Source organism: Stenotrophomonas bentonitica (assembly GCF_002887735.1).
Taxonomy (GTDB): domain Bacteria; phylum Pseudomonadota; class Gammaproteobacteria; order Xanthomonadales; family Xanthomonadaceae; genus Stenotrophomonas; species Stenotrophomonas bentonitica_A.
Genome location: NZ_PKQP01000004.1, coordinates 56,865 through 172,207 on the forward strand (window position 1 = coordinate 56,865; position 115,343 = coordinate 172,207).

At 65.5% G+C, this 115,343-nt stretch carries 97 protein-coding genes and 2 pseudogenes (1 of these 99 only partly in view); 59 read left to right on the forward strand and 40 right to left on the reverse strand.

Annotated features, from left to right (window positions below; genetic code table 11):
• Window positions 1-70 precede the first annotated feature (70 nt).
• The 13 genes and pseudogenes from recF to C0R07_RS09445 all read left to right on the forward strand — a co-directional run.
• Window positions 71-1,168, forward strand: a complete 1,098-nt coding sequence (gene recF, locus C0R07_RS09385) for a DNA replication/repair protein RecF (RefSeq protein WP_070474184.1) — start codon at window positions 71-73, stop codon at window positions 1,166-1,168.
• Between the two features lie 113 nt (window positions 1,169-1,281).
• Window positions 1,282-3,741, forward strand: coding sequence for a DNA topoisomerase (ATP-hydrolyzing) subunit B (gene gyrB / locus C0R07_RS09390; protein WP_070426277.1), 2,460 nt, complete (start codon window positions 1,282-1,284; stop codon window positions 3,739-3,741).
• 67 nt (window positions 3,742-3,808) lie between these two features.
• On the forward strand, window positions 3,809-4,660 hold the full coding sequence (locus C0R07_RS09395; RefSeq protein WP_102788766.1) for a CPBP family intramembrane glutamic endopeptidase: 852 nt from the start codon (window positions 3,809-3,811) through the stop codon (window positions 4,658-4,660).
• Between the two features lie 71 nt (window positions 4,661-4,731).
• Window positions 4,732-5,538: a M48 family metallopeptidase gene (locus C0R07_RS09400; RefSeq protein WP_102788767.1), complete on the forward strand. Its 807-nt coding sequence runs from the start codon at window positions 4,732-4,734 to the stop codon at window positions 5,536-5,538.
• 142 nt (window positions 5,539-5,680) lie between these two features.
• On the forward strand, window positions 5,681-6,877 hold the full coding sequence (locus tag C0R07_RS09405; protein WP_019184053.1) for a tetratricopeptide repeat protein: 1,197 nt from the start codon (window positions 5,681-5,683) through the stop codon (window positions 6,875-6,877).
• A 146-nt stretch (window positions 6,878-7,023) separates the two neighbouring features.
• Entirely contained in the window at window positions 7,024-7,692 is a 669-nt protein-coding gene (locus C0R07_RS09410) for an energy transducer TonB (protein ID WP_019184054.1), read from the forward strand.
• A gap of 86 nt (window positions 7,693-7,778) precedes the next feature.
• Window positions 7,779-8,537, forward strand: a complete 759-nt coding sequence (gene exbB / locus C0R07_RS09415; protein ID WP_019184055.1) for a TonB-system energizer ExbB — start codon at window positions 7,779-7,781, stop codon at window positions 8,535-8,537.
• 57 nt (window positions 8,538-8,594) lie between these two features.
• Window positions 8,595-9,020: an ExbD/TolR family protein gene (locus C0R07_RS09420; protein WP_019184056.1), complete on the forward strand. Its 426-nt coding sequence runs from the start codon at window positions 8,595-8,597 to the stop codon at window positions 9,018-9,020.
• A gap of 3 nt (window positions 9,021-9,023) precedes the next feature.
• A complete protein-coding gene (locus tag C0R07_RS09425) occupies window positions 9,024-9,437 on the forward strand; it encodes an ExbD/TolR family protein (protein WP_019184057.1) in 414 nt (137 codons plus the stop codon).
• Between the two features lie 115 nt (window positions 9,438-9,552).
• On the forward strand, window positions 9,553-11,013 hold the full coding sequence (gene cls / locus C0R07_RS09430; RefSeq protein ID WP_070474227.1) for a cardiolipin synthase: 1,461 nt from the start codon (window positions 9,553-9,555) through the stop codon (window positions 11,011-11,013).
• 68 nt (window positions 11,014-11,081) lie between these two features.
• Window positions 11,082-11,342, forward strand: coding sequence for a hypothetical protein (locus C0R07_RS09435; RefSeq protein ID WP_019184059.1), 261 nt, complete (start codon window positions 11,082-11,084; stop codon window positions 11,340-11,342).
• Between the two features lie 4 nt (window positions 11,343-11,346).
• The gene (locus C0R07_RS09440; protein WP_102788768.1) at window positions 11,347-12,090 is read left to right on the forward strand and encodes a pyridoxine 5'-phosphate synthase; all 744 of its coding nucleotides are present in this window, start codon (window positions 11,347-11,349) and stop codon (window positions 12,088-12,090) included.
• 286 nt (window positions 12,091-12,376) lie between these two features.
• A pseudogene (locus tag C0R07_RS09445) lies at window positions 12,377-12,607 on the forward strand (PA0069 family radical SAM protein); the annotation flags it as partial.
• A 165-nt stretch (window positions 12,608-12,772) separates the two neighbouring features.
• Here the strand turns inward: C0R07_RS09445 and C0R07_RS09450 are convergent.
• Window positions 12,773-12,997, reverse strand: a complete 225-nt coding sequence (locus tag C0R07_RS09450) for a helix-turn-helix domain-containing protein (RefSeq protein WP_012478633.1) — start codon at window positions 12,995-12,997, stop codon at window positions 12,773-12,775.
• An 80-nt stretch (window positions 12,998-13,077) separates the two neighbouring features.
• On the opposite strand from C0R07_RS09450, the gene C0R07_RS09455 reads away from it, so the two are divergent.
• The 7 genes from C0R07_RS09455 (at window position 13,078) to C0R07_RS09480 (ending at window position 22,299) form a co-directional block, all read left to right on the forward strand.
• Window positions 13,078-13,413 (forward strand): hypothetical protein, encoded by a 336-nt coding sequence (locus C0R07_RS09455; RefSeq protein ID WP_012478634.1) that lies wholly within the window; start codon window positions 13,078-13,080, stop codon window positions 13,411-13,413.
• Window positions 13,414-13,563: 150 nt separating this feature from the next.
• Entirely contained in the window at window positions 13,564-14,655 is a 1,092-nt protein-coding gene (locus C0R07_RS09460) for a PA0069 family radical SAM protein (RefSeq protein ID WP_021204599.1), read from the forward strand.
• A 413-nt stretch (window positions 14,656-15,068) separates the two neighbouring features.
• Window positions 15,069-15,743, forward strand: coding sequence for a hypothetical protein (locus C0R07_RS09465; RefSeq protein WP_229298499.1), 675 nt, complete (start codon window positions 15,069-15,071; stop codon window positions 15,741-15,743).
• Between the two features lie 118 nt (window positions 15,744-15,861).
• Window positions 15,862-16,335 (forward strand): NIF family HAD-type phosphatase, encoded by a 474-nt coding sequence (locus C0R07_RS09470; protein ID WP_021204601.1) that lies wholly within the window; start codon window positions 15,862-15,864, stop codon window positions 16,333-16,335.
• Between the two features lie 619 nt (window positions 16,336-16,954).
• On the forward strand, window positions 16,955-18,256 hold the full coding sequence (locus tag C0R07_RS09475; RefSeq protein ID WP_012478638.1) for a tyrosine-type recombinase/integrase: 1,302 nt from the start codon (window positions 16,955-16,957) through the stop codon (window positions 18,254-18,256).
• A 90-nt stretch (window positions 18,257-18,346) separates the two neighbouring features.
• Window positions 18,347-20,188: a hypothetical protein gene (locus tag C0R07_RS19700; protein WP_021204602.1), complete on the forward strand. Its 1,842-nt coding sequence runs from the start codon at window positions 18,347-18,349 to the stop codon at window positions 20,186-20,188.
• A 44-nt stretch (window positions 20,189-20,232) separates the two neighbouring features.
• The gene (locus C0R07_RS09480) at window positions 20,233-22,299 is read left to right on the forward strand and encodes an integrase (protein ID WP_229302253.1); all 2,067 of its coding nucleotides are present in this window, start codon (window positions 20,233-20,235) and stop codon (window positions 22,297-22,299) included.
• Here the strand turns inward: C0R07_RS09480 and C0R07_RS19705 are convergent.
• The 11 genes from C0R07_RS19705 to C0R07_RS09530 all read right to left on the reverse strand — a co-directional run bounded on the left by C0R07_RS19705 (window position 22,262) and on the right by C0R07_RS09530 (window position 36,034).
• Entirely contained in the window at window positions 22,262-22,687 is a 426-nt protein-coding gene (locus C0R07_RS19705; RefSeq protein ID WP_125892599.1) for a hypothetical protein, read from the reverse strand. The genes C0R07_RS09480 and C0R07_RS19705 overlap by 38 nt on opposite strands.
• A 244-nt stretch (window positions 22,688-22,931) precedes the next feature.
• Complete coding sequence (locus C0R07_RS09485; protein WP_012478642.1) at window positions 22,932-24,353, reverse strand: UvrD-helicase domain-containing protein; 1,422 nt, start codon at window positions 24,351-24,353, stop codon at window positions 22,932-22,934.
• Entirely contained in the window at window positions 24,343-26,070 is a 1,728-nt protein-coding gene (locus C0R07_RS09490) for an ATP-dependent nuclease (protein WP_005414983.1), read from the reverse strand. Before C0R07_RS09490 ends, C0R07_RS09485 begins: the two co-directional genes overlap by 11 nt.
• Window positions 26,071-26,756: 686 nt before the next feature.
• Window positions 26,757-28,091: an MFS transporter gene (locus C0R07_RS09495; protein WP_005414984.1), complete on the reverse strand. Its 1,335-nt coding sequence runs from the start codon at window positions 28,089-28,091 to the stop codon at window positions 26,757-26,759.
• A gap of 165 nt (window positions 28,092-28,256) precedes the next feature.
• On the reverse strand, window positions 28,257-28,496 hold the full coding sequence (locus tag C0R07_RS09500; RefSeq protein WP_005414985.1) for a hypothetical protein: 240 nt from the start codon (window positions 28,494-28,496) through the stop codon (window positions 28,257-28,259).
• A gap of 39 nt (window positions 28,497-28,535) precedes the next feature.
• Window positions 28,536-29,174, reverse strand: a complete 639-nt coding sequence (locus C0R07_RS09505; RefSeq protein WP_046272255.1) for a hypothetical protein — start codon at window positions 29,172-29,174, stop codon at window positions 28,536-28,538.
• A 19-nt stretch (window positions 29,175-29,193) separates the two neighbouring features.
• Complete coding sequence (locus C0R07_RS09510) at window positions 29,194-29,925, reverse strand: HupE/UreJ family protein (RefSeq protein ID WP_012478644.1); 732 nt, start codon at window positions 29,923-29,925, stop codon at window positions 29,194-29,196.
• Entirely contained in the window at window positions 29,922-33,059 is a 3,138-nt protein-coding gene (locus tag C0R07_RS09515) for an efflux RND transporter permease subunit (RefSeq protein ID WP_012478645.1), read from the reverse strand. Before C0R07_RS09515 ends, C0R07_RS09510 begins: the two co-directional genes overlap by 4 nt.
• Before the next feature lie 9 nt (window positions 33,060-33,068).
• Window positions 33,069-34,304, reverse strand: coding sequence for an efflux RND transporter periplasmic adaptor subunit (locus C0R07_RS09520; protein WP_005411786.1), 1,236 nt, complete (start codon window positions 34,302-34,304; stop codon window positions 33,069-33,071).
• On the reverse strand, window positions 34,301-35,551 hold the full coding sequence (locus C0R07_RS09525; protein ID WP_012478646.1) for a TolC family protein: 1,251 nt from the start codon (window positions 35,549-35,551) through the stop codon (window positions 34,301-34,303). Before C0R07_RS09525 ends, C0R07_RS09520 begins: the two co-directional genes overlap by 4 nt.
• Window positions 35,552-35,641: 90 nt before the next feature.
• Complete coding sequence (locus tag C0R07_RS09530) at window positions 35,642-36,034, reverse strand: hypothetical protein (protein WP_229298500.1); 393 nt, start codon at window positions 36,032-36,034, stop codon at window positions 35,642-35,644.
• Between the two features lie 397 nt (window positions 36,035-36,431).
• Here C0R07_RS09530 and C0R07_RS09535 point away from each other — a divergent pair, with 397 nt between their 5' ends.
• The 3 genes and pseudogenes from C0R07_RS09535 to C0R07_RS09545 all read left to right on the forward strand — a co-directional run bounded on the left by C0R07_RS09535 (window position 36,432) and on the right by C0R07_RS09545 (window position 38,463).
• A complete protein-coding gene (locus C0R07_RS09535) occupies window positions 36,432-37,019 on the forward strand; it encodes a cyclin-dependent kinase inhibitor 3 family protein (protein WP_012478648.1) in 588 nt (195 codons plus the stop codon).
• Window positions 37,020-37,139: 120 nt separating this feature from the next.
• A pseudogene (locus C0R07_RS09540) lies at window positions 37,140-37,994 on the forward strand (PA0069 family radical SAM protein); the annotation flags it as partial.
• 103 nt (window positions 37,995-38,097) lie between these two features.
• On the forward strand, window positions 38,098-38,463 hold the full coding sequence (locus C0R07_RS09545) for a hypothetical protein (RefSeq protein WP_070474195.1): 366 nt from the start codon (window positions 38,098-38,100) through the stop codon (window positions 38,461-38,463).
• Here C0R07_RS09545 and C0R07_RS09550 read toward each other — a convergent pair whose 3' ends face one another.
• The 3 genes from C0R07_RS09550 to C0R07_RS09560 all read right to left on the reverse strand — a co-directional run bounded on the left by C0R07_RS09550 (window position 38,464) and on the right by C0R07_RS09560 (window position 41,670).
• Window positions 38,464-39,174: a 2OG-Fe(II) oxygenase gene (locus C0R07_RS09550; RefSeq protein ID WP_102788770.1), complete on the reverse strand. Its 711-nt coding sequence runs from the start codon at window positions 39,172-39,174 to the stop codon at window positions 38,464-38,466. It abuts the gene before it with no gap.
• A 109-nt stretch (window positions 39,175-39,283) separates the two neighbouring features.
• Window positions 39,284-40,300, reverse strand: coding sequence for a class 1 fructose-bisphosphatase (locus C0R07_RS09555; RefSeq protein ID WP_102788771.1), 1,017 nt, complete (start codon window positions 40,298-40,300; stop codon window positions 39,284-39,286).
• Window positions 40,301-40,467: 167 nt separating this feature from the next.
• Entirely contained in the window at window positions 40,468-41,670 is a 1,203-nt protein-coding gene (locus tag C0R07_RS09560) for an aromatic amino acid transaminase (protein ID WP_102788772.1), read from the reverse strand.
• A gap of 176 nt (window positions 41,671-41,846) precedes the next feature.
• Between C0R07_RS09560 and C0R07_RS09565 the strand changes: the two genes are divergently transcribed.
• The gene (locus C0R07_RS09565) at window positions 41,847-43,973 is read left to right on the forward strand and encodes a TonB-dependent receptor family protein (protein WP_102788773.1); all 2,127 of its coding nucleotides are present in this window, start codon (window positions 41,847-41,849) and stop codon (window positions 43,971-43,973) included.
• Between the two features lie 10 nt (window positions 43,974-43,983).
• Here the strand turns inward: C0R07_RS09565 and C0R07_RS09570 are convergent, their stop codons facing one another.
• Window positions 43,984-44,325 (reverse strand): hypothetical protein, encoded by a 342-nt coding sequence (locus C0R07_RS09570; RefSeq protein WP_102788774.1) that lies wholly within the window; start codon window positions 44,323-44,325, stop codon window positions 43,984-43,986.
• A 144-nt stretch (window positions 44,326-44,469) separates the two neighbouring features.
• On the opposite strand from C0R07_RS09570, the gene C0R07_RS09575 reads away from it, so the two are divergent.
• The 3 genes from C0R07_RS09575 (at window position 44,470) to ligD (ending at window position 48,497) form a co-directional block, all read left to right on the forward strand.
• Window positions 44,470-44,865: a hypothetical protein gene (locus C0R07_RS09575; protein WP_019184068.1), complete on the forward strand. Its 396-nt coding sequence runs from the start codon at window positions 44,470-44,472 to the stop codon at window positions 44,863-44,865.
• A gap of 98 nt (window positions 44,866-44,963) precedes the next feature.
• Window positions 44,964-45,905 carry a Ku protein gene (locus tag C0R07_RS09580; RefSeq protein ID WP_102788775.1) on the forward strand — a complete coding sequence of 314 codons (942 nt, stop codon included), beginning with the start codon at window positions 44,964-44,966 and terminating at the stop codon, window positions 45,903-45,905.
• Between the two features lie 6 nt (window positions 45,906-45,911).
• A complete protein-coding gene (gene ligD / locus C0R07_RS09585) occupies window positions 45,912-48,497 on the forward strand; it encodes a DNA ligase D (protein WP_102788776.1) in 2,586 nt (861 codons plus the stop codon).
• Here the strand turns inward: ligD and C0R07_RS09590 are convergent, their stop codons facing one another.
• The 4 genes from C0R07_RS09590 to adh form a co-directional block, all read right to left on the reverse strand.
• Entirely contained in the window at window positions 48,498-48,893 is a 396-nt protein-coding gene (locus C0R07_RS09590; protein ID WP_102788777.1) for a hypothetical protein, read from the reverse strand.
• Window positions 48,894-48,949: 56 nt separating this feature from the next.
• On the reverse strand, window positions 48,950-49,327 hold the full coding sequence (locus tag C0R07_RS09595; RefSeq protein WP_102788778.1) for a DUF779 domain-containing protein: 378 nt from the start codon (window positions 49,325-49,327) through the stop codon (window positions 48,950-48,952).
• A gap of 88 nt (window positions 49,328-49,415) precedes the next feature.
• Window positions 49,416-50,444 carry an alcohol dehydrogenase AdhP gene (adhP, locus tag C0R07_RS09600; RefSeq protein ID WP_019184073.1) on the reverse strand — a complete coding sequence of 343 codons (1,029 nt, stop codon included), beginning with the start codon at window positions 50,442-50,444 and terminating at the stop codon, window positions 49,416-49,418.
• Between the two features lie 86 nt (window positions 50,445-50,530).
• On the reverse strand, window positions 50,531-52,060 hold the full coding sequence (gene adh / locus C0R07_RS09605; RefSeq protein WP_102788779.1) for an aldehyde dehydrogenase: 1,530 nt from the start codon (window positions 52,058-52,060) through the stop codon (window positions 50,531-50,533).
• 239 nt (window positions 52,061-52,299) lie between these two features.
• Between adh and C0R07_RS09610 the strand changes: the two genes are divergently transcribed.
• The gene (locus C0R07_RS09610; protein ID WP_102788780.1) at window positions 52,300-54,183 is read left to right on the forward strand and encodes a sigma-54-dependent Fis family transcriptional regulator; all 1,884 of its coding nucleotides are present in this window, start codon (window positions 52,300-52,302) and stop codon (window positions 54,181-54,183) included.
• A 19-nt stretch (window positions 54,184-54,202) separates the two neighbouring features.
• On the opposite strand, the gene eda is transcribed toward C0R07_RS09610, so the two are convergent.
• Both eda and C0R07_RS09620 read right to left on the reverse strand, forming a co-directional pair.
• Window positions 54,203-54,841, reverse strand: a complete 639-nt coding sequence (eda, locus tag C0R07_RS09615; protein WP_019184076.1) for a bifunctional 4-hydroxy-2-oxoglutarate aldolase/2-dehydro-3-deoxy-phosphogluconate aldolase — start codon at window positions 54,839-54,841, stop codon at window positions 54,203-54,205.
• Window positions 54,828-55,844: a sugar kinase gene (locus tag C0R07_RS09620; protein ID WP_083298789.1), complete on the reverse strand. Its 1,017-nt coding sequence runs from the start codon at window positions 55,842-55,844 to the stop codon at window positions 54,828-54,830. The genes eda and C0R07_RS09620 overlap by 14 nt, the downstream gene beginning before the upstream one ends.
• Before the next feature lie 271 nt (window positions 55,845-56,115).
• Between C0R07_RS09620 and C0R07_RS09625 the strand changes: the two genes are divergently transcribed.
• The 3 genes from C0R07_RS09625 to C0R07_RS09635 all read left to right on the forward strand — a co-directional run bounded on the left by C0R07_RS09625 (window position 56,116) and on the right by C0R07_RS09635 (window position 66,285).
• Window positions 56,116-58,872 (forward strand): TonB-dependent receptor, encoded by a 2,757-nt coding sequence (locus C0R07_RS09625; protein WP_070472762.1) that lies wholly within the window; start codon window positions 56,116-56,118, stop codon window positions 58,870-58,872.
• Between the two features lie 263 nt (window positions 58,873-59,135).
• Window positions 59,136-62,315 (forward strand): TonB-dependent receptor, encoded by a 3,180-nt coding sequence (locus C0R07_RS09630; RefSeq protein WP_102788781.1) that lies wholly within the window; start codon window positions 59,136-59,138, stop codon window positions 62,313-62,315.
• A gap of 151 nt (window positions 62,316-62,466) precedes the next feature.
• Window positions 62,467-66,285: a LamG-like jellyroll fold domain-containing protein gene (locus C0R07_RS09635; RefSeq protein ID WP_174704351.1), complete on the forward strand. Its 3,819-nt coding sequence runs from the start codon at window positions 62,467-62,469 to the stop codon at window positions 66,283-66,285.
• A 27-nt stretch (window positions 66,286-66,312) separates the two neighbouring features.
• Here the strand turns inward: C0R07_RS09635 and C0R07_RS09640 are convergent, their stop codons facing one another.
• The 5 genes from C0R07_RS09640 to C0R07_RS09660 all read right to left on the reverse strand — a co-directional run bounded on the left by C0R07_RS09640 (window position 66,313) and on the right by C0R07_RS09660 (window position 71,410).
• Window positions 66,313-67,152 (reverse strand): PhzF family phenazine biosynthesis protein, encoded by an 840-nt coding sequence (locus C0R07_RS09640; protein ID WP_070472755.1) that lies wholly within the window; start codon window positions 67,150-67,152, stop codon window positions 66,313-66,315.
• An 80-nt stretch (window positions 67,153-67,232) separates the two neighbouring features.
• Entirely contained in the window at window positions 67,233-67,823 is a 591-nt protein-coding gene (locus tag C0R07_RS09645; RefSeq protein WP_070472752.1) for a cysteine dioxygenase family protein, read from the reverse strand.
• 116 nt (window positions 67,824-67,939) lie between these two features.
• Complete coding sequence (locus C0R07_RS09650) at window positions 67,940-68,803, reverse strand: rhamnogalacturonan acetylesterase (RefSeq protein ID WP_070472751.1); 864 nt, start codon at window positions 68,801-68,803, stop codon at window positions 67,940-67,942.
• Window positions 68,803-70,425 (reverse strand): carboxylesterase/lipase family protein, encoded by a 1,623-nt coding sequence (locus C0R07_RS09655; RefSeq protein ID WP_102788782.1) that lies wholly within the window; start codon window positions 70,423-70,425, stop codon window positions 68,803-68,805. Before C0R07_RS09655 ends, C0R07_RS09650 begins: the two co-directional genes overlap by 1 nt.
• Complete coding sequence (locus C0R07_RS09660; protein WP_167390348.1) at window positions 70,418-71,410, reverse strand: alpha/beta hydrolase; 993 nt, start codon at window positions 71,408-71,410, stop codon at window positions 70,418-70,420. The genes C0R07_RS09655 and C0R07_RS09660 overlap by 8 nt, the downstream gene beginning before the upstream one ends.
• A gap of 151 nt (window positions 71,411-71,561) precedes the next feature.
• Here C0R07_RS09660 and C0R07_RS09665 point away from each other — a divergent pair, with 151 nt between their 5' ends.
• From C0R07_RS09665 to C0R07_RS09710, 10 genes are all read left to right on the forward strand, one after another.
• Complete coding sequence (locus tag C0R07_RS09665; RefSeq protein ID WP_083279831.1) at window positions 71,562-72,383, forward strand: 2-keto-4-pentenoate hydratase; 822 nt, start codon at window positions 71,562-71,564, stop codon at window positions 72,381-72,383.
• A 37-nt stretch (window positions 72,384-72,420) separates the two neighbouring features.
• Entirely contained in the window at window positions 72,421-73,425 is a 1,005-nt protein-coding gene (locus tag C0R07_RS09670; protein ID WP_026069922.1) for a TRAP transporter substrate-binding protein, read from the forward strand.
• Window positions 73,426-73,437: 12 nt separating this feature from the next.
• Window positions 73,438-73,968 (forward strand): TRAP transporter small permease, encoded by a 531-nt coding sequence (locus tag C0R07_RS09675; protein WP_019184090.1) that lies wholly within the window; start codon window positions 73,438-73,440, stop codon window positions 73,966-73,968.
• Window positions 73,969-73,971: 3 nt separating this feature from the next.
• Window positions 73,972-75,255: a TRAP transporter large permease gene (locus C0R07_RS09680; protein ID WP_070472742.1), complete on the forward strand. Its 1,284-nt coding sequence runs from the start codon at window positions 73,972-73,974 to the stop codon at window positions 75,253-75,255.
• Window positions 75,228-76,385 (forward strand): pectate lyase, encoded by a 1,158-nt coding sequence (gene pelA, locus C0R07_RS09685; RefSeq protein ID WP_102788784.1) that lies wholly within the window; start codon window positions 75,228-75,230, stop codon window positions 76,383-76,385. The genes C0R07_RS09680 and pelA overlap by 28 nt, the downstream gene beginning before the upstream one ends.
• 38 nt (window positions 76,386-76,423) lie before the next feature.
• Window positions 76,424-78,004, forward strand: coding sequence for a family 43 glycosylhydrolase (locus C0R07_RS09690; protein ID WP_102788785.1), 1,581 nt, complete (start codon window positions 76,424-76,426; stop codon window positions 78,002-78,004).
• A 43-nt stretch (window positions 78,005-78,047) separates the two neighbouring features.
• Entirely contained in the window at window positions 78,048-79,106 is a 1,059-nt protein-coding gene (locus C0R07_RS09695; protein ID WP_046274231.1) for a LacI family DNA-binding transcriptional regulator, read from the forward strand.
• 219 nt (window positions 79,107-79,325) lie between these two features.
• The gene (gene kduI, locus C0R07_RS09700) at window positions 79,326-80,174 is read left to right on the forward strand and encodes a 5-dehydro-4-deoxy-D-glucuronate isomerase (protein ID WP_070426314.1); all 849 of its coding nucleotides are present in this window, start codon (window positions 79,326-79,328) and stop codon (window positions 80,172-80,174) included.
• A 66-nt stretch (window positions 80,175-80,240) separates the two neighbouring features.
• Window positions 80,241-80,996 (forward strand): 2-dehydro-3-deoxy-D-gluconate 5-dehydrogenase KduD, encoded by a 756-nt coding sequence (gene kduD, locus C0R07_RS09705; protein WP_019184096.1) that lies wholly within the window; start codon window positions 80,241-80,243, stop codon window positions 80,994-80,996.
• A 178-nt stretch (window positions 80,997-81,174) separates the two neighbouring features.
• On the forward strand, window positions 81,175-82,278 hold the full coding sequence (locus tag C0R07_RS09710; protein WP_102788890.1) for a GDSL-type esterase/lipase family protein: 1,104 nt from the start codon (window positions 81,175-81,177) through the stop codon (window positions 82,276-82,278).
• Window positions 82,279-82,357: 79 nt separating this feature from the next.
• On the opposite strand, the gene C0R07_RS09715 is transcribed toward C0R07_RS09710, so the two are convergent.
• Both C0R07_RS09715 and phhA read right to left on the reverse strand, forming a co-directional pair.
• Entirely contained in the window at window positions 82,358-83,008 is a 651-nt protein-coding gene (locus tag C0R07_RS09715; protein ID WP_102788786.1) for a DMP19 family protein, read from the reverse strand.
• A gap of 31 nt (window positions 83,009-83,039) precedes the next feature.
• Window positions 83,040-83,936 carry a phenylalanine 4-monooxygenase gene (phhA, locus tag C0R07_RS09720; RefSeq protein WP_070472727.1) on the reverse strand — a complete coding sequence of 299 codons (897 nt, stop codon included), beginning with the start codon at window positions 83,934-83,936 and terminating at the stop codon, window positions 83,040-83,042.
• A 127-nt stretch (window positions 83,937-84,063) separates the two neighbouring features.
• On the opposite strand from phhA, the gene C0R07_RS09725 reads away from it, so the two are divergent.
• Window positions 84,064-84,546, forward strand: a complete 483-nt coding sequence (locus tag C0R07_RS09725) for an Lrp/AsnC family transcriptional regulator (RefSeq protein WP_019184100.1) — start codon at window positions 84,064-84,066, stop codon at window positions 84,544-84,546.
• 125 nt (window positions 84,547-84,671) lie between these two features.
• On the opposite strand, the gene C0R07_RS09730 is transcribed toward C0R07_RS09725, so the two are convergent.
• On the reverse strand, window positions 84,672-85,670 hold the full coding sequence (locus tag C0R07_RS09730) for a patatin-like phospholipase family protein (RefSeq protein ID WP_070472724.1): 999 nt from the start codon (window positions 85,668-85,670) through the stop codon (window positions 84,672-84,674).
• 240 nt (window positions 85,671-85,910) lie between these two features.
• Here C0R07_RS09730 and C0R07_RS09735 point away from each other — a divergent pair, with 240 nt between their 5' ends.
• The gene (locus tag C0R07_RS09735; protein ID WP_102788787.1) at window positions 85,911-88,178 is read left to right on the forward strand and encodes a TonB-dependent receptor; all 2,268 of its coding nucleotides are present in this window, start codon (window positions 85,911-85,913) and stop codon (window positions 88,176-88,178) included.
• 126 nt (window positions 88,179-88,304) lie between these two features.
• On the opposite strand, the gene C0R07_RS09740 is transcribed toward C0R07_RS09735, so the two are convergent.
• Window positions 88,305-89,153, reverse strand: a complete 849-nt coding sequence (locus C0R07_RS09740) for an acid phosphatase (protein ID WP_070472718.1) — start codon at window positions 89,151-89,153, stop codon at window positions 88,305-88,307.
• 128 nt (window positions 89,154-89,281) lie between these two features.
• A complete protein-coding gene (locus C0R07_RS09745) occupies window positions 89,282-90,067 on the reverse strand; it encodes an ABC transporter ATP-binding protein (RefSeq protein ID WP_070472775.1) in 786 nt (261 codons plus the stop codon).
• 195 nt (window positions 90,068-90,262) lie between these two features.
• Here C0R07_RS09745 and C0R07_RS09750 point away from each other — a divergent pair, with 195 nt between their 5' ends.
• The 6 genes from C0R07_RS09750 (at window position 90,263) to C0R07_RS09775 (ending at window position 97,917) form a co-directional block, all read left to right on the forward strand.
• On the forward strand, window positions 90,263-91,465 hold the full coding sequence (locus C0R07_RS09750) for a DesA family fatty acid desaturase (RefSeq protein WP_019184105.1): 1,203 nt from the start codon (window positions 90,263-90,265) through the stop codon (window positions 91,463-91,465).
• 3 nt (window positions 91,466-91,468) lie between these two features.
• The gene (locus C0R07_RS09755; RefSeq protein WP_070472711.1) at window positions 91,469-91,846 is read left to right on the forward strand and encodes an EF-hand domain-containing protein; all 378 of its coding nucleotides are present in this window, start codon (window positions 91,469-91,471) and stop codon (window positions 91,844-91,846) included.
• A gap of 73 nt (window positions 91,847-91,919) precedes the next feature.
• The gene (mutM, locus tag C0R07_RS09760) at window positions 91,920-92,732 is read left to right on the forward strand and encodes a bifunctional DNA-formamidopyrimidine glycosylase/DNA-(apurinic or apyrimidinic site) lyase (RefSeq protein WP_102788788.1); all 813 of its coding nucleotides are present in this window, start codon (window positions 91,920-91,922) and stop codon (window positions 92,730-92,732) included.
• A 65-nt stretch (window positions 92,733-92,797) separates the two neighbouring features.
• Window positions 92,798-93,361, forward strand: coding sequence for an ECF-type sigma factor (locus C0R07_RS09765; RefSeq protein ID WP_019184109.1), 564 nt, complete (start codon window positions 92,798-92,800; stop codon window positions 93,359-93,361).
• 30 nt (window positions 93,362-93,391) lie between these two features.
• Window positions 93,392-96,223 (forward strand): serine/threonine-protein kinase, encoded by a 2,832-nt coding sequence (locus C0R07_RS09770; protein ID WP_102788789.1) that lies wholly within the window; start codon window positions 93,392-93,394, stop codon window positions 96,221-96,223.
• Between the two features lie 92 nt (window positions 96,224-96,315).
• Window positions 96,316-97,917 carry a glucan biosynthesis protein gene (locus C0R07_RS09775; RefSeq protein WP_102788790.1) on the forward strand — a complete coding sequence of 534 codons (1,602 nt, stop codon included), beginning with the start codon at window positions 96,316-96,318 and terminating at the stop codon, window positions 97,915-97,917.
• A gap of 31 nt (window positions 97,918-97,948) precedes the next feature.
• Here the strand turns inward: C0R07_RS09775 and C0R07_RS09780 are convergent, their stop codons facing one another.
• On the reverse strand, window positions 97,949-98,560 hold the full coding sequence (locus C0R07_RS09780; protein ID WP_019184112.1) for a thymidine kinase: 612 nt from the start codon (window positions 98,558-98,560) through the stop codon (window positions 97,949-97,951).
• Window positions 98,561-98,607: 47 nt separating this feature from the next.
• Complete coding sequence (locus C0R07_RS09785; protein ID WP_070426328.1) at window positions 98,608-99,300, reverse strand: SEL1-like repeat protein; 693 nt, start codon at window positions 99,298-99,300, stop codon at window positions 98,608-98,610.
• A gap of 158 nt (window positions 99,301-99,458) precedes the next feature.
• Between C0R07_RS09785 and C0R07_RS09790 the strand changes: the two genes are divergently transcribed.
• Window positions 99,459-101,435, forward strand: a complete 1,977-nt coding sequence (locus tag C0R07_RS09790; protein WP_019184114.1) for a UvrD-helicase domain-containing protein — start codon at window positions 99,459-99,461, stop codon at window positions 101,433-101,435.
• A 153-nt stretch (window positions 101,436-101,588) separates the two neighbouring features.
• A complete protein-coding gene (locus C0R07_RS09795; protein WP_070472700.1) occupies window positions 101,589-102,119 on the forward strand; it encodes a GNAT family N-acetyltransferase in 531 nt (176 codons plus the stop codon).
• Window positions 102,120-102,292: 173 nt separating this feature from the next.
• On the opposite strand, the gene C0R07_RS09800 is transcribed toward C0R07_RS09795, so the two are convergent.
• Entirely contained in the window at window positions 102,293-102,961 is a 669-nt protein-coding gene (locus C0R07_RS09800; protein WP_102788791.1) for a YceH family protein, read from the reverse strand.
• A gap of 111 nt (window positions 102,962-103,072) precedes the next feature.
• Between C0R07_RS09800 and C0R07_RS09805 the strand changes: the two genes are divergently transcribed.
• The gene (locus C0R07_RS09805) at window positions 103,073-103,996 is read left to right on the forward strand and encodes a 5'-nucleotidase, lipoprotein e(P4) family (RefSeq protein ID WP_167390349.1); all 924 of its coding nucleotides are present in this window, start codon (window positions 103,073-103,075) and stop codon (window positions 103,994-103,996) included.
• Window positions 103,993-104,718 carry an orotidine-5'-phosphate decarboxylase gene (pyrF, locus tag C0R07_RS09810; RefSeq protein ID WP_070472694.1) on the forward strand — a complete coding sequence of 242 codons (726 nt, stop codon included), beginning with the start codon at window positions 103,993-103,995 and terminating at the stop codon, window positions 104,716-104,718. Before C0R07_RS09805 ends, pyrF begins: the two co-directional genes overlap by 4 nt.
• Before the next feature lie 26 nt (window positions 104,719-104,744).
• On the opposite strand, the gene C0R07_RS20220 is transcribed toward pyrF, so the two are convergent.
• Entirely contained in the window at window positions 104,745-104,870 is a 126-nt protein-coding gene (locus C0R07_RS20220) for a hypothetical protein (protein WP_261798221.1), read from the reverse strand.
• Here C0R07_RS20220 and C0R07_RS09815 point away from each other — a divergent pair.
• Complete coding sequence (locus C0R07_RS09815) at window positions 104,869-105,837, forward strand: hypothetical protein (protein WP_070427497.1); 969 nt, start codon at window positions 104,869-104,871, stop codon at window positions 105,835-105,837. The two genes, C0R07_RS20220 and C0R07_RS09815, sit on opposite strands and share 2 nt — an antisense overlap.
• Complete coding sequence (gene plsB / locus C0R07_RS09820) at window positions 105,837-108,551, forward strand: glycerol-3-phosphate 1-O-acyltransferase PlsB (RefSeq protein ID WP_019184120.1); 2,715 nt, start codon at window positions 105,837-105,839, stop codon at window positions 108,549-108,551. Before C0R07_RS09815 ends, plsB begins: the two co-directional genes overlap by 1 nt.
• A gap of 305 nt (window positions 108,552-108,856) precedes the next feature.
• On the opposite strand, the gene C0R07_RS09825 is transcribed toward plsB, so the two are convergent.
• Window positions 108,857-109,051, reverse strand: coding sequence for a DUF465 domain-containing protein (locus C0R07_RS09825; RefSeq protein ID WP_102788792.1), 195 nt, complete (start codon window positions 109,049-109,051; stop codon window positions 108,857-108,859).
• Window positions 109,052-109,156: 105 nt separating this feature from the next.
• On the opposite strand from C0R07_RS09825, the gene ttcA reads away from it, so the two are divergent.
• The 3 genes from ttcA to C0R07_RS09840 are packed head-to-tail and all read left to right on the forward strand — an operon-like array spanning window position 109,157 to window position 111,870.
• On the forward strand, window positions 109,157-110,068 hold the full coding sequence (gene ttcA / locus C0R07_RS09830) for a tRNA 2-thiocytidine(32) synthetase TtcA (protein ID WP_102788793.1): 912 nt from the start codon (window positions 109,157-109,159) through the stop codon (window positions 110,066-110,068).
• A 50-nt stretch (window positions 110,069-110,118) separates the two neighbouring features.
• Window positions 110,119-111,024 carry a recombination-associated protein RdgC gene (locus C0R07_RS09835; protein WP_070472680.1) on the forward strand — a complete coding sequence of 302 codons (906 nt, stop codon included), beginning with the start codon at window positions 110,119-110,121 and terminating at the stop codon, window positions 111,022-111,024.
• Window positions 111,025-111,081: 57 nt separating this feature from the next.
• On the forward strand, window positions 111,082-111,870 hold the full coding sequence (locus C0R07_RS09840) for a M48 family metallopeptidase (protein WP_070472676.1): 789 nt from the start codon (window positions 111,082-111,084) through the stop codon (window positions 111,868-111,870).
• 115 nt (window positions 111,871-111,985) lie between these two features.
• On the opposite strand, the gene C0R07_RS09845 is transcribed toward C0R07_RS09840, so the two are convergent.
• Entirely contained in the window at window positions 111,986-112,858 is an 873-nt protein-coding gene (locus tag C0R07_RS09845) for a methylglyoxal synthase (protein ID WP_070472673.1), read from the reverse strand.
• Between the two features lie 174 nt (window positions 112,859-113,032).
• On the opposite strand from C0R07_RS09845, the gene C0R07_RS09850 reads away from it, so the two are divergent.
• The gene (locus C0R07_RS09850) at window positions 113,033-113,329 is read left to right on the forward strand and encodes a hypothetical protein (protein ID WP_070472669.1); all 297 of its coding nucleotides are present in this window, start codon (window positions 113,033-113,035) and stop codon (window positions 113,327-113,329) included.
• 83 nt (window positions 113,330-113,412) lie between these two features.
• Here the strand turns inward: C0R07_RS09850 and C0R07_RS09855 are convergent, their stop codons facing one another.
• The gene (locus tag C0R07_RS09855; RefSeq protein ID WP_102788794.1) at window positions 113,413-114,858 is read right to left on the reverse strand and encodes an FAD-dependent oxidoreductase; all 1,446 of its coding nucleotides are present in this window, start codon (window positions 114,856-114,858) and stop codon (window positions 113,413-113,415) included.
• Between the two features lie 127 nt (window positions 114,859-114,985).
• Window positions 114,986-115,343, reverse strand: the 3' portion of a protein-coding gene (gene gltB / locus C0R07_RS09860; protein WP_102788795.1) for a glutamate synthase large subunit. Its footprint extends 4,097 nt past the window's final position; 358 of the gene's 4,455 nt are visible here — the last part of the coding sequence; its start codon lies off the right edge, out of view; it ends in the stop codon at window positions 114,986-114,988.

Genomic DNA, 115,343 nt, shown 5'->3' on the forward strand with positions numbered 1-115,343 from the left:
CAGGGCAATGCAGTAAGCTGATCGATTCCCCGCTACCCCTCTGCCGCCCGGCGCGGCGTCGATCTTCCGCATGCATATCCGCCGTCTCTCCCTGCATCAGGTTCGCCGCTTCGATACCGTCGAACTCGCGCCGAAACCGGGCATCAATCTGATCACCGGCGACAATGGCGCCGGAAAGACCAGTGTCCTGGAGGCGCTGCATGTCATGGCGTACGGGCGCAGTTTCCGTGGCCGGGTACGGGATGGGCTGGTGCGCCAGGGCCGGGAGGCGCTGGATGTCTTTGTCGAATGGGATGAGCAGCGCGAAGGCGCCGAAACCCCGACGCGGCGCAAGGCCGGGCTCCGCCACAGTGGGCAGGAATGGAAAGGCCGACTGGACGGCGAGGATGTCGCCCAGCTCGGCACCCTCTGCGCGGCGCTGGCGGTGGTGACCTTCGAGCCTGGTAGCCACGCGCTGGTCAGTGGCGGCGGAGAGCCTCGTCGGCGGTTCCTCGATTGGGGGTTGTTCCACGTGGAACCAGACTTCATGGGGCTGTGGCGGCGGTACTCGCGAGCCCTCAAGCAGCGCAACGCCCTGCTCAAGCAGGGCGGCCATGCGCACGCCCTGGATGCCTGGGATCGAGAGCTCGCCGAAGCCGGCGAACCGCTGACCACCCGTCGGCAGCACTACCTGGAGCGGTTGCAGGAACGCACCGTGGAACTGGCCGCCGTCCTGGCCCCCAATCTGGGCATCCAGTCGCTGAGCTTGAGCCCAGGGTGGCGCAAGCAGGAGGTTTCACTCTCCGATGCCCTGCTTCTGGCCCGGGAACGTGACCGGATGGCCGGCTATACCTCGGTCGGTCCACACCGGGCCGACTGGAGCGTCGGATTCGAGACCATTCCCGGCCGGGATGCACTCTCGCGGGGGCAGGCGAAACTGACGGCCCTCACCTGCCTGCTGGCACAGGCCGAAGACTACGCTGAGCAGCGCGGCGAATGGCCGGTCATCGCATTGGACGACCTGTCTTCGGAGTTGGATCGACACCACCAGGCACGGGTGCTGGAGCGCTTGAAGGCCGGCCCGGCGCAGATCTTCATCACCGCCACTGAAGTTCCGGCGGCACTGATCGACGCGACAGATATCACGCGGTTCCACGTGGAACATGGACAGGTCCAGCCTGTGCCATAGTGGTCCCCCAGGGGCCACGGTGCCCGGCTGGTATAATTGCTGTTGCAACCCCTTATTACTCGGCGCCCCGCCTCACCGCGGCGGACCGACCTGCGGAGCCTACGGCAAGCGCAATGACTGAAGAACAGAACATCCCCGCAAACAGCGGCAACTACGACGCCAACAGCATCACCGCCCTGGAAGGCCTCGAGGCTGTCCGCAAGCGTCCTGGTATGTACATCGGCGACGTCCATGACGGCACCGGTCTGCACCACATGGTGTTCGAGGTCGTCGACAACTCCATCGACGAAGCCTTGGCCGGCCACGCCGACCACGTGTCGGTGATGATCCACGCAGACGGTTCGGTCTCGGTGTCGGACAACGGGCGCGGCATCCCGACCGGCAAGCACGAGCAGATGAGCAAGAAGCTCGATCGCGAAGTCTCCGCCGCCGAAGTCGTGATGACGGTCCTGCACGCCGGTGGCAAGTTCGATGACAACAGCTACAAGGTGTCTGGCGGCCTCCACGGCGTGGGCGTCAGCGTGGTCAATGCGCTCTCGCAGAAGTTGCTGCTGGATATCTACCAGGGCGGCTTCCACTACCAGCAGGAATTCGCTGACGGTGCTGCGGTCAACTCGCTCAAGCAGGTTGAAGCCAGCACCAAGCGCGGTACCACCCTGCGCTTCTGGCCGTCGGTGAAGGCGTTCCACGACAACGTCGAGTTCCACTACGACATCCTGGCCCGCCGCCTGCGTGAGCTGTCTTTCCTTAATTCCGGCGTCAAGATCGTGCTGGTGGACGAGCGCGGCGACGGCCGGCGCGACGATTTCCATTACGAAGGCGGCATCCGCAGCTTCGTGGAGCATCTGGCGCAGTTGAAGACGCCGCTGCACCCGAACGTGATCTCCGTCACCGGTGAGTCCAACGGGATCGTCGTGGACGTGGCGCTGCAGTGGACCGATTCCTACCAGGAAACGATGTACTGCTTCACCAACAACATCCCGCAGAAGGATGGCGGTACCCACCTCGCCGGTTTCCGTGGTGCGCTGACCCGTGTGCTCAACAATTACATCGAGCAGAACGGCATCGCCAAGCAGGCCAAGATCAACCTGACCGGCGATGACATGCGCGAAGGCATGATCGCGGTGCTGTCGGTGAAGGTGCCCGACCCGAGCTTCTCCAGCCAGACCAAGGAAAAGCTGGTCAGCTCGGACGTGCGCCCGGCGGTGGAAAGTGCCTTCGGTGCGCGCCTGGAAGAATTCCTGCAGGAAAACCCCAACGAAGCCAAGGCGATCGCCGGCAAGATCGTGGACGCGGCGCGTGCACGTGAAGCGGCCCGCAAGGCGCGCGATCTGACCCGCCGCAAGGGCGCGCTGGATATCGCCGGCCTGCCGGGCAAGCTGGCCGACTGCCAGGAAAAAGATCCGGCGCTGTCCGAACTGTTCATCGTCGAGGGTGACTCGGCAGGTGGCTCGGCCAAGCAGGGCCGCAACCGCAAGAACCAGGCCGTCCTGCCGCTGCGCGGCAAGATCCTCAACGTGGAACGCGCCCGCTTCGACCGCATGCTCGCCTCGGACCAGGTCGGTACGCTGATCACCGCGCTGGGCACCGGCATCGGCCGGGACGAGTACAACCCGGACAAGCTGCGCTACCACCGCATCATCATCATGACCGACGCCGACGTCGACGGCGCGCACATCCGTACGCTGCTGTTGACCTTCTTCTACCGTCAGATGCCGGAGCTGATCGAGCGTGGCCACATCTACATCGGCCTGCCGCCGCTGTACAAGATCAAGCAGGGCAAGCAGGAGCTGTACCTGAAGGATGACCCGGCGCTGGATGCGTACCTGGCCAGCAGCGCGGTGGAAAATGCCTCGTTGATCCCGGCCGAGAGCGAACCCGGCATCGAAGGCGTGGCGCTGGAGAAGCTGCTGCTTTCCTACGCCTCGGCGCAGGAAACCATCGCGCGCAACAGCCATCGTTATGACCGCCAGGTGCTGGAAGCGCTGATCGATTTCACGCCGATGGATCTGGAACACCTGCGCAAGGCAGGCGCAGACGAGGGCCTGGCCGCGCTGGCCACCCGCCTCAACCAGGGCAGCCTCGGTTCGCCGCGCTATACGCTGGAACTGCAGGAACCCACCGACGAACGTCCGGCAGCCGTGCTGGTCACGCGTCGCCACATGGGCGAACAGCTGATCCAGGTGCTGCCGCTGGCCGCATTCGAGACCGGCGAACTGCGTGCCCTGCACCAGTCCTCCCTGCTCCTCCACGGCCTGGTCCGTGCCGGTGCGAAGATCAGCCGCGGTGCCAAATCGGCCGAGGTCGGCAGCTTCGCCGAGGCACGCAACTGGCTGCTGGATGAAGCCAAGAAGGGCCGCCAGATCCAGCGATTCAAGGGTCTGGGTGAAATGAATCCCGAGCAGCTCTGGGACACCACGGTCAATCCTGACACCCGCCGCCTGCTCCAGGTGCGGATCGAGGATGCCGTGGCTGCCGACCAGATCTTCAGCACGCTGATGGGCGACGTGGTCGAACCGCGCCGCGACTTCATCGAAGACAATGCGCTGAAGGTCGCCAACCTGGATATCTGACACAATCGGGGCAAGGCCGGCCGGGGGCGACCCTGGCCGGCCATCGCCCCCCGATGCCAGGAATCCGATGTCCGTTACCCCCCCGGCGTCCATGACGCCTCCGCTGCCTCCCGCTGTTCCACCATCACCGCGCAGGCCGGGTTCTCCGCTTGCAGGGTTCTTCATCGATCTGGGCATCGGCGTGGCGGTGCTGCTCTCGCTCAGTCTGATCAGCGGTTTGGCCTGGGGGCTCTACCGCGGTGCGATCGTCGGTTACCAGGCGGCGCGCGACGGTGCGGATGCGTCCGCCGTCGCAGGTCTTGCCCAGCAGCTCGGACAACCCGGTGCCCTCGCCCAGATCCTGATGGCGCTGGTCGCCACCGGTGGCGCGGCACTGGTGCTGTATTTCTTCCGTCGTCGGGCCACGCCCGCCGAACGGGCGCTGTCGTTCCAGGCCGCCCGTCGCCCTTCCATCTGGGGGTGGACACTGCTGGTCGCCACCGGGGTGATCGTCGGCAGCAATCTGATCGCGTGGCTGGCCAAACAGGGCGGTATCGAGCCGGTGCCGACCAACCTGGCGCTGATGGAACAGGCGATGACGCGCTTCCCCTGGTTCCTGGCGCTGTTTGCCGTGGTGCTTGCTCCGGCCTATGAGGAACTGCTGTTCCGCCGGGTGCTGTTCGGTCGCCTGTGGCAGGCCGGCCGGCCGCTGCTGGGCATGTTGCTGAGCAGCCTGGCCTTCGCCCTGGTGCATGAAATTCCCGGTACCAGCGCCAACGGCCCATGGGAAATCGCCCAGCTGTGGCTGGTCTATGGCGGCATGGGCGCCGCCTTCGCCTGGCTCTACCAGCGCACCGGCACCTTGTGGGCGCCGATCGCCGCGCATGCGTTGAACAACGGCATTGCCCTGGCCGCCCTGATGTTCCTGGGCATCCAATAACGACCATGCGGCTTGACGAAAATTTACGTCGCCACGTTCCACACTGCGCATATGAACACGGGGGATCGCACATGAAACCAGTGCTGTTGGGAATTGCCATCGCCATGCTGGTGAGCGCGTGCGCCACCACCACCTCACCCACCGGCCGCCGCCAGATGGTGGGCGGGGTATCGCAGGCCGAGCTGGACCAGCTGGGCGCGCAGGCGTTTACCGAGACCAAGTCCAAAGGTACGTTGAGCACCGACCCGAAGCAGAACGCCTACGTCCAGTGCGTGGTGAATGCGCTGGTCGCTGAGCTTCCCGCACAGTACCGTGGCGTACGGTGGGAGACGGCTCTGATGGTCGACAAGGAACCCAACGCGTTCGCTTTGCCCGGCGGCAAGGTCGGGGTCAATACCGGCATCTTCACCGTCGCCAAGAACCAGGATCAGCTGGCCGCCGTCATCGGCCACGAGATCGGGCACGTGATCTCCCGCCACCACGAAGAACGCATCACGCGCCAGATGGGTGCGCAGACCGGGCTGTCGGTCCTCGGCGCGCTGGCAGGCGCGGCCTACGGCGAGGGCGCGGCCAGTACCGTCAGCCAGCTCGGCGGCGCCGGTGCCCAGGCGGCCTTCCTCCTGCCAGGCTCGCGGACCCAGGAAAGCGAGGCCGATATCGTCGGCCAGCGCCTGATGGCCGAGGCCGGTTTCAACCCGGCCCAAGCGGTCGATCTGTGGCAGAACATGATGGCTGCCAGCGGCGGCCGGTCACCGCAGTGGCTGTCCACCCACCCCGATCCGGCCAACCGCATCCGGGAATTGCAGCGAGACGCGCCCTCCCTGAGTGGTGTATACCAACAAGCCCAGGCGGACGGGCGTCGTCCGAAGTGTGGCTGACGCGCCCGTATGCGACCAAAAGATGCTGTATTGCAGCATCGGAAACGATTTCTCACGCCATCAGTTTCTGATACGTTTGGCGGCTCAGATTTTTCTGACAGTCCGTTTTGATGCCGCTGCGGCGGTTCGATCGAGGTGAAAGATGATTTTCAGCAACCACAAGCAAGCCGTCCTTTCCGTCCTCATCGCGACCGCTGTAAGTGGCGCCATGATCACCGATGCCTTCGCCCAGGCCCGCTCGTCGGAGCGTGGCGCGCGTGGTGGGAAGAAGCAGGCCAAGGCCGAAGTGCTCTACCCGAACGCGACCCGCCAGGAGCCGGAGCAGAAGTCCTCGGCCAAGGTCGGCCCGAAGCTGCAGAAAATGATTGACAGCTACAACGACCAGAAGTTCCCGGAGACGCGCGCGCAGGCCGACGAAATCCTGGCCAATCCCGCCGCCAACACCTACGACAAGTCGCTCGCCGCGCAGCTCGCCTCGCAGGCGGCCTACCAGCTGGACGACGTCGCCTCGGCCAAGAAGTACCTCGAGCAGGTGCTGCAGCTCGGCGGCCTGGACAACAACGGCCATTACCAGTCGATGCTGATGCTGGGTCAGCTGCAGCTGCAGGACGACCAGATCAACGAAGGCCTGGCGACCTTGGACAAGTACTTCGCCGAGACCAAGTCGAACAAGCCCGAAGAGCTGATCGCCAAGGGCCAGGCGCTGTACCAGGCCGAGCGCTATGCCGAGGCCATCCCGGTGCTGCAGCAGGCCATCGCCGGCTCGCCCGAGCCGAAGGACAACTGGAACCAGTTGCTGATGGCCGCCATGGCCGAAGCCGGCCAGACCGGCGAAGCGGTCAAGCAGGCTGAAACGCTGGCTGCCAAGAACCCGAACGACAAGAAGGCCCAGCTGAACCTGGCCAGCATGTACATGCAGGCCGACCAGATGGACAAGGCCGGCGCGGTCATGGCCAAGCTGTACGCAGCCGGCCAGCTGACCGACGAGCGCGAGTACAAGCAGCTGTACTCGATCTACGCCAACAGCGAGAACAAAGAAAAGGACGTCATTGCCGTTATCAATGATGGCCTGCAGAAAAACATCCTGAAGCCGGATTATCAGGTATACCTGGCACTGGCCCAGGCGTACTACTACTCCGAGCCGCAGCAGGCGGACAAGGCGATCGAGGCGTGGCAGAAGGCTGCCCCGCTTTCCAAGGATGGCGAGACCTACCTGAATCTGGCACGCGTGCTGCATTCGGAAGGTCGCATTCCGGAGGCCAAGCAGGCCGCCCAGCAAGCGCTGGCGAAGGGTGTGAAGAACCAGGCGGATGCGAAGAAAATCATCAACCTGAAGTAAGTAGGAATAACGCCTGAATGCCTGCACAAGTGATGCGCAGGCGCTCAGGATTGGTATAAGCTTGGAGGTTCCTGCGGTGTCATGCACCGCTGATCATGGGCTACCTGTCCCCGGGTATCCCGGCCCCACTAATGAGCTCTTGGCGCATGACGGAACAACTAGTCGTTCACAGGTACGAACAACGCGATGACACCGGCCTCTCCTGGCCGCGTATCGTGGGTATCGCTTTTGTAATCGCACTGCATCTCGCCGCCTTCATGATGCTTCTGATCCCGGCTGTGGCTCCCAAGGCCGTCGCGGAGAAAGAACGCAACATCATGGTGACCCTGGTCGACGCTCCGCCGCCGCCCCCACCGCCGCCGCCGCCGCCGCCGCCGGATGACACTCCGCCGCCGCCGGTCAAGAACCTGTCGCCGCCGAAGCCGTCCCCGGTTCCGCCGCCGCCGCAGGCTCCTGTGGTCGATATCCCGGACCCGCGTCCGACCGACATCGTCACGCCGCCTTCGCCGCCGTCGCCGCCGCAGCCGCCGAGCACCATTGAGGCAAGCGTCGACATCTCGTCGAAGAACATGAACCCCCCGCGTTACCCGCCGGCCGCGTTCCGTGCTGGTATCCAGGGTGAAGTCATCCTGATCATTGACGTCGATGCCAATGGCAACGTCACCAATGTGTCGGTCGAGAAGTCCAGCCGTAACCGTGACCTTGACCGCGCCGCCATGGAAGCAGCTCGCAAGTGGAGCTTCCGTTCCGCGGAATCGGGCGGGAAGAAGGTCGCAGGTCGCGTTCGCGTCCCGGTCAACTTTGCGCTGAACTGATAGTGGCCGGTGGCCCGCCGGCCACCGCCTCTAGCGGTTATTTCTAGCAATACCCTTTATCACCACACACAACAAAGGTAAGCGTCATGCTGCAGGAACTTTTCATCGCCGCTGCTGCCGGGGGCAACTCCAACGCCCTGTCGCAGATGGGCTTCGAGCACCTGATCCACGAGATGACCACCCAGCCGGGTGACTTCGCCGTCTCCTGGGTCGTGCTGCTGACCCTGATCATCATGTCGGCCATGTCCTGGTACTGGACCGTCATCAACATCTTCCGCGCCACCCGTCTGAAGGCTGCTGCCGACAAGGTCGTGAGCCTGTTCTGGGATACCCCGAACGCCCAGGACGCCATCCGCGCGATGGAAGAACAGCCGGCTTCGGAGCCCTTCTCCAAGATCGCTCTGGACGCTGCACAGGCTGCTGCGCACCACCAGCGTTCGGAAGGCGGCACCTCCGGTGGCCTGGGTGAGAACCTGAGCCGTTCGGAGTTCGTCGATCGCGCCCTGCGTCAGGCCGTGACCCGCGAAAGCAACAACCTGCAGTCGGGCATGACCCTGCTGGCCACCGTCGGCGCAACCGCTCCGTTCGTGGGTCTGCTGGGTACCGTGTGGGGCATCTACGGCGCGCTGATCAAGATCGGTGCCACCGGTTCCGCCTCGATCGACGCCGTTGCCGGCCCGGTGGGTGAAGCACTGATCATGACCGCCATCGGTCTGTTCGTGGCTATCCCGGCCGTGTTCGCCTTCAACTTCTTCAGCAAGATCAACAGCGCCACGATCAGCAAGTTCGATACGTTCGCTCACGACCTGCACGACTTCTTCGCCACCGGTTCGCGCGTTCGCTAATAGCGACGCGCGTCACCCAGCGAGAACGTAGTCAACACGATCTAGACGGAGCCCGTTATGGCTTTCAGTAGTGGTAACAGCGGCGGCCCCATGGCCGACATCAACGTTACGCCCCTCGTGGACGTGATGCTGGTGCTGCTGATCATCTTCATCATCACGGCGCCCCTGATGTCCCACAAGGTCAAGGTGGATCTGCCTGAGGCCAACCTGGTGCAGAATCCGGAAGACGCTGAGAAGCGTTCGAGCCCGATCACCTTGGCAGTCAAGGAAGACGGCTCGATCTACTGGAACGACGAGGAAATCGACAAGCAGACGCTCGAGTCGCGCTTGGCGACCGCCGCCCAGCAGACCCCGCAGCCGCCCCTCAACCTGCGTGGTGATCGCACCACCAAGATGCGCGTCATCAACGAGATGACGAAGATCGCGCAGGAACAGGGCATGCTCGACGTTGGCTTCGTCGCCACCAAAGAGAAGGGGCAGTAAGCCATGGCGTTCAGTACTGGTGGTAACAAAGGCCCCATGGCCGACATCAACGTCACGCCCCTCGTGGACGTGATGCTGGTGCTGCTGATCATCTTCATCGTCACCGCGCCGATCATGACGTACCCGATCGCCGTTGACCTGCCGCAGCGCGTGCTCAACCCACCGCCGGTGACTGTCGAACCGCCGCCGCCGATCGAGCTGAAGGTGGACGCCAGCAACCAGGTGTCGTGGAACAACAGCCCCGTGGCTGTGAGCGAACTGCAGCAGCGTATGGAGCAGGAAGTGCAGCGTGATCCGACCAACCAGCCGGAACTGCGCATCGATGCCAGCCCGGACTCCGAGTACGACGTGATGGCCAAGGTGTTGGCTGCCGCGAAGAATGCTCAGATGAAGAAGATCGGCTTCGTACAGCAGTAATACGCAAGACGCAGTCATGACGCGACTGGAAAACGCCCCTGGAAACAGGGGCGTTTTTTTTGTGCCACCGCCCGTGGATACGCGCCAGCGCCACGCCGCCCGCTATCATCCGGCCATGCTCGCAACCTTCGATCTCTTCGGGGACTGGCTCGACGCCATCCCGCACCTGCGCCCGCTGATGGTGGCGGCCTACATTCTCTATCTGCTGTGGCTGACCGGTTGGATCATGCTGCAGAAGCGCGAGCCGGTCGCCACGCTGAGCTGGATCCTGTCGCTGGCCGCCCTGCCCTACCTTGGCCTGTTCATCTACTACCTGCTCGGCCCGCAGAAGGTGAAGCGGCAGCGCCTGCGCCGTGGTCGTTCGCGCTCGGGGATGGAGCATTACAGCAGCGTCTGCCCACCGGATGCGGACTGCACCGAGCTGGCCAAGATCGCCCAGGCCACCACCGGGCTCTCACCGAGCTCGGCCACCGAGGTGGAGTGGCTGGTCGATGGCGCGGCCACCTACAGCGCACTGCTTGCCGCGGTGGCCACGGCCAAGGACCACCTGCACCTGGAGTACTACATCTTCAATCCGGACCACGCCGGCACCGCGCTGCGCGATGCGCTGACCGAGCGTGCGGCGGCCGGCGTGCGCGTGCGCCTGTTGTTGGATGCGGTCGGCTCGTCGTCCATCCGCAAGCGCTTCCTGCAGCCGCTGCTGGATGCAGGCGCCGAAGTCGTCTGGTTCCATCCGCGGCAGCTGCTCAAGCCGTTCAAGCGGCCCTGGTTGAACCTGCGCACGCACCGCAAGCTCGTCATCATCGACGGCCTGCAGGCCTTTACCGGCGGCATCAACATCACCGATGAGGAAGACGAGAGCGTCCGCCCGGATGCGTATCGCGACCTGCACATGCGGCTGCGTGGCCACGTGGTGCGCAGCCTGCAGCTGGTCTTCATCGAGGATTGGATCTACGCCACCGGCCAGGAGCCGGCGCGCTTCAACATCGCCCAGCTGTGGCCGGAAACCATGCCCAGCCGCAGCGAGGGCAGCATCAATGCGCAGGTGCTGGTGTCCGGTCCGGATTCGTCGTGGGAGACCATCCACCGGCTGCACGTGGCGGCGATCCACGAAGCGAAGGAGCGCGTCTGGCTGGTGACGCCCTACTTCGTGCCCGGCGAAGCCGCACGCATGGCACTGACCTCGGCCGCACTCGGTGGCCTGGACGTGCGCCTGCTGGTGCCCAAGATGAGCGACTCCTGGTTCGTCACCCAGGCCGCGCGCTCCTACTTCGACGAGCTGCTGCAGGCCGGGGTCAAGATCTACGAGTACGGCCCGCGCATGCTGCACACCAAGGCCTTCATCGCCGATGACGACGTCTGCATCGTCGGCAGTGCCAACTTCGATCACCGCAGCTTCCGGCTCAACTTCGAGCTCTCGATGATGATCAGCGATACCGGCCGCGTTGCCGCGCTGGCCGAGATCCTGCTGGCCGAATACAGCAGCGCCGCGCCCGTCTACAACGACCGCCAGCGTTCGCTCTGGCGGCACCGTGTTCCGGAGGCGTTCGCCCGCCTGGCCTCGCCGCTGCTGTAGCCGCTGCTCCCCGTGGAACCGCACCCGGCGCCAGCGCTACACTGGCCCGGTCAATCGGGGAGAACGACATGTACTGGCTGTTTCTGCTGTTCGCGCTGGCCTGTTTCGGCATGGCGCTCAAGACCCCCCACATGGGGCTGATGGCGCTGTCGCTGCTGGGCACCCTGGTGTTCCTGCTGGCGTGGGTCCGCGGCCTCTACGTGGCCCGCTTCGGCGATGTACAGCCCACCCGCGCAGCCATCACCGATCCCAACGAACTCCGTCGGCTGCGGGAGCTCGCCCTCCAGGCGCGCACCCCGACCGCTCAGGGTGAATCCGACCCCTCGTAGTGCCATGACCCAACTCAGCGTCAACGTGAACAAGATCGCCGTCCTGCGCAACTCGCGGGGTGGCAGCGACCCGGACGTGCTGCAGGCCGCCCGTGCCTGCCTGGATGCCGGCGCCCACGGGATCACCGTGCACCCGCGCCCGGACCGCCGCCACATCCACGCCGAGGACGTGCTGGCCTTGTCCGCGCTGACGGCCGAGCGCGGCGTGGAGTTCAACATCGAGGGCAACCCGTTCGCGCCACCGCGCGAGGGCTACCCGGGGCTGCTGCCGCTGTGCGCGCAGACCCGCCCCGCCCAGGCCACCCTGGTGCCCGATGGCGACGGCCAGCTCACGTCCGACCACGGCGTCGACTTCGCCCGGGATGCGCAGCGCCTCCGCCCGCTGATCGCCGAATTGAAGACGTACGGCTGCCGGGTCAGCCTGTTCGTGGACGCGGGCAACCCCGACATCGCCCAAGCCGCGGCCATCGGTGCCGACCGCGTGGAGCTCTACACCGGCCCCTACGCCGAGGCGCATGCCGCCGGCGATGCCACCGCCATGCTGGCGGTGTTCGCCGATGCCGCCCGCCGCGCCCAGGCGGCCGGCCTGGGCGTCAACGCCGGCCACGACCTGTCGCAGGACAACCTGGCCGATTTCCTGCGGACCGTGCCGGACGTGCTGGAAGTCTCGATCGGCCATGCGCTGATCAGCGAGGCGCTGTATGACGGGCTGGATGCCACGGTGAAGGGCTATCTGCGGCTGCTGTGATGCGGCGCGTAGCCCTGCCGCGTAAGGGGCGCCCGGCATCAGGTAGCGCCGACCGTTGGTCGGCTCAGCGGCCCGTGACGTGGCACCGCAGGCACGCGCTCTGGCCCTGTGGATAATGTAGGGGATCAAATCGGTCTCCACCTCCGCCGACCCATACCCGGCGCGGGTTTCACTTCCCATTACGCCTGTGGTTAGTAATACTACTAACCATGGATATCCCCTATCCCCGCCGTTCCGACGCCACGACGTCTCATTCCCTGAGACATCCGGGCGATAGGCTTTGAAGATGGGTATTGCGATCAAAGGCCGGGGCTCCAGCACGCACCTGGCGGGCCGCTTCGAGGTCACCGTCAGCGAAGCGATGGACGACGGCTGGGCGCCGGACGAGAGTGAAGAGTTCGCTGCCCCGCGCCTGCGCACCGAAGTCCGTGCCGAGACCGCACGCAGCATCATCAGCCGCAACAAGTCGCCGGACGTCGGCTTCAGCCAGTCGGTCAATCCGTACCGCGGTTGCGAGTGTTGTATCAATACCCCCTGATTGTTCACTAGATAAATCCATATAGATCAACAGGTTAGAGAATAATCAGTAAACACATTGCTATCGGCACAATCCCCCGCGCAGTGCCGGCCAAACACGCCCATCCTGGAGAGGTTGGCCAACCTTCGTGGTCTGCAAAGAGTGTTAGAGCCCTGCGGCGCGCAGCAGGGCCGACATCGAGGTACCCATGCCTTTAGCAACTCGCTCCAAGGTAGCGAGAGTGAGGTTCTTTTCGCCACGCTCGATCTTGCTGTAGTAGGCGCGGTGCATCTGGATGTGGTCAGCAAAGGCTTCTTGGCTGACACCCAGATCAATGCGATGCGCGCGGATCACATCTGCAAGTTTCGCTTGGTTCGTATGCTCGACCATACGAAGCAGCTTGTGGTTCCAGTACTTTAAAGACTACGCCTCTAAAGGTAGTCTACTTATAAGTACTAATTGCATCTCCCATGAACTTTTACCTCGTATGTCCGGAACTGGAGTTCACTCTTGAGCTTCCCTTTTCTCCCATGGGCAGGGAGCAGGTCGCTATGCAGATGCGTCGAATGCAAGAAGAGGAAGGGCAAGCAAGAGGCTTTGAGTACCGCCTGGCAGAAGAGCTCTCAAAGCTCATCCCCCAGCTAACGGATTGGGACATCAAGCCGCCCACGGGTGCACAGATGGCATATGCGACTTCGCTCTGCGCACAGTTGGGCATTCCACTGCCTGCAGCAACACGTCGATCGCGGGCATTGATGCAGATCTTCTTGGCGGAAGCCAAAGCGCTCCATGGCCAACGCAGCTGATAAAGGCCTTGCCAGCCGAAGCTGTGGATAAGCCTGGGCAGAACCTACTCGCCAAACGACCGTATGGCCTACAGCTAGCTGAATTTCACGGTGTTGCGGCGCCTGTGGTTAGCAATAATACTAACGGCCCGACCTTCCCAAGTTGTCGCCATGGAACAGGATGCTCGAAAGGCCCAAGTTCCCCTCAAAGGCAGAGGGGCCGCATCGCGTGTCCCAAGCCGTTTCGATACCACTGCAACAGTGGGAGTCGACGACGGCTGGGAGTCGGTCTACCAGGAGATGGAAGACGCGCCACCGCTGAGAACTCAGGTGCAGGAAGAGCGAGCGCGCACAGTGATCAGCCACAACTCATCCCCTGACGTTGGCTTTAGCGCGTCGGTCAACCCGTACCGCGGCTGCGAGCATGGCTGTGTTTACTGTTTTGCTCGCCCTTCTCACTCCTACTTGAGCCTTTCACCAGGCTTAGACTTCGAGACGCGCCTGTTTGCAAAGACAAATGCCCCGGAGCGCCTCAGAGCAGAAATTAGCAAGTCGAACTACAAGTGCACCCCGATTGCGTTGGGGATAAACACAGACGGCTATCAGCCGATTGAAAGGAATTACCAAATTACACGCCAATGCCTTGAGGTGCTTGCTGATGCCAAGCATCCGGTGAGCTTCGTCACCAAGAGTGCCTTGATCACCAGGGACGTCGAACTGCTGGCGTCGATGGCCAAGGATCGGTTGGTTACGGTCTACTTCTCGGTCACCACGCTCGACAGGAAGCTATCTGCAAAACTGGAACCACGAGCTGCTGCTCCCCACGCAAGGCTGCGAGCAATGAATCAGCTGCACGAGGCAGGAGTACCGGTAGGGGTTTTGATCGCGCCGGTCATTCCCATGATCACCGACCATGACCTAGAAGCCATCCTTGAGGCTGCTCACGAACACGGCGCTCGGGCAGCAGGCTACGTGCTTCTCAGGCTACCCAACGAGATTAAGGACATTTGGAGAGAATGGCTCGAGCTGCACTATCCGGACCGCGCTGCGCACGTGCTTAGCTTGATGCGACAGATGCATGGTGGAAAGGAGTATGACGCCAGCTTTGGCACCAGGATGTCCGGAACTGGCCCTGTAGCGGACTTGATCCGGAAGCGCTTTGAAAAGAAGCATCGTGAACTCGGTTTCACTAGGCTGCCAGCGCTGGCCACTCATCTTTTTCAACCTCCCCAAGACAAGTCGCCACAGGGGCAACTTTTCTAGCCGAACGGAAAACGAGGCTAGCATCAGTACAAAGCTATGGATGCAGTCCGAGCGGCGCCTACAGGGACAGAGCGTCCTAGGTTTCTGAGTACTGATAGCATCTCCCCGAAAAGGAAATAGCATCTCCTCCGCAGCAAGCTTAGACGGCTTTCCAAACATATTTGGTTATCCCGCTTCCTCATGAAAAGGACCAGCGTATGCCCAAGCAAGTGAGAGGTTTATCAGTCTACCGAAGCACGATTGAGCGGCTGCCACAGTTTCGCATTCTTAGCGGCCCACTCACAGAACACCAAGCGGCGATGCTGGGATTCGACGACCTTCCGCTCGCAGGCGCTTCCATTGTGCCAAGCGCCGAAGGACCCGCGACGTTATTCAATGCCCGAGGCAAAGAGATCATCCGAAAGGACCTTCCGATGGTCACCAAGTCTCGATCAATCAATACCTCGTGGAAGGACTGGCACGGACACACTCACCACGGTACTCAGACAAGATCCTATGAGACCTATCCCAGGGAATACGTTGCACCACCTGGTGAATTCCTCACTGCTGTAGATACAGACAGTGGTATCGCAATGGCTACTAGGATCATTGACCGGACGGAGCCAGAAGAGAGCATTGCAAACCTCCTCAACATCTACCTGGAATGCTTCCAACACTTCGAAATCGTTGACCCGGACCTCGCGGTGCCGGTCAGGGTCGAGAAGATCAACTGGCGCATTCTCCCTCCGGGGAAGTTCCCGTTCGATAGAGCGATGCAGGTATTGGATAGTTATCTGAAGCAGTTGACCGACAGCGACCGCGCAGTCGCTAAGCAGCGCATCCGGACCATCACTCGTCACGAGCCCGACTTCATGGCAGTCGGATTAGGCGGTTTCAGTGAGTACATCGTTTTTGGGTTCACGGGAAGGAATCGATACGTGTTCGAGAGTCCCGAGTCAGGCAATGCCACTTACATCTTCAGGAACGAGTGGGAGGCGGTGTCTCAGCTCACCAAACGCCAGATCCTTCAAGAGCAGCTGCAGGAGACCAGGATCATCCACACCTCGCGTTGGGCCGTAGAGGTCTCAGAAGCAATCCAACGGAAGTGAAGTGGTTGGGCAAAGTTTCAGAGGGGCGTAGCCCGAACCGGTACCCTGTGACCCACGCCATGGATAGCTACCTACCGATGCGTTTACTCAGGCTTAGAAGCTTAGACAGGAACTCCCAATGAAGCCAACCATCCTGGCACTGGACCTCGAAGGCACGCTCATCTCCAACGCAGTCAGTCAGATTCCTCGCCCTGGGCTTCACCGGTTCCTAGAGGATGTCCGATCGCAGTTCGAGGAACTTGTACTGTTCACTACGGTTCCCGAGGCACTTGCAAGAAGAATTGCCGGACTCCTGGCTAGGGAAGGCAGTGTTCCGGCATGGTTTGTCGAGCTTCGATACATCCACTGGTCTGGAAGGACAAAGGATCTTTCCTATGTCTCCCCCCACGTGGGTGAAGCCCTTCTCTTGGATGACCATGGCCCCTATGTGCATGATGGGCAGGAGAGACTGTGGGTCGAGATCCCGCTGTTCGGCTCCCCGTACTCGTCAGACGATGACGGGTTGCAGATCGCAGCTGAACGCCTGACCGATCGCATCATTGAACTGCAGAGTGCATCCGACCTTGGCCACATGATCGCCGATCATGGCTGAGCAGCGCGTTGTCTCGATGGCTCGTTGAAAGAGCGCGTATGCAGCGGCCGTCCTCTCGCACATTCGGCACAGTTAGGGATCAGCACGCGGGCAGCACTCGAGAAACTCTTTGATAGCGTCGCTCCGGAGAACCCGGAGACGGCCAACCAAAGGTTGCCAGCAATCAAAAGTGGTGCAGTGGCGTTGCGGCAACCTTACCTTTGCCGGCAGCAATTGAATCGGTAGCTCCAGGCGTACCCACTGCCCAGCCAACACGCTTCCCTAAAGAACGCGCAGTAGCAACCGCGGCGTCTCCCGATTGATGATGTCAACTCACTGCCAGCCTTGGGTAGCCATTGACCGCGCGCTACCGATTGCCGCGCCAAGCGGACACCAACATTGGTACTGAAGGAGCAAATCTAGCCTGCGCGACGAACGAACCCACCTCTCTGTTGCGCACTTCCCCCGTACCAGCGAGCAGGTCTTCCTTCACACCGAGCGTACCAGTAGGGTCACGATCACGCGTAAATATATGAATCAATGGAAGTAAAAAGTAGGCATGATTCTCATTTCAGTTGTTAACGTACCGTAAGGCTCACAGCAAAAAAAACTTTCCGTATACCTGATAGCTTTCGGCGCCATGGTCTATGACGTCGAAATATGCACCGCACGTGCAATCGCTTCGGAAGCGACAGGAATCAAGTGTGCGCAAGGCGTACCCTTACCCGAAGGCTTCTGCTTTTTGGTCAGCAGGTCTGATGGAACGATCGTTCAGCCCGCTTTTGAATTCTTTGCAGATGCCCATCTAACGATCGGTCCAAAGCCAAAGCTTGCCTGCAGCAAGAACACAACCGCAGCTATCGCGGCTGACCTCACCGACTTCCATCACTTTCTTGACGCAAGAAAAAAGCTCGTTTCCGACGTAGATGAGGATCTCCTCAGATCCTATGCGGACACCTTGACTGACCTGGACTCTGCGGTGACCTTGGATAAGCTCGCCGCCGCGACTATTCATCGAAGATGGTCGACCGTGACCAAGCTAATCGCATTCTGCGTGAAACGGGGATACCTGAGGAAGGCACCAGCGCTGCTGAGCAAGCAGACGAAGCGAGGAACTGTTCAAGTTCTCGACGTTGGCGTCGACCTTCCCGGGCTGAACGACGCTGACGAACTCATCACTGCGCTCCATCCCGAGACCGTCGTCGGTATTCTTGACGAACTAGGTCCAAACCCTGTGCTCGAGCGAAACGGTCTGGTTGAACTGGCATACGCAACCACGGCGCAGCGATTGATGGCTGAGCTTTGCTATCAAGCAGGACTGAGGCGGGCGGAAGTGTGCGATCTCAAAGCGAAAACCATCCTTCAGGCCCGTACGGAAGGGCGCGATCCTCTCACTGCAGTCGCCATCCCCGTGCTCGGGAAAGGTAACAAGAAGCGCAATGTTCCCGTTCCAGTCTGGCTACTCAACGCGTTGAAGCGCTATGCCAAAGGTGTTCGGCAGCGCCTCGTTGACCTCCGACTGGGATACCACAAGCTCGAGGATCACGGCGTCCTATTCGTCCTCGACGCAAACAACCGCAAGCATGCGGGCAATCCGATAACCCCGCAGATCTTCGACCGGCATTTCGCCCAGGCCAAGGACAGGCTGCTCAAACGGCTCTCCAAAGAGCGTGACCTGGCTCGCTACGAATCCACGCAGCGCGAGCGAATAACCATTCACGCCCTTCGACACACCTTCGCCTTGTACACGTACATGGAGAAGCGCGCAAACGGTGACATGGATGCGATCAAGTATGTTCAGTCGGTACTGGGACACAGTCTCAGGGATACGACTGAGTCCATCTACCTGCGAAGCGCGAACGCATTCGAGAGCGAAACCAGGGAATCGATCAGACTGCACCTTGAAGGTCAACCCTTTATGCGAATCGGCGTCGAGGCCTGACGAGTTGGAGCTCACACGGCTCCACGGCCAGCATACGCACTACTCCTCGCATGTGACCGACTCACCTTATCAAATCAGATTGAACACGGATTGGAGCGTTACGTGGCAGGAAGAAGATCCGCCCAGCTGCGGCACGCCGTAGTAGTTGAGGAAAAGGTAGGCAACACAAAGAAATGGGATGTCCGCGAGAGCGCTGGTCGCCTAGAAGTCGCGTTCAGGCGCGCCGGAGACCTGCGCGACAACATCGTTAATCTCAGCCGGTGGAAGGGCATAGGTGCAGCGGCACCGCTCTTCGCCGAGGCGTTCTGCCGAGCTAACAAGAACAGCAGGGAGACGACTAGATCCTCTTCAGCTAACAACATCGTGAGTGGCCTGGTGCAGTACCTAACCGTAAAAGGGGTAAAGATAAGCGGCCCAGACGACACTCCAATGGATCTCGGCGAGTCCTTTCTAACGTATCTGAAAGGTAGGGATACCACGCACCCGACAGTTCTCTCGGTGGAGACCCAGCGCCACTATTACGGGACCTTCAAGAAGGTCGTTCTTGCGCTGCACGAGATGGATCCACGGTGGAAGGTGATCCGTATTCCGCCAAAGCCGTTCGCAGGACTGCCACGGAAGAGCAAGCCGAAAGAGCTGGACCGTGCGGCTTGGGCCAACGTCATGAAGGCGGCGGTCGAAGAATGCATATCGACAATGGACGAAGTGTGGCCGCTTCTAGATAGGGTTCACAGTGCCCTCGCTCAGAAGAAAAAGGGCGACGCTGTATCGCTAAGCGATCCGGCAGAGGCAATTGCTCAAATATTGGCAAACTTTGACGGTCATCTTCCTCGCCAAGGCGCGGTTCACAAGCTCCCAGGCGTAGGAAAGATCAGCGAAAGCGAGTACTTCCGTCTGAGGAGACTAGCGCACCCGATCGGCGGCGATCTGATCCCATTCTTTCTCGTACTAGCCATGCACTCGGGCTTCAACGAGCAGCCACTTAGAACACTCACCCTGAATGGCATATCGGAGCACTACCCGCTTGGACAAAAGCGAACGGTGATCAAGTCCTCCAAGCGCAGGGCTGGAAGTTCCGCTCAGGGCGCGACACAGCGAGCAGCCTTCCCCGCTAGCGATCACCCGCTAGCGCCTGAAAGATTGATCAGTTTCGTTATTGCTTGGACCAAACGAATCAGAGACTACGCTGCTGGTGAGCTTGCCAATGACTTCTTCCTCCACGCAGTTTCCGAAGGCGGGCGGCACAAGCGCCGAGGAATGCACATCGACTCCTACTCAGCCAGAACCGACGACGTGACCACGCGGGTGACCGGTTACATCACGTTGTTCTGCAAACGAAGGGGGCTTAAGTACTCTGGCTCTCAAGCAAACAGGCTTGCGTTCTCCGAAGCGGTTGATGGGCTGACCGACGGCGACGCCTTCGAGCTCCGAGCAATGCTAGGCCATCGGCTACTGTCAACTGGTCAAGACAGTTACCAGACAACCACGATGCAGCATCGGCAAAAGGAACAGCTGGCAGGAGCCATGACCGCACAGGAGCGCTGGGTGACTTCAAATGGAAAGATCGACACACGCTCCGCCCGAAGTGATCGTGAGCAAACGGCAGCCACGCAGGGCTTCTGCTGTGCAGATCCATTCCAAAGTCCTCAACCAGGGCAGCGCCATGGAAAGCTCTGCACCAGCTATGGTTCCTGTCCTGCATGCCCGCTCGCCGCAGCTGATCCAAACGAAGCCTACGCGCTCGCGCGCTTTCTTCAACTGCAGGAGCTATACGAAGAAGCCAGGGCAGAGCTCGGCAGCGAGATCTGGAGGCGAAAGTTCGAGAATGCCTATCTCGCTCTCCGCGATTCATGGATCCCAGCAGTGAGCACAACTGCGAATCGACAATCAGCGATGATGATCATGCTGACGCCCCTGCCTGGACTTGAATAGTCCGGCTGTACCGCCACTAGCGAATCAATTCTAGAGATATGGCTATGCCCGCAGCAAGAAAGGTCGAAACAGCGCAGGCAGCGACCCTGCATCCTTCCTTCCAAGTTGACTATGACAGTGATGTCTGGACCTTTGCCCAGACCACGGTCGGCCAACAGAAGGAGTTTGTCACAGTTGACTGGGCAATCCCTGTGGCACGCGGAGAGTTGCTCACGGACTACAAGCACAGAGGACTGCTCTCTGAGCTGAAGTGCTACCTCAAGACCGCCATCATTGAGGACACCGTACGTATGACGGTTGGGTCTATCCCTGGCACTTACATGGGCATGAGGGAGCTGGTGAAGTTCATGGGAGAGCGGGAGATCCACTCCCTCTTCGATATCACCACGGCGATGAGCTGGGACTACGTCGAAGGTCTCGAAGAGCAGTACATGACGGCCCGAAGTGATGCCGGTCGAGACAGGGCGTGGACGCATGCGACCGCCTACAAACTCATCCATCCACTTACACAGATCTACGAAATCGCGGACAGCTTGCGCGCCAGAGGCGGACAAGCACCGTGCGAAGCGCCGTTTGACGGAAGAAAGACCTACGACGTCGTGACAGAGCCGCTCGGGCTTGCTCGAACGGGTGGATTGATGCCTGTCCCGGACGAGATCTCGGTACCGATTCTTTCCTACGCATGTGAATGGATTGAGTACGGCTCGGAGGATGTGATCAGACTTCAGGCTGAGGTCATCCCGATGCTGATCGACGCAAGAAGTGCTACGGGACCGAGACGAATCGCCTGCTTTCGTCAGATCAAACGGCACATCGAGGAGTTCCAGATGAGCCCGATCCCAGGGACACTGACACCCTGGCATGAGCCATTGGCCACCATAGATCGGATTGATGACGCTGGTGACGAGCGCGAGATTAGCGGAACTCAGGGCCTGAGACGCCTAATACTAATGACTCAAAGCGCATGCAGTGTCTTGCTGCAGGGATGCACCGGGATTCGAGCTCATGAGCTGATTGGCCTCTCCCTGGACCACGATCCGACGCTACAGCACGGTGTGGTCAAGTCAGTGACGTCGCTAGACGGACTAATGGAGGTGTTCTCCATCTGTGGCATTTCCGCCAAAAGGGAAGCGACTCGCCATGAGTGGACTGCCGGACTGCGCCCGTTGGGCACGAATCACCTGCCGATCGTGCTGAAATCCGTCGAGGTGCTGGTGCGGCTAATGGAGCCTTGGCGAGCACTATCGGGCACTAAGTCACTGATGCTCAGCTTCTCCCACGCCAAGTCCCTTCCATCGGGTCCCGATGGAATCGGCCGAATGACAGCATCCAGAAATTCTCTGCTGCAACGTGAGTTTGCCGTCGAAGCCCTCACGAAGAAGCGTGGCATCGAAACGACGCAAGCTGTTTACGAGGTGAGGTACCTACGCCCGCAGCGATGGAGGATCACCTTTGCGCACTATGTGTTCCGATCCAAGCCGGAACTAATGCCAGCGCTACGGACGCACTTCCGTCACATGAGCGAGCAGATCACGGATCAAGGGTACATTGGAAACGATGCGGCTCTGCTCGAGAACTTGGAAGGAGAGAGAGTCATGGAGACCTCTCGGTTCCTAGTTCAAATCACCCTCGGCAGGCCGATCGGAGGTGGACCGGCGCAGCGTCTTCTCATGCAGCATGCCGAATCAATGACCGAGGCACTGTCCAAGATGGACGGAGAGACGCCGATCGATAAGGCCGTGGCATACGTGAAACTCACCGACCTGCGGATATGGACAGGGACCTACGCAAGTTGCCTGATTGATATGTTGCCTGACCGTTCCAGCTGCAACCCACAAGCAAGCCTCCTCACTGTCCGCGCCTCGCCGAACTTCGGCCTACGGTCGCCCGGCCTGTGCGCGGGGTGCAAGTGCTGCATCATCCTGCCAGAGCATAAGGACTTTTGGGAGGATCGCCTCCTGAAAAATCAGGCCATTGTCCAGATGGAGCGGACCAACTCTAGGGATCAGTATTCCAAGATTGCTATGAGCCGTGTTGTTCAGAGTCGAGCAGTGCTGAGGATGATATCCAACGCTACCGGGGACGCTTCCGATCGTTCCGGCGAAAGTTGACGACATTTGCTCCATCGTCTCTCTTGGTACTCTGCTTCTGAAGCCGGGACACTGCGAGTTGGAGAGATGCGTTGTGGATGTTGGTCTTGTAAAGCAGAGCCTTCAACCTTGCGTTCTCAGCCTTAACCCTGGCGAGCTCTTCAGCTACTGAGCCTCGCCTCTCCTCCTCAGCCAGCTCCTGAATTTTAAGCCAGACGTGCCCAAGTCGAGCGTGCCTTGATCCAAAGCTCCCTCTATTTACTCCTGCCTCTGCCGCGACCGCGGTAGGCGTGATGATCCGATGACCTGCGGCCATCTTTGCCTTCAGCAGTTCATTGGTCGGGCGTCGCTTCACCAGGCGGTCAAGAGCGGCCAATGCCTTATCCTCTACTGAGTTGGGTCTGCTCATTCTGCTGTCCGCTGACGCATCATTGGTAAGCAGATAGCCTACGCCACCTTCGCCGCCCAATCATCTAGGTGGGACAAGGAGAACCTTGAAATCAATCCTGATGCAGTCGCTGCCCGGCGAGACCCACGTTCTTCAGACCCAGATGTTCAGCAACGACTTTGGGACAAGGTCCATTGTGACCATTGCAATGATGAAGCGCCGCAAAGCTTCGTGCCTGATAGGGCGCAGAATGGTTAGGTTGAGGCTATGGGGTCGGGGTCAGCGTTGGGGTACTGGAGCAGATCACCAGCCCTTTCGCACCACGCGTGAGGGCTACATAGAGGTTCTGCACGCTCATGCTCTCCGGATAGAGGACCACGGCAATGTCTGCCTCGAGACCTTTCAGAAGGAGAGTGCTGCCGACTGCTCTGCGCGCAATGGGGCGGCTGAGGTGACGATTTCGCTCGCGGGCATGAAGTGCGGCTCCTAATAGATCTTGCTCTCCGTTGATAACGCTTCGCATGGCTGATCGACAGCAGTGCAGAATCTCGGGCCGATAGACCCGAGTGCCTGTCTGTTCGGCCAAAGCGTCCACCAGCCGCAAGGCGCGCGTCATGGTCCGCTCGGACTCAAAGGCGACTGCCTCAGCTTCTACAGGAGTTGGAGGTGTCCTGGCTCTCCCTCTACGAATGGTACCGACACGCGTCACTAGATTCGCCGTGCCGACGCCCGTCATCATGAGAGCGGAGAAGGTGGCCAAGTCTTGCAGCGCACTAGGAGCCTGAAGATTGAATTGCCTGGCGAAGTTGACGAGGTCTCGCATGTCCACGGCTTCTACCGCCATTGCCCCAGGCGTTTGGCTGGTGAGTTGGTGGCGGCCTTGAACATTCATGGACTCGCCAATTACCAGAACCGTTCCTTGGCTACCAGGCGCATTGGTCCGTGCCGCAGTCAATCTTTGCTGCACTTCACTACCGGCAACCAGCTGGATCCAACGAACGGATGACGGAGCCGTAGTTAGATCAATGGGTAAGCCGGCCGTAAGAGCATGCCTTTGGGATAGCAGCCACTGGCCCAGCTCTTCATTACCTGCAATTTGCCAGCGCCAAGGGGTTCGAAGGCTACCCGCTGCTGGGAAGGACGATTGAACGTCTTGTTCCCAGTGAACCAGCCGATTTCCGCCAAATCCGAAGATGGCCTGCAGAGGGTCACCGAGGACGCACGTGGGCAAAAGCGCAGCGAGGGTGGACACGATGGAGTGCTGAACGGTGCTGCAATCCTGATACTCGTCAACCAAAAGCCGGGCGTAAGTGGCTGCGATGGGTGCAGCGATATGCCCCGAGTCCAAGAGTTGCCGGAATGATTCACGGATCGCGGGGTAGTCGCTACCCGCGTTGTTGAGCTCCAAGAGTTGGGGATGATGGCCACTGCGCGCCGGGAACTTGGCGATGAGACGCATAGCGAATCCATCAATCGTCGACAGCCGATAGGCAGAGCTGGGCACCCCCGCGCGTTTCAAGCGTGTCCTCAACGCGGTGACGCCAGCATTTGTGTGAGTCAGAACAAGGATCGGTCTGTTCCCAGAGTGGGATGCCAGCGCCTCGGCAATCAGCTGGGTTTTGCCGCATCCTGCTGGGGCGGTGATCGATCCGCGTTGGATAGCTAGCAGATCGATTTCAGGCAGCACGGGTAAAGGCCCAGAGTTGGTCTACTACTGCCTTGAAGCTAGCGTCCGCGTTTGCGTAGCCCCGAGAGACGATATCCAGGACGATTGACTGGTAAGTCGTAAGCGACTTGAACCAGCTATTCTTTTTGATACGGGAGACTTCGCCAAGCAGTACGCGAATATCAGGCGGATAGGGTGAATTCGGCCTCAGCGCTTCGATGGACGCCAAAGTTGTTAGACCGTTCGATTTGGCAACCAGCTGTTGGTTCATAAGATCTTCGCCAACACGCTCTTTAGCCTTCAGGAGCAGGGCATCAATCGATGTGTCAGGAAGGCAGAGGAACAGCTCGTCCTCCAACGTCATTCCTGCCCGCCAAGTCACGAGGCTGCCGCCTGATTGAAGATATGCTTCTGCAACACCTGGAGCGGCAGGTTTGTCAGCGTCTATGAAGACGAGGACTCGGTAACCCAGATCCATAAGCGCAGTCGCTCGGGCAAAAGCGTTGTCCGGAGTGCCTCCGCCTGCATTGACGTATGCACCACCTAAAGCCAAGAAAGAGGATTCTTTGCTGGCTACCCCCCATAGATCGAGGCCACGCACAAACCCTACCTCGCTTGCTCCCTCGCACACAATCACAGACTTCGCCAGAAAGGCCTCCGGGTCAGTGCGCAGCGTGCTTTGAATCTCGTCGGTCGAGCCAGCGGAAATGACGACATGGCCAGCCGGTCGTGGCCGAACTACAAGCAGCTGCTCACCTGAAAGCTCACGAAGTGCCACAGGGGAGTGTGTTGTGAGAAACGCTTGGAGAGGCGGCGGCGTCTCCTTGGCTCCCAAGGAATCCAGCAGCCGCATGAGCCGATGGGGCTCTAACCCATATTCCACCTCATCCACCAAGGCAATCGGCGCTGACTCCGCCGCGGCCCGTTGAAGTCCCGTCACCAAGAGTCGAGAAGAACCCGTACCAAGGGACCGAAGGGGGATGCCTGCCTCGCTGTGAAGCGCGATGGCGCCTTCGCCGATGGAGACGGAGTGCGAGTCGAGTAAGGCCTGCGGCATCGATCCGACGTCAACTCCAAGGCTCTGGGCAGTTGTCCGGACGATTCCGAGTGTCTGACTCAGGTGGGGCGATGCTTGAGCGCCAAAGTTGGCGCGCGCCTGACGCGCTGCTAGAGCGAGCTGGGCTCCCAATTCTGCGCGCTCGTCTGTTAGCCGGTTGAGCACCGACCCGCGGCTCCAAGATAAGTTGGAGCTTGTAAAGCTGCCGATGCGTGCCGGAGCTAACACGATGCGTTCTTTCCAAGGCAGGCTTCGTTCCAAGCCTTGTTGAAGCGACCTATCGGAGATCAGCGTCCAGCTGGGCTCAAGGTCCGCCCCGACTTGAAGCAGCAGCGTAAGCACTGTCTCCAACCCCGCGGCGGGTTCGTCTTCTAGGGTGTCAAATACCGAATCGAATCCTCGCAAGAAGTCGCCATAGACATCAATGTCCATCAGCGATGCCGGCAGTTCCCCGAATGTCACGGCAATACGAATGGGCTCTGAGACATCGAGGTCAAAAAAGTCCATGTCGCCGAAGGAAATGCTTCGTCGAGCACCCAAGCACAGGTCGATGGCATCGAGGATGGTGGACTTGCCACTATCGCCAGGACCGATCAAACAGTTGATGCCCGGGGCGGGCGACCAGTCGAGCGCCTTGATGGATCGAAAGTTCCGAATGGCCAAATGGCGAATTCGAGGCATGGGGCGTCCTGTAAGAGGCTTGGTCAACGGTCCGTGTAGGACGCAGACTGACACCAACTCCTACTACGCCCCTGAGGCAATCCTAGCCCTAAAGCGTTCTGCCAGTCATTGGCTCATTGGTGGAACTTGGCGCCACGCCGAGCTGCTTCGCGAACTTCCCTAACCTGTAACGCGGCAACACTGAGAGAGCGGTTCCAGGTCGCTTCTTCCGTGGTCACCTGCCCGCTTGCAGGCGACGGAGGTCCGTTCATCGCCAACAGCGGACTTCCCTGAGCGAAGGAAATTGGTTCGCGAAGCTGAATAGGCTTAAGCTGGTGTCCGCCCGGCGCGCGGCGGTGCTAGGATTCGGCCATGGACATCGGTCGGACAACCTTAACCGTCGGCGTCGCCATAGTCGCGGTTTCTTGCGGCGGGTCCCAGGGGCGCTGGACTGCCTTTGTCTATCCGCCCGGCGCGTCCACTCAGGAAGTCCGTCACGCTGTTTATGGCGATTACGACACCTTCGAGCATTGCCAGGCGGCTGCAATAGCCGCCCTGAGAAATAGCCCTCCACTGCCAGGGGCGCAGGAAGTGGGATCTTACGAATGTGGGCGCGCGTGTCGATATGACGTCGACATGGACTTGTACGTCTGCGACCAAACTCGCAAGTAGGTAGCTCCGTGCTCGCCGCCCGCCTGGCGCCTTGGTCAGCCTGGCCAGCGTGTGTGAAGTTGATCGATGACAAACCGGTGACGGTGCGTGCCATCCACGTCTCGGTGTGCCAAGAGGTGCGGGTCGTCCTCAGCAAGATGTTCGTGCTTATGCGCTATCTCCTCTGGATCGTGCGCCGGCCATCTGCGCCACGCGGCGACCAAACCGAGTGTGGCCAGAATCCCCAAGGCGGCCAAGGCAACATGCAAGCCGTAGCGCGCACCAACCCACCCGGCGAGTGGATAGGCGATCAACCAGCAAACATGCGATAGGGAAAATTGGGCAGCGAAGAGGAATGGTAGATCGGCGGACTCAGCCGAACGCCGCAGCAGCCGCCCGCCGGGGGTAACCAAGCCGGCATACGCCATGCCCAGCAGCGTCCAGGCCGGAATGACCGCCGTCCACCCGGGATGTCCCTTCAGGGCAAACCAGACGCCAAGGAAGGTAACCAGGACAACTGACATGAACAGTCCTGCAGCCAACATTACTGTCCGGTCCGAAATGCGGTCGAGAACCTTCGGAAGAAGAAGTGCGACCAGCATGGACCCGCCTCCGAAGGCCGCCAGCGCCCATGCAACCTGCTCCTCCGCCCCGCCCAGAACGGTGCGGACCATAACCACCGTATTGACGAACACCATCGCGCCGCCGGCTGCGGCGCAGAGGTTCAACGCGAGCAGGCCCTGCAATCGCGGTGTGCGGAGGTAGATTCGCATTCCACGGATGGCTCGGGCATAGGGACCGTCCTTGGAAGAGACCGCAGCGAGGGCCGGGAAGGTGGTGGACGCGACGAGCAGCGCCGAGAGGATGAAACCTACCGAGGTACCAGCGAACAGCCCGTGGAAGCTAATGATCGTCAGCAGTGCGGCAGCAAGCGCCGGGCTCAGCAGGCTTTCAAGGTCATATGCCAATCGGGAAAGTGAGAGCGCACGGGTGTAATCACGCTCTTCTTGAAGAATTTCGGGGATGGTGGATTGAAACAGCGGCGTGAAACATGCCGATGCCGACTGCAGCACAGCGATGAGGACATACACCTGCCAGATCTCGGTGACGAAGGGCAGGCAGACCGCCACAACCGCACGAACCAGATCGAGTGCGATCAGCACCCGCTTGCGCAGCCGTGCAGGGACCAACGCTCCTGAAACGGGCGCCAAGGTCACGTACACGACCATCTTGATCGCCAGCGCGGTGCCCAACACCGCTCCGGCCTGGCTGCCAGCGAGGTCGTAGGCCAGGAGGGCAAGGGCGACAGTCGCCAAGCCGGTTCCGACCAGGGCGACTATCTGGGCACCAAACAGGCGCCGAAACGCCGGGTGACTCAGTACTTCGAGCATGGGATTGTCCTGGTAGCAACGTTCTGACGGCACCAACCCGTGTGCGCCCTTTTGCCCGGATTCAGGGCAGAGGCGGCAGACAGGCGGAGTGTACGCCCACCACTGTTCGGGTCGAGGTGACGACCCCGCCGGAATGGCAGGGTCGTTGGCTAAATCCGAGTGGATTTACTTCTTCTTCGGAGCTGCCTGTGCGTCGCAACGTTCCTTCAGCGCCTTGGTCTGGGCATCCTTGAGGTCCACCTTGTACTTCGAACGGTCGGCAAGCTGTTCGCAAGTCGTCGGCTTGGCCTTGGGAGCAGCCGGGGGAGCCGGATCGGCATGGAGGGCAGGATCATGAGCGGATGCCGTGGTGAAAAGGGACATGCTGAAAAGCAGGCCGGCAATTACTGCGCTATGAGTTTTCATGTTGTTTCTCCTCGGGTTGGGTCGGCGAAGTGCCGGGTGTTACGGCTGATAGATGTCGGCTTGGTAGCCCACAAGTTCGATGCTCACGGTCACCGGCGTGTCGCTTCGGTTCTGCCAGTACCACCCATGAGTTCCTTCAAATGGCGCGACGAAGGTGCCGTGCGCCTCCCGCTGCGCAGCTTCGACGGCGTAGCTGGTCCATGCACCCTTCACGTCGGGCCGCTCACCATGCATATCGACTGCTACATCACCGGTCGCCTTCCAGCTGAACAGCATTCCCGCGCCAGCAGCCATGTGGGATTTGACCTCTTTGCCTTTCCCCGGCTCCAGCGTGATCGTCATCGCGTCCTGGCGAAGCTCACCGTTGGTGAGCGATACCGCGGCTGGATCAAGCGATTGCCCCTTGTTCGCCCCGAACGCAGCCGCAGCCTTTTCCGCCAAGGTGGTCGCTGCGTCCGATGCTGTCGAGGACGTCGGCGTAGCCGGGTCTGCGGCGGTGCTTCCGCCGTCTGCCAGGGCAGTCAGGCCCAGCGCTCGGCCGATCCCGGTGGGATCAATGCCGTACTCCGCCGGCAGAACGGCCGTAACGAGAAGCGCGCCGGCAATGGCGGCAGCGACAAGGGTCGACTTCAGCAGGCGGCCAGTCGTGGGAAGTGGTTGATTGATAGTGATTGACATGATGGGTCTCGGTCAGAAATCAGGAAGCGAAGTAGCCGGTGAGCTGCATGCCGATGAGCACGAAGCCGGCCGTCATCAAGATGGTGTTCACGCCGTAGGCCTGGCGGTTGAAGGAAGGCAGCCGACGCCAGAAGCCCATCACGATCAAGATGCCGGCAAGCGCCAGAAGTTGGCCGAGCTCAACGCCCACGTTGAACGCAAGCATGTTGGGGACCAGCCCGTCCGGCGATAGCGAGAAGTCCTGAAGCTTCGTGGCCAGGCCGAAGCCGTGGAAGAAGCCGAAGACAAGGACTGCAATCTTGGTGTTGGGTTGCACGCCGAACCACCGCTTGAACGCGCCCATGTTGTCCAAGGCCTTGTAGACCACCGAGAGACCGATGATCGCGTCGACCAGATAGGCGTCGACATGAAAGCCGCCGAGCACGCCGAGCAGCAGCGTCGTGCTGTGGCCAATGGCGAACAAGGTGACGTAGATGCTCACGTCCCGCATGCGGTATAGGAAGAAGATCACCCCGAACAGAAATAGAAGGTGGTCGTATCCAGTCACCATGTGCTTGGCGCCAAGGTAGGTAAACGCGATCAGTTGCCTACCGGTGCTTTCTTCAAGGAAGGCCTGGTCTCCCTCGCTTACACCGTGCGCGAACGCCGCAAACGGCAGGAGGACTGCGGCAAGCATCGAAAGCCAAGCAAAGAGCTTGTTGGAAGAAGTCAAAGACAAGTTCCTTGTGCAGAAAGGGGACGGGTGGTTCATGAGGAGCGACTTTCCAGAACAGAATCTTCGCGGTGAACCAATCGATACAGCGCCGGCAGCACGAGAAGTGTCAGCAGCGTTGAAGAGATGATTCCGCCGATAACAACAGTGGCGAGCGGACGCTGAACTTCCGCGCCAGCACCGACGTTCAGGGCCATAGGAAGGAAGCCCAGACTCGCCACCAAGGCCGTCATCAGGACTGGCCGGAGGCGGGTAAGAGCACCTTCGGTGACAGCCTTGTGCAGGGGGACGCCTTCTTCCCGCAGGTTCTTGATGAAGCTGATCATTACCAGGCCATTGAGCACGGCAACGCCCGAAAGAGCGATGAAGCCCACACCTGCGGAGATGGACATGGGAATGTCGCGCAGCCACAGCGCCACCACGCCCCCGGTCAGTGCAAGCGGCACGCCACTGAATACGATCGCAGCGTCCTTCCCTGAGCCGAATGCCATGAACAACAATCCGAAGATCATCACCAGAACCACTGGCACGACGACGGACAGCCGCTTGCTTGCCGAGATCAACTGCTCAAACGTGCCGCCGTACTCGATCCAGTACCCTTCCGGCAGCTGGACCTCCTGTCCGACCTTGGTGCGCAACTCCTCGACAAAGGACCCTAAGTCGCGCCCGCGCACATTGCTTGTGATCACCACCCTGCGTTTACCATTCTCACGGCTGATCTGGTTCGGACCAGGCGCGATCTCGACCTTGGCCAACTGGCCCAGCGGCACGAAGCTGCGCTCTTGGCCTGTGCTCACCCCGGGCGCGACGGCCACAGGTAGTGACGCCAGTGTCCGGACGTCCTGGCGAAGGTTCTCCGACAGACGAACCACGATATCGAAGCGCCGATCGCCTTCGAACACCTGGCCGACCGATTCACCTCCCAGCGCCACCGAGATGGTCTTCTGCACGTCGTCAATGGCTACGCCGTATCGTGCAAGTGCATCCAGGTCCGGCGTGATCGTCATCAATGGCAGACCGGTGATCTGCTCAAGTTTCACGTCGGCCGCTCCCTGGATCTCACTGGCAACGTTCTCTACCTGGCTGCCGATGGTTGCCAGTTGCTCCAGGTCGTCGCCGTACAGCTTGACAGCAACCTCAGCCCGAACGCCCGCAATGAGCTCGTTCATCCGCATCTGCACCGGCTGGGTGAACTCATAGTTGTTGCCAGGAATGGCGCGAACCACTTTCTCGAGCTCGGCAACAAGCTGTGCCTTCGGCTTGCGCGGATCAGGCCATTGGTCCCGATCTTTGAGCATGATGAAGGTGTCGGCTACGGAGGGGGGCATGGGATCGGTGGCCACCTCGGCAGTGCCGATCTTTGCGACGACTTCATCTACCTCGGGGAACTGTTTGATCGCCGCTTCCAGCTGACGTTGCATGCCGATCGCCTGGGTCAAGCTGGTCCCTGGAATTCGAAGCGCATGCAAGGCGATATCGCCCTCATCCAGGTTCGGAATGAACTCGGTGCCGAGGCGACTTGCAAGCAGGCCCGCCAGGACGGTGAGCACCGCAGCAGAGGCCACCACTACCTTGCGTGCATTGACGGCACGCTCAAGCATCGGGCCATACACGTTGGTGACTCGGCGCATGGCTTTGGTTTCCTTCTCCGAAACCTTTCCCGTTACGAACTGAGCCACAGCGGCAGGCACGAATGTCAAGGACAGTGCCATGGCACCGGTAAGCGCGATGACCACGGTAAGCGCCATCGGGTGGAACATCTTCCCTTCCACGCCGGAGAGGGCAAAGATCGGGATGTAGACCGCCGCGATGATGAAAAGGCCGAACAGGCTTGGCTTGATCACCTCTGCACTGGCACTTGCCGCCAAGGAAAATCGTTCTTCCCGAGTCAACAAACGGCCCTGAAGGTGTTGCCGCTCGCCAAAGCGACGCAGGCAGTTCTCTACGATGATGACTGCCCCATCGACGATCAAGCCAAAATCCAGTGCGCCCAGGCTCATCAGATTCGCAGAGACGCGATTCTGGACCATGCCTGTGATCGTCAGCAGCATCGTCAATGGAATGACCGCCGCAGTGATCAGTGCCGCACGAAGATTGCCCAAAAGCAGGAAGAGCACCGCGATGACGAGCAAGGCGCCTTCGAGGAGGTTCTTCTTCACCGTCTCGATGGTCCGATCCACCAGTTCGGTTCTGTCATACACAGGATGCGCCCGAACGCCGTCAGGCAGCGTAGCGTCGATGTCCTTGAGCTTGGCCGCGGTTCGCTGAGCCACGTCCCGGCTGTTTTCGCCGATGAGCATGAACGCCGTACCAAGGACCACTTCGTTGCCATCCTTGGTTGCCGCGCCTGTACGAAGTTCGGTGCCTTCTACAACTTCTGCCAGATCGCCAACACGCAATGGCATGCCATCACGGTTAGCCACTACGATCTTGCGCAAACCCGCCATGTCGGCCACTTGGCCCGGCACGCGTACCAAGTACTGCTCACCGCTTTTCTCGATGTAGCCGGCACCCACGTTAGTGTTGCTGCGGGCCACGGCTTCGAGCACATCCTGCAGCGTCAGTCCGTATGCTTGGAGCTTCTTCGGGTCCGGCGTGATGTGAAACTGGCGAACATAGCCTCCGACGGTGTTGACCTCGGTTACGCCTTTCAAGTGGCGCATCTGCGGTCGGATCACCCAGTCCTGCAGCGTACGAAGCGCCATTGGTGTCCACGTCTCTTCAGCACCGGACTCCGCTTCCACGGTGTACATGAAGATCTCACCCAGGCCCGTCGCTACCGGTCCAAGGCTTGGCTTTAGTCCCACGGGCAATTGGGATCCCGCTTGCTGAAGTCTCTCTGCGACCTGCTGACGGGCGAAGTAGATATCTGTGCCATCTTCAAACACGACCGTGACCTGAGACAGGCCGTAGCGTGAGATGGAACGGGTGTATTCCAGCTTTGCCAACCCGGCCAACGCTGTTTCGACCGGGAAGGTGACCCGTTGCTCGGCCTCCAGCGGTGAGTAGCCCGGAGCTTCGGTGTTGATCTGCACCTGGACATTGGTAATGTCAGGAACGGCGTCGATGGGAAGCTTGCTGTAGTTCCAGATCCCAAGGCCTGAGAGGGCCAGGACCAGAAGGAGCACAAGCCATCTGTGCGCGATAGACGCGCGAATGATTCGCTCTAGCATGGTGCGTCCTTAGTGGTCGTGGCTTGCGCCGGACTTTTCGATGTCGGCACGAATCAGGTAGCTCTGCTCGGAAACGTACCGGGTTCCCGGCTTAAGCCCTTTCAGTACCTCCACGCGATCGCCATCGCGCCTACCCAGTTCAAGCATCCGCACCTCATAGCTGTTGCCCACTTGGGCGAATACCACGGTGAAGTCCCGAAAACGCTGCAGGCCCGATTCCTTTACTGTTAATGGAACCTCCGTTTCCGCGATGACGACTTCGGCGGATACGGCCATTCCTGGTCGCCACCTGCCCTCGCTGTTGGTAAGGGCCACACGTGCCACCACGGTCTGGCCAGCGCTGGCCAACGGAAGGATGCCCTGCAGCTTTCCCGTTGCTTCCAAACCGCCTGTTGCCGAGCGAATGGTCACCATCTGGCCTGGCGACAGTCGCTCGGCATCGCTTCCCAGCGCACGCAGGTCCACCCAGACCTCCGAAAGGTCGGCAATTTCAAACAGCGTGTTGTCGGCAGCGACATCGCCTACCGACGTGCTGCGCGCGAGTACGACTCCACTGAAAGGTGCCGTGACGGAGTAGGTCCGCATGCTGTCATTGCCCTCGACTGTGGCCAACGTCTGACCAGCCGAGACGCGTTGTCCCATCTCGACCGCCACACTGCGGACCACGCCAGGGAAGCGTGCCTTGACCGCAGCAAATCGGCCGGTGTCGACCGCGACGTTGCCCATGAGGGAAACGGTGTCCCGGATGGTCCCCGGTTCGGCGGACTCGACCACGACACCTGCGTCGGCAGCGGCTTTCGGATCTATCGTGGTGCGCCCTTCATAGGAGGCGTAAGACCAGGCGTAGTTCTTTCCACCCACCACCGCATCGGCTTTGACATCAAAGGAATGCGGCTCGACCACCTCCCCGCTGCCGACCAGGTAGTCCTTCTCTGGAATAAAGCTGAAGTTGTTGACTTCGCCGTCCAGACGCTTGAGTTGTATCGTCGCTTTGACTTCTCCAGGTGCCAGCGGTTTGTCGTTGCGATAGGCATACAGCCGGAAATGAGGCGGGGTATTGGTTTCGTAAACAGTTACTTCAAGGGCGAAGTCGCCGTCGCGAAGCATGCGACCGCGATGCGGCCCTCGCTCATAGTCGCCTGCGGTCGCAGCAGTGTCCTCTGGCTTTGCTCGTTGCGACGATTCGTTGCCACCGCACGCAGCCAGGGCAATTGGAAGCAGGATCAGGAATACGTATCGGTTCATGGGCGAATGTCCAAGGCAGAAGCGGTGAGGCGGTCGGCCTCGACCAGGAGACGGAGATAGCGCGCGGCGGCTTCGACTTCCCGTTCGCGAAGATCGAAGAGCCTTTGCTGAGCCTGGCTGAGTACCAGGAAGGAGAAGCGTCCTTCCTCAAAGCCCCTGCGGCTCTGATCAAAGGCCTGCTGGGCCTTTGGCAACTGACGCTGGCGCACTGACTCCACTTCCGATTGCGCTTGCTTGAGCTGTTGGTAGATGCCAAACAGCTCCTGACGCATTTCCAGCATCTGCGCCTGGCGCCGGTATTTGAGAGAGGTGAGTTCGTAGTCCGCTTCAGCCACGGAGAAGTCCGATCGCCGACGGCTCCCCAACGGGACGGAGACGGACATCACCAGGCCGCTGTCCTTGGTGGCTTCCAGTCGGCGGATGCCGAGGCCAACGCTGACATCCGGCTTGGCGCTAGCGCGGGCGATCTCCCTCCTTGCATCTATAACTCCGGCTTGAGCGTCCAAGGCGCGCTGTTGTGGTGTCGTGGCGAGGCGCCGGCTCAGATCATCAAAATCATCCAGAGGGGGAAGGACCGCGGTATCCCCTGCAACCGAGCCGAAATCCGGACTTGGCGCCCCCCACGTGGCAGCCAGCGACATTCGCGCGCTTTCCAGAGCCTGCAATGCCTGCTCCCGCTTCAGCTCGGCATCGAGCAGGGCGATCTCGGCGGATCTCAGGTCCGAGTCGGGATTGCGGGCGGCCGCGACCCAACGGGCCACTTCACGGCGCATGGCGCTGGCCATTTTGATGCGCTCTTCGGCGTGCTCGACATGCTCCTGGGCGGCCAGCACGTCGACGAAACGCCCTGCGGCCAAAGTTGCGATAGCGATACGGGTGACGTCCGCTTCGCTTCGGGCAGCGTCCACCTCGGCGCCGCCGAGCGCTTGGCGCGCAGCCCGCTTCCCACCCAGTTCTAGAACCTTGGAGATGCGGAAGGTGGATTCGGCGGCGTCTAGGCCGCTCAGGCCGCCTGAGCCAGCCACGTTTTCAAGCTCGCCGCCCAGCACGAGCGGCGTAGGCAATGCCTCCCGGCCCGCCCGGCTTCTGACAGCTTCCAGTCGAGCGGTGTCTGCCTGGACGCTGGGATGGGTGCCGAGGGCGCGGGCGACCACATCCTCCAAGCGCAGCACTTCAGCGGCATGGCCAGGCACGGCCACACCGTAGGCGCCGGCTATGGCGAGCGCCCACAAACTACGTAATTTCACGGAAAATCTCCGACGATGGTCATGACGACGCGCTGCCGGCCAACATTGGGTGGACAGCGCGCTCAGGCCGCTACAGCGCGGCAGGTGTCGTCAGACGATCGGAGGTCTGAATGGCGAGCCGCGATGACCAGAGGGCTCATCGACGGAGTGCAGGCCGGGCAGTAAAGATGCCGGCGGAACAGTTGCTAGGTTCAGATTCGAAGACACCAGCATGCCGGCAAAGCTCACATCGGCCTGGTGAAGGACGCTGTGCACGCCCGATGCATGCTTCGGATCTACGTTGTCGCCAGTTCCAGGACCGTGTGAGTGCCCGTGCTCTGCCGTTGCAGCGATGTCGTGCTCGGCAGTATGGAGCTCGCCCTGTTGGATCACGATCGGCCGAACAACGACGCTCAACAGCATCAGCACGAAAAGGCTGAACCGGATGAGTCGACGGTGGCGGGCCGAGAAGGCGGACATGAAAGGAAGAATAGAGGCAGTCAAGCTGAGTTGTCGAGAGCCCTGAGTTGGAGCCCCCCCTGATCCAGTTATGGCTTGGCGCTCGAGGGAGGGCGTCGCTTAAGCCCACTCCGATCAGATCGCATTGCCTCAGGTATCGCCGCGCCTGCTGCCGCTTCTGGCCGATAGCGGCCGCCCAGTAAGGATGGTGCCGGCCAGAGGCTGGAACTGGGCCTCACTGCTCTCTGGAACCGCGTCCTCCAGGCTCGTTCCAACGTCGAATGGGGCCTGGCCCCTCTCTCAGGCGTTGGGCGATTCTGCGCTGCTTATGGGATTCAGTAAGACCATATCCGTACCACTAGGCTCACCGTTGGACTTTCAGGTTAAAAGGGCGCAGCGTTCGCTTCTCGCCCAACAGGGCCATTGATTTCGGAGAGCGCAGGTGAGCAGAACAAGTAATTCTCATCCACTGCAGATTGCGACGCTGCCTATCGGCGTGAATGGCGGTGCGATCGGCGTTACCTTTGCACCGGGAAAATATCAGGACGTCGCAATGACGGGGTCTTGGGCCCGAGACTTGGATATCGATCTGGCGTCGATAGTCGCGTGGGGAGCACAGCATCTGATCACGTTGATTGAGCCGTGGGAGTTCGAAGAGCTACGAATTACCTCCTTGGCAGAGCGTGCCAAAGCGCATGGCTTGATGTGGCACGGCCTACCGATTAAGGATGGTGCGGCTCCTGATGCACGGCTGCTTCTGCCATGGCAATCCACAGGACCCCAGTTCGCAGCCGAGCTCTTGTCCGGAAGCAGGATCGTGGTGCACTGCAAAGGAGGCCTAGGGCGAGCGGGGACCGTGGCGTCGATGCTTCTCATTGACACGGGCTGCGCTCCAGACGGCATCGATGCGATCGCTAAGGTGCGCTCGGTGCGCCCTGGTGCAGTGGAGACTGCGGAGCAGGAAGAATTCATCCTGAATTGGCCTGCTCGCAGAGCCTCAAGTCTGGGGGTAGTCGCAATGCCCGGCTAACCTACCCTTTACCGCCTTGGGCTGGAATACAAGAGGACGGAACTCCGCAGGTAGTCTGTAGGGAAGCCGCCGTAGGGGACGCAGTGCTGAACACTTTTCCTCGAACACATATAGTGCTGCTGTTCGTACTGTTTTGCCCGGCCCTCGCACGCCTATCTCAATCTCTCGCCCGGGCTGGACTTCGAGACCAAGCTGTTCGCCAAGACCAATGCGCCGCAGCTGCTGCGCAAGGAGTTCTCGCGCCCCGGCTACGTGCCGCAGCCGATCGCGCTGGGCATCAACACCGACGCCTACCAGCCGATCGAGCGCAAGCTCAAACTCACCCGCCAGCTGATCGAGGTGATGCTGGAAACGCAGCACCCGTTCTCGCTGATCACCAAGAATGCGCTGGTCGAGCGCGACATCGACCTGCTCGCACCGCTGGCGGAAAAGCAGCTGGTCAGCGTGCACTTCTCGGTGACCTCGCTGGACCCGCACCTGTCGGCGAAGCTGGAGCCACGCGCCTCGGCCCCGCATGCACGGCTGCGCGCGATGCGTCGCCTGAGCGATGCCGGCATCCCGGTCGGGGTAATGGTCGCGCCGGTGATCCCGTGGATCAACGATGCCGAACTGGAAGCCGTGCTTGAGGCCGCCCACGATGCCGGTGCCTCCACCGCCGGCTACGTGCTGCTGCGCCTGCCGCTGGAAGTGGCGCCGCTGTTCCGCGATTGGCTCGACACCCACCACCCGGACCGCGCCACGCACGTGATGAGCACCATCAACCAGCTGCGCGGTGGCAAGGACTACAACAGCGGGTTCGGCACGCGCATGCGCGGCGAAGGGGTCTACGCGGACCTGCTGTCCAACCGTTTCAAGCTGGCCCGCAAGCGCCTGGGCTTCGATGCGCAGCACAGCCATTGGCCGAAGCTGGACTGCACCCGCTTCCTGCGGCCGTTGCCGCCGCGGGTGGACTCGCCCCAGGGCTCGCTGTTCTAACCAGCGCCCCCGATGGACTTTGGGCCGCGCCCGCCCAACAATCGGGCCAAGGCGCCGCGTCGCGGTGGTCTGACGTCCATATCGGATAGCCAGGGGGAACCCCATGTCATCGGCAGCCACCTCGGCCGCGTCGAACGCGGCCAACATCGCGATCAATGCCGCCATCACCGCAGCGGTGCAGCAGCAGCGCGACGCGTTGATCGCACACTTCACCGGCCATCAGGCGCTGTCGCCGCAAAGCGCGATCGCGGCGGACGGCATCGACCCGGCACTCCATGCGCCACTGAAGTACTACCGCGACAACGGCGTCATCCGCGACGCGGGCGGTGATCGTCTCTATCTCGATCTGGACGTGCTGGCCGGGTTGAAGGCCAAGGCGAAGCGCACCGGGCGCAATGTGCTGATCACGGTGATGGTGTTGGCCGTGGTTGTGGTTGCCGGTGCTGTGTTGCTGGTGTTGGCGCGCTGATCAATTCCCACCAAACAATTTCTGCGCACTCTGGAAAAGAACCCAGCTCGTCGCAATGAACTTGTCCCCACCCTGCGGCCGGTTGCCCCGGTGCGTGTGGGTAAACGCAGTCGGTGCGATCAACAGGCTGCCCGTGCGCGGCGCGACCTTGCGGCCCTGGAACAGGAACTCGGTTTCGCCGGCGCCGAAATCGTCATTGAGGTAGAGCGTCCACAGCAGATGGCGGTGCAGCGTTTCGCCGGCCGGATCGCGTGGATACAGCTCGCAGTGCCAGTACGGATAGCCGCCCTCGCCCGCTGCATACCATTGCAGATTGATGGCACCGGGCCGCAGGCAGGTGCGGGCCAGGTCGGACAGCGTGGCGTCGTCCATGTCGGGGAAGTCCTCCGCCGCCAACCGGCGCGGTTGGCCCTGGCTGTCCTGGATCTGCAACATCAATGGCGAGATCAGGGCCTGTGGATAACGGCGTAGATAAGTCAGCAAACCCTTGAAAACCGCCCGCTGCAGCACTGCTTCCGCCTGCCGCCACTCGGGGCGCCCGCTGATGCGAAGATCCTTGCTGTGCTTGAGTTCCGGGAACACACCGCTGCCCACTTCGCCCGGCTGCAACTGCGCACTGGATCGCATCTGGGCCTGCAGGGCCGCGCAGACCTCGTTGGGGACGGCGTTGTGGATTACTTCGATGAAATCGAGCGGTGCGTCGGCAGTCATGGGGTCATCCGTGGGCACGAATGGCCGATGGTGAACGCTGCCGTGGCCGATGTCACGCCGTTGCCACGTATCAACAGGGCTGACCGGATGGCCAGCCCTGTGTAGCAAATCAACCCGCCGCGCTGTCGTGTTCGCGGTGGTAACGGGTGGCTTCTTCCACTTCATTGCGCGACCCGAGGAACACCGGCACGCGCTGGTGCAGCTGATCGGGCTGGATGTCGAGAATGCGCTTGCGGCCGGTGGTGGCGGCGCCGCCGGCCTGCTCGACCAGCAGGCCCATCGGGTTGGCTTCGTACATCAGGCGCAGCTTGCCGGCCTTGGAGGGATCCTTCGTGTCCCACGGGTAGATGAAGATGCCGCCGCGGGTCAGGATGCGATGCACGTCCGCCACCATGCTGGCGATCCAGCGCATGTTGAAGTTCTTGCCGCGCGCGCCTTCCTTGCCGGCCAGCAGGTCCTGCACGTAGCCCTGCATCGGGGCTTCCCAATGCCGCTGGTTGGACATGTTGATCGCGAATTCCTGGGTGTCCGCCGGGATCTGCATGTCCGGCGTGGTCAGCACGAACTCGCCCTTCTCGCGGTCCAGGGTGAACGCGTGCGTGCCGTGGCCGACGGTGAGCACCATCTGCGTGCTCGGCCCGTAGATGCAGTAGCCGGCCGCGACCTGCGCGGTGCCCGGCTGCAGGAAGCTGGCATCGTTGGGCTGTTCGGTGCCCGGCGGGCAGCGCAGCACCGAGAAGATGGTGCCGACCGACACGTTGACGTCGATGTTGGAGCTGCCATCGAGGGGATCGAACAGCAGCAGGAAGTCACCGCGCGGGTAGGTGTCCGGCACCGGCTGGCAGTGATCCATTTCTTCCGAGGCGCAGGCGGCGAGATGGCCTCCCCAGGCGTTGGCTTCCAGCAGGATCTCGTTGCTGATCACGTCCAGCTTCTTCTGCGCTTCGCCCTGCACGTTGCCGGTACCGGCTTCGCCGAGCACACCGCCCAGCGCGCCCTTGCTGACCGCGATGGAGATGCTGGTGCAGGCGCGGGCGACAACAGCGATCAGCTGGCGCAGATCGGCGTTGATGCGGCCGGCATGTTGCTCTGCGATCAGATAGCGGGTCAGCGACGTCTGGGACATGGAATCAGGCGGCCTTCAGAGGAGAAGCGCCTATTGTCGCCCTTCGCCGGAGCCATTACGAGGCGCGGGCCGCCGTAACCGTTCCCACCGCGCGCAACGCGCTGCCGGCGCGGCAAAGAAAAACGGCCGCGCAGGGCGGCCGTTCTGCTTCACAGGAGCACTACTGCTCAGCCCTTGCTGACGGTCGCCACGGCCTTGGCCACGTATGCCAGGTTGCCCTGGTTGAGTGCGGCCACGCAGATGCGGCCGGTGCCGACGGCGTAGATCGCGAACTCGTCGCGCAGGCGGTCCACCTGGGCGCGGCTCAGGCCCGAGTACGAGAACATGCCGGCCTGGTCGTTGATGAAGGCGTACTCCGGTGCGCCGGCGGCGACCAGGTTCTCCACCAGACCGTGGCGCAGGGCGTGGATACGCTCACGCATCTCGGTCAGTTCCGCTTCCCACACCTGGCGCAGCTCAGCGCTGTTGAGCACGCCGGCCACCAGTGCCGCACCGTGGTTGGACGGGCTGGAGTAGATCGTGCGGATGATGCGCTTGACCTGCGACTGCACGGCCTTGGCCGCGTTCGCGTCCGGGGCGACCACCGACAGCGCGCCAATGCGCTCGCCATACAGCGAGAACGACTTGGAGTACGAGTTGGCGACCACGAAGCTGTCGATGCCGGCCTCGGCGATGATGCGCACGGCGGCGCCATCTTCGCTGATGCCCTTGTCGAAGCCCTGGTAAGCCATGTCGATGAACGGGAACAGCTGGCGGTCCTTCAGCAGCTCGGCCACCTGCTTCCACTGCGCGACGGTGAGGTCGGCACCGGTCGGGTTGTGGCAGCACGCGTGCAGCAGGACCACGGTGCCCGGCTGCAGCTTGCCGAGGTCGGCCAGCATGCCGTCGAAGTCCACGCCATGGGTGGCGGCATCGAAGTAGGTGTAATCGACCACGTCGAAACCGGCCGCGCCGAACACCGCGCGATGGTTTTCCCAGCTCGGGTTGCTGATGGCGATGGTGGCGTGCGGCAGCAGCTTGTGCAGCAGGTCCGCGCCGACGCGCAGCGCACCGCTGCCGCCGATGGTCTGCGAGGTGGCCACGCGGCCAGCGGCCAGCAGCGGCGAATCCTTGCCGAAGACCAGCTCGCGGGTGGCCTGGTTGTAGGCCGGCAGGCCGTCGATCGGCAGGTAGCCGCGCGGTTTGGCGTCATTGGCCAGCTGCTGTTCGATCCTGTTCACGGCGCGGAGCAGCGGGATGCGGCCGCTCTCGTCGTAATAGATGCCCACGCCCAGGTTGACCTTGGTCGGACGGCTGTCGGCGTTGTAAGCCTCGGTCAGGCCCAGGATCGGGTCGCCTGGGACCAGTTCCACATTTGCAAAGAAGGACACGGCGGTACTCATTCGGATGACGGAAGGGGGAGGGTGGCGCGACGCAGGATTGGCGGCAGAATCAGCCAAAACCGACCCATCGTAACAAAGCCCTGCCAAGGGCGCCGAGGCCGTCGTCACGTCATCTTCCGTACCATGGCGTGCGGCACGCCCATTTACCGAGGATCCCGCCCCGCATGCTCCGTCTTACCCCGCTGGCCCGCCATTGGGCGCTGGCCTCGGCCGTGTTGCTGCCGTCGCTGGCGCAGGCCCAGAACACCCCCGCTCCCACCGCCCCGATCGAGCGGCTGCCCACGGTCCAGGTCCAGGCTGCGCGCGTGGCGCAGGTGGCCGATATCGACCTGCCCGCCTCGCTGACCACGGTCTGGGTGGATGAAGACCGCACCGGCCCGCTGGCCCAGCTCTCCGAGGCGCTCAACGGCATCCCCGGGGTGGTCGCACGCGATCGTCAGAACTACGCGCAGGACACCCAGCTCTCGATCCGTGGCTTCGGCGCGCGTTCGACCTTCGGCGTGCGCGGCGTGCGCGTGCTGGTGGACGGTGTGCCGGCCACCATGCCCGACGGCCAGGGCCAGCTCTCCCACGCCAGCCTGCTCTCGGCGCAGCGCGTGGAGGTGCTGCGCGGGCCGTTCTCGGCGCTGTACGGCAACTCCTCCGGTGGCGTGGTCCAGGTGTGGAGCGCGGACGGTGCCGAAGGCGACCCGTGGCGCCTGCGGCTGGATACCGGCAGCGACAACACTGTCAGCGCCGGCGCCCAGCTGCGCGGCGTGCAGGGGCCGATCCGCTACAACGTGGCCGCCAACCACTTCCGCACCGACGGTTGGCGCGATCACAGCCAGGCCCGGCGCGAGTCGGTCAACGCCCGGCTGGGCACCGATGTCGGCGGCGGCCAGCTGGATCTGGTCCTGAACTACTTCGATGCGCCCGACGCACAGGATCCGCTCGGCCTCACCCGCGCCCAGGTGCGCGAGAACCCGCGTCAGGCGACCGCGGTGGCTACCCAGTACAACACCCGCAAATCCGTGCGCCAGGCCCAGGCCGGGCTGGTCTTCACCCGAACGGAGGGCGCGCAGACCTGGCGTGCGATGGGCTATGCCGGCCAGCGCAGCGTGGAGCAGTACCTGGCGATCCCACCGGGGCCGCAGGCCAACCCGCTGCACGCCGGCGGGGTGATCAATCTGGACGGGGCCTATGGCGGCCTGGACGCGCGCTGGGCGTGGCACGGTGACTGGGCCGGCCGCCCGTTGGATGTGGTGATCGGTGCCAATGCCGACCGTCAGCAGCAGCATCGCCGCGGTTACGAGAACTTCGTGGGTGATCAGGTCGGTATCAAGGGCCGCCTGCGCCGCGACCAGAGCGACCGGGTCGAGAACGTGGACCAGTTCGCGCAGGCGTGGTGGCAGTGGGCACCGCGCTGGTCGTTGCTGCTCGGTGTGCGCCACAGCACCGTCCGCTTCCGCTCCAACGACCACTACATCACCGCCGGCAATCCGGACGACAGCGGATCGCGTCGCTACGAAGCGACCACGCCGGTGGCCGGCGTGGTGTTCCGCGCCAGCGATGCCTGGCGGCTGTACGCGTCGGCCGGGCGTGGCTTCGAGACCCCGACCTTCAACGAGCTGGGCTACCGCGCCGATGGCCAGGCCGGGCTGGCGCTGGATCTCTCGGCCGCCCGCAGCCGCAACCTGGAAGTCGGCAGCAAGTGGCATGGGCGCAGTGGCGCCCAGATCGAGGCGGCGCTGTTCCGCGCCGATACCGATGACGAGCTGGCGGTGGCGAGCAACAGCGGCGGCCGCAGTACCTACCGCAACATCGGCCGGACCCGCCGCCAGGGCGCGGAGGCCAGCTATGTACAGCCGCTGGGTGCGCAGGCGGATCTCACGCTGGCCTACACCTGGATCGAGGCCACCGTGCGCGACCCGTATGCGCTGTGCGCGGCCGCTGGCTGCAACACGGTGGCGGCCGGCTCACGCCTGCCGGGCGTACCCAGGCAGCAGTGGAACGCGCGGGTGCAGTACCGCCCGGGCCCGTGGCAGTGGGCCGCCGAGGTGGTGGCCTCCAGCGACACCGTGGTCAACGATGTGGCCACCGACAGCGCGCCGGGCTATGCCCTGTTGAACCTGGAGGTGTCGCGGCGCTGGACCACCGCGCAGGGCACGCTGCGGGCCTTCGCGCGGATCGACAATGCGCTGGACCAGCGCTACATCGGCTCGGTGATCGTCAACGACGGCAACCAGCGCTTCTTCGAACCCGGCCCGGACCGCCGCTACAACGTGGGCCTGCAGTGGCAGTGGGCGCCCTGATCGGAGCGGCTTACCTGGGCGGCTTGGCCGGCACGAACGGTGAGGTCGGGTCGCTGGCCGGGAAGGTCTCTTCCAGCGCCTCGTCCTGGTTGTCGCTGGCGTGTTCCTTGCGCTGGCGGCGCTGGTATTCATCCTCGCGGCGATGATGACCGGCCGGGCCTTTCTCGCCGGCCGCCGAATCCTTGCGGTCGCGCGGGACCGGATCCGGCGTGACCGCCACCGGCAGGTGATCGGGTGCGTCATCGGGCACGGACATGCCGGCGCCGCGGTCTTCGGCGTCCTGGTTGTCATGTTTGGCGCGCTGCTCGCCGGGGACCGGGGCGGTGGCGTCGCGCAGGGGATCGCGGGGCATGGGAGTTCTCCAGTTGCTGTGCAGCCCACTACAGCGCGCGGCGGGTGAAGTCGCTGCGAATCCCGGTGCGTCAACGAATCTGTCACGGCTGGATAACGGCGGCGGGTCTATTCCTGCCTCCCCCACCGCTGTCGGAGTCGTGTCATGCCCCGCCTGGACCGCCGTGCCGCACCCGCGTTGTTCAACGCCTACCTGCAGCCGGAACGGAGCGGGCGCCGCGCGCGCCGCGACCGCGCCGAAGACGCGCAGGCGGTCGCCCAGGACTACCTGCAGTACATGCGCAGTGACTACGAGCAGCGCCGCAGCCAGGGGCGCCGCAGCTGGCGCGACCTGTACCCGGCCTATGCCTTCGCCCTGACCACGCATTACGCCGACTGGCCGCGCGGCGCCGATGACACCGACGGCGAGCTGGCCGAGCACTGGGAACAGATGCGCGGCCAGTCGCGGCTGGGCTGGCACCAGGCACGGGCGGTGGTCGAGGATGCCTGGCTGGCGCTGGACCACATGCCGGCGGCGGCGGTGCACGGCCTGCTGCAGTAACCGCGGGCGTGCAGCCACGGCCTGCACAGGCCGGACACAGGCGTTTCACGTGCTGCGCGGTACAGCTGCCCTCCCTGAAGTGTTGGAGTGGCGCCACCATGGCCCGACCGATCTGGACCGGCACGCTGTCATTCGGGCTGCTCAATGTCCCGGTGTCGCTGATGTCCGGCGAACGCAATGTGGATCTGCACTTCCGGATGCTGGATTCGCGCGACCGCAAACCGATCCGCTTCGAGCGCGTCAACGCGGATACCGGCGAAGAAGTGCCGTGGAAGGATATCGTCAAAGCCTACGAGTACGACAAGGGCAGCTACGTCGTATTGGAAGAAGACGACATCCGCTCGGCCGCGCCGGAAAGTCATGAAGCGGTGGAGGTGGAGACCTTCGTCGATGCCGGCACGATCGATCCGCGCTACTACGAGAAGCCCTACCTGCTGGTGCCCGCCAAGAAAGCCGAGAAAGGCTACGTGCTGCTGCGCGAAACGTTGCGCAGCACCGGCAAGGTCGGCATCGCGCGGGTCGTGGTGCGCACCCGCGAGTACCTGTGCGCGGTGATGCCGCACGGCGACGCGCTGGTGCTGATGATCCTGCGTTATCCACAGGAACTGGTCGACCCGGACGAGTACAAGCTGCCCAGCGGCAGCCTCGCCGAGTACCGCATCAACAGCAAAGAAACGGCGATGGCCGAGCAGTTGATCGCCTCCATGTCCGGCGAATGGAAGCCGGATGAGTACCACGATGAATTCCGCGAGCGCCTGCACACGCTGCTGAAAAAGCGGATCAAGGCCAAGGGTGGCACCACCAAGGTGGAGGAAGAGCCGGCCCCGCGCGAGGACGATGCGACCAATGTGGTCGACTTCATGTCGTTGCTGCAGAAGAGCCTGGATGCCAAGAAGCGCACGCCGGCCGCCAAAAAGTCAGCAGCGAAGAAGGCCACGGCGAAGGTCGCCAAACCCGCTGCGGCCAAAAAGGCGACCAAGACAGCAGGCAAGGCGACCAAGAAAACCACCAAGCGCGCGCCCGCGCGCAAAGCCGGGTAAGCCGACGTGTCCCTGCAGGAATACCGCCGCAAACGCCGCTTCGATGGCACCCCCGAGCCGGATGCCGAGCGCCGCGGCGCGCCGGCGCGGCGACCGATCTTCGTGGTGCAGCTGCACCACGCCAGCTCGCGCCATTACGACTTCCGGCTGGAAGCCGACGGCGTGCTCAAGAGCTGGGCGGTGCCGAAAGGCCCCTCGCTGCGCGTTGGTGAAAAACGGCTCGCGGTGGAGGTTGAAGATCACCCGCTGTCCTACGCGACGTTTGCCGGCGATATCCCCAGCGGCCATTACGGCGCCGGGCATGTGGACGTCTACGACCACGGCACCTGGGCCTGCGATGGCGATCCGCTGGAGGCGATCGCGGCCGGCAAGGTGGACTTCGTCCTGCACGGTGAACGGCTCAAGGGCGGGTGGAAACTGGTGCGCACCGCGATGAAGGGCAAGCAGCACCAGTGGTTGCTGATCAAACGCGATGACGAGGAGGCCAGGGATATGGAGGCTGATGATCTGTTGAAGGGGGCGCCGAAGGCAGCCAAGCGCACGAGCGCGAAGAAGGTTGCCGCTGCCAACGCCAGCAAAGCTGCCCCGGCAAGGAAGACCGCGCCGGCCAAGGCCGCGACAGGTGGCCCCGCACGCAAGGCCGAACGCAAGGCCGACGCGCGCTGGTCCAAGCGCGCGCTGGCCCTGCAGGGCGCTCGCACAACGCCCTACCCGCACGACTTCAAGCCCCAGCTGACCGATCACCGTGCCACCGCACCGGACGGCGAGCAGTGGCTGCACGAGATCAAATGGGACGGCTATCGCCTGCTGGTCGATGTGCGCGATGGCGTGGTGTCGCTGCGCTCGCGTGGCGGGCTGAACTGGACCGACGATTTTCCCGAGGTGGTGCAGGCGATCGAGCGGCTGCCGGTGCGCGATCTGCGCCTGGACGGTGAGCTGGTGGTGCTGGATGCGCAGGGCCGCAGTGACTTCACTGCATTGCAGAAGGTCATCGATGGCACCGCCAAACAGCCGCTGCGCTATGTGGTGTTCGACATGCCCGGCATCGCCGGGGTGGATGTCAGCCGGGTGCCACTGCTGGCGCGCAAGGCCCTGCTCAAGGACCTGCTGGGCGCCACGCCGGGCACCCTGGCCTACAGCGACCACGTGCGCGACCACGGCCCGGCGGTGTTTGCCGCCAGTGGCGAGGCCGGCTTCGAAGGCATCATCAGCAAGCGGATCGACGCGCCCTACGTCAACGCGCGCTCGCGCGACTGGATCAAGATCAAGCACGAGAACACCGATGAGTTCCTCATCGTCGGCTATACCGAACCGAAGGGATCGCGCAGTGGCTTCGGCTCGCTGCTGATGGCCACCCCGGACAAGCGCGGGCTGCGCTATGTCGGCCGCGTCGGCACGGGCTTCGACGATGCCGCGCTGCGCGCGCTGACCAGGCAGCTGACCCCGCTGACGGTGAAGGACGCAGTGGTCGAGCTGCCTGCGCATGTGCCGTTCACCGCACGCAGCGTGCACTGGGTGAAGCCGGTGCTGGTGGCGGAGGTCGCGTTCCGTGGATGGGCCAAGGAAGGGTTGCTGCGCCAGGCCAGCTTCAAGCGGCTGCGCGAGGACAAACACGCCAAGGATCTGGGCGCCACAGCTACTGCCGTCTCCCCTATCGTCTCCAGTACCGCGGCCTCCGCCACCCCGGCCGGAACGCGCGGGCGAAAGAAGGCAGCTACGGCCGCGCAGGACGAGAGCACCGTGACGATCAGCCATCCCGAGCGCGTGGTGTTCGCCAAGGCGAAGATCACCAAGGGCGAGGTGGCCGACTACTACCGCCGCATGGCGCGCTGGATCCTGCCCGAGGTGGCGCACCGCCCGCTGTCGGTGCTGCGCTGCCCGGACGGGGTGGACAAGCCCTGCTTCTTCCAGAAACACCATGGCACCGGCCTGAGTGGCGCGGTCAAGGCGATCCCGCTGGAGCAGAAGAGCGGGCGCGAAGACTACCTCTACATCGAGGACGTGGAGGGTCTGCTGCAGCTGGTGCAGATGAACACCCTGGAGCTGCATCCCTGGGGCGCCACCGTCGAGGATCCCGAACATCCGGACCGGCTGGTGTTCGATCTGGATCCCGGCGAAGGCGTGAACTGGACGCAGATAAAGGCCGCCGCACGCGACGTGCGCGCGCGCCTGCAGGAAGCCGGGCTGGAGAGCTTCGTCCGGCTCTCCGGCGGCAAGGGCGTGCACGTGGTGGTGCCGCTGCAGCCCAAGGCCGACTGGGCGCAGGCCAAGGACTTCTGCGAGGCGTTTGCGCAGGCCATGTCCACCCAGGCACCGGATCGCTATGTGGCGACGATGAGCAAGGCCAAGCGCGACGGGGTGATCTTCATCGACTGGCTGCGCAATGCGCGCGGCGCCACCAGCGTGAGCTCGTGGTCGCTGCGGGCGCGGCCCGGAGCCGGCGTGGCGGTGCCGCTGCGCTGGGAAGAGCTGGGCCGCATCGCGGCGCCGGACGCCTTCCCGATGGCGAAAGCACTGCAGCGCGCGGAGCGGCTGAAGCAGGACCCGTGGGAAGGCATGAAGCAGGTGAAGCAGGTGCTGCCCGGCAGCTGATCAGGCGCGCGCTGGCCGGAACCGCGTGCCTACCCACAGGCCCACGAATGCCTGCACCGGCAGCGAGACCAGCAGGATCACCACGAACCAGAACGGGAAATCGCTGCCGAAATCCCACGCGGTGTAGATCGATGCGGCCGCGATCACCGCCCACACCACGCCGCCGTGCACACGCGGCCAGGTGGGCGCATAACGGCTGGCAAAGGCGATTGCGGCGATGCCGCTGAGGATCGTCCAGGCCAGGTCCCAGGCCAGCTGCGGCTCGCCGCCCGGCGGAATGCGCAGCAACGGCACCAGCCACGAACCGAGGCTGTTGACCAGCACCATCACCGCGAACGCGAACACGACAGCCAGTACGGACAGCAGTGGATTCTTCAGGGCGGACCACACAGGCATGGCAGGGGCGTCACGGCGGGGGAGCCGCCATTATGGACGGGTTGCCGCGGCGTGTTTCAGACCCGGCCGGCTGCCTTGAGCTGGGCGAACTCGTCATCACTGAACAGCCGTGAGCGGACCAGGAAGCGCACGCCCTCGCCGTTCTCCAGCGAGAACATGCCGCCCCGGCCAGGCACCACGTCGATGATCAGCTGGGTGTGCTTCCAGTACGCGAACTGCGACGGGCTGATGTAGAACGGGGCGCCGCCGATCTCGCCGAGCTGCACGTCGCGGTCGCCCACGATGAAATCGCCCTGGGCAAAACACATCGGCGAGGAGCCGTCGCAGCAGCCACCGGACTGATGGAACAGCAGGTCGCCATGGCGGGCCTGCAATGTCTCGATCAGCTGCAGGGCCGGGAGCGTGGCCATTACCTGGAGCGGGAGGTCGGGCATGGTCGGGATTCTCCGGGAGCCGGCCAGCGAGGCCGGCACTACCGTGGAACAGGCGCTGCCGAGGTACATCGGCAGCGCGCCGTGCGTTCTACGCGTTCATGTCGAGCACCACGCGGCCTTCGATCTTGCCTGCGTGCATGCGCGCGAAGATGTCGTTGATGTTCTCCAGCGAATCGCTGGTGACCGTCGCGGCGACCTTGCCCTGCTCGGCGAATTCCAGCGATTCCTGCAGGTCCAGGCGGGTGCCGACGATCGACCCACGCACGGTGATGCCGTTGAGCACCATGCCGAAGATGTCCAGCGGGAAGTTGCCCGGCGGCAGGCCGTTCAACGAGACCGTACCGCCCCGGCGGACCATGCCCAGTGCCTGCTCGAAGGCCTTCGGCGAGACCGCGGTGACCAGTGCGCCGTGCGCGCCGCCGATCTCCTTCTTCAGGAACGCGGCCGGATCGGTATTGCGCGCGTTGACGGTGATCGTCGCGCCCAACCGCTCGGCCAGCGCCAGCTTGCCGTCATCGATATCCACCGCGGCCACGTTCAGGCCCATCGCCTTGGCGTACTGCACGGCCATGTGGCCGAGCCCGCCGATGCCGGAGATCACCACCCACTGGCCGGGCTTGGTATCGGTGACCTTCAGGCCTTTGTAGACGGTGACGCCGGCACACAGGATCGGCGCGACCTCGATGAAGCCCACGCCCTTCGGCAGCAGGCCGACATAGGCCGCATTGGCCAGCGCATATTCGGCGAAGCCACCGTTCACCGAGTAGCCGGTGTTCTGCTGCGCTTCGCACAGGGTTTCCCAGCCGCCCAGGCAGTGCTCGCAGTAGCCGCACGCCGAATACAGCCACGGGATGCCGACGCGGTCGCCCTCGCGGATGTGGCTGACACCCGCACCCACCGCAACCACGTGGCCGACCCCTTCATGGCCGGGAATGAAGGGCGGGTTGGGCTTGACCGGCCAGTCACCGTCCACCGCATGCAGGTCGGTGTGGCACACGCCACAGGCTTCGATCTTCACCAGGATGTCGCCGGGCCCCGGACGCGGCACCTCGACCTCCTCGATGCGCAACGGCTTTCCGAATTCGCGGACGACAGCGGCCTTCATGGTCTTGTTCATGCGTGGATCTCCGTGGATTGCCAATGACAGCACTGTGGCGCCGGCCGCATGCCGGCGCCTTGATCGGGATCAAGCCCGGCGCGGGCTCAGAAGAAGCCCAGCTTCTTGGGCGAATAGCTGACCAGCAGGTTCTTGGTCTGCTGGTAGTGGTCGAGCATCATCTTGTGGTTCTCGCGGCCGATGCCCGACTGCTTGTAGCCGCCGAACGCGGCATGTGCCGGATAGGCGTGGTAGCAGTTGGTCCACACGCGCCCGGCCTGGATGCCACGGCCCATGCGGTACAGGCGCGACGCATCGCGGCTCCACACGCCGGCGCCGAGGCCGTACAGGGTGTCGTTGGCGAGCTCCAGCGCTTCCTCCTCGGTCTTGAACGTGGTCACCGAGACCACCGGCCCGAAGATTTCTTCCTGGAACACGCGCATCTTGTTGTGGCCCTTGAACACGGTGGGCTTCACGTAGAAGCCGCCGGCCAGGTCGCCGTCCAGCTTGGCCTGCTCACCGCCGATCAACACTTCGGCACCCTCCTGCTTGCCGATGTCGAAGTAGGAGAGGATTTTCTCCAACTGCTCGGAGGAGGCCTGCGCACCGACCATGGTGTTGGGATCGAGCGGATTGCCCTGCTTGATCGCGGCCACGCGCTTGAGCGCGCGTTCCATGAATTTCTCGTAGATCGATTCCTGTATCAGCGCGCGCGACGGGCAGGTACACACCTCGCCCTGGTTGAAGGCGAACAGCACGAAGCCTTCGATGGCCTTGTCGAGGAAGTCGTCGTCCTCGGCCATGACATCGGCGAAGAAGATGTTCGGGGATTTGCCGCCCAGCTCCAGCGTCACCGGGATCAGGTTCTGGCTGGCGTACTGCATGATCAGCCGGCCGGTGGTGGTCTCGCCGGTGAAGGCGATCTTGGCGATGCGCGGGTTGGACGCCAGCGGCTTGCCCGCCTCCACACCGAAGCCATTGACCACGTTGAGCACGCCCTTGGGCAGCAGATCGCCGATCACCTCCATCAGCACCAGGATCGAAGCCGGGGTCTGCTCGGCCGGCTTGAGCACCACGCAGTTGCCGGCGGCCAGGGCCGGGGCCAGCTTCCAGGCGGCCATCAGCATCGGGAAGTTCCACGGGATGATCTGCCCGACCACGCCGAGCGGCTCGTGGAAGTGGTAGGCGATGGTGTCCTTGTCGATCTCCGACAGGCTGCCTTCCTGCGCGCGCACCGCCCCGGCGAAATAGCGGAAGTGGTCGGCCATCAGCGGCACGTCGGCGTTGAGCGTTTCGCGGATCGGCTTGCCGTTGTCCCAGGTCTCGGCATGCGCGAGCAGCTCGAGGTTTTCCTCGATGCGGTCGGCGATCCTGTTGAGGATATTTGCGCGTTCGGTGGTCGAGGTCTCGGCCCAGGCGGTCTTGGCCGCGTGGGCAGCGTCGAGCGCCGCTTCGATGTCCTCGGCGTTGGAACGGGCGACCACGGTGAACACCTTGCCGGTCACCGGCGTGGTGTTTTCAAAGTACTGGCCGCTGCGCGGCGCCACCCATTCCCCGCCGATGTAGTTGCCGTAGCGCGGCTTGAAGATGGACTGCGGATCGGTGGCGTGCGGCTTGGCGGACGTGACGGCATTCATGGGTGCATCTCCGGATGGCAGTGGACAGGCCCGGTAAGGGTCTGTTCCATGGCGCAAGGACGATGCCAGGTTCGGTGTGGTGCAGTGCGGCATGGCGCTACGCGGTGCACGGACTGGAGAGGGCCACTGAAACTGATGCAGTGCACCACGGCCGGTCATTGCGCGGTAACCCCGGGTGTGGTGTTTATCGGAACAGGCCCCGCTACAACTGTCGCAGATTGCGACACTGGAGAGTCCAGGTGTCCCAGCTTCCGCTCCAGCACCGTGTCGGCAATGCGCGCCGCTCGTTCTTCGAACGTGGCGCGGCACCGGTCGGTATCGTGCCCGACACCATCCTGCAGTCCTGGCAACGCTGCCAGCGCGGTGGGCTCTCGGTGGATGCGCAGCCGGAGGTCGAGCCACTGCCGGACGCGCGCCTGCGCGAACTGCGGCAACGCCAGGAAACGCTGTGGCGGTTGGCGCGGCCGGAGCTGGATGGCCTGGCCGCCGACATCGCCGCGACCGGCAGCATCGCGCTGCTCACCGACGAAGCCGGCTGGATCCTGGATGCGGAGGGCAACCCGGGTTTCCTCGACAAGGCCGGGCGGGTGGCGTTGATGCCAGGCGTGCGCTGGGATGAAACCACGGTGGGCACCAATGCGATCGGCACCGCCATCGTGGAAGGTCGCTCGGTGGAGGTGCGTGGCGGTGAGCACTACTTTGCCCCGCACGCGATCCTGACCTGTTCGGCGACGCCGATCTTCGATCCCTACGGGCAGCGCGTGGGGGTACTGGATATCTCCGGCGATGCGCGCCAGCAGCACCTGCATGCCCGCGTCCTGGCGCGGCAGGCGGTGGCGCACATCGAACACCGTTACTTCGAGGCAGGGCTGGGCGACTGCGAGGTGGTCCGCCTGCATCACGACGCCGGGCTGCTCGGCACCGCGCGCGAAGGCGTGCTGGGCTTCCGCAATGGCCGCCTGGTGGCCGCCAACCGTGCCGGGCTGGCCCTGTTCGGCCTGGACCACGGCGACATCGGCAGGGCGCCCTACGAGGCGTTGTTCGATGGCCCGCTGTCGCGGCTGCACGATGATGGCGCGCTGGTCGACCGCCAGGGACGCGCGCTGTATGGCCACGTGAGCCCGTCCGGTGGCGCCACGGTACGCTCGCCACTGCCCGCGCGGCCGACCCCCGCGGCACCCGCGCGCGCCGCCGCAGCTGCGGTGCGGGTGGACGCCACGCCGCTGTTCGATGCGGCCCAGCAGCAGGTGCTCGAGCGCGCCTGCCGCGTGCTGGATGCGCAGCTGCCGGTGCTGCTGCAGGGGGAGACCGGTACCGGCAAGGAAGTCTTCGCACGTGAGCTGCACCGGCGCAGTACGCGTGCCGACAAGCCGTTCGTGGCGGTCAACTGTGCGGCGCTGCCGGAAGGCCTGATCGAAGCCGAGCTGTTCGGCTACGAGGAAGGTGCCTTCACCGGCGCGCGCAAGAGCGGCAACACCGGCCTGCTGCGCCAGGCCCAGGGCGGGGTGCTGTTCCTCGATGAGATCGGCGACATGCCGCTGGCGCTGCAGCCGCGGCTGCTGCGCGTGCTGCAGGAGCGCACGCTGTCACCGCTGGGCGGCGGCAAGCCGGTGCAGCTGGATTTCGCCCTGATCTGCGCCACCCACCGCGATCTGGACCAGGCAATGGCCGCCGGTGATTTCCGCAGCGATCTCTACTACCGCATCGCCGATCACAGCGTGCGCCTGCCGGCGCTGCGCGAGCATGGCGACCGTACGGCGCTGGTGCAGGGCCTGTGGCAACGCCTTGGCCAGGGCCGGCAACTGGAGTCCGCCGCGCTGGAGGCGCTGGCCGGGTATGCCTGGCCAGGCAATGTGCGGCAGTTGTGCTCGTGCCTGCGCACGCTGGTGGCGCTGAGCGATCCGGGCGAGGTGATCCTGCATGGGATGCTGCCGGCCTATCTGCACAGGGTGCACGCAGCGGTGATGCCATCCACGGCAGAGGGGCTGGAGGCGATGACCGAAACCGCCATGCGCGATGCGCTGCGCGCCAGCCATGGCAATGTCGCCCAGGCCGCGCGCGCGCTGGGCATCAGTCGCAGCACCCTGTATCGCCGCGTCGGGGCGACGGCCCGCCGCCACTGAGGCGGCAGGCCGTGCGGGCTCAGCCGACCAGCGCGGCCGAATCGCGCGCGAGCTGCTCGATGCCGGCCCAGTCCCTGGCCTGCAGCAGCGCCCGCGTGGTGAGCCACGAACCGCCCACGCACAGCACGTTGGGCAGATGCAGGAAATCGCGCGCGGTCTGCGCGCTGATGCCGCCGGTCGGGCAGAACCGCACATCGCCGAACGGGCCGTTCCATGCCGACAGCATGGCCGCGCCGCCGGCCTGCACCGCCGGGAAGAACTTGAAGGTATCCAGGCCCTGCTCCAGGCCGAGCATCAGCTCCGACGAGGTCGCCACGCCCGGCAGGAACGGCAGATCGGTATCGCGCGCGGCGGCGTACAGGCGCGGGGTCGCGCCCGGCGATACCGCAAAGCGCCCGCCCACCTGCTTGACCTTCTCCATCTGCGCGGCGGTCAACACGGTACCGGCGCCGACCACGGCATCGGGCACGGCCTCGACCATCGCCTGGATCGCCTCCATCGCCATCGGCGTGCGCAGCGTCACTTCGATCACCGGCAGGCCGCCGTTGAACAGGGCACGCGCGACCTCGACCGCATCCTCGACATTTTCCGGGGTGAACACCGGAATCACCGGGGCCAGTTTCAGGACTGCGCGTACGCGCGGATCAGCGCCGGACATCGAATCGCTCCTCGCCCGTGAGGGCCATGACGTCAGCCTCGCTGACAGGGTTGAAATCGCCGGGGATGGAATGCTTCAGGCAGCCTGCGGCGAGGCCGAAACGCACGATCGCGTCCGGCGCGAAGCCGCGCATCATGCCATGCAGGATGCCGGCGGCGAAGGCATCACCGCCGCCGATGCGGTCCACGATGCCGATCATTTCGCGGGTTGGCGCCACCGCGCGGGTGCCATCACGGCCGATCAGCATCGCCCCGAGTGCATGGTTGTCCACGCTGTGCGGGGTGCGCTGGGTGCAGGCCATCCACTGCAACCGCGGGAACGCGGCGAAGGCCTGCGCCGCGGCCGCATCGACGCGCTCACGCACATCGGCCTGCTCGAACGCACCCCCGAGCACCACGCCGATATCGCGGTAGTCAGCGAAGACGAGATCGGCGCAGGCGAACAATTCGCGCAGGATGCCAGGCGCATCGCCCTGCCAGCGCGCCCACAGCGACGGGCGGAAGTTGCCGTCGAAGGACACCTTCACGCCGCGCGCGCACGCCGCACGGGCTGCGGCCAGCGTGGCCTGGGCCATCGCCGGGTTGAGCGCCGGGCTGACCCCGGACAGGTGCAGCCAGTCGGCGCCGGCCAGCAGCGTGTCCCAGTCGTAGTCGGCGGGACTGCTGTTGGCGAAGGCCGAATCGGCGCGGTCGTAGACCACTTCACTGGCACGCTGCACGGCGCCGGTGGTCAGGAAGTACAGGCCCATCCGGCCGTCGGTGCGCCGCACGGCGGTGGTGTCCACGCCGTGGCGGCGCAGCTCGCCCACGGCGTACTCGCCCAGCGGGTTGGCCGGCACCGTGCTGACCGCGGCCACTGCATGCCCCAGATGGGCCAGAGAGACACCGACATTGGCCTCCGCACCCCCGGCGTGCACGGCCAGCTGCGGGCTCTGCAGCAACAGCTCCCGGCCGGGGGCGCTCATGCGCAGCAACAACTCTCCGAAACAGACAACACGACTCATGGTCTTGGATCCTTGTGAGGGCCGCAGACGCCGCAAGGACGCCCAGCAGCAATGGCTAGCGGTGTCATTCTAGCGATGGACGCCGCCCCGTCCACCTGTCCCGAATGTCGGAACCATTGTCCTGCAAGCGTCTGCGGGACATTGAAAGTCTGCTGCGGTGCAAGATGCCGGATCAGTAACGGGCTGTTAACGTCCGCCCTGACCAGCGGTGTCATTGCACTGACATGTCGTTGGATAGCTGTTTCATGTAGCACCTTGGGAGAGGGAAAACATGCAAGTCCAGAACACGCAGAAAAAGACACCGGTTACCTTGCTCGCATTGTCGATCGGCCTGGCGCTGAGTGGTACCGCGCTGGCCCAGGATGCGGGGACCAACCCCACCGACCTGGATACCGTCACCGTCACCGGCTACCGCGCCAGTGTCGAGAAGGCGCTGGACATCAAGCGCGGCGAAGCCGGCGTGGTCGATGCCATCGTCGCCGAGGATATCGGCAAGTTCCCGGATCTGAACCTGGCCGAGTCGCTGCAGCGCATTCCCGGCGTGGTCATCACCCGTGAGGCCGGCGAAGGCCGCAACATCTCGGTGCGCGGCCTGGGCCCGGACTTCACCCGCGTGCGCATCAACGGCATGGAAGCGCTGACCACCGTCGGCGCCGGCGACCAGAGCGGCGGCACCAACCGTGGCCGTGGCTTCGATTTCAACGTGTTCGCCTCGGACCTGTTCTCGCAGTTGATGGTGCGCAAGACCGCCTCGGCGGACGTCGAGGAAGGCTCGCTGGGGGCCACGGTCGACCTGCGCACCGCGCGCCCGTTCGACTATGACGGCTTCACCTTCGCCGCCAGCGGCCAGGCCGGCTACAACGCGATGGCCGAAAAGGCCGACCCGCGCATGGCCGCGCTGATCTCCAACACCTTTGCCGACGGCACCTTCGGTGCCTTGTTGTCGGTGGCCTATTCCGAGCGCCAGGCGCTGGAAGAGGGCTCCAACACCGGCCGCTGGGCCAACGGCCCGAGCAACGGCAACTTCAACGCGGCCTCGCCGTTCGCCGCCGCCCGTTCGGCCGACGTCTACCACCCGCGCTTCCCGCGCTACGTGCAGATGGAGCATGAGCAGAAGCGCCTGGGCGTGACCGGCACCCTGCAGTGGAAGCCGAGCGACGCCACCGAGTTCTCGCTGGATGCGCTGTATTCCAAGATCGATGCGACCCGCGACGAACACTACATCGAGGCGATCTCCTTCAGCCGTGGCACCAGCACCACGCCGCGCCTGGTCGGCAAGCCGGCGATGATCGTCAAGAACGGCGCGATCGAAAACAACGCGCTGGTCTACGGCGAATTCGACAATGTCGACATCCGTACCGAAAACCGCCATGACGAGTGGAGCACCGAGTTCAAGCAGCTCAGCCTCAATGGCCAGCACCGCTTTGGCGATGACTTCACCTTGTCCGGCAAGGTCGGCATCTCGCGCTCCAAGCACGAGAACCCGGTCCAGACCACGATCATCATGGACAAGTACGACGTCGACAATTACAGCTACGACTACCGGGGCAACAGCCGCTTCCCGACGCTGAACTACGGCATCGACCCGACCAACCCGGCGGGCTGGGAACTGGCGGAAATCCGCCTGCGCCCGCAGTACGTGGACAATGACTTCGATACCGGCCAGCTCGACTTCAACTGGAACATCAGCCCGGGCTTCCGCCTGAAGGGCGGCGTGCTGGCCAAGGACTACACGTTCAAGACCACCGAACTGCGCCGTGCCAGCGAACTGGCCGTGCCCAACTTCGCCGATGGCACCAAGATCGTGCCGGTGGACATGACCGAGCAGGCCGGCCTGAAGGGCATCAACGGCAGCCCGTCCAACTGGGTGGTGCCGGACCTGAACGCGATTGCCGATCAGTTCGACATCTACAGCAACAGCGGCATCTTCGCCGTCGCCCCGCGCGCCAACAACGTGCGCAGCGTCGAAGAGAAGGACCGTGGTGCCTACCTGATGGGCGAGTTCTCCACCGAACTGGGCAGCCTGCCGCTGTCGGGCAACGTGGGTGTGCGCTACGTGCGCACCAAGCAGAGCTCCACCGGCCTGTCCACGCTGGCCACCGGTACGGTCTCCACCACCGAGAACCGCACCTACAACGACACCCTGCCCTCGTTCAACCTGGTGGCTGAAGTCACCCCGGACTTCCTGATCCGCCTCGGCGCGGCCAAGGTGATGAGCCGCCCGGGCCTGGGCAGCCTGACGCCGGGCGCAACGGTGGCCGTGGCCGGTGGTGCGCGCACCATCTCCAGCGGCAACCCGGACCTGGAGCCGATCCGCGCGACCAACGTCGACCTCGGCTTCGAGTGGTACTTCGCCGAAGGCGCGATGGCCGGCATCGGGCTGTTCTACAAGGACATCGAGAGCTTCGTGCAGACCACCCGCGAAGTGCGTCCGTACTCCGACAGCGGCCTGCCCGCCTCGCTGCTGATCGGCACCGGTGCCTCGCCCGCCGACGACTTCACCTACAGCCGCCCGGTCAACACCCCGGGCGGTGAACTGCACGGCGTGGAAGCCAACTACACCCAGCCGTTCACCTTCCTGCCGGGCAAGTGGTCCAACCTGGGCGTGCAGTTGAACTACACCTGGGTGGAATCGCAGATCCAGTACCTCAACGCGGCCGGCCAGCCGGTGATGAAGACCGACCTGACCGGCCTGTCCAAGTCGTCCTGGAACGCCACGCTGTTCTACGAAGGCAAGGTCTTCTCCGGCCGTGTCTCGGCGACCAACCGCGATGACTACCTGACCCAGGCACCGGGTACGGAAGCCGGCTTCAACCTCGACGGTTACCACGGCATGACCGGCACCACCGTCATCGATGCCTCGATCCGCTACACGATCAGCGACCAGCTCGAACTGAGCCTGGAAGGCATCAACCTGACCAACGAAGCTTCCGACGAGTGGGTCTACTCGCCGGCCACCGGTCGGCTGCCGCTGCAGTACACCGAAACCGGCCGCCAGTTCCTGCTCGGCGTGCGCTACAAGTTCTGATTCAACGGCAGTACCCGCCGGCGGCGTGAGTGATCACGCCGCCGGCTGCGCGCGCGCCGCCATCGTTGCCATCCCACGACTCTCACCAGCGAATGCACGCTGCTGCGGCGCAAGATGCCGCCGCGTGAATGGTTTGTTACGTTTCGGATGACCAGCGGTGTCACCGCGGCAATGCGCGCTGGACGCTCCGGGGGAGGCCGGACGTCATGACTCATCAACATCACGGTCGCATGGCGGCGAACCCTGGGAGGGGCTTACACACGATGGAACGACTCGACACCCGCAAAAAGACACCGGTTACCTTGCTCGCAGTATCGGTCGCCTTGGCGTTGCAGGGCGTGGCTGGCATCGCCGCGGCACAGCAGACGCCGGAACAGGCCGCGTCACTCAACGCGGTCGATCTGGACAAGGTGGAGGTCAAGGCGACCTACCGCGAAAGCCTGCAGCAGTCGCTGGATGAAAAGCGCTACAGCGTCGAGCAGGTCGATGCGATCTACGCTGAAGACATCGGCAAGTTCCCGGATCTGAACCTGGCCGAGTCGATGCAGCGCATCGCCGGCGTCTCGATCGACCGTGAAGGCGGCGAAGGCCAGCAGATTTCCGTGCGCGGCCTGGGCTCGGACTTCACCCGCGTGCGCATCAACGGCCTGGAAGCGCTGTCCACCGCAGGCAGCGGCACCACCGGCGTCAACCGCAGCCGCGGCTTCGACTTCAATACCTTCGCCTCGGAGCTGTTCAGCCGGGTCAAGATCAACAAGACCCAGTCGGCGCAGACCGATGAGGGCTCTCTCGGCGCCACTGTCGACCTGCGCGGCTCGCGCCCGTTCGATTTCGAGGGCTTCCAGGCCTCGCTCGGCGGCCAGTACGGCTTCAACGAACTCTCCAGGAACAAGGACCCGCGCATCTCCGGGCTGATCAGCAACACCTGGGCCGACGGCCGGGTCGGCGCGCTGATGTCGGTGGCCTACAGCAAGCGCACCATCTTCGAAGAAGGCTACAACCCGGTCCGCTGGGAGCACGGCAACTACCGCAACTCCAACCAGAGCACCGCGGCCAACAACGGCACCTATGGCTTCTGCAGCCCGGCCGGCTACGACCCGCAGACCCCGCGCAACCCGCTGGCCAATGAAACCGCCGCCGGTGTCGGCAGCGCCGCCAACCAGGCGCGCAGCAACGGCTGGGGCAGCTACGGCATCGATGCGACCCACTGCGGCCCCGGCCTGGATCGCCCGGCCGCGACCGCCGAGAACATCGCCGCCTACGAGACCGCGACCAACGCCTGGATCCCGCGTTACCCGCGTTATATCCGCACCGAACATGAGATCGAGCGCCTGGGTGTCACCGGCGCAGTGCAGTTCAAGGTCAGCGACGACACGCAGTTGAACCTGGACATGCTGTACTCCAAGCTCGACAAGAACGTGCGCGAAGACTCCATCGGCGCCAACCTGCATCGCACCGCGCAGTACGGCGGCAAGACCCAGATCGTGGTCCGCGAAGCGCATGCCGATGAGCAGAACCGCCTGACCTACGGCGTGTTCGACAACGTCGACTTCCGCACCGAATCCACCGCCATCGAAGAAAGCACCGAGTTCAAGCAGTTCAGCCTGAACCTGGAGCATCGCTTCAACGATGCGGTGCGCCTGGATGCCGTGGTCGGCCACTCCGAGTCGAACTATGAGCGGCCGGTCTTCTCGATGGTCAGCTTCGACAACAGCAACCTGGACGGCTTCGTGCTGGACATGCGCAACGGCAAGGTGCCGGCGATGTCCTTCCCGTTCGATCTCAACGCCGTGGACAACTGGAAGTGGCTCGGCTACGGCAGCACGCCGGTCAACGCCAACGGCACCGCGCGTGGCGGCAACATCAGCGAAGTGCGCTTGAATCCGCAGTACGTCGACAACGCCTTCGACACGGCCAAGGTCGATCTGACCTTCGATATCAGCCCCACCTTCACCCTGCGCGGCGGTCTGGCCTTCAAAGACTACGACATGAGCACGCAGGAGTTCCGCAACATCAGTTACGGGCGCCTGTCGCAGGCACTGCCGGCCGGCGTCACCGTGGGTGACCTGAGCGATACGCTGAGCGGCTTCGGCAAGGGCATGGACGGCAACCTGCCCAACAGCTGGCTGGTGCCGGACTTCAACCAGATCGCCAAGCTGCTGGACATCTACTGCAACTGCGACACCGGTACCCTCGGCGGCGACTACCGCCTGGCCAGCGTGGGCCACTTCGGCGCGTCCAACAACAACTTCGACGTCAACGAGAAGAGCTACGGCAGCTACCTGCAGCTCGACTTCAACACCGATCTGCTGGGTCGTGCGTTCCGTGGCAACCTCGGCGTGCGCTATGTGCAGACGCGGATCACCGCCGATGGCTATGCGCCGTGCACCGCGGCCAATGCGACCGATCTGTCTTCGGCCTGCGCGCCGTTCTTCGGCGTGGCCAGCGCCACCGCCGATCCCGGCGAGCGCCTGCAGGTCGCCACCCGGGTCGGCCACAAGTACGACGACTGGCTGCCCTCGCTGAACCTGGCCTGGGACCTGAGCGATACCTTCGTGCTGCGCTTCGGCGCGGCCAAGACCATGGCCCGCCCGACCCTGTCCAACCTGTCGCCCAGCGTCAGCGGGGGACCTACCGCGTACTTCGATGACGACCGCAGCTACTCGATCAACCTGGGCAACCCCAAGCTCGATCCGTTCCGCTCGACCAACTACGACCTGAGCGCGGAGTGGTACTTCGAGGAAGGGGCGCTGCTGTCGGCGGCACTGTTCTACAAGGACATCGACAGCTACGTGCAGCGCACGCGCCTGCTCACCACCTGGGCGGACATGGGCTACTCGCTGGACCTGCTGCCGACCGGCTTCAGCCCGGACACCGTGTTCAACGTGCAGAGCTACTTCAACACCCCGGGCGGCCCGCTCAAGGGCTATGAAGTGTCCTACCAGCAGCCTTTCAGCTTCCTGCCCGGCTTCTGGAAGAACTTCGGCGTGCAGCTGAACTACACGCACGTCGAGTCGAAGATCAAATACATGTTCAGCTCGGGCACCGGCAGCACGATCGTCACCACCTACACCGAGAACGACCTGCTGAACCTCTCGCCGAACTCGTACAACGCCACCCTGTACTACGACGACGGCCGCTTCAGCGCCCGCGTCTCCACCAGCTACCGCGACGCGTACATCAGCACGATCCTCTCGCAGGAGAACGTGTGGGACCTGGACGGCAACCAGTTCGCCACCGCCGACGTGCAGGGCAAGTACAGCGTGGAGAACGTGGACTTCAACATGTCCTACAAGGTCAACAAGAACCTCTCGCTGACCTTCGAGGCGATCAACCTGCTCGACACCGCCGACGAGCGCTACGTCGATTCAGCGCTGTCGCTGCCGGATCGCTACACCCATACGGGCCGCCAGTACTACCTCGGCCTGCGTTACAAGTTCTGACCGTGCTGCGTCTTCCGCCACAGGTATCGCGCCCGCTTGCATCCTTCTCTCCGGGATGGCGGGCGCGGTGCCGGGGCGGGAGGCCACCGTGAGCGGCTGACCCCCGCTGCTGGTTCCGCTGTACTGTTTCTGCTGTCGAAAGGAAGGTCTCATGCATCGCGTTGTCGCCGCCTCGATCCGCCCCTCCCGCCTGTCCGCCAGCCTGCTGGCGCTGCTGCTTGCGGGCAGTGGCACCGCCTGGGCGCAGACCGCGCCCCAGCTGCTGTTCCACGTGTCGGCCGACCAGGGCCTGCAGGCCGATACCGCCGCGGGCGACCCGGTCCCCAACTTCGTGGACAAGGTGAAGCGGGTTCCCGACGGGGCGCATGGCAGTGCGATCGAATGGGCCGATGACGGCGTGCTGTCGTGGAATGCCCCCGGCAACATCCAGGCCCAACGCGGTACGCTGGGCTTCTTCTGGCGTTCGCGCTACGCGGTGGGTGAAGCACCGTTCGTGATCTTCCGGGTTGGTTATGCCGACCACAGCAGCTGGGACATGGCCTGGCTGCGCATCGACTGGAACGGCCACGGCTTCGATGCCTTCGTCACCGATGCCAACCTGGCGCGCACCCGCGTGTCGTTCAAGCTCGACCAGAACCCCTCGCCGCAGCAGTGGCAGCACATCGCCTTCGGCTGGGACGAAAACCACGGCGTGCGCCTGTACGTGGACGGCAAAGAGGTTGCCCGCCAGGAGACCACCGCCGACTACGACGCCGCACTCGATCAGCTCGGCCTGGCCGGACGCGTGATGGCGCCCTACCAGGTGCAGAGCCGCTACAACTTCCTGCGTGGCAGCGATTTCGACGAGATCCGCGTCTACGACCGTCTGCTCGATCCGGCCGGCATGGCCGCACTGGCCCGGAATGCTGCCCCGACCACGGCCGTGGCCGCGCCTGACCCGATGCGCGCCTGGCGCCATCGCCATGGGTGGGAGGCCACGCCGCCGCCGGCATTGAGTGCCCCGACCACCACGATCCGCAAAATCGAATTCGCCGATACCAAGGACCACAAGCAGTGGATGTGGAAGGCGACCGACGGCATCGCCGAGACCACCTGGCCGGGCGTCTACAACCGCTCGCGGCTGGCCGGACGGGATGATTACTTCCAGCTGCCGGACTGGAATACCTATGTCGAGGGTGGCCAGCAGCTCGACCTGACCCTGCCGGCCGGTGAAACCGTCAACCGCATCGAAGTGCGCGGTGCAGCGTTTGGCGGGCTCAGCCACAGCGTGGACGGCCAGCCGGCACAGACCCTGTTCCAGCGCCCGCAGGGCGTGGTCCGCAGCGTCAACAGCATTCCAGCCCAGGACGGCGGCGTGCTGCACTTCCGCAATACCGCGCAGGAAACCCCGATCCAGGAAATCTGGGCCTACCAGGTCAGCGACGCCGCCGAGCCGGAGGGTACGGTCAAGCAGCGCTACCTGATCGACAGCCAGGCGCTGCCGGATTACACCAACATCGCCGCACTGCGCGAGTACATCGACGGCCGCTACCCGGCGGCCGAACGCAGCACGGTGATGGCGCTGCCCAAGGGCGCCGGCTCGCGCAAGCGCACGGCCGACACGCTGCCCGCGCAGCCGATGCCGATCGTGCACGTGCTGATTCCCTCCGGCGTGAGCGACGCGCCGGCCGCGCAGCCGCTGATCCGCAGCTGGGCACACAGCTGGGAGAACATGCATGACGGCCTGGATGGCATCGCCATCGATCTGCCCAAGCTGGATCTGCCGGCCACGCAGGACGGCCTGATCCCGCTCAACATCCGCATCAAGGACCCGATCTGGCCGGCGCGCGACATGATCGACGTGTCGGTCTCGGTCAAGCCGGGCCAGAAGCGCACCCTGTGGCTGGACCTGCGCGATCGCATCCTGACCGCCGACAGCCTGTGGATCTCCATCGCCTCTGCGGCGCCCGGCTTCAATGCGACCTCGCTGGATGGTGCGGAAATCCGCATGGTCTACAAGGACCGCGAGGAGGCGAAGAAGGAACACATCGCCGACCGCTTCAATCAGGTACGCGACAACTGGGGCTTCCTGGTCGAAGAGCACACCACCTCCAAGCGCCAGCGCCTGTATGCGCGCGTCTATGCCGACCTCAGCGATCTGCTGCGCGTCGATCCGGACCACGAACTGGGCCGGCTGTACTGGAACTACATCAGCTACAACAGCCAGGGCAAACCGCCGTTCACCCAGCCCGACGCGCCCAAGGGCGTACCGCTGTGGGCCTTCCGCCAGACCGAAGACCTCAAGTACGTACGCCGCTTCATCGACTGGTGGATCGACAACCGCCAGATTGCGTACGGGGATTTCGGCGGGGGCATTTCCGATGATTCCGATCTCACCCAGCAGTGGCCGGGCCTGGCCCTGATGGGCGTGCAGCCGGACAAGCTCAATGCCTCGCTGACCGCGCTGTCCGATGCGGTGTACCGCAATGGCATGTTCAGCAATGGCTTGAGCACCATCGAGACCGACGAGCTGCATGCCTACGAGGAAGGCATCAACACCAACAGCGCGATGCTCTACCTCAACTGGGGTGATCCGCTCACCGTCGAGCGCCTGATGGAAACGGTGAAGGCCTTCGATGAACGCATCATCCTGCCCAATCCGCAGGGGCATCTGCTGTTCTCCAGCAACTGGTTCGGCGGCAACAAGGTCTACCGCGAGCCGAACTGGCAGTGGCAGAAACCGTACTCCTTCCCGGTGCTGCACCCGGCGTTCCTGATCGGGCAGTACAACGCCGACCCGACCGGCCGAAAGCTGGTCACCGGCCTGGCCGACAGCTACCTGGCCCACGCCTACACCGACGACAAGGGGCGCTGGGCGCTGCCGAACGAGATCCACTGGGCGACCGGCAAGACCCGCGGCGGCGAGCTCAACAACGGCTCGGGCAGCGGCGACATCATGCACACCTTCTGGGCGGCATGGCGCTGGACCGGCGATGACAAGTACCTCAAGGCGCTGGACTACCGCGTGGAGCGCGGTGGCCCGGGTGCCTTGTCCAACCTGGGCGAGAACTACGTCGAGGCGCTGGGCCGCGGTGCCGAGTGGAACCCGCGCTTCATCAGCGATGCCGACGGTGGCAACACCGGCTTCTCCAGTCTGATGGCGTGGCAGGCCACCGGCGACAAGAAGTACCTGGAGGCATTGCACGCTGATGGCATCCAGGCCAAGGCCCAGCGCGAGTACATGAACACCGAAGGCCACTGGTGGTCCGACCGTGTCGAGGCGCCGAGCGAGTTCCTGCAGCGCGCGCGGTTGGGCGGTATCGCGCTCAAGCGCAACCAGAGCTGGCCCGGCCACACCGTGAGCTGGCGCTTCGCCCAGCCGGACGCGGCCGAACAGGTGGCGCTGCTGGTGCACGCGCCTTCGCCGGACCGCTTCAAGGTGATCGCCTACAACCTGGGCACGCGCGCGGTGGACGCGGAGATGAGCACCTGGAACGTCACCGCCGGGCAATGGCGGATGACCAGCGGCGTGGACCGCGACGGCGATGACCGGATCGACGGCAAGGCGACGACGCGCGATCTGGCGCTGGAACGCAGTGCCTCGACCACGCTGCGCTTCGCGCCGGGGCAGAGCCAGGTGTTCGAGTTCGAGCTGGTGCAGGCCGGCACGCCGGTCGAGCAGCGGGCCGACCTCGGGATCGGGCGGAGCGATGTCCGCGTGGAGGGCGGCCAGGTGCAGGTGACCGTGCACAGCCTGGGCCACGTCGCGACCAGCGTGGGCGTGGCGGTGCTGGAAGATGCCAAGGGCCGTGCGCTTGCCCGGGTGGAGATTCCCAGCCTGCCCGCGCCGAGCGATCTGGTGCCGAAAACCACCACGATCAGCCTGCCGCTGCCGGCCGGGGATCATAGTGGGCTGCGCGTGCGTGTCATGCAGGCCGATGGCGCCGCCGAGGTGACCCAGCGCAACAACCTGGTGGTGCTGGACCGGTAGTGCCATGCCATGCATGGCAGCGACGGATCACAGCGTGACCTGCCCCTCGATGCAGGTCACGCAGTCCCCGCCGATCCATAGTGCTTCGCCCACGCGTTCTACCCGCAGCCGTCCAGCACGGCCCATCGCGGTGCCCTGGCTGATCACATAGCGCTCCGGCGCCTCGCCGGTGCTCAGCAGCCAGCGCGCGATGCCGGCATTGAGGCTGCCGGTGGCGGGGTCCTCCGGTGCGCCGTCACCGGCAATGAAGGCGCGGCTTTCGTACTGGGCCTCGTCGCCATCGCTGGCCTGCCACGGCCCGAACACGCCGACCTTCAGCCCCTGCAGCTGCGCGTAGTCCGGCTGGATCGCCAGCACCGCGGCGCGGTCACGCAGGCGCAGGGCCAGCCAGCCGGTGCCGTTGTCCGCCCAGCGCGCGTCCACCACGTCCTCCGCCGCCACGCCGAGCCCGCGCCGCACCTGTTCGCGCAGGTCCGGTGCCAATGCCTCGCCCCGCAGCAGTGGCGGCGCCAGGAATGCCAGGCCCGCCTCGCTGCGACGGATCCGCACCAGGCCGATGCCGCACTCCTGCACGATCTCTTCGTCCTTGGGCACGCCGCCATGGGCCAGCCAGGCATGACAGCTGCCCAGGGTGGGATGCCCGGCGAACGGGAGTTCTTCCAGCGTGGTGAAGATGCGCACGCGATAGTCTGCCTGCGGATCGGTAGGCGGCAGCAGGAAGGTGGTCTCGCTCAGGTTGGTCCAGTGCGCGAACGCGGCCATGCGCGCCGCGTCGATGCCTTGGGCGTCCAGAACCACGGCAAGCGGATTGCCCCGCAGGGGATCCTGGCTGAACACATTGACCTGTTGGAACGGCAGCGTAGGCATGGCGGAACGTCGGTAACCGGGTGCAACGCGCATGATGCGCGCCACCGCGGCGTCGGGTCGAGCGGTGCGCCCGTCGCGCCCTAGGCCGCGTCGGTTTCCATCACCTGCACGCGGCGCTGGTACCAGCCATCGGCCTCGGGTTCGAAGATGGCACTACGGGTCATCTTGCCCTGGTAGACGTGCACCGAGATCGCCAGCTCCGCATCGCTGGTATTGCGGATGGTGTGGTACTCGTGCGGCGGGATCAGGCTGCCGGCACTGCCACAGTCGCCCACCACGGCCGCTTCGGGGCGGAAGCTGAACCGCTCGCCATCACGCTCCAGCAGCTGGTATTGGGTGATTTCCAGCTGGCCCAGCCACACGCCCTCCACGCACCACAGCCCGCTGTGGTCGTGCAGCGGCGTGCCCTGCCCCGGCCCCCAGCTCATCGCCACGATGCTGTAGCCGTGCACGGGGCTGCGGTACAGCTCGCGGCGCGCGTAGTGGTCCTGGATTGGGCGATGCACGCAGGCCGGCAGCTGGATGCGGCTGTCGGCGATCGCCTCACGCAACGCCGAGCGCAGCGTGGTGGCGATCTGGTGCGCGTGCTCGTGCTGCACCGCATGGTCGACCGCGGCGATCAATCGATCGCGGCCATGGAACGGCGGAAACGGGTTGCATTGGTCTTGCATGCCCCGAGTCTAGGCGATCCGGGTGAACAACGTGTTTGACCTGGATCACATCCGTTTGCCCCACGATCTCCGACATACCCCGCCATTCGAAAGAAATAGTCGGACTTGCCTATTGATCAGGGAATCAGCAGCGTCCGCAACGAGGGAACCTGACGGGCAAGTTCCTCGGTGACCAGTGTGGCGAACAGCGCCGCGCCGTCCGGGCCCAGATGGGTGTAATCAAAGGCGACCTTGGCCTGCCCCATGGGCTCGGTGGCGGCGTTGTTCTGCGCGACAGGTGCGCCAGCGACGGGCGCTGCACCCACCGTCGTACCGCCCAGCGCCGCACTCACCTGCGCAGGCGTGGCGGCCGCCTGTGCCAGCGGCATCGAGGCTACCGGCCCAAGCGCCTGCACCACCGCGCGGCTGCGTGCGTGGAGGTCGACCAGCGGCACCTCCAGTTCCCGCGCAACAGTGCGCACGGCCTCGGCCCACGGGGCCAGATCATCGATCAGCACGCCGTCGGCGAACTGGCGGCGGGTCAACGGGGTCAGCAGCACCGGCTGTGCACCGGTGGCGCGGACCTCGCGCACGTAGCGGCGCAGATTGTCCGGGAACTCGCGCTGCAGATCGGTGGAGCGGCCCGGCTTGCCTGGCTGGTCGTTGTGGCCGAACTGGATCAGTACCCAGGTCTGCGCATAGCCCGGCATGCGCATCTCCGCCTCGGCCAGCGCCCACGAGCCTTCGGCACGGTAGTTGTAGGTGCTGCGGCCGCCGCGGGCGAGGTTGGTGCAGGTCAGGAACGAGGTCACGTGCCGTGCGCAGAACGCCGGCCCCCAGCCGCCCTGCACGGCCGTGGTGGAATCGCCGACCAGCACGATCTTGCTGGCGCGGATCGGGGTCGGTGCCGGGCGGTCCATCACCGCCGGATCCACGGCGGCCTGCGCCGCGCTCATCAGGGCGAACAGTGCGCTGCCGAGCAGCCAGGACGTACACCGCATCAGAATGTGCCTCGTTGGATGAAGGGGGCCTGCTGATAGAGACGACGCTCGCCACCGCGCGGGTCGTCGGCCTGCTGTGAGGTGGCATCGAACAGCATCGTTTCGCGGCGGGCGAGCGAATAGGTCTGCCAGCGTGGCAGTCCGCCATGATTCGGATCGCCATGGCGGGCGAAGGCGATCAAGGCCTCGCTCATCGTGGCCGCCACGCGGCTGGCTTCCTCGCCGTTGCCGGTGCGCGAACCGGGGCGGTCGATGTTGTCGAACACCAGCGGGATATCCAGGGTGTGGAACGCACCGAACCTGCCGCCGTCCAGCGGCGAGCCCCAATCGAGTTGATAGGCCCAGGTGGGTGCGCCCTGGCGTGCACGCGCCTCCAGTTCCTCCACCGCACCGCGCCATGAACGACCGGCGGTGGTGGCGGCGAAGAACACCTCCGAAGGCGTGTAGTGCGGATACAGGCGGCGGTACTCGGCGATCACCACCGAGGGCAGCAGGTCCACGTATTGCTCTTTTTCCAGCTTGGCCGGCAGCGTCTCCCAGGTCAGGGCGAAGTTGGCCGGATCGTTGCCGAGGAAGGCGCGGGTTTCATCGTGGGTGTTGCCGATCACCATCGGGATTCCGGCGGACTGTGCCGGCGCCTCCGGCCAGAACGGATGCACCGGCAGCGAGCGACCGTCCAGCACGGGGCCCACGTACAGGCTGCTGTTCTCCACGCGCGAGGGATCGCGTGCACGGGTGGCGGCCAGCAGCGCTTCCATCGGCATCGTGCGCAGCGCCTCGGCATCGGCCGCCCCCACGGCCTGCATCGCGATCTGCGCGCGCTGGGTGGCCGCACGCGGGCCGGCAGCGGTGACCTGCTGCCCGCTCATCGTCCACGCGCGCTGGAACAGGCCGCGTGCGGCCGGCATCGCCATCAGCGTGGCGATCTTCGCCCCGCCACCGGATTGGCCGACCACGGTGATGTTGCCCGCATCGCCACCGAACTCCGGCGCGTGCTGGCGTACCCACTGCAGCGCCTGGACCAGATCGAGCTGGCCGACATTGCCCGAATCGGCGAAGCGCGCATCGCCCAACTGCGCCAGGTACAGGTAACCGAACACGTTGAGCCGATGGTTGACCGTGACCACGACCACGTCGCCACGCCGGCACAACGCGCTGCCGTCATACAGCGGGTCGCTGCCCGAGCCGTTGTTGTAGGCACCGCCATGGATATAGAACACGATCGGCCGCTTGCCGCCGTCGCGCAGCGCCGGGGTCCACACGTTGAGGTAGAGGCAGTCCTCGCTGCCCGGCCCTTCGTTACCGCCCTGCGGCGCGGCATTGCCGTACGCCAGTGCATCACGCACGCCACGCCAGGCCGATTCCTGCACGGCCGGCTGGAAGCGTCGTGGCGCGGTATCGGCGCCGTAGGGAATGCCGCGGAACACATTCACGCCCTGCTCGAGCTGCCCGCGCAGGCGCCCGCTGCGTACACGCGCCAGCGGCGCGGCATCGTGGCGCGGGCCGGGCACCCCGGCAAAGGCCGGCAACAGCGGCAGGCTGGTAGCACCGAGCATCAGTGCATAGCGCGCGCTGTCGCGCAGGAAACGACGCCGTTGAAGATCGGCGGGGCTATCAGTCATGACGCGCGGGCTCCGTGTGGCGCGAGGGGATCCAGCGCAGGGCCAGCTCGGGCCACTGCGCGGCGGTCAAACCGGCCGGGATGCGCACGCCGAAGCCGTGGCCGCCGAACGGGAACAGATGTATTTCGGTGGCGACGCCGGCGCGCCGCAGCGCCTGGTAATACACCAGGCTGTTATCGACCGAGACCACGGTGTCGTCCTGCGCATGCACCAGGAAGGTCGGCGGCGTATCGGCGCGGACCTGCTCCTGCATCGAGAACCGCGCCTGCAGCGCGGCATCGGGGTGCGGGCCAAGCAGGCGCGTACCCGAGCCGGTATGCGCGTGCGCGCCCATGTCGATCACCGGGTAGATCAGCAAAGCGACATCCGGGCGTGCGCTGAGCGCATCGATGGCATCGCGATGGGGATAGACCGGTGCATCGAAGCCATTGCTCAGCCGTGCCGCGACGTGGCCGCCGGCCGAAAAACCCATTACCCCGACGCGCTGCGGATCGATCTGCCAGCGCGAAGCATCCGCGCGGATCACCCGCATCGCGCGCTGCGCATCGGCCAGGGCGGCCTGGCGATCACTGCGGCCGGCGGGCAGCCGGTAGCGCAGCACGAACAGGGTCACCCCGCCCTGCTCGACGAACGCCGGCACCAGGGCAGTGCCTTCCTTGTCGAGCACGACGCGCTGGTAGCCGCCGCCGGGCACCACCAGCAGCGCGCTGCCGTTCGGGCGCGGTGGCCGGTACACCACCAGGTAGGGCGCACTGACGTTGTCGATGTAGCGATCCGGCAGGGCGGGATCATGGCTGCGCTCCACCACGTTGGGCACGCTGGCCGGGCCGGCTTCGCCCGGCACCTCGCCCGCCGGCCACAACGCGATCCGGTCCGCCGCGCCAGCGGCCGGCTCGGTGCCCGGCACGGCATGCTCGGCTGCGCGCGCGAGGCCGCAGGCCAGCAGCAGGAAAGGCAACAATGACAACACTAGGGGGCGGCGCATCGGCGGACGTCCTTCCGGCAGGGGAACAGGCATCGTGCCTGACCGGCAGCCGTTCTGATGCGCTGCACATTGCCAATGACACCGGTTTACCATATACAGCACATCCAACCGCTGTCGATTGGCAGTGCAACAATTTTTCCGGGAGACCCGCTTGAGCAACGACCACGGCAAACAGGACCTGCCCGACCAGGGGTTGGGCGAGATCGCCCGGCACTTCGTCAGCGCCCGCCAACACGGCCAATCCCTGCCGGATTTCCCGGGCACCATCCCGGAAGACCTCGTCACCGCCTATCAGGTACAGGACCAGGCCATCGCGCTGTGGGACGACCAGGTGGTCGGCTGGAAGGTGGGCTACATCGCCGCCGAGCGCCGCGATGTCTCCGGCGACGATCGGCTGCTGGGCCCGATCTTCTCGCGTCAACTCTGGAATGCTACCGGTGGAACAGTAGAGATTCCGGTGTTCGTCGGGGGCTTCGGCGCGGTCGAGGCCGAGTACGTGATCCAGCTGCAGGAAGACGCCCCGGCGGACAAGCTGCAGTGGACTCCGGAAGAAGCCGAGGCCCTGGCCGCCAAGCTCTTCATCGGCGTTGAAGTGGCCAGCAGCCCGCTGGCGACCATCAACAAGCTCGGCCCGCGCGTGGTGGTGTCGGACTTCGGCAACAACAATGGCCTGGTGCTGGGCCCGGAAATCCCGGACTGGACCCGCCTGGACGATGCCGACCTGCGTGCGGAAACCCGCATCGAGGGCGAGGTGGTCGGCACCGGTGGCGCGACCCTGCTGCCCGGTGGCCTGCGTACCGCCTATGCCTTCGCCCTGGGCCGCTCGGCGCAGCGTGGGCGGCCGTTGAAGGCCGGCGACCTGATCGCCAGTGGCAACGCTACCGGCATCCACGATATCGCCGTGGGCCAGCAAGCATTGATCCGTTTCGTCGGCTACGGCGACATTACCTGCAAGGCCATCGCCGCCGGGTAACCGCGCGGACATGGCGAGCACGCTTGGGAGGGCGCAGATGTTCACTCGCAGAAGTTTCCTGGCCACCAGTCTGGGCGCGCTTGCCGCGCCCGCGCTGACGGCTTGTTCGCGGTCGTCCAACGCCGCACCGGCTGGTGCGCAGTTGCTGACCGCCACCGACGTCCACGTCGCCGACTACCCCACCGTCACGGCGGTGAAATGGATCGGGAAGACGCTGGAAGAAAAAACCGGCGGCCGGCTGCGCCTGCGCCAGTACCACTCCGGCCAGCTCGGCCGCGAGTCCGAGGCGATCGACATGGCCCGCTTCGGCGCCATCGACATCACCCGCGTCTACTCCGGCGCGCTCAACAACGCATTTCCGCTGACCCAGGGCCTGTGCCTGCCGTATGTGTTCGAGTCGGTGGCGCACATGCGCCGCGCCCTCGATGGTGGCGTTGCCGATACGGTCCTGCAGGGCTTTGAAACCCGCGATCTGGTCGGCCTGGCCATCTACGACTCCGGCGCGCGCTGCTTCTACAACACCAAGCATCCGATCGTGGAACCCAAGGACCTGCACGGCCTGAAGCTGCGCGTGGCGTCTTCGGACATCTTCATCCAGCTGATGCGCCTGCTCGGTGCCAACCCGACCCCGATGTCGCTGGGCGATACCTTCTCGGGCATGGAAACGCACATGATCGACGGTGCGGAAAACAACATGCGCAGCTTTCACTCCAGCCGCCACTTCGAGGCCGCGCACTACTGGTCGCAGAGCGATCATTCCTACGCGCCGGACGTGCTGCTGATGTCGCGCCAGAGCTTCGATGCGCTGAGTCCGGCCGACCGCACCCTGGTGATCGAGACCGCACGCGAGTCGGTGCAGGTGATGCGCGAGCAGTGGGATGCCTCGGAAAACACCGCCCGCCAGGCCGTGGCCGACTTCGGCATCAAATTCAACGAGGTCGACATGCCGGCCTTCCGCAAGGCCGCCGACCCGCTGCTGCAGCGATACCTGCAGCAGCCGGAGCTGGCCGCCCTCACCCGTCGCATCCGCGACTTCGCCTGAGGCCCCGACGCGATGTCCGACTCGACTTCCGAAACCGTCATCACCCCGACCGCGCCGCAGCGCCTGCTCAACGTCATCGCCGATGTGGCGATCTACATTGCCGTCATCGCCCTGCTGGGCCTGGTGGTGGTGCAGGGCTGGCAGGTGTTCGCCCGCTATGTGATCAATGATTCGCCCAGCTGGACCGAGCCGGTCACGCTGCTGCTGCTCGCCACCGCGATGAGCCTGGGCGCGGCCACCGGCGTGCATACCCGCCGCCATTTCGGCTTCTTCCTGCTCGCCGCGCACATGGGCCCGGGCCTGCGCCGCGCGGTCGATGTGTTCGCCGCGCTGGTGGTGGCCGTGCTGGGCGTGGTCATCGCCTGGTGGGCGGCCGTGCTGCTGATGGACGGCCTGGACATCAAGGCCGCCGGCGCCAACCTGCCGCAGAGCATCAACTACCTGCCCCTGTCGATCGGTGGCGCCTTGATGGCGATCTTCGCCGTGAACCAGATGGCGCTGGCTGTACGGCCGGCCGATGCCGTTGCCGAGGGAGATCGCTGAGTCATGGGTATCACCATTCTTTTCACCCTGTTCGCGGTGCTGTTGCTGCTCGGTGTGCCGGTCGCGTTCGCGCTCGCCGCCGCCGCCCTGGCTACCTTGTGGTACCTGGATCTGCCGACGCTGGTGCTGGTCCAGCAGATCTCGGCCGGTACCGGCTCGGCCTCGCTGATCGCCATTCCATTGTTCATCTTCGCCGGCGAAATCATGATGCGCGGCGGCATTTCCGAGCGCCTGATCTCACTGGCGTCTTCGCTGGTCGGGCGCATGCGCGGCGGCCTGGGCCAGGTATCGATCCTGTCCTCGCTGTTCTTCGGCGGTGTATCCGGTTCGGCCATCGCCGATGTCTCGGCGGTCGGCGGCACGATGATTCCGCAGATGGTCAAGCGCGGCTATGACCGTGACTTCGCGGTCAACGTCAGCATCACTGCCGCGCTGGTCGCGCTGCTGGTGCCGCCCTCGCACAACCTGATCCTGTTCTCGGCCGCGGCCGGGGGTGGCCTGTCGATCGCCGATCTGTTCGCGGCCGGCATCGTGCCGGCGCTGCTGATGACCGTCGCCCTGATGATCACCGGCTACGTGGTCGCGCGCCGTCGCGGCTATGGCGTGGAAATCTTCCCCGGCTGGCGGGCGGTGCTGCTGCGGCTGGTCTCGGCCCTGCCCGGCCTGGGCCTGGTCGCGCTGATCTTCATCGGTATCCGCGCCGGCATCTTCACCGCGGTGGAAAGCGCGGCGATCGCCGTGGTCTACGCCCTGCTGGTGACCACGGTGCTGTATCGCCAGCTGGACTGGCGCGAGTTCCTCGGCACGGTCACCCATGCCGCGCGCAGTACCGGCGTGATCCTGTTCGTGATCGCGACCGCGGCGGTGTTCGGCTGGCTGCTGGCCTATCTGGAAGTGCCGTCGGCGGCGGTCAATTTCCTGCAGTCGTTCGCGCACAGCCAGTTCATGGTGCTGTTGATGATCGTGATCATGCTGTTGCTGCTGGGCACCTTCATGGATCTGGCGCCGATGATCCTGATCTGCACGCCGATCTTCCTGCCGGTGGCCAAGGCCTACGGCATCGATCCGATCCACTTCGGCCTGGTGCTGGTGCTGACCGGTGGCCTTGGCCTGGTGACGCCGCCGGTGGGCTCGGTGCTGTTCATCGGTACCGCGATCGGCAAGATCAGCGTGGGTGAGAGCATGCGCTCGATCTGGCCGTTCTGGTTCGCTGCCCTCGGCGTGCTGCTGATCGTCACCTTCTTCCCGGAAATGTCGCTGTGGCTGCCCGCCCTGCTGCGCGCGTAAGCGTGCGGCGGCTGGCTGCCCTGCTGTGGGTCGCCCTGCCCTGCGCCGCCATGGCGCAGGGCCAGGACATCGCGCTGCGCGGCTTCCAGGACGGCATCAACCATTGGCAGAGCGGCCACGGCACGGACTACCCGCGCTATCGGCCCGATCAGTACCGGCAGATCGCCGACAACCTGGTCGCGCTGCAGCGGCGCGGTGGTGGCTGGGCGGTCAACCAGGATCCCCAGCGGATCCTCGACGAGGCCGCCAGGGCCCAGGTATCGGCCGACCAGGCCACGCCCGGCGGCAGCTTCGACAACCGCAACATCTACACCCAGGTCAGCTACCTGGCCGAGGCCTTCGCGCGCAGCGGGGAGGCCCGCTATCGCGATGCGGCCGTGCGCGGCCTGGACTTCATCCTCGCCGAGCAGATTCCAACGTGTGGCGGCTGGCCGCACTCGGTGCCGTCGCGCACCTCCTACCATGGCCATATCACCTTCGCTGACGACGTCACCAGCGGTGTGCTGACCACGCTGCGGCGGGTGCAGCGCGAGCCGGTGTTCGGCTTCATCACGGCCGATCAGCGTGCCCGCGTGGACGCGGCCGTGACCGCCGGCGATGCCTGCCTGCTGCGCCTGCAGGTGCGCCAGGACGGTGTGCCGACGATCTGGGCCGGCCAGTACGACCGCACCACCCTGCAGCCCGCGCAGGGCCGGAAGTTCGAACTGCCGGCGCTGGTCACCGACGAGAGTGTCGGCGTGGTCCGCTACCTGATGTCGATCCCGGATCCATCGCCGGAGGTGGTCGCCTCGGTCAACGCCGCCATGGCGTGGTTCCAGGCGCACGCGCTGACCGGCTGGCGGCTGGAGACCTTCCAGACCACGCCGGAACAGTTCCAGTTCCATCGCACCACGGTGGATCGCCGCCTGGTCGCCGATACGGATGCCCCACTGCTGTGGGGGCGCTTCCATGACCTGCGCGACAGTTCGGTGGTGCTGGCCAACCGGGAGGGCGAACGCGTGGCCACCTTCGATCAGATTCCGCGCGAGCGCCGCACCGGCTACCACTGGTACGGCACCTGGCCGCAGGCCCTGATCACCACCGAGTACCCACGCTGGCAACAGCGTCTTGCCGGGCCCGGGGCGCGCTGAGCGCGGCCGGCCCACGATACGTTCAAGGGAGAGAGACGATGCACTTGAGGAAGACCCTGGCGAGCTTCGCCACCGCCTGCCTGCTGCTGGCCGGCGCCGGACACGCCGCCGAGCCGGCCACCGCCTGGAAGCGCGGGATCGAGAACCAGCGCCAGGCCGACCTGGGCAACGGTACCTTCCTCAACCCGGTGTTCGCCGGCGACCGTCCGGACCCGTCCGTGCTCAAGGATGGCGACGACTATTACCTCACCCTGTCCTCGTTCGATGCCTACCCCGGCCTGCCGATCTGGCACTCGCGCGACCTGGTCAACTGGCAGCCGCTGGGCCATGCCATCACCAGGAACGTGGGGGCGATCTGGGCCCCGGACATCGTCAAGCACGGCAGCCGCTACTACATCTACTTCCCCGCCCGCACCGGGGAGACCCGCAGCAACTTCGTGGTCTGGGCCGACAACATCAAGGGCCCGTGGAGCGAGCCGATCGACATCGGCCTGGGCAGCTACATCGATCCCGGCCATGCGGTGGGCGAAGACGGCAAGCGCTACCTGTTCCTCAGCGGCGGCGACTATGTGCAGCTGGCCGACGACGGCCTGAGCGTGGTCGGCACGCCCAAGCACGTCTACGACGGCTGGAAGTACCCGGAAAGCTGGGATGTGGAGGCCTATGCGCAGGAAGGCCCGAAGATCAATTTCCGCGATGGCTGGTACTACATGACCACCGCCGTGGGCGGCACCGCCGGCCCGCCCACCGGGCACATGGTGATCACCGCGCGCTCGCGCTCGATCCACGGCCCGTGGGTGAACGCGCCGAACAACCCGATCATGCGCACCCAGTCGGCCGCCGAGCCGTGGTGGTCGCGCGGCCACGCCACGGTGATCGAAGGCACCGACGGGCGCTGGTGGATGATGTATCACGGCTACGAAAACGGGTACTGGACGCTGGGGCGCCAGGCCCTGCTGGAGCCGATCGAATGGACCGCCGATGGCTGGTTCGTGGCCAAGGGCGGCGACCTCGGCCAGCCGCTGGCCATGCCTTCGGGCACATCGGTCGGCCAGCACGGCATGGCGTTGTCCGATGACTTCCGCGGCAAGACCCTCGGCGCACAGTGGTCGTTCTTCAACCCGGCCCAGGACGAGTACAAGCGCCTGGGCTTCACCGGCAAGGGCATGGTACTGCAGGGCAAGGGCAGCACCCCGCGCGACAGCTCGCCGCTGACCGCCATCGCCGGCGACAAGGCCTACCAGTTCGAGGTCGAGATGGAGATTGCCCCGGGCGCGGTGGGCGGTGCCCTGCTCTTCTACAGCGACCGCCTGTACGTGGGCGTGGGCAGCAACGGCGAGAAGTTCATCATGCACCGCTACGGCGAGGAGCGCCCCACCCGGCTGGCCCCCAGCGCCACCGGTGGCACGCTGTGGCTGCGGGTGACCAACAATCGCCACATCGTGACCATCCACTCCAGCACCGATGGCAAAACCTGGCAGAAGTACCCGGTTCAGATGGAAGTCTCCGGCTACCATCACAATGTGGCGGGCAAGTTCCTGGCCCTGAAGCCGGCGATCTATGCTGCCGGTGACGGCAAGGTCCAGTTCCGGAACTTCCGCTACCGCGCCCTTGATTGAGCTCCCCGCTAGAATCCCCTGACTCATCCCCGGTTTGAACGACATGTCATTGCGCAGCAAAACCGATCCGTCGCCGCACGGATTGACCAAAGGCAAGGCCGCCACGATCAACGACATCGCGCGTCTGTCCGGGGTATCGAAGAAGACCGTTTCGCGGATCATCAACAACTCGCCGCTGGTGCGCAAGGACACGCGCGAGAAGGTCGAAGCGCTGATGCGCGAGGTCGGTTACACGCCGGACCCGCTGGCCCGGGGGCTGGCGTTCCGGCGCTCGTTCCTGATCGGCATGGTGTACGACAACCCGACCGCGCAGTACATCGTGGACATGCAGTACGGCGCGCTGGACGCGCTGCGCGGCTCCAGTTTCGAACTGGTCGTGCACCCCTGCGATTCGCGCAGCCCCGGCTACATCGAGGGGGTGCGCCGCTTCGTGCAGCAGCAGAAGCTGCACGGCGTGATCCTGGTGCCGCGAGCCTCCGAAGACCAGGCGCTGGTGGACATGCTCGATGAGATCGGCTGCCGCTTCACCCGGATCGCCTCGCTGCCGCTGGATGACACCTCGCAGATGGTGGTCACCCACGATCGCGACGGCGCGGCCGAAGCTGCCGATTACCTGCTTTCCCTGGGCCACCGCGACATCGCCCTGGTGACCGGCCCGAGCGCGTACCGCTCGGCGCACGAACGCACCGCCGGCTTCATCGATGCGCTGGCCAAGCGCGGCATCGAGCTGCCCCCCGCTCGCATCGTCGAGGCCGGCTACACCTTCGAATCCGGCGTGGCCGCGGCCGAAAAGCTGCTGCTGGGCAAGCAGCGCCCGACCGCCATCTTCACCGGCAACGATGAAATGGCCGCCGGTATCTACAAGGTCGCCCTGCGGGCCGGCATCAACATTCCGCGCCAGCTGTCGATCATCGGCTACGACGACAGCCCGCTGGCGTCGCGCCTGTGGCCGTCGCTTACCTCGGTGCGCCGCCACACGCGCGACACCGGCCGCACCGCCGCGGCCATGCTGATCCAGCCCGATGGCCAGGCGGTGATGCAGCACGCCAGCGTGCGCCCGCACCTGATCGTGCGCGACTCCTGCCAGCCGCCCGAGGATTGACGCGCGCCGCGATGGCAACGATGCGCGTTCATGATGAACGCGTCGCCACGCGCCCGTGCACTCCGTTGCCGATCGCACGGCTTTTCTGACATGGACACCACGCCGGGCCCGCCCCGGTCTATCGTGCGCTGCAAAATGACACCGGTTTACCAAATCGCTACAATCACTTGAAATCGCGCCGGGGCCGACGCATCGCCCCACCCCTGCTCTGGAGACGCCATGTACTGCAAGACCCACTACGCCACCCATCCCGACGCCATCAAGGGCGCCAGCAATGACGACCTGCGCGAGCTGTATCTGCTCGACGGTCTGTTCAACGCCGATGCGGTGACCCTGAAGTACACCCATTACGAGCGCTTCGTGCTCGGCGGTGCGGCCCCGGTCAACGGCCCGGTCTCGCTGCCCAAGCAGACCGAGCCGGCCTCGGCTGCCGGCCACGCGTTCCTGGAGCGCCGCGAGCTGGGCGTGATCAACGTCGGCGCCGGCAGCGGCACCGTCACCGTAGACGGCACCGTGTTCACGCTGGGTCCGAAGGACGGCCTGTACGTGGCCATGGGCAGCACCGAGGTGGTGTTCGCTTCCGATGACGCGGCCAACCCGGCGCAGTTCTACCTGGCCTCGACCCCGGCGCATGCGCGCTTCGAGACCAAGGCGCTGTCGATCAAGGACGCCGTGGCACTGGACCGTGGCGCGCTGGAAACCAGCAACGAGCGCACCATCTACCAGTACATCGTGCCGGCCACCTGCCAGTCCTCGCAGCTGCTGCTGGGCCTGACCGTGCTCAAGCCGGGCAGCGTCTGGAACACGATGCCGCCGCACCTGCACGACCGCCGCAGCGAAGTCTATTTCTACTTCGACCTGGGCCAGAACGACCGCGTGTACCACTTCATGGGCGAGCCGGACGCGCAGCGCCACATCGTCATCCAGAACAACGAAGCCGTCGTCTCGCCGCCGTGGTCCATCCACATGGGCGCGGGCACCAGCAACTACGCCTTCATCTGGGCGATGGGCGGCGAGAACCTGGATTACACCGACATGCACGTGCTGGACATCTGCCAGCTGAAGTAACCCCGACACGCCGCCGGCATCGCGCTGGCGGCGTCTGTTATGCATTGGACAAGGACCACATACGCAATGGCTAATCCGTTCAGTCTGGAAGGCAAGGTCGCCCTCGTCACCGGTGGCAACACCGGCCTGGGCCAGGGCATCGCGGTCGCATTGGCGCAGGCCGGTGCCGACGTCGCCGTGGCCGGCATCGCGCCGCCCACCGAAACCATCGCCAAGATCACCGCCCTGGGTCGTCGCTGCCTGGCGATCGAAGCGAACCTGATCAGCATCGAGCCGGTCGAGCGCGTCATCCGCGAAACCATCGAAGGCCTGGGCGGCCTGGACATCCTGGTCAACAACGCCGGCCTGATCCGCCGCGCCGACGCGGTGGAGTTCAGCGAGCAGGACTGGGATGACGTGATGAACGTCAACATCAAGTCCGCGTTCTTCATCTCGCAGGCCGCCGGCAAGCATTTCATCGCCCAGGGCCGCGGCAAGATCATCAACATCGCCTCGATGCTGTCCTTCCAGGGCGGTATCCGCGTGCCGTCGTACACCGCGAGCAAGAGCGGCATCGCCGGCATCACCCGCCTGCTCGCCAACGAGTGGGCCAGCAAGGGCATCAACGTCAACGCGATCGCCCCGGGCTACATGGCCACCGACAACACCGCCGCACTGCGCGCCGATGAGGACCGCAACAAGTCCATCCTCGACCGCATCCCTGCAGCGCGCTGGGGCACCCCGGAAGACCTCGGCGGCACCGCCGTGTTCCTGGCCTCCAGCGCCTCGGACTACGTCAACGGCGCAGTGCTGCCGGTTGATGGTGGTTGGCTCGCCCGGTAACACCCTCGCTACGCGCTGGCGCGCCCACGATCTGGGCTGCAGATCGTGGGCCCCGAGCAATCGTTGCATCCAGACCCCCACCGCTTCGCGGTCGCCCCCTGACTCAGGGGCCTTTCCACCAGATGCACGCCGGTAGTGCCGGCCGCCGGCCGGCAGCTCTCCATCCAGGAGCATGACCATGCTGCGTTTGCTGTTGTCCCTGTCGTTCCTGCTCGCGGCCCCCAGCGCGCTGTGCGCCCCGCACCGCATCTTCATTGCCGGGGATTCCACCGCCGCCGAGTACGGCCCGGAGCGCGCGCCACAGGCCGGCTGGGGCCAGGCCTTGCAAAGCTATCTCGATCCCGCCGTGTGGGAGGTCCGCAACCACGCCAAGGGCGGCCGCAGCACGCGCAGCTTCATCGACGAAAAGCGCCTGGATGCGATCGCCGCCGAGCTCCAACGTGGCGACGTGCTGCTCATCCAGTTCGGCCACAACGACGCCAAGTTCGAAGACCCCACGCGCTATACCGATCCTGCCGTTGCCTACCCGCAGTTCCTGATGCGCTATGTGCAGCTGGCGCGCGACAAGGGCGCCACGCCGGTGCTGATCACCCCGGTGGCGCGGCTGCTGTACGACTTTGGTTCGCTGCTGGACACGCACGGTGTATACACTCAGGCCGTGAAAGCGCTGGCGACCCGCGAGCAGGTCGCGCTGATCGATCTCAATGACAGCTCCACGCGCTGGATCCGCGCGCTGGGCGAGCAGGGCGCCAGGCCCTATTTCATGTTCGTACCCGAGCAGAACAAGGCCGACGGCACGCACTTCAGTGTGGCCGGTGCGACGGCGGTGGCGTGCCTGGTGATGCGGGACTGGGTGGCACTGCAGCCTGAACTCACGTCCGCGCTGAAGCGCGATATCGACTGCGAGGTGCGCAGTGCAGGGCGGGGTGGTGAGGCCACCAAACCCTCGCGCGTGGTCCACGAGCGTGACATCGCGGTGACCCAGCCCGGCCCGCATGGTGGAGCGGGGCCGACCACGGCGTACCCGTTTTTCGCCGAGGACACGGACCTCCCGTTCGTGCTGCGCAAGCGCGTGCTGCACAAAGGCGCGGGGATCGGCTTGCATCCCCAGCACAAGGACGAGATCTACTACATCGTCAGCGGGCAGGGCAGCTACGTACTGGATGGGAAGCAGTACGACGTGGCGGCGGGGGATGCGCTGCTGACGAAAACGGGCAGTTCGCATGCGCTGCAGCAGGTGGGCGAGGAGGATCTGGTGGTGCTGCTGGCGTACCCGCGGTGATCGAAACCCAGCCGAGCACGGGCTCGGCTCTACACGGGCTGCGTTGTGCTGTAGCGCCGGGCCTACGCTCGGCCTGGCCCTACAACGGCTCCGGGCCGAAGTGCTGCAGCCCCAGCCGCGCCAGGTCTTCCGGGCGCTCGAAATAGGCTTCGTCGAAGGCGTGCAGGGCGGCCTGCTCCTCATCGGTCATCGCGCCGTACAGGTCGGTCAGTTCCTTGATTTCCGGGTCGTCCTCCAGCCGGTCCAGCAAGCCACGCATCCCTGCCAGGATCGCGTGGGTCTGCACCGCACCCATTGCCTGCAGCGCGCGCAGCGCCAGCTGGCAGGTCGGGTCGCCCCAGTTGCACAGGAACTGCATGAAGCCCCCGTTGTTGATGTCCGCCTCCATGCGCCACAGCGCGACCAGCTGCTGGTCCTCATCGGACAGCGCATCCAGCGACCATCCGGCCGATTTCAGCCGCGCCAGGGCCGCCTCGTAGCGGTCGTCCCACACCTGGTTCGGCACATCGACTACGCCCTCCTTGCGCGCGGGAAGCAGTGCCGGCCAGTTCACGCCCAGCCCATCGGGCGTGAGCACCCACTGCGCGCGCTGCAGGGCATCGGCCTCGTGCAGCGCAGGTGCCCAACGTAAGGGTTGCCGGGTGCGCCGGCCATCGGCGAGGGCCAGCAGGACGAAGTCGTCGTCGAAATCGACGGTGGCCACGCGCAGGGAAGCGAAAACATCGGTCATGCGGGTCAGGATACCGGACCGGCCAGCGCGCTCACACGTCGCCGCCGTCTTCCCAGCCTTCGCCCGTACCCTTCTGGAATACGCGGTCGCCGTCCTGCACCTCACCGGCCGGCAGGTGTTCCTTGGCCTCCAAGGCGGCATAGATCGGGGTGAAGTCCGGCGCGGTGGCCTGCATCAACTGCTCGAAGCTGTCGATGACGAAGTAGGTCTTCTGGAAGGTGTCGATCCGGTAGCGGGTGCGCATGATCCGCTCCAGATCGAAACCGATCCGGTTCGGTGCGGCCGACTCCAGCGAGTACAGCGATTCGCCCTTGGACGACACGATGCCGGCGCCGTAGATGCGCAGGCCCTCATCGGTGTTGATCAGCCCGAATTCCACCGTGTACCAGTACAGGCGGGTGAGGTGCTGCAGCGCCTCCGGGCCGATGGCATGCGCCTTGACGCCGCCGCGGCCGTACGCGGCCATGTAATCGGCGAACACCGGGTTCATCAGCAGCGGCACGTGCCCGAACAGGTCATGGAACATGTCCGGTTCGGCGATGTAGTCGATCTGGTCCGGGCGGCGGATCCACCAGGTGACCGGGAAACGGCGGTTGGCCAGGTGGTCGAAGAAATCCAGTTCCGGCAGCAGCCCCTCCACACCCACCAGGGTCCAGCCGGTGGCGGCGCCGAGCACCTCATTGAGCTGGTCGAAGCGCGGGATCATGTGCGCGCTCATGCCCATCTCATCCTGCGCATGCAGGAATTCCTTGCTGGCGCGGCCGACCAGCAATTCGCGCTGGCGCTGGAACAGGGTGCTCCAGGTCGCGTGGTCGTCGGCGGTGTAGCTGTCCCAGGGCTGTTCCACGATGGCAGTGGTATAGACCGGCACGTATCCCTTGTCGGTCTGCTGGTGTTCGACGCGGCGGGGGGCGGTGGCGGTTTCCATCGTGGTGGTCTCCTGGGAAGTCACCTGTCGATGCTAGGGCAGGGCGCGCGCAAGAGGTTTGCAAAGTTGCGCGGATATGGCCTGTTGGCGCAATATCATTGCGTCCACATCATGTTGCGGGGCAGCAATGACCGGAGATGCCCAGTTCGACCGCACGGATCTGCGCTTGCTGGCGGAAATCCAGCAACACGGTCGTGCCACCAACGCCGAGCTCGCCGCCCGGGTCAACCTGTCTCCGTCGGCCTGCCTGCGGCGGGTCCAGCGGCTGGAAAGCGAGGGCGTGATCGCCGGGTATGGCGCCCGCCTTGAGCCGCGTCAGATCGGCCTGGGCCTGCAGGCCTTCGTCCGCGTGCAGCTGGAAAAACACGACCAGCACGCCATCGGCGTGTTCGCCGACAGCGTCGTGGAATGGGATGAGGTGGTGGCCTGCCACGCGCTCACCGGCGACATGGACTACCTGCTGCACATCTATGTGCGCGACCTGGAGCACTTCTCCAGCTTCCTGCTCGACAAACTGCTCAATGCCGCCGGCGTGGCCGACGTCAATTCCAGCTTCGTGCTGCGCACGGTCAAGGAATTCCGCGCGCTGCCGTTGTCGCAGCTGGAATGACGCCGATCGCCCTCGCGATCGCACGGTAGAGCCGACCGTTGGTCGGCTGCCCCAACCCCATGGCCCCGCGGCAACGTCGCTCGAACGGCAGCCGACCAACGGTCGGCTCTACCGGTGGCGGAGTTTCAGCCCTCGCACTTTTCCTTGCGCCCCATCAGCCGGCCCACGCGCGAAGGCGCATCGCACTTGGGCTTGGGCGGCGGCGGGGCGAGCGCGGCGGCACGCGCCTTCTGCAGCTGCTGCACCTTGGCGCGGATCTGCGGCATCGCCGCCATCGCGGCCTTCTCGCCTTCCAGGATCGCGTTGTTGCGCTGGCCGAAATCGGCCGCGCCGATGTCCAGCACCTTGGGCCGGATGATCACGTCCGCGCGTGCCAGTTCCTGCTCGCCCAGGCGCTGGCCCATGATCGAGATCGACTGGTTGACGATGCCGAGCATGCCGGTCGGCGCCTTGCCGCTGGCCTTGCTGGAGATGTCCACGGCGATCACGATGTCCGCGCCGAGCTGGCGCGCCGCATCGACCGGCACCGGGCTGACCACGCCGCCGTCGATGTAGTTGTACTTGCCGATCTTCACCGGCTCGAACACGCCGGGGATGCTGCTGGAGGCGCGCACGGCCTGGCCGACATTGCCACGCACGAACACGGTGCGCTCGCCGGTTTCCAACTGGGTGGCGACCGCGGCGAACGGCTTGCTCAGCTTCTCGGCGGGGCGGTTGTCGACCTGGGCGTTGACGTAGTCCTGCAGCTTCTGGCCCTGGACCAGGCCACCGGAGAACAGGCGCACGTCGCGGATGCTGGCTTCATCCAGGGCCACCGCCTTGGACTGCATCTGGAACGCGTCCATGCCGCTGGCGTACAGGGCGCCGACCACGCTGCCGGCGCTGGTGCCCGACACGACCACCGGTTCGAAGCCGTTGGCCTCCAGCATCTTGATCACCCCGATATGGGCGAAGCCCTTGGCCGCGCCGCCGCCGAGCGCGATGCCGATCTTGACCGGCTTGGCCGGGGTTACCGGCACGGCCGCCGGCGGCGGGGTGGGGCGCACGGGATCACCGCCGCAACCGGCCAGCAGGCCGAGCAGGGCAACGGACAGCGTCAGGCGGGTACGGCGCAGTGAGGTCATCGGCGTGGCAACGTGAATGGGCATCGAGGCCCGCCAGCATACCGAAGCGCTGGCGGACCCGGCAGGGCGGCAGGGCAGGGCATTCAGGCGATGACCGGGGATGTCGGGACGCGATCGCCGTCACAACGCGCAGGCTCGGGAGCAGGTAATGAATAGGCGTTGTTTGCGGCTCTGTTGCTGTACTGCAACAATTGTCTGGTAGCGCCGGTCCACCACCCCTCCCAACACAGCCTAAACGCCATGTTCCCGAACCGCACTGCCCACGGCCGTTTCCCGTCCGTGCACCCGCTCGTTGTCGCCCTTGCCGCCCTGCTGCCATTGACGGCCGCAGCCCAGGACGCCCCCGCCGCCAAGGATCCGGTCGCCCTCGATACGCTGCAGGTCACGGCGCAACGCCGCGTCGAAAACGCCAAGGACGTGCCGGTCTCGATCTCGGCCATCCAGGGTGAAAAGCTCGACGTGCTCGGTTCGGCCGGCGATGACATCCGCTTCCTGTCGGCGCGTGTGCCCAGCCTGAACATCGAATCGTCCTACGGCCGTGCCTTCCCGCGTTTCTACATCCGCGGCCTGGGCAACACCGATTTCGACCTCAATGCCTCGCAGCCGGTCTCGCTGGTGTATGACGATGTGGTGCAGGAAAGCCCGCTGCTGAAGGGCTTCCCGCTGTTCGACCTGGCCGGTGTGGAAGTGCTGCGCGGCCCGCAGGGCACGCTGTTCGGCCGTAATACCCCGGCCGGCGTGGTCAAGTTCGATTCGGCGCGTCCCTCGCAGGATGCCGACGGCTACATCAAGGTCGCCTACGGCAGCTACAACACCTGGAACACGCAGGGCGCCTACGGCGGCCCGCTGACCGACCGCTGGTCGGCACGCGTCTCCGCGCTGTACCAGCGCCGCGACGACTGGGTCACCAACACCCGCCAGGGCGCCCCGGCGCAGGGCTTCGAGGGGTATGACGAAGCCGCTGCCCGCGTGCAGTTCCTGTACGAAGGCGATGATGTCGAAGCGCTGTTCAACCTGCACAAGCGCAAGCTCAACGGCACCGCGCGCCTGTTCCGCGCCAACATCATCAAGCCGGGCACCAACCAGCTGGTCGAGAACTTCGACCGCGATGAAGTCTCCACCGATGGCCAGAACTTCTCCGACCTGGAAACCTGGGGCGGCAGCGCGCGCCTGAAGTGGGACCTGGGCCGCGTGACCCTGCACTCGATCACCGGTTACGAGACCGCCGAATCGCTGAACCACGGCGACATCGACGGCGGTTACGGTGCCAGCTTCCTGGGCGCCGGCAACTACGGTCCGGGCAACATCCCGTTCGCCTCCGAATCGGCCGATGGCCTGCCGCACCACCGCCAGTGGACCCAGGAATTCCGCGTGGAATCCAATGAATGGGGCCGCTTCGACTGGCAGGCCGGCGTGTTCTACTTCGATGAAGACGTCACCATCGACAGCTTCAACTACGACTCGCTGACCCCGGGCAATCCGCAGACCGGCCACGCCGAGCAGCAGCAGCGCAACAAGGCGTGGGCGGCCTTCGCCTCCGGCGATTTCGACGTGACCGAGCGCTTCAAGCTGCGTGGTGGCGTGCGCTACACGCAGGACAAGAAGGACTTCAGCGCCAGCGTGCTGCAGGCCGTGCCGTTCGGCACCCCGGTCAGCGGCCCCTACATCGCCAAGACCGACGTCAACGATGTCAGCTGGGACCTGAGCGGCGTCTACCAGATCACCGACAACCTCAACGCGTATGCCCGTGTGGCGAAGGGTTTCCGCGCGCCGTCGATCCAGGGTCGCCTGGCCTTTGGTGGCGTCTCGCAGGCGGATTCGGAGAAGGTGATCTCGTATGAAGCCGGCATCAAGGCCGACCTGTTCGACCGCCGCGCACGCCTGGGCTTCAACGTGTTCCGCTACAACGTCGATGGCCAGCAGCTGATCGCCGTGGGTGGCAGCAACAACACCGCGACCCTGCTCAACGCGGACAAGACCATCGGCCAGGGCGCCGAGCTCGACTTCGAGGCCTACCTGACTGACCACGTCCTGCTGACCCTGGGCAGCAGCTACAACGACACCGAGATCAAGGACAAGGATCTGGCGGTGGCGATCTGTGGCGGCGGCTGCACCATCACCGACCCGACCACGGTCATCGATGGCGGCACCTACGCACTGGTCAACGGCAATCCGCTGCCGCAGGCGCCGAAGTGGATCCACAACCTGACCCTGCGCGCCGGCTTCCCGGTCAACGATGCCAGCGAGTTCTATGTCTACACCGACTGGGCCTACCGCAGCGAAGTGAACTTCTTCCTGTATGAGTCGCCGGAGTTCCGCAGCCGCTCCTCGCTGGAAGGGGGCCTGCGCCTGGGCTACAACTGGGATTACGGCCAGTACGACGTTGCCGTGTACGGCCGCAACCTGACCGACCAGGTGCGCGTGGTCGGCGCGATCGACTTCAACAACCTGACCGGCTTCCTCAACGAGCCGCGCACGTTCGGCGTGGAGTTCACCGCGAAGTTCTGATGCACGTCATGCGGTAGGTGCCCACCGTGGGTGGGCACGCCCGTGAAAACGAAAACGGCGCGGAGAAATCCGCGCCGTTTTTTTTTGCCATGCGCGGTAGAGCCGACCGTTGGTCGGCTGCCCTGCTTACAACGCGCTCGCCGGCCGCACCTTCAACACCGCTTCTTCAGCCGCGCAATCCTGCGCCGAATGCAGCCCTGCCTTGCGTGCCGCAGCGATCTCCTTGCGTGCCGCCAGCAGGTCACTGTTGAACGCAGCGTTGTCATGCAGGCGTGCCACGGCGGCAGCGCCCATGAAGCGGCCTTCCAGGATGTCGCTCTGCCAATGCACGTTGCAGACCAGGCGGCTCTCGCCATAGTTGCGGCCGCGTGCCTGGATCGCGTCGGCGCGGTCCGGGGCGATCTCCGAGAGGATCAGGGCCCAGGCCCAACCGATCGAGGTATGGCCGGACGGATAAGAACCATTGCCGCGCAGGTCCTTCTCGTCTTCCGGCGAGCAGGTCGGCTCGTTGTTGACCATGAACGGCCGTGCGCGCTGGTAGTGCTTCTTCGCCGTGCGGGTGGCCGCGCTGGCATCGATCCGGCTGCGTTCCAACAGACGGTACAGGGCGGGCGTCTTGACCGCATCCACGTCGACATCGATCGCGCAGGAGAACTGGTTGGCACCGGCCGGGAAGGCGAGCTCGGCGTCACGGTGGGCCTGCTCGAAGCGTGGGCTGCCGCGCAGGGCACGGGCTTCACGGCTGACCTGCTCATCCAGCGCGAAGCCGGCCGAGCCGGCCGCCGGCGGTGCCGGTACCAGTGCCAGGCTGTCCGGCACGGCGCTGCCCTGCAGGTAGCCGACCGCCTTGGTGGTGACCGACGCTTCCACCGCCGTGGTGCGCGGTGCCGCCGTTGACGAACAGCCGGCAAGGGCGGCGAGCAGGGCAGTCACCAGCATCGGGCGGACGGCAGCGGAGCGCAGGAACGACGACATCGGCAGGTCTCGAAGAGGGGGAGCCGCATGATCGCAGCTTCATCCGGCCACGGGAGCGGCCGGGCGGCATCCGGCCAGATCCGGCATGGCCGTGCCGCAGTGGGGGGCCGCGGGGCCCCCTTTCGCGTTCACCCCGCGAACGCGCTCAACCGGCCGGCCTGTTCCACCACGCGGATCGGGCCGCCGAACAGCTCGGACAACGGTCCATCCCGCAGCAGTTCCGCGCGCGACCCATCGGCGAGGATCTTGCCACCGCGCAGCATCACCACCCGCTCGATCTCGGGAATGATCTCCTCGATGTGGTGGGTCACCAGCACCAGCGTGATGCCCTGGCGGGCGAGATCGCGCATGGTGGCGATCAGCTGCTCGCGGGCGATCAGGTCCAGCCCGGTGGAGGGCTCATCCAGCAGCAGGGCCTGCGGCCGGTTCACCAGCGCCCGGGCGATCAGCACGCGCCGGGTCTCGCCGGCCGACAGCTCGGCATAGCCACGCTGCAGCAGGGGCAGGGCGCCGGTCATGGCCAGGGTTTCACGCGCGCGTTCGCGCATCCCCGGGGTCACTTCGCGGAAGGCCGGCACCACGAAGCTGGCGAAGAAGCCGGTCAGCACCGCCTCTTCCACGGTCAGCCCGGGCATGTCCGATAGGTTGCTGCTCAGGTCGCCGGTGACGATGCCCAGCTGCGAGCGCAGCCGGTCCACCTGCCAGCGGTTCTGGCCGAGCACGCGCACCGCCACCGTGCCATCGCCATGCGCCAGCGGGTACAGCTCGCGGGTGATGAGCTTGATGAAGGACGACTTGCCGCAGCCATTGGGGCCCAGCAGGGCGGTGTGCTGGCCCTGTTCGATGCGTAGGCTGAGATCGTGCAGGACCCGGACCTGCCCGCGGATGACACAGGCGCGGTCGAGCTCGATCAGGGGGACGGAGGAGGCCGGCACCACCGGCGAGGCTGCGACTGTCATGAATGCGGGGGCATGCTCACGAAGGTAAGGGAGGAACTGAATGACTGCGCAAAAATGGCATCGAAGGGATGAAGTTTGCAACGTCAGGCCCCATCATGTCCGAAGGTGTACCCGTTTCCTTGCTGGCCGACTGCGGCCCGGAGTTCTGCGATGCTCGATACGCTCCTCAACTTCCTGACCGGCGGCGTCGTCGGCCTTGGCTGGTGGGGCATGGCGCTGGTGCTGCTGGTATTCACGCAGCTCACCATCTTCGCCGTGACCCTGTATCTGCATCGCAGCCAGGCGCACCGGGGGGTGGATTTCCATCCGGTCATCGCGCACTTCTTCCGGTTCTGGACCTGGCTGACCACCTCCATGATCACCAAGGAGTGGGTGGCGATCCATCGCAAGCACCACGCCAAGGTGGAAACCGATGAAGACCCGCACAGCCCGGTGACCAAGGGCATCGGCATGGTGTTCTGGCGCGGCGTGGAGCTGTACCGCGAGGCCCGCGCAATGCGTGCGGACATCGAGCAGTACGGCCGCGGCGCCCCGGATGACTGGATCGAGCGCCACCTGTACACCCCGCACGCCAATCTCGGCCCGGTCGCGCTGCTGGTCATCAACAGCGTGCTGTTCGGCCTGCCCGGCGTGGCCCTGTGGGCGATCCAGATGGCCTGGATCCCGTTCTGGGCCGCCGGCGTCATCAACGGCCTGGGCCACTGGTGGGGCTACCGCAACTTCGAATCGGCCGATACCTCCACCAACCTGACCCCGTGGGCGTTCTGGGTGGGTGGCGAAGAGCTGCACAACAACCATCACGCCTTCCCCAGTTCGGCGCGCTTCTCCATGCGCCGCTGGGAGTTCGACATCGGCTGGGCGGTGATCCGCGGCCTGCAGGCCCTGCGCCTGGCCAAGGTACTGCGCGTAGCACCGAGCATGGACGTGCGCCCGAACATCGCCGTGCCGGATGCTGAAACCCTCAAGGCCCTGCTGTCGCACCGCTTCCAGGCGATGACCGATTACCAGCGCAACGTGTTCGTGCCGGCCCTGCGCGAAGAGGCCGCGATGGCTGGCGCCAAGTTGCGCAAGCTGCTGCCGCGCCGCATGCGCCGTGGCCTGGTCAACGACGGCCGCTGGCTCAAGCCGGATTGCCGCGCCCAGCTCAGCACGTGGGTCGAACAGCGCCCGCGCATCCGCGTGCTCGTTGAACACCGTGCGCGTCTGGCGGCCCTGCTGGAAGCACGTGGCAATGACGCCGCCGAACGCCTGAAGCTGCTGCAGGCGTGGTGCCATGAAGCGGAAGCCAGTGGCATCGCCGCGCTGCAGAACTATGCCGCGCGCCTGAAGGGCTACGCACTGACGGCGCACTGATCGATGCGCTTCCCGACCGGGAACGTCTCCGCAAAACGCCGCCTTGTGCGGCGTTTTGCGTGTCTGGGCCTGGCCGTTGGCGTGCTGGGTGCGACGGCACAGGCGCAGGTCACGGATACGGGCAGTTACCTGCAGCGCATGGACACCGACGGCGACGGCCGGGTCAGCGTGGAGGAATACGTGCAGTGGCTGCTGTACGCCTTCGATCGCATGGACCGCAACGGCGATGGCGTGCTCAGCGCCGATGAGCTGCCCGGTGGCAAAGGCCCGCCGATCACGCGGGAGCAGCGGCGGCAGACGCTGATCCAGCGGTTCCACAAACAGGATGCCAATGGCGACGGGTATTTGAGTGCGCGCGAGTTGGCTGCGCCGCCGCGCTGAGCGTCACTCGGACCGTAGCGGGGCAGTCCGCCGCTCTACCGCGGTTCATCGGGGGACGCCTTAGAATCCCCTCATGCCCGAGCTTCCCGAAGTAGAAACCACCCGCCGCGGCCTGGCCCCGCACCTGGAAGGCCGCAGTGTGCACGGCGTGATCCTGCGCCGGCCCGACCTGCGCTGGCCGATTCCTCCGGAGATCAGCGAGCAGCTGCCCGGCCAGGCAATTGAAGGGGTCCGCCGTCGCGCCAAGTACCTGCTGCTGGATACCGCCATCGGCAGCGCGCTGCTGCACCTGGGCATGTCCGGCAGCCTGCGCGTGCTGCCCGGCGATACGCCGGTGCGCGCGCACGACCACGTGGACATCAGCCTGGACAACGGCCGGCTGCTGCGCTTCAACGACCCGCGCCGCTTCGGCAGCCTGCTGTGGCAACCGGCCGGGGAAACCCATGCCCTGCTGGCCGGGCTGGGTCCGGAGCCGCTCGACGACGCCTTCGATGGCGACTACCTGTTCGCCCGCAGCCGCGGCCGCAGCGCGTCGGTGAAGACGTTCCTGATGGACCAGGGCATCGTGGTCGGCGTCGGCAACATCTACGCTGCCGAAAGCCTGTTCATGGCCGGGATCAATCCGCTGCGCGAGGCCGGCAAGATCTCCCGCACGCGCTACCAGCGCCTGGCCGATGCGGTGAAACGGATCCTGGCCTATGCCATCACCCGGGGCGGCACCACCCTGCGCGATTTCATCAATCCGGACGGGGCGCCGGGGTACTTCGAGCAGGAGCTGCTGGTCTACGGGCGTGAAGGCGAGCCCTGCCGGCAGTGTGGCCGCCTGCTCCGCCACGCCACCATCGGCCAGCGCGCCAGCGTCTGGTGCGGGCACTGCCAGCGCTGAATCGTCGCGCGCCTGTCGCCCATCGGGCGGTATAGTCCGGCCAACGTCACCGGCGGGGGTGTGCGATGGACGAAGGACCGGATATCACCGTGTGGCTGGATTCGGCCCGGGCGGGCGACCGCGCCGCGCTCGACCGGGTCCTGACCCTGCTCTACCAGGAACTGCACAGCATGGCCCGGCGGCAGCTGGCCGGGCAGCAGGGGCGCACCCTGGATGCCACCTCGCTGGTGCACGAGTCCTACCTGAAGTTGCTCGGCTCGCGGGGCGCCGCGCGCTTCGAGGACCGCGCGCATTTCTTTGCCTACGCCGCCTCGGCGATGCGCAGCGTGGTGGTCGATTACGCACGCAACCGGCTGGCACGCAAACGCGGCGGTGACCTCAAGCGGGTGGAACTGCCGGAGAACAGCAGCAGCGGCGTGCGCCTGGATGAAGACCTGCTGGCGCTGGATGTCGCGCTGGCGCAGCTGCACGCGGTGGATGCACACCTGGCCAAGGTGGTGGAACTGCGGTACTTCGCCGGCCTGTCCGAGCAGGAAATCGCCGACCTGTGCCAACGCTCGGAGCGCAGCATCCGCCGCGACTGGCAGAAGGCGCGCATGTTCCTGCTGGCGTCGGTCGGGGAGCCCTGAAAGCCCACGCATCGTCCGGGGAGAGGACCGATGGAGGCGTCACGCTGGCGGCAGTTGTCCTGCCTGCTGGATCAATTGCTGGAACTGCCCGAACCGGCGCGTGAGCAGCGGCTTTCGCGCCTGCGTGTGGAGGATCCGGGCCTGGCCGAGGATGTGGAGCGCCTGCTCGCCCACGAGCGCGACAGCCACGAGTACCTGGCCCAGCCGTTGTGGACCGCCGCGCCGGAGGACAGCCGGGTAGGCACGCGGGTCGGGCCGTACCGGCTGCTGCGCCCGCTCGGCGAGGGCGGCATGGGCGAGGTCTGGCTGGCCGAGCGTGCCGATGGCCTGTACGAGCGCCAGGTCGCCCTGAAGCTGCTGCGCAGCGGCTATGCCGATCCCGGCCTGCGCCAGCGCTTCAGCCGCGAACGCGAGATTCTGGCGCGGCTGCAGCACCCGAACCTGGCCCATCTGCTGGATGCCGGCGTGGATCTGCAGGGGCAGCCTTACCTTGCGCTGGCCTACGTGGAAGGCGAGCCGATCACCGAGCACTGCCAGCGCCTGGCGCTCCCGCTGGAGCGGCGCCTGCAGCTGATGCTGCAGGTCTGCGCGGTGGTCAGCCACGCGCACGCGAACCTGATCGTGCACCGCGACCTCAAGCCCTCCAACATCCTGGTCACCGCCGAGGGCGAGGTGAAACTGCTGGACTTCGGCATCGCCAAGCTGCTCGACGATGACGAGGGCAAACCGCCCGTGCATCCTCCCACCGAAGCGCGGGCGTTCACCCTGCACTACGCCGCGCCGGAACAGGTCCGCGGCGAGCCGGTCTCCACGCTGACCGATGGCTATTCCCTGGGCGTGGTGCTGTTCGAGGTGATCACCGGGCAGAAGCCCTATCGCCTGCGCCGGCACAGCGATGCGGAATGGGAGCGCTCGATCCTGGAGGTGCAGGCCCCGCGCGCCTCGGCGGTGGTGGCGCGCGTGGCTGCCGCCGGGGGTGAGCAGGCGGTGGCGGCCAGGCGCCTGTCGCGGCGGCTGCGCGGCGACCTGGACACCATCCTGCTCAAGGCCCTGCAGAAGGAACCCGGGCAGCGCTACGCCTCGGTGGAAGCGCTGGCCCAGGACCTGCGCCGCTTCCTCGAAGGCCGCCCGATCCATGCCCGGCCGCAGCACGTGGGTTACCGGCTGCGCAAATACCTGGGCCGCCACCGCTGGGGCGTGGCGCTGGGCAGCATGGCGGTGCTGGCCCTGCTCGCACTGGCGCTCACCGCGCTGTGGCAGATGCAGCAGGCCCGGCGTGAAGTGGCGCGCGCCCAGGCGATGGAGGATTTCACCGTGGGCTTGTTCGACCGGGCCGCCGGCGTGCGCCACGGCAGTTTCGATCTGCGCCAGCTGCTGGCCACCGGACAGCAGCGGGGCGAGGCGGAACTGCGCGATCAGCCACTGTCGCTGGCCGAACTGGAAGGTGTGATCGGCCGCCTGCGGATCGGCATGGGCGACTACCAGCTGGCGCTGCAGACGCTCGATCACCAGCGCGCGCTGCTCGAGCAGGCCGGCGAGGTGCCACCGGCGCTGCAGCTGGAAGCGGTGACCCAGCGTGGGCGGGCCCTGCGCATGCTGGGGCGCTCGCGCGAGTGCGTGACCCACCTCACGCCGATGCAGGCATTGGCCACGCAGCAGCGTCTGCGGCTGCCGACGGTCGTGGCCGAGTACCACACCCAGTTGGGGCGCTGCCAACAGCTGCTGGGCTACCGTGACAACGCCCGTGCCTCCTTCGAGCAGGCGCGGGTGCTGCGCCGTGATGTGCTGCGTGATACGCAGGGCACTGCGGAGAGCCTGGCCGACCTGGCCGCGCTGGACAGCGACGATGGCCGTGCGGCGGCCGCATTGGCCGGCTACCGGCAGGCGCTGCAGCTGCTGCAGGCCAAGGCCAGCGCGCGCAACCCGCAGTTGATCGCGCTGCGGCGGCACATGGGCGAGACGCTGGCCGCACAAGGCGACCTCGACGCTGCCGGGCAGGCGCTGCAATCGGCCGGCGCCGATGCGGTGGCACTTTACGGGCCGGATCACCCGGAAACCCTGTCGATCCGTCGCCTGCGCGCGCTGCTGGCGCTGCAGCGCGGTGACCTGCAGCAGGCGCAGGCCCAGTTGCAGCAGGTGCATCGCCTGACCCGGCAGGCGCTGGGTGAACAGCATCGCGATACCGGCCTGACCTGGCATGCGCTGGGGCGGCTGGCGCTGGAGCGCGGTGACAGTGCCACCGCGATCGATGATCTGGGCCGCGCCGTGGCGATCTGGCGCCAACCCGATTGCGTCGGCCTGCTGCCGCAGGGCCTGTACGACTATGCCGCTGCCCTGGCCCAGGGCGGGCGTTGGCAGGCTGCCCTGGCCGCCCTGCATGAGGGACGGCAGTGGCAGGCCGCGCAACGCGGCGACGACGATGCGTCCGTGCAGCAGGCCGATCGGCAGATGGCGGAGATCGTCAGTGCGCAGGGTGATCCACGCCAGGCCGGCGAGCAGTTGGCGGCGCTGATGCGTCGGGTGGACCGTGCCGGGCCCTCCAGCCCGGCGCTGCAGCGCGCGTTGCAGCTGGCCTGGGGCCGCAACCTGGGCCGGATGGGCCAGACCGTGGAAGCGCGCCGCGCGCTGGCGCCCTTGCTGGTGGGCGACGCCGCCGACCTGGACAGCCGTGCCCTGCGCTGGCGCGCGCGCGCGGCGATGGCGCAGCTGGACTGCGGCACCTCCCCGGCGCGTGCGCGCGAAGCACTGGGCCAGCTTCGGCAGGAGCTGCAGGCACAGTGGCCGCAGGGCGGGCAGTTGCTGCAGGAGGTGAACCGGCTGCGCCAGGACTGCGTGCCGGCGCAGGTCGCCGCCGGGCCCTGACCGTGCTGACTGAACGCCGCCGCGCATTCACCTCGGCGAATTAACGTCTGCGTGCCTATGATGGCCGGCCCTTCCCTGCCATCGCTGCCTGCATGCAACGACGCGACTTCCTCCGCAATGCCTCCGTGGCCCTGGCCGCTTTCGGCCTGCCCGCACTGCCGGCCTGCGCCGCGCAGGGCAACCAGGTCGGCCTGCGCCGGCTGGGCCAGCCGCAGCCGTTCGATTTCGCCTCGCTCAAAGGGCAGGCCCGCGCGCTGTCCCAGGCCGCCTACCGGAGCCACAAGCGCACGTTGCCGGGCCCGGTGGAAGGGCTGGACTGGGACCAGTACCAGTCCATCCAGTACCGTCAGGACCACGCCCTGTGGGCCGACCAGCCCGGGCGTTACCAGGCCAAGTTCTTCCACCTGGGGCTGTACTTCCATTCCCCGGTGCGGATGTTCGACGTGACCGACGGCAAGGCGCAGGAACTGGCCTATGACGGCGCCGCCTTCGATTACGGCAAGAGCGGCCTGAAGGGCAGCCACCTGCCGGCCGACCTGGGCTTTGCCGGCTTCCGCCTCAATACCCGCAAGGACACCGACCGCGACTTCGCCGCGTTCCTCGGTGCCAGCTATTTCCGCGCGGTCGGCAAGGAGGGCCAGTACGGCCAATCCGCGCGCGGCCTGGCGATCGACACCGGCATGGGCAAGCCCGAGGAATTCCCGGATTTCATCGCCTACTACCTGGAGCAACCGGCAGCGGACTCGAACACGCTGGTGGTCTATGCCCTGCTGGATTCACCCAGCACCACCGGCGCCTACCGCTTTGCGATCACCAACGGCGATGTGCTGTTGATGGACATCGACTGCGCGCTGTACCCCCGCAAGGCGATCGAACGCCTGGGCATCGCCCCGTGCACCAGCATGTACCAGGTCGGCGAGAACGACCGCCGCATGGCCTGGGACTGGCGCCCGGAGATCCACGATACCGATGGCCTGTCGATGTGGACCGGCGCCGGCGAATGGATCTGGCGCCCGCTGTGCAACCCGTACAACCTGCGCTTCAACATGTTCGTGGACAACAACCCGCGCGGCTTCGGCCTGCTCCAGCGCGACCGCAACTTCGACCATTACCAGGACGACGGCGTCTTCTACGAGAAGCGTCCGTGCCTGTGGGTCGAACCGAAGGGGCAATGGGGCAAGGGCTCGGTGCAGCTGGTTGAAATCCCGACCGTGGATGAGACCTTCGACAACATCGTGGCGTTCTGGAATCCCGAGGCCAAGCCGCAGCCGGGCCAGGAGCTGCTGCTCGGCTACCGCCTGTACTGGGGCGCGGAGCCGCCGGCGCGCCCGCCGCTGGCGCACTGCGTGGCCACCCGTACCGGCCTGGGTGGGGTGATCGGCAAGAAGCGCGAGTACTTCTCGTGGCGCTTTGCGGTCGATTTCGAAGGTGGCGAACTGGCCGCGATGATCGACAAGGGCGAAGTCGAGGCCGTCGTGCAGGTCAGCCGTGGCCGCACCGAGATCGTTTCGGCGCGCCCGCTGCGCGAGATCAAGGGCTACCGTGCGATGTTTGACGTGGTGCCGCCGGATGACTCGACCGAGCAGATCGACATCCGCCTGTACCTGCGCAGTGGCGGGAAAACGTTGACCGAAACCTGGCTCTATCAGTACAGCCCGCCGCCGAAGGGCGCGGCGGAGCGCACGTTGTACTGAGGCGCCTGGGTGAGGCTGACGGGGAGGCGGGTCAACCGGCCTGCAACGGGTCGATACGGCCTTCACCGCGCATGATCTTCTTGAACTCTGCGCGGCTTACCGACACATAGCGCTCGTTGCCGCCGATCTCCACCTGCGGCCCGTCCTGCACCGCGTGGCCGTGCTCGTCCACGCGCACGGTCATCGTGGCTTTCTTGCCGCTGTGGCAGATCGTCTTGATCTCCTGCATCTCATCGGCCCAGGCCAGCAGGTACTGGCTGCCTTCGAACAGCTCACCGCGGAAATCGGTGCGCAGGCCGTAGCAGAGCACCGGGATGCGCATCTGGTCGACCACCTCGCTGAGCTGCCACACTTGGCTGCGGCTCAGGAACTGCGCCTCATCCACCAGGACGCAGCCCAGCGGGCCGTGCGTGCCGATGTCCTCGGCGATCAGCTGCTGCAGGTCGGTGTCGGGGTGGAACGCGATCCCGTCCGCCTTCAGGCCGATCCGCGAGGCGACCACGCCGTGCCCGGCGCGATCATCCAGCCGCGGGGTCAGGATGGCCACGCGCATGCCCCGCTCGCGGTAGTTGTGCGCCGACTGCAGCAGGGTCGTGGTCTTGCCGGCGTTCATCGCCGAATAATAGAAATAGAGCTTGGCCATGCCGGGATTTTATCCGTTCGGCGGCCCCGGCATGGCGCCGGATCGGTTCAGTCCCGCAAGCCCGGTACCGTGGTCGGCATGCCGACCTCCACGCTCCCGGTGCCGATGGCACGCCCGGCCGCCTCCAGCTGCCGCGCCTGCCATTGCCAGTACTGGGCCGGCTGCCAGTATTCGTCCCGATAGAACACGTCCGGCTCCACGTAGCGCTGGCCGCGATCATCGCGGACCAGCATGCGCATGCCGCCGACCGAGCCGGTACGGCTGCCGGTGACCTCACTCAGCCCGCGCCGGAGTTCACGCTCCAACCGGGGCTGGGCCACGGTGTCGCCGAACTCGGCGTACAGGGCCTGGCCTTCCTGCACCGCGCGGGTCTGCTCGTCCGGGGTCAGCGCAGCCCAGTAGCGCTCACGCAGCACCAGCAGGAACTCGGTCCCGCGCTCGGCGGCCAGGTCCATCCAGGCATAGGCCAGCGCCCGGTCCTGCCCGCCGCCCTGGCCGTTCCACCACATCTCGGCCAGCGCGGCCTGGGACAGTTTGTCGGCATGGCGGGCGCCGAGGCGGTAGAAACGCCGCGCTTCCTCGAGGCGGCCGCGCGCCTGGGCCTCCTTGCCGAGCTTGCGGTAACGCAGGTCGGGGTGCCGGTTCAGGAAGGCGTCGGTGTCCTGTGCATCCTGGGCACGCAGGTCCGGCTGGCTCGACTGCCCCCAGGCGGGCAGGGCCGCGAGGGCCGCGACCAACATCCACACCCCGCGTCCTTTCCTGCTCATTGCCATGCGTCGCGTCCTCTGCGTCGATCAGGACAATGGATACCCCACCCCCGTGAAGGCGTCAATCCGGGCGGTGGCGCGTCGATGCGGGCCGACCAAGGCCGGTACAATGCCCCTCCCCTGGAGATGGCATGCACGGTCTCAATCCTCCCCAACACGCGGCAGTGATGCATTGCGAAGGTCCTCTGCTGGTGCTCGCCGGCGCGGGCAGCGGCAAGACGCGCGTGATCGTGGAGAAGATCGGCCAGCTGATCGCCAGCAAGCGCTACCCGGCGCGGCGGATCGCGGCGATCACCTTCACCAACAAGTCGGCCAAGGAAATGCGCGAGCGCGTGGCCAAGCGCCTGCGCGGTGACGATGCCGATGAAGTGACGATCTGTACCTTCCACGCGCTGGGGCTGAAGTTCCTGCAGATCGAACACGCTGCGGTGGGGCTCAAGCGCGGGTTCTCCATCTTCGATGCCGACGATTCGACCGCGCAGGTCAAGGACCTGATGTACGGGGCCAAGCCGGACGACATCGAGGACGTGAAGAACCTGATCTCGCGCGCCAAGAACGCCGGCCTCTCACCCGAGCAGGCGATGGCCGCGGCGCGCAGCACGCGCGAGAAGGAAGCGGCCAGCGTCTATGAGCGCTACCAGCTGCGTTTGACGGCCTTCAACGCGGTCGATTTCGATGATCTGATCCGCCTGCCGGTGCAGGTGCTGGAAGAAAACCCGGAGATCGCACTGGCCTGGCGCGAGCGCATCGGCTACCTGCTGGTGGACGAATGCCAGGACACCAACGATGCCCAGTACCGGCTGCTCAAGCAGCTGGCCGGCAGCAAGGGCAACTTCACCTGCGTGGGCGATGACGATCAGTCGATCTACGCCTGGCGCGGCGCGAACCCGGAAAACCTGCAGCAGATGGCGCGCGACTACCCGGCGCTGGAAATCATCAAGCTGGAGCAGAACTACCGCTGTTCCAACCGCGTGCTGCGCGCGGCCAACGCACTGATCGCCAACAACCCGCACGAACACCTGAAGAAGCTGTGGAGCGACCAGGCCGACGGCGAGCGCATCCGCGTGTGGGAGTGCCGCAACAGCGAGCATGAAGCGGAAAAGGTGGCCGCGGAGATTTCGTTCCTGGCTACGTCCAGGAAGATTCCGTGGAGCGATTTCTGCATCCTGTTCCGCGGCAACTTCCAGTCGCGGCCGCTGGAAAAAGCGCTGCAGCTGGTGCGCGCGCCGTACCACATCACCGGCGGCACCGCGTTCCTGGAGCGCCAGGAGGTCAAGGACACGCTGTCGTGGCTGCGCCTGCTGGTGAACCCGGACGACGATACGGCGTTCATGCGTGCGGTGCAGTCGCCCAAGCGCGAAGTGGGGGCCGGCACCCTGGCCAAGCTGGCCGAGCTGGCCTCGGAAAAGGATCTGCCGATGGCGCATGCCGCCGAAGCGATCGGTGCGCTCTCGCAGTTGCCGCCGCGCGCGGCCAATGGCCTGAGCCGCTTCACCGACATCCTGCGCGACCTGCGTGCGGAGATGCCCAAGCTCAGCTCCGGCGACCTGGTGCGCAAGCTGGTGAAGGAATCCGGGCTGGTCTCGGATCTGCGTAGTTCGTGCAAAGAAGAATCGGTGTACCAGCGTCGCCTCGGCAACCTGGAAGAACTGGCGCAGTGGTTCGAGGGCGGCCCCCGCGGAGCCTCCACCGCCGATCTGGCCGCGCAGCTGGCACTGCTCTCGCGCAACGACAAGGACGACGGTGGCAACCAGGTGCGGATGATGACCCTGCACGCCTCCAAGGGCCTGGAATTCCCGTACGTGTTCATCATCGGCTGCGAGGACGGCGTCCTGCCGCACCAGGTCAGCCTGGACGAAGGCAACCTGCAGGAAGAGCGACGCCTGCTGTACGTGGGCATCACCCGCGCCAAGGTGCAGCTGTGGATGAGCTACAGCAAGCTCACCCGCAAATTCGGCGAGCACGTGCGGCTCAAGCCCAGCCGGTTCTTCGATGAGATCCCGGCCGAGGAAATGCAGCGCGATGGCGCCGATCCCGTCGCCGACGCCGCGCGCAAGAAAGAGCGCGCCAACGCAGGCCTGGCCGCGATCCAGGCCCTCTTCGACTGACCCACCGCCGGGGGTAGAGCCGACCGTTGGTCGGCTGCCCAAAGCGCGTCGGTTGCCGTATCCCGGCTCGAAGCGCAGCCGACCAACGGTCGGCTCTACCGTGTTCGCGGCGCGCATTGCACAATCGAGGTATCACCTTTCACCGGTACCCGCATGTCCGCCGTGATCCAGACCGACCGTTTGCACCTGCGCCTGATCGATCCTGACCACGATGCCGCCGACATGCTGGCCCTGCTCAACGAGCCGGGCTTCATCCGCAACATCGCCGACCGCGGCGTACGCACCCTGGCGCAGGCGCGCGACTACACCGCCGAGCGCGTGCTGGGCAGCTACACGCTCAACGGCTTTGGCATGTACGCCATCGTCCGCCGCGAAGACGGCGCATGGTTGGGCAATGCCGGCCTGGTCCGGCGCGCCGGGCTGCCGGCCCCGGATATCGGCTATGCACTGCTCTCGCAGTACGAAGGCCACGGCTACGCGTTCGAGGCCGCGCGCGGGGTGATGCACTACGCGCGCGATGTGCTCGGTCACACCGATCTGTACGGCATCGTGTCCCCGGACAACGTGCGCTCGGCCGCGCTGCTGCGCAAGCTGGGCATGGAGGATCGTGGCGACCTGCTGCTGCCGCCGCCACACGAGGAGGTGGTGCTGCTGTTCGCCACCCCCGGCGCACCGGCGCCCTGACACCGGCGACGGGCACGCGCCACGCACACCCACCGGTAGAGCCGACCGTTGGTCGGCTGCCCGTCACCAGCGAATCAATCAGCGACACAGGTAGAGCCGACCGTTGGCCGGCTGCCCGTCACCAGCGAATCAATCAGCGACACAGGTAGAGCTGACCGTTGGTCGGCTGCCCCTCACCCGCCCAATTGCGCGCGCAATTCCGCCAGCTGCTCCTGCAGCTCGGCCACCGTGGCCTCCAGCTGCTGCACGCGCGCTTCCAGCGCCGGGCTGCCGCCACCACCGCCGCCGCTCGACGAAGACCCCTTGTAGCTCTCCGCCAGGGCCTGCACATCCACTGGGCCACCCAGCAGGTGCATGTAGCGGTCTTCGCGCTGGCCGCTGGTGCGCGGCAGTTGTACGGCCAGCCCGCGCTGGATCATGCGCTCGATGTGGTGGCGCAGCTCCTCCGCGTCCTGGAACTGGAACAGCCGCTCGCTGCGGGTCAGCAGCTCGTTCACCGTCTGCGGGCCGCGCAGCAGCAACAGGCCCACGATGGCCAGCTGTTGCCGGGTCAGGTCCAGCGCACTGCCGGCGCGATGCTCGTAGCGCTCGGCGCGCGAGGAAAACTGCTGGCGGGCCAGGCCCATGCTTTCCAGCTGGCGCAGCGCGTGGTGCACATCACCGGCGGACAGGGCCATCACCGGCTCGCGCGCGGTCTTCTGGTTGGCCGCCACCTGCGCGGCGTTGACCGTGAGCGGGTAGGCGTCCGGGGTGGTCGCCTCCTTCTCGATCAGGCAGCCCAACGCGCGGGCCTGGGCCGCGCTGAGCACGGGCAGGGCAGGGGTCTGGGTGTCGTCGGTCATGGGGCGCTCCGGGGTGTTTCAGGGGCGTGCAGCATAGCCGAGCCCTGCCTTGCGCATGAATGCCGCCGGACAAGCCGGTAAACTGGCGCGAATCTGTTGCCGGTGAATGCCATGCGTCGTAGTGCTGTTTCCCTGTCCGTGCTTGCCTGTGCCGTGCTGGCACTGAGTGCCTGCAAGCGCACCGAAACCCCGGCCGATGCCGCCCCGCCGGCCGCTGCGGCTGCCGCGAGCGCCCCGGCCGCCACCGGCGATGCCGCCGTGGCCGCCAATGACAACCTCAATGCCGTGCTGTGGATGCAGCGCGCGCAGGAATACCGCGCGATCACTGAGCAGACTTACCGCGCCGCCGCCGATCACCTGGACAAGGCGCTGAAGGAACCCAACTGGGACGCGCTGGTGCCGGAAGAACGCGGCAACGCCGCCAAGGGCCTGAAGCCGGCCGTGGTGCTGGACGTGGATGAAACCGTGCTGGACAACTCGCCCTACCAGGCGCGCCTGGTGCGCGACGGCAAGGAGTACGACGAGCTGAGCTGGGACCAGTGGGTGGCCGAAAAGAAGGCCAAGGCGATTCCGGGTGTGGTCGATTTCGCCAAGGCCGCCAATGCCAAGGGCGTGACCCTGCTGTACATCTCCAACCGCGCCGTGCATCTCAAGGAGGCCACCCTGGCCAACCTGCGCGAGCAGGGCCTGCCGGTGGCCGATGACAGCGTGTTCCTCGGCCTGGGCACCGTGGTGGACGGCTGCGAGCAGGCCGGCAGCGAGAAGAACTGCCGCCGCCGCCTGGCCGGCCAGAAGTACCGCGTGCTGATGCAGTTCGGCGACCAGCTGGGCGACTTCGTGGAAGTCACCGCCAACACCAACGACGGCCGTGACGCGCTGCTGCAGCAGTACCACGACTGGTTCGGCGAGCGCTGGTGGATGCTGCCCAACCCGACCTACGGCGGCTTCGAGCCGGCCCAGTTCAACAACGATTACAGCCAGTCGCGCCAGGCCCGCCACGACGCCAAGCGCGCCGCGCTGGATTACGCACCGTGAGCCTCGCGCCGCTGCCGCTGCGGGACGACGAGCGCCTGATCTTCGCGCTCGACGTGCCCGGCCGCGATGACGCGCTGGCCTGGGTCGATCGCCTGGGCGACGCGGTGTCGTTCTACAAGATCGGCATGGAACTGCTGGCCTCCGGCGAGTACTTCGAGGTGCTCGATGCGCTGGCTGCGCGCGACAAGCGCGTGTTCGTCGACCTGAAGTTCTTCGACATCCCCGCCACTGCCGCTGCGGTGATCAAGCGGCTGTCGCAGTGGCCGGTGAGCTACGCCACCATCCATGGCTGGCACCCGGCGATGATGGAAGCCTGCGCGGCCGCCAACGGCAGCGACATGCGCCTGCTGGCGGTGACCGTGCTGACCTCGATGGGCCGCAGCGACCTGGCCGGCATGGGCATCGACCGCGAGCCGGTGGAGGTGGTGGTCGAGCGCGCGCTGGCCGCCCAGGCCGCCGGCATCGATGGCGTGATCGCCTCCGGCCAGGAGGCCGGCCCGATCCGCGCGGCCACCGGCGCCGGCTTCTCGATCGTGTGCCCTGGGATCCGCCCCGGTGGCCCGGTCGGTGATGACCAGAAGCGCACCGTGGGCGTGGCCCAGGCCTTTGCCGACGGCGCCGACGCGATCGTGGTCGGTCGCCCGATCCGGCTCGCCAGCGACCCGCAGGCCGCCGCCCGCGCGATCCAGGCCGAGATCGCCCAGGCGCTCGCCGCGCGCTGAGGCAGTGACGGGGCGGAGCGGCCCCGTCACCGCCGGTTTTTCTGTACATTCAAGGGCTTGCGCATAAAGCGCAGGGTCGGCAGGTCTGCCGGCTTGCCGCTGTCACCGAACAGGCCGCAAGATGCGGACCGGTCCGGGGAGTCCGAATTCATGTCCATGTCGTTGAAGCCGTGGCAGTACCGAGGGCAGGTGTTGGCGCTGGCCCTGTGCGGGTTGGTGCTGCTCAGTGCCTGCAAGGACAAGCAGATCGATCCGGACGCGCCGGCGTCCGAGCCGGTCGCGGCCCTGCAACAGCTGGCCCAGCGGGTCGCCGACAACGATCTGGTCGGGTACGCCAAGGCAGCGGTGCCGCCGAGCCAGTACGCACGCCTGCAGGGCGCGTGGAGCCAGGGCCACAGCCGCTGGCCGCTGACCGAGCTGCCGCTGGATGGGCAGTTGCTGCCGATGCTGGCCGCGCTGTCGCGGCCGGATGCGCCGCAGCGGCTGCAGCGCTCGTTCGATACCCAGATCGCCGGCCAGGCGACCCAGGTCCGCCAGGCTGCCCACTCGATGGGACTGTTCGGCGAGCAGTACCTGCGCAACCAGAGCGAGTACAGCGACAGCGAGCGCGCCCATTACACCCAGGTGGTGAACGCGCTGAGCCGCTGGGCTGCCGCCGCGCCACTGACGGACAAGCAGCGGGCCAGGACCACCATCACCCTGCTGACGGCCACCGCGCGCACCGCCGGGCTGTCCACCGATGCGGAGCTGCAGGCGGCCGGCATGGAAGAGAGCCTGCGCCGGCTGAGTCCCTTCATCAAAGCCTTCAAGACGGCCCTGGCCAGCTACGGGCTGTCGCTGGATGAGGCGCTGACCGGGCTGCGCGGCGAGCTGACCTCCGAGCTCGGCGACGACGCCGTGGTCCGCATCCAGTACACGTTGGCCGGCGAGCAGATCGAAGCGCAGGTGCGGATGACCCGGCGCGAAGGCCACTGGTATGTGACCCGCACGCTGGAAGACACCGACGCGCTGCTGCAGGCCGCCGACGCCGCACAAGCTGAACATGACGCCCGCCAGGCGGCCGAGGCAGAAGCCGCTGCAGCGGTCAAGGACGATGCTTCCGCATCGGCTAAGCCATAATGAAGCCGATGCCGAACCAGAATCCCCTGCCTTTCCCCGGCGAAGAGCCGCCCAAGACGCCGGACGCCACGTCCTCGTCGCCCGCTACCGTGCCGTCCGACGGTGCTGCCGCTCCGGTTCCGCCGGTCGCTGGCGCGCCCGCGGAGGCCGTTGCCGTCGATGCGGAGCCGGCGGCCATCGTGCCGTCGGCGATCGTGCCCGGCACCCGTGCGCCCAGCGGCCGCCCGCCGTGGTGGTCGCGCCTGCTTGGCCGTCTGGTCGAGCCGTGGCTGTCGCTGAAGATCGAACCCGAACATCCCGGCCAGTACAACGATGGCCGGCCGGTGGTGTACGTGCTGGAGGACTACGGTCTGTCCAACGCGCTGATCCTGGACAAGGCCTGCCGCGAGGCCGGCCTGCCGTCGCCGCTGGTGCCCATCGCCGGTGACCCGACCGGGCGCAAGCGCGCCTACCTGGCCCTGTCGCGCCGGAGCAGCAGCAACTCGCTGATCCCCGAGCAGCGTGGCGCCAAGACCCACTCCGACTCGCTGGCCAAGGTCCTGCAGGCGCACCGCGCCCGCGGCGAGCTGGACGTACACCTGGTGCCGGTCTCGATCTTCGTTGGCCGCGCGCCGGACAAGCAGAGCGGCTGGTTCGCGGTGCTCTTCTCCGAAAACTGGGCCCTGGTGGGTCGCTTCCGTCGCCTGTTGGCGGTGCTGCTCAACGGCCGCAGCACGATCGTGCGCTTCGCCCCGCCGATCTCGCTGCGCACCACGGTCGATGAGGGGCTGGACCCCGAGCGCACCGTGCGCAAGCTGCAGCGCGTGCTGCGGACCCATTTCCGCCGCATCCGCGAATCGGTGATCGGGCCGGATCTGTCCACCCGCCGCCTGCTGGTGGACAAGGTGCTCGACGCGGACACCGTGCGCGAAGCGATCGCCTCGCAGGCCAAGCGCGACAACTCCAAGCCGGCCGATGCCTGGAAGAAAGCCCACGCCTACGCGTGGGAAATCGCCGCGGATTACTCCAGTCCGGTGGTGCGTTCGGCCAGCTTCATGCTCAGCCATGTCTGGAACCGCATCTACGCCGGCGTGCTGGTCCACCACCTGGACAAGTTCAAGGCGGCCGCGCCCGGGCACGAAGTGGTCTACGTGCCCAGCCACCGCAGCCACATGGATTACCTGCTGCTGTCCTACCTGCTGTACGACCGCGGCATCGTGCCGCCGCACATCGTGGCCGGCATCAACCTGAACCTGCCGGTGGTCGGCACGCTGCTGCGCAAGGGCGGTGCGTTCTTCATCCGCCGCTCGATCCGTGGCAACGCGCTGTACTCGGCGGTGCTCAGCGAATACGTGGCCCAGCTGGTCGCCGGCGGTTACTCGATCGAGTACTTCGTCGAAGGCGGCCGCTCGCGCACCGGGCGCCTGCTGCAGCCCAAGGGCGGCATGATCTCGATGACGCTGCGCGCGTTCCTGCGCCAGCCGCGCAAGCCGGTGCTGTTCCAGCCGGTCTACATCGGCTATGAAAAGCTGATGGAAGGCGGCAGCTACCTGGACGAACTGTCCGGCCGGCCGAAGGAGAAGGAATCGATCTGGTCGCTGCTGTGGTCGATCCCGAAGGTGCTCAAACAGAACTACGGTCAGGTGGTGGTGAACTTCGGCGAGCCGATCGCGCTCAACGACGTGCTCGCCCAGCGTGCACCGGAGTGGAACGGCCAGCCGGTCGGCGAAGACGAGAAGCCCTCGTGGCTGTCCGGCACGGTGGATCACCTGGCCGAACGCATCCAGGTGCATATCAACGGCGCCGCCGACGTCAATCCGATCAACCTGCTCGCGCTGGCGCTGCTGTCCACGCCCAAGCATGCGATGGGCGAGGCGGACCTGATCGCGCAGATCGAACTGTGCAAGACCCTGCTGGTGGAGATGCCGTACTCGGACCGGGTGACGGTCACTCCGCACTCGCCGGAGCGGATCATCGCCCACGCCGAGGAGATCAACGTCCTCACCCGCATCAAGCATCCGCTCGGCGATGTGCTCAGTGTGAGCGGCGATACCGCGGTGCTGCTGAGCTACTTCCGCAACAACGTCATCCATCTATTCACCGCCTCCTCGTGGGTGGCCTGCTGCTTCCAGAACAACCGCCGCATGAGCCGCACCGGGCTGGTCCAGCTGGGCCGTACGGTGTACCCGTTCCTGCAGGCCGAGCTGTTCCTGCCGTGGACCGAAGACGAGTTCGCCCAGCGCATCGAGCAGACCATCAACGTGTTCGTGCGCGAAGGGCTGCTGCAGAACATCAACGACGACGACGGCGGCATCCTGGCGCGCAACACCGGGCAGACCGATGAAGTCTTCCGCCTGCGTGCGATCGGCCATTCGCTGCAGCAGGCGTTCGAGCGTTATTACATCGCGATCTCGGTGCTGGTGAAGAACGGCCCGGGCACGCTGGGCGCAGCCGAGCTGGAAAGCCTCTGCCAGCAGGCCGCGCAGCGCCTGAGCCTGCTCTACGCGCCGGCCGCGCCGGAATTCTTCGACCGCACCCTGTTCCGCGGCTTCATCCAGAAGCTGCGCGAGCTGCGCCTGGTGTGGCCGGATGAAAACAGCAAGCTGCTGTTCGATGCGCGCCTGGATGCGTGGGCCAAGGATGCGAAGTTCATCCTCGGCCGCGAACTGCGCCACACCATCGAGCGCGTCAGCCCGGAAGCGGCAAAGCCGGAAGAGCCGGTCAGCACGGATTGACGACGGCACATCGTCGATCCGACGTATCCGGCCGCATCGGGCGCATCCGGACGTATCCGGATCTTGTTGCGTTCGCCAGCAATTCGTAGGTACCGACCGTTGGTCGGTACCCGCGCGCAAGCGCGGCACAAGCGTCCGGAGACCGGGCAACACGGCGTGCCCCGGCTGACCGACGCTGACCACCGTCCGAAGCCTCACGCCAGGGGTTCATGCCGCCGGGAGCAACAGCAGCCGACCAACGGTCGGCTCTACCCTTGGGACATCGGTGGGGATCGGGAGCAACAGCAGCCGACCAACGGTCGGCGCTACGCCGGTTCGTCTGGAATCAGCATGTCTTCCAGCTTGGCGATGCAGTCCTTCAACTGCAGCTTGCGCCGCTTCAGGCGCTTGGCTTCCAGCTCGTCGTCGCCATTGGCGGCCATGCGCAGAATCTGGTCATCCAGCGCACGATGCTCCTGCCGGAGCAGGGCAAGGCGGGCACTGATATCGGTGGGTGTCATGGTGTCCACAGGCTCCGAGCATACACATCCGGGATGACCGCCGGGAGTGAACGCAGTCACTTCCTGGCACCTGTGAGGGTGCGCCTCAGCCGGTAGAATGAAGGGATGAGCGCTGCCGTCATCCGCCTGCCCGATCCCGTCCCGCGCGCCCGCGATCCGCGCGCGCCCGGCGGCATGCAGGACCGCCTGGCGCGGCAGCTGCGGCGCCAGGTGGGCCAGGCCATCGCCGACTTCGGCATGATCGAGGCCGGCGACAAAGTGATGGTGTGCCTGTCCGGTGGCAAGGACAGTTACACCCTGCTCGACATCCTGTTGCAGCTGCAGAAAAAAGCGCCGGTACCGTTCGAACTGGTCGCGGTGAACCTGGACCAGAAGCAGCCCGGCTTTCCCGAGCAGGTGCTGCCCACCTACCTGGCCTCGATCGGCGTGCCGTTCCAGATCATCGAGCAGGACACCTATTCGGTGGTCAGCCGGGTGATCCCGGAAGGCCGTACGATGTGTTCGCTGTGCTCGCGTCTGCGCCGTGGTGCGCTGTACCGGCATGCGGCCGAACACGGCTTCACCAGGATCGCGCTGGGCCACCACCGCGACGACAGCGTGGCCACGTTCTTCCTCAACCTGTTCCACCACGCCAAGCTCTCGGCGATGCCGCCCAAGCTGCGCAGCGACGACGGCCAGCACATCGTGATCCGCCCGCTTGCCTACGTCAGCGAAGCGGACATCAGCGCCTACGCACAGGCGCGTGCGTTCCCGATCATTCCCTGCACGCTGTGTGGCAGCCAGGACACCCTGCAGCGCCGCCAGGTGGAGCAGATGCTGCAGCAGTGGGAGCGCGACCAGCCCGGCCGCATCGACCAGATCGCACGCGCGCTGGGCAACATCCACCCCTCGCAGCTGGCCGATCCGGCGCTGTTTGATTTCATGGCACTGGGGCGCGCCGCGGCCGCCCCGCTGCCCGACCCGCCGGCCTGGGCCGGCACTGCCCACGACCCCGGGCACGCCCCTGGCCCGGCCTGAGCCACGCCGGTGCGCCCGCCCTCCCTTTCACGCTCTTACTCTGGACGTCCATGTTCTTTCGCAACCTGACGCTGTTCCGCTTCCCGACCGCCACCGATTTTTCCGACGTGGACACCCTGCTGCCGCAGGTGCTGCTCAAGCCGGTCGGTCCGCTTGAAATGAATTCGCGCGGCTTCATCTCGCCGTTCGGCCGTGAAGAAAAAGCCGTGTTCTCGCACCGCGTCGGCGATGCGCTGTGGCTGACCGTCGGCGGTGAGGACAAGATCCTGCCGGGCGCGGTGGTCAATGATCTGCTGGCCCGCAAGCTCGAGGACATCGAAGAGAAGGAAGGCCGCAAGCCCGGCGGCCGCGAGCGCAAGCGCATGAAGGACGATCTGCTGCACGAACTGATGCCGCGCGCCTTCGTGAAGAGCTCGCGTACCGACGCGCTGATCGACCTGACCCATGGCTACGTGGCGGTGGACTGTTCGAGCAGCAAGAAGGGCGAGAACATGATGTCCGACATCCGCGGCCTGCTCGGCAGCTTCCCGGCGATGCCGTTGAACGCCGAAGTCGCCCCGCGCTCGATCCTGACCGGCTGGATCGCCGGCGAACCCCTGCCGACCGGGCTGAGCCTGGGCGAAGAGTGCGAGATGAAGGACCCGGCCGAGGGCGGCGCGGTGGTCAAGTGCCAGCACCAGGAACTGCGCTGCGACGAGATCGACAAGCACCTGGATGCCGGCAAGCAGGTCACCAAGCTCGCCTTGGTGTTCGAGGACAACCTGTCCTTCGTGCTGGGCGATGACCTGATCGTGCGCAAGCTCAAGTTCCTGGATGGCGCGCTGGACCAGCTCGAGCATGCCGACGACGACGGCCGCCGCGCCGAACTGGACGCCCGTTTCGCCCTGCAGAGCGGTGAAGTGCGCCGCCTGTTCCTGCTGCTGGAAGAGGCCTTCAAGCTGAGCAAGGCGGACTGACCGGTACCGATCAGTCCCCAGTCATGCGCCGGTCACGGCCGGCGCTATGCTGTACCCATGTCCGGATTCCTCCGCCGCCTGATTTCGCCGGCTGTCAGCACGCTGCAGCGCGATACGGTACGGCTGCGCCTGGAGGATGCCGAGATCGACGTGCTGCGGGTGCGCGATCCGCGGGCGCGCCGGATCAAGCTCAGCGTCGATGAGCGCGGTGTCCGGCTGACCCTGCCGCCGCGCGCCAGCCTGGTGATGGGCGAGCGTTTCCTCGAGCAGCATCGCGGCTGGTTGTCCGAACAGCTGCGCGGCTACCAGGCCACCAACCTCCCGCCACCGCTGGTGATCGGCGAGCCGGGTGTGTTGCCGTTGCGCGGCGAACTGCTGCCGCTGCGCTGGGAAGCCGGTCGGTACGCCACGCTGCGCGTGGACGAGCGCGGTGCCTGCCTGCACTGGCCCGCGCGCGGGACCGACGCCACCCTGCGCCGCACCCTGCGCGAGTTCTATGAAGCACAGACGCGTGCCGACGTCGGCCAGTGGCTGCCGCGCTACCTGCCCGGCCTGCCACGTGCACCGGCGCGGCTGCGGCTGAAGGTGATGTCCTCGCAATGGGGCTCGCTGGCGCCGGACGGCAGCATGGCGCTGGATCTGGCCCTGGTGCTGGGGCGGCCCTCGGCCTTCGAGTACGTGCTGGTGCACGAGCTCTGCCACCTGATCCAGGCCAATCACTCCCCGGCATTCTGGGCCGAAGTGGAGAAGCGCTTCCCGGCGTGGCGCGCCGAGCGGGATTACTTCCAGCTCGAAGGGCGGCGCCTCAAGGCCACGCTGCGGCAGCTGCTGACCCCGACACCATAACGGCCGCGGCAACGCGTGCTCTACCGGGTAGTGCCGGCCGCTGGCCGGCTCCTCATCAAACCCACCCTCGCGCGATTGCCGGCCAGCGGCCGGCACTACCGGTGCGACGGTTCCGTCAGTTCCCCTCCCGCAACGCCGCCGCCTGCGCCCAGCGCGCCGCCACGCGCGGCGCGGTGATGCACACGGCCTGATCGGTCACGGTGGTGACGGCACGCTCCAGCAGCTGGATGTCAGCTTCGTGCTGGCGAGCCACGTGCGGGTCCTCGAAGAAGATCGCGCGCTGGCAATGGCCTTCCAGCACGCGGTCGGCGATCTGCGCATCACCGCCCATCGGGCCGCTCTGGTAGCGCGTCACCCATTCCTCGCCCTGTGGCCAGCCGCGGCTCCACGCCAGTTCATTGAGGCGCTGGCCGGTAGTGCCGGTGCCGACCCGGTTGCGGAAGCGTGACAGCACCTGGAAATGCTCGTCGGCGAAGGCCAGCATCGACGGCTTCATCGCGTCGTGCGCGATCAAGGCCAGCGTGTGCTGCTCGAAAGCGTGCAGATCATCGGCGCCCGGGTCCGGCGCGAGGCCGGCGTGCAGGCGCTCGACTTCCACCCAGTCGCGCGCGGTGGCGACGGTGGAGATGAAGGGTTTGCCGTGGATCACGCACTGGCGCTTGAGCGCGGTCGCTTCGGGAAAGACCGAGGACGGGTCGACCGGGTCCATCAGATAGATGGCACCGTCCAAGGTGCGCTCCGGCGTGCCCATGCCCACCACCTCGGCGACCAGCTTCATCAGGCCGCCCTCGCGCCCATTCGGGTAGCGGCGCAGCGGCGCGAAGTCCTGCAGGAAGCCCAGCCGCTGGATAGCATCGAAGGTGCGCCCGACCGCATGCAGCTCGACGCCCAGTTCGCGCAGGCCGGTATCGCTGGCGCGCAGCCAGCGGAACAACGCGGCGTGCTTGTCGTGGTGGTGCAGGCGGTTCGCGGCCAGGCCGATGCGCATGAGGGCAGTCCAGAGAGAGACCGCGCCAGTGTAATCCGCCCAGGTTGCGGGGAAGCAAGCGTCGAACAGTGATGGAGATCACGCGTCTTCACGCAGTTTCGTAGTTGTTGCATGGTCTCGGGAGGGGCCGTATCCGACAGTGGTGGTCGTCCGTCAATCAGGAAACCCCCTGCCATGACCCTCCCCCCTTCCCCCGCCGTCTCCTCATCTTCGCCAGCCGCCTCGGAGACGGGCCGCCGCATCCGCGCGCTGGCCATGGTGCTGCGCGAGGCGCCCCAGGCCGATGCCGAGGTGCTGCTGGCCGGGCTCGCGCGCATGCTCGATGCGCACATGGGCCGCGGCCACGATGATGTGGTCAGCAACCGCCGCATCCGCGACCAGCTGGACAACATCGAGCTGCTGATGGCACTGGAGATCGAGCGCGCCGGCGTGCGTCAGACGCCGGTACCGGTGGTATCGCGCGCCGCCTGAGCGGCCGCACGCGCAGTACGTGAGGGCCCGGGCGCGAGGCGACGCGCCCGGCATCGCCTCACCCCGGCATCGCAACGGCGCCGTTACGCCGAGAGCAGCTGCACGATGCTGCCGGCCGCGTCGCGGCCCTCGGCCACGGCCGTCACCACCAGGTCCGCGCCGCGCACTGCATCGCCACCAGCGAACAGGCGCGGGTGGGCGGTCTGGAACGGCAGGCGACCACTGCCACCGGCCACGATGCGGCCGTTGTTGCCGGCCTCCACGCCCTGCTCGGTCAGCCAGCCCGGCGCACTCGGCGAGAAGCCGAAGGCGATGATCACCACGTCCGCTTCCAGCAGCGATTCGCTGCCGGCGATCGGCACCGCGTTGCGGCGGCCCTGTGCATCCGGTTCGTCCAGATGCGTTTCCACCACCATCACGCCGATCACTTCATCGTCCGCGCCGGCCTCGATCGAGAGCGGCTGGCGGTTGAACAGGAAGCGCACGCCTTCCTCGCGGGCGTTGGCCACTTCGCGCGCCGAGCCGGGCATGTTGGCCTCGTCGCGGCGGTAGGCACAGGTCACCTTGGCCGCGCCCAGGCGGATCGCGCTGCGCACGCAGTCCATGCCGGTGTCGCCGCCGCCGAGTACGACCACGCGCTTGCCTTCCAGGTCGGGCAGGGCGATCTGGTCTTCCCAGCCGGCGATCGGCCGGCCGTGTGCGTCGCTGCCACTGACGATGCGGCTGTTCTGCACCAGGAACGGCAGCGCCGGCAGCACGCCCTTGAGGTCCTGGCCGAGCAGGCCACCATCGGTATAGCGGTACGCGCCGGTGCCGACGAACACCGCGTCGTACTCGGCCAGCAGCGCATCGATGCTCACATCGCGGCCAATCTCCACGCCGAGGCGGAACTGCACGCCCATGCCCTCCAGCACGTTGCGGCGGCGGCTGATCACCGATTTGTCCAGCTTGAAACTGGGGATGCCGAACTGCAGCAACCCCCCGATCTGTTCGTAGCGGTCATACACCACCGCCTGGACGCCGGCATGCGCCAGCTTGTCGGCACACGCCAGCCCGGCCGGGCCGGCACCGATCACCGCCACGCGCTTGCCGGTGGCTTCCACCGCGCTCATGTCCGGGCGCCAGCCGGTGGCCAGCGCGGTATCCACGATGTACTTCTCGACCGCGCCGATCGTGACCGCGCCGAATTCCTCCAGCGTGCAGCTGCCCTCGCACAGGCGGTCCTGCGGGCACACGCGGCCACACACTTCCGGCAGCGGATTGGTCGAGTGGCACAGCGTGGCCGCTTCGTGGATGCGGTTCTCCTGCACCAGCTGCAGCCACTGCGGGATCGCGTTGTGCACCGGGCACTTCCAGCTGCAGTACGGGTTGCCGCAATCCAGGCAGCGCCCCGCCTGGAACTGCGCGTCTTCCTTGCCGAACTTGCCGTACAGCTCGCCCCAGTCGCCGGAGGTGCGCAGTTCGACCGGGATGCGCTGCGGCATCGTCCGGGGCAGATCGAGGAACTGGAAAGCTTGCTTGCGGCTCATGGGTGGGCCCTGCGGTGATGAGTTGCCGGCCAGCGGCCGGCACTGCAATGTGAGGTTGCCGGCCAGCGGCCGGCACTACAGCGGTGGGATGTGCGGCGCCGGCGTGGGGCCGGCGCCTCGACCCCGGTCAGGCGGCGCGGCGCAGCGAGTCGGTCAGCGATTCGATGCTGGCGGCCTTGGGTTTGACCAGCCAGAACTTGCCCACGTAATCGCGGAACTCGTCGAGGATCTGCTGCGCCCAGATGCTGCCGGTCAGTTCGCGGTGGCGGCTGATCAGCGTATGCAGATGCTGGCGATGGTTCTCGAAGCCCTCGGCCGAGATGCGGTGGATGTCGATCAGCTCGTGGTTGTAGCGGTCCACGAAATCACGGTCGATATCCAGCACGTAGGCCAGGCCGCCGGTGAAGCCGGCGCCGAAGTTGAGCCCGACCTTGCCCAGCACCAGCACGATGCCGTCGGTCATGTATTCGCAGCAGTGATCACCG

Coding starts and splice junctions, on each gene's coding strand:
- recF (WP_070474184.1), top strand. CDS start 71: ATGCATATCCGCCGTCTCTCCCTGCATCAGGTTCGCCGCTTCGATACC.
- gyrB (WP_070426277.1), top strand. CDS start 1,282: ATGACTGAAGAACAGAACATCCCCGCAAACAGCGGCAACTACGACGCC.
- C0R07_RS09395 (WP_102788766.1), top strand. CDS start 3,809: ATGTCCGTTACCCCCCCGGCGTCCATGACGCCTCCGCTGCCTCCCGCT.
- C0R07_RS09400 (WP_102788767.1), top strand. CDS start 4,732: ATGAAACCAGTGCTGTTGGGAATTGCCATCGCCATGCTGGTGAGCGCG.
- C0R07_RS09405 (WP_019184053.1), top strand. CDS start 5,681: ATGATTTTCAGCAACCACAAGCAAGCCGTCCTTTCCGTCCTCATCGCG.
- C0R07_RS09410 (WP_019184054.1), top strand. CDS start 7,024: ATGACGGAACAACTAGTCGTTCACAGGTACGAACAACGCGATGACACC.
- exbB (WP_019184055.1), top strand. CDS start 7,779: ATGCTGCAGGAACTTTTCATCGCCGCTGCTGCCGGGGGCAACTCCAAC.
- C0R07_RS09420 (WP_019184056.1), top strand. CDS start 8,595: ATGGCTTTCAGTAGTGGTAACAGCGGCGGCCCCATGGCCGACATCAAC.
- C0R07_RS09425 (WP_019184057.1), top strand. CDS start 9,024: ATGGCGTTCAGTACTGGTGGTAACAAAGGCCCCATGGCCGACATCAAC.
- cls (WP_070474227.1), top strand. CDS start 9,553: ATGCTCGCAACCTTCGATCTCTTCGGGGACTGGCTCGACGCCATCCCG.
- C0R07_RS09435 (WP_019184059.1), top strand. CDS start 11,082: ATGTACTGGCTGTTTCTGCTGTTCGCGCTGGCCTGTTTCGGCATGGCG.
- C0R07_RS09440 (WP_102788768.1), top strand. CDS start 11,347: ATGACCCAACTCAGCGTCAACGTGAACAAGATCGCCGTCCTGCGCAAC.
- C0R07_RS09450 (WP_012478633.1), bottom strand. CDS start 12,997: ATGGTCGAGCATACGAACCAAGCGAAACTTGCAGATGTGATCCGCGCG.
- C0R07_RS09455 (WP_012478634.1), top strand. CDS start 13,078: ATGAACTTTTACCTCGTATGTCCGGAACTGGAGTTCACTCTTGAGCTT.
- C0R07_RS09460 (WP_021204599.1), top strand. CDS start 13,564: ATGGAACAGGATGCTCGAAAGGCCCAAGTTCCCCTCAAAGGCAGAGGG.
- C0R07_RS09465 (WP_229298499.1), top strand. CDS start 15,069: ATGGTCACCAAGTCTCGATCAATCAATACCTCGTGGAAGGACTGGCAC.
- C0R07_RS09470 (WP_021204601.1), top strand. CDS start 15,862: ATGAAGCCAACCATCCTGGCACTGGACCTCGAAGGCACGCTCATCTCC.
- C0R07_RS09475 (WP_012478638.1), top strand. CDS start 16,955: ATGGTCTATGACGTCGAAATATGCACCGCACGTGCAATCGCTTCGGAA.
- C0R07_RS09480 (WP_229302253.1), top strand. CDS start 20,233: ATGCCCGCAGCAAGAAAGGTCGAAACAGCGCAGGCAGCGACCCTGCAT.
- C0R07_RS19705 (WP_125892599.1), bottom strand. CDS start 22,687: ATGAGCAGACCCAACTCAGTAGAGGATAAGGCATTGGCCGCTCTTGAC.
- C0R07_RS09490 (WP_005414983.1), bottom strand. CDS start 26,070: ATGCCTCGAATTCGCCATTTGGCCATTCGGAACTTTCGATCCATCAAG.
- C0R07_RS09495 (WP_005414984.1), bottom strand. CDS start 28,091: ATGCTCGAAGTACTGAGTCACCCGGCGTTTCGGCGCCTGTTTGGTGCC.
- C0R07_RS09500 (WP_005414985.1), bottom strand. CDS start 28,496: ATGAAAACTCATAGCGCAGTAATTGCCGGCCTGCTTTTCAGCATGTCC.
- C0R07_RS09505 (WP_046272255.1), bottom strand. CDS start 29,174: ATGTCAATCACTATCAATCAACCACTTCCCACGACTGGCCGCCTGCTG.
- C0R07_RS09510 (WP_012478644.1), bottom strand. CDS start 29,925: ATGAACCACCCGTCCCCTTTCTGCACAAGGAACTTGTCTTTGACTTCT.
- C0R07_RS09515 (WP_012478645.1), bottom strand. CDS start 33,059: ATGCTAGAGCGAATCATTCGCGCGTCTATCGCGCACAGATGGCTTGTG.
- C0R07_RS09520 (WP_005411786.1), bottom strand. CDS start 34,304: ATGAACCGATACGTATTCCTGATCCTGCTTCCAATTGCCCTGGCTGCG.
- C0R07_RS09545 (WP_070474195.1), top strand. CDS start 38,098: ATGTCATCGGCAGCCACCTCGGCCGCGTCGAACGCGGCCAACATCGCG.
- C0R07_RS09550 (WP_102788770.1), bottom strand. CDS start 39,174: ATGACTGCCGACGCACCGCTCGATTTCATCGAAGTAATCCACAACGCC.
- C0R07_RS09555 (WP_102788771.1), bottom strand. CDS start 40,300: ATGTCCCAGACGTCGCTGACCCGCTATCTGATCGCAGAGCAACATGCC.
- C0R07_RS09565 (WP_102788773.1), top strand. CDS start 41,847: ATGCTCCGTCTTACCCCGCTGGCCCGCCATTGGGCGCTGGCCTCGGCC.
- C0R07_RS09570 (WP_102788774.1), bottom strand. CDS start 44,325: ATGCCCCGCGATCCCCTGCGCGACGCCACCGCCCCGGTCCCCGGCGAG.
- C0R07_RS09575 (WP_019184068.1), top strand. CDS start 44,470: ATGCCCCGCCTGGACCGCCGTGCCGCACCCGCGTTGTTCAACGCCTAC.
- C0R07_RS09580 (WP_102788775.1), top strand. CDS start 44,964: ATGGCCCGACCGATCTGGACCGGCACGCTGTCATTCGGGCTGCTCAAT.
- C0R07_RS09590 (WP_102788777.1), bottom strand. CDS start 48,893: ATGCCTGTGTGGTCCGCCCTGAAGAATCCACTGCTGTCCGTACTGGCT.
- C0R07_RS09595 (WP_102788778.1), bottom strand. CDS start 49,327: ATGCCCGACCTCCCGCTCCAGGTAATGGCCACGCTCCCGGCCCTGCAG.
- adhP (WP_019184073.1), bottom strand. CDS start 50,444: ATGAACAAGACCATGAAGGCCGCTGTCGTCCGCGAATTCGGAAAGCCG.
- adh (WP_102788779.1), bottom strand. CDS start 52,060: ATGAATGCCGTCACGTCCGCCAAGCCGCACGCCACCGATCCGCAGTCC.
- eda (WP_019184076.1), bottom strand. CDS start 54,841: ATGTCCGGCGCTGATCCGCGCGTACGCGCAGTCCTGAAACTGGCCCCG.
- C0R07_RS09620 (WP_083298789.1), bottom strand. CDS start 55,844: ATGAGTCGTGTTGTCTGTTTCGGAGAGTTGTTGCTGCGCATGAGCGCC.
- C0R07_RS09625 (WP_070472762.1), top strand. CDS start 56,116: ATGCAAGTCCAGAACACGCAGAAAAAGACACCGGTTACCTTGCTCGCA.
- C0R07_RS09630 (WP_102788781.1), top strand. CDS start 59,136: ATGGAACGACTCGACACCCGCAAAAAGACACCGGTTACCTTGCTCGCA.
- C0R07_RS09635 (WP_174704351.1), top strand. CDS start 62,467: ATGCATCGCGTTGTCGCCGCCTCGATCCGCCCCTCCCGCCTGTCCGCC.
- C0R07_RS09640 (WP_070472755.1), bottom strand. CDS start 67,152: ATGCCTACGCTGCCGTTCCAACAGGTCAATGTGTTCAGCCAGGATCCC.
- C0R07_RS09645 (WP_070472752.1), bottom strand. CDS start 67,823: ATGCAAGACCAATGCAACCCGTTTCCGCCGTTCCATGGCCGCGATCGA.
- C0R07_RS09650 (WP_070472751.1), bottom strand. CDS start 68,803: ATGCGGTGTACGTCCTGGCTGCTCGGCAGCGCACTGTTCGCCCTGATG.
- C0R07_RS09655 (WP_102788782.1), bottom strand. CDS start 70,425: ATGACTGATAGCCCCGCCGATCTTCAACGGCGTCGTTTCCTGCGCGAC.
- C0R07_RS09660 (WP_167390348.1), bottom strand. CDS start 71,410: ATGCGCCGCCCCCTAGTGTTGTCATTGTTGCCTTTCCTGCTGCTGGCC.
- C0R07_RS09670 (WP_026069922.1), top strand. CDS start 72,421: ATGTTCACTCGCAGAAGTTTCCTGGCCACCAGTCTGGGCGCGCTTGCC.
- C0R07_RS09675 (WP_019184090.1), top strand. CDS start 73,438: ATGTCCGACTCGACTTCCGAAACCGTCATCACCCCGACCGCGCCGCAG.
- C0R07_RS09680 (WP_070472742.1), top strand. CDS start 73,972: ATGGGTATCACCATTCTTTTCACCCTGTTCGCGGTGCTGTTGCTGCTC.
- C0R07_RS09690 (WP_102788785.1), top strand. CDS start 76,424: ATGCACTTGAGGAAGACCCTGGCGAGCTTCGCCACCGCCTGCCTGCTG.
- C0R07_RS09695 (WP_046274231.1), top strand. CDS start 78,048: ATGTCATTGCGCAGCAAAACCGATCCGTCGCCGCACGGATTGACCAAA.
- kduI (WP_070426314.1), top strand. CDS start 79,326: ATGTACTGCAAGACCCACTACGCCACCCATCCCGACGCCATCAAGGGC.
- kduD (WP_019184096.1), top strand. CDS start 80,241: ATGGCTAATCCGTTCAGTCTGGAAGGCAAGGTCGCCCTCGTCACCGGT.
- C0R07_RS09710 (WP_102788890.1), top strand. CDS start 81,175: ATGCTGCGTTTGCTGTTGTCCCTGTCGTTCCTGCTCGCGGCCCCCAGC.
- C0R07_RS09715 (WP_102788786.1), bottom strand. CDS start 83,008: ATGACCGATGTTTTCGCTTCCCTGCGCGTGGCCACCGTCGATTTCGAC.
- phhA (WP_070472727.1), bottom strand. CDS start 83,936: ATGGAAACCGCCACCGCCCCCCGCCGCGTCGAACACCAGCAGACCGAC.
- C0R07_RS09725 (WP_019184100.1), top strand. CDS start 84,064: ATGACCGGAGATGCCCAGTTCGACCGCACGGATCTGCGCTTGCTGGCG.
- C0R07_RS09730 (WP_070472724.1), bottom strand. CDS start 85,670: ATGACCTCACTGCGCCGTACCCGCCTGACGCTGTCCGTTGCCCTGCTC.
- C0R07_RS09735 (WP_102788787.1), top strand. CDS start 85,911: ATGTTCCCGAACCGCACTGCCCACGGCCGTTTCCCGTCCGTGCACCCG.
- C0R07_RS09740 (WP_070472718.1), bottom strand. CDS start 89,153: ATGTCGTCGTTCCTGCGCTCCGCTGCCGTCCGCCCGATGCTGGTGACT.
- C0R07_RS09750 (WP_019184105.1), top strand. CDS start 90,263: ATGCTCGATACGCTCCTCAACTTCCTGACCGGCGGCGTCGTCGGCCTT.
- C0R07_RS09755 (WP_070472711.1), top strand. CDS start 91,469: ATGCGCTTCCCGACCGGGAACGTCTCCGCAAAACGCCGCCTTGTGCGG.
- mutM (WP_102788788.1), top strand. CDS start 91,920: ATGCCCGAGCTTCCCGAAGTAGAAACCACCCGCCGCGGCCTGGCCCCG.
- C0R07_RS09765 (WP_019184109.1), top strand. CDS start 92,798: ATGGACGAAGGACCGGATATCACCGTGTGGCTGGATTCGGCCCGGGCG.
- C0R07_RS09770 (WP_102788789.1), top strand. CDS start 93,392: ATGGAGGCGTCACGCTGGCGGCAGTTGTCCTGCCTGCTGGATCAATTG.
- C0R07_RS09775 (WP_102788790.1), top strand. CDS start 96,316: ATGCAACGACGCGACTTCCTCCGCAATGCCTCCGTGGCCCTGGCCGCT.
- C0R07_RS09780 (WP_019184112.1), bottom strand. CDS start 98,560: ATGGCCAAGCTCTATTTCTATTATTCGGCGATGAACGCCGGCAAGACC.
- C0R07_RS09785 (WP_070426328.1), bottom strand. CDS start 99,300: ATGTTGGTCGCGGCCCTCGCGGCCCTGCCCGCCTGGGGGCAGTCGAGC.
- C0R07_RS09790 (WP_019184114.1), top strand. CDS start 99,459: ATGCACGGTCTCAATCCTCCCCAACACGCGGCAGTGATGCATTGCGAA.
- C0R07_RS09795 (WP_070472700.1), top strand. CDS start 101,589: ATGTCCGCCGTGATCCAGACCGACCGTTTGCACCTGCGCCTGATCGAT.
- C0R07_RS09800 (WP_102788791.1), bottom strand. CDS start 102,961: ATGACCGACGACACCCAGACCCCTGCCCTGCCCGTGCTCAGCGCGGCC.
- C0R07_RS09805 (WP_167390349.1), top strand. CDS start 103,073: ATGCGTCGTAGTGCTGTTTCCCTGTCCGTGCTTGCCTGTGCCGTGCTG.
- C0R07_RS09815 (WP_070427497.1), top strand. CDS start 104,869: ATGTCCATGTCGTTGAAGCCGTGGCAGTACCGAGGGCAGGTGTTGGCG.
- C0R07_RS20220 (WP_261798221.1), bottom strand. CDS start 104,870: ATGAATTCGGACTCCCCGGACCGGTCCGCATCTTGCGGCCTGTTCGGT.
- plsB (WP_019184120.1), top strand. CDS start 105,837: ATGAAGCCGATGCCGAACCAGAATCCCCTGCCTTTCCCCGGCGAAGAG.
- C0R07_RS09825 (WP_102788792.1), bottom strand. CDS start 109,051: ATGACACCCACCGATATCAGTGCCCGCCTTGCCCTGCTCCGGCAGGAG.
- ttcA (WP_102788793.1), top strand. CDS start 109,157: ATGAGCGCTGCCGTCATCCGCCTGCCCGATCCCGTCCCGCGCGCCCGC.
- C0R07_RS09835 (WP_070472680.1), top strand. CDS start 110,119: ATGTTCTTTCGCAACCTGACGCTGTTCCGCTTCCCGACCGCCACCGAT.
- C0R07_RS09840 (WP_070472676.1), top strand. CDS start 111,082: ATGTCCGGATTCCTCCGCCGCCTGATTTCGCCGGCTGTCAGCACGCTG.
- C0R07_RS09845 (WP_070472673.1), bottom strand. CDS start 112,858: ATGCGCATCGGCCTGGCCGCGAACCGCCTGCACCACCACGACAAGCAC.
- C0R07_RS09850 (WP_070472669.1), top strand. CDS start 113,033: ATGACCCTCCCCCCTTCCCCCGCCGTCTCCTCATCTTCGCCAGCCGCC.
- C0R07_RS09855 (WP_102788794.1), bottom strand. CDS start 114,858: ATGAGCCGCAAGCAAGCTTTCCAGTTCCTCGATCTGCCCCGGACGATG.